Origin of the sequence: Mesobacillus maritimus (assembly GCF_019749255.1) — a bacterium.
In the GTDB taxonomy this organism is placed as follows: Bacteria; Bacillota; Bacilli; order Bacillales; family Cytobacillaceae; genus Mesobacillus_B; species Mesobacillus_B maritimus_A.
In genome coordinates this window covers 402,950-518,292 of sequence record NZ_JACWFH010000008.1, presented here as the reverse complement: position 1 = coordinate 518,292, position 115,343 = coordinate 402,950, and the positions used below count along the sequence as shown (strand labels likewise).

At 38.5% G+C, this 115,343-nt stretch carries 110 protein-coding genes and 1 pseudogene (2 of these 111 running past the window's edge); 24 read left to right on the top strand and 87 right to left on the bottom strand.

Annotated elements, in window-relative coordinates; genetic code table 11:
- On the bottom strand, positions 1-1,531 hold the 5' portion of the coding sequence (gene helD / locus H0185_RS07980) for an RNA polymerase recycling motor HelD (RefSeq protein ID WP_221872843.1). Its footprint begins 761 nt before the window's first position; 1,531 of the gene's 2,292 nt are visible here — the first part of the coding sequence; it begins with the start codon at positions 1,529-1,531; its stop codon lies beyond the left edge, outside the window.
- A 198-nt stretch (positions 1,532-1,729) separates the two neighbouring features.
- On the opposite strand from helD, the gene H0185_RS07975 reads away from it, so the two are divergent.
- From H0185_RS07975 to H0185_RS07965, 3 genes are read left to right on the top strand one after another with little or no spacing between them, the layout of a single operon-like run.
- A complete protein-coding gene (locus H0185_RS07975; protein WP_221873085.1) occupies positions 1,730-2,341 on the top strand; it encodes a class I SAM-dependent methyltransferase in 612 nt (203 codons plus the stop codon).
- Positions 2,342-2,377: 36 nt separating this feature from the next.
- Positions 2,378-3,001 carry a polysaccharide deacetylase family protein gene (locus H0185_RS07970; RefSeq protein ID WP_246629066.1) on the top strand — a complete coding sequence of 208 codons (624 nt, stop codon included), beginning with the start codon at positions 2,378-2,380 and terminating at the stop codon, positions 2,999-3,001.
- A 58-nt stretch (positions 3,002-3,059) separates the two neighbouring features.
- Positions 3,060-3,713: an SGNH/GDSL hydrolase family protein gene (locus H0185_RS07965; RefSeq protein WP_221872841.1), complete on the top strand. Its 654-nt coding sequence runs from the start codon at positions 3,060-3,062 to the stop codon at positions 3,711-3,713.
- A 60-nt stretch (positions 3,714-3,773) separates the two neighbouring features.
- On the opposite strand, the gene H0185_RS07960 is transcribed toward H0185_RS07965, so the two are convergent.
- From H0185_RS07960 to H0185_RS07945, 4 genes are all read right to left on the bottom strand, one after another.
- A complete protein-coding gene (locus H0185_RS07960; RefSeq protein WP_221872839.1) occupies positions 3,774-3,944 on the bottom strand; it encodes a hypothetical protein in 171 nt (56 codons plus the stop codon).
- A 152-nt stretch (positions 3,945-4,096) separates the two neighbouring features.
- Entirely contained in the window at positions 4,097-4,837 is a 741-nt protein-coding gene (gene map, locus H0185_RS07955) for a type I methionyl aminopeptidase (protein WP_221872837.1), read from the bottom strand.
- Between the two features lie 165 nt (positions 4,838-5,002).
- On the bottom strand, positions 5,003-5,722 hold the full coding sequence (locus tag H0185_RS07950; protein WP_221872836.1) for a YebC/PmpR family DNA-binding transcriptional regulator: 720 nt from the start codon (positions 5,720-5,722) through the stop codon (positions 5,003-5,005).
- A 535-nt stretch (positions 5,723-6,257) separates the two neighbouring features.
- Complete coding sequence (locus tag H0185_RS07945) at positions 6,258-6,464, bottom strand: cold-shock protein (protein WP_221872834.1); 207 nt, start codon at positions 6,462-6,464, stop codon at positions 6,258-6,260.
- Between the two features lie 333 nt (positions 6,465-6,797).
- Between H0185_RS07945 and H0185_RS07940 the strand changes: the two genes are divergently transcribed.
- Positions 6,798-7,427, top strand: coding sequence for a LysE family transporter (locus H0185_RS07940; RefSeq protein WP_221872832.1), 630 nt, complete (start codon positions 6,798-6,800; stop codon positions 7,425-7,427).
- Between the two features lie 63 nt (positions 7,428-7,490).
- Here the strand turns inward: H0185_RS07940 and H0185_RS07935 are convergent, their stop codons facing one another.
- Positions 7,491-8,849, bottom strand: coding sequence for an amino acid permease (locus H0185_RS07935; protein ID WP_221872829.1), 1,359 nt, complete (start codon positions 8,847-8,849; stop codon positions 7,491-7,493).
- A gap of 380 nt (positions 8,850-9,229) precedes the next feature.
- Between H0185_RS07935 and H0185_RS07930 the strand changes: the two genes are divergently transcribed.
- Complete coding sequence (locus tag H0185_RS07930; RefSeq protein ID WP_221872827.1) at positions 9,230-9,526, top strand: DUF6509 family protein; 297 nt, start codon at positions 9,230-9,232, stop codon at positions 9,524-9,526.
- 25 nt (positions 9,527-9,551) lie between these two features.
- Here the strand turns inward: H0185_RS07930 and H0185_RS07925 are convergent, their stop codons facing one another.
- From H0185_RS07925 to ku, 4 genes are all read right to left on the bottom strand, one after another.
- The gene (locus H0185_RS07925; RefSeq protein ID WP_221872825.1) at positions 9,552-9,947 is read right to left on the bottom strand and encodes a cytosolic protein; all 396 of its coding nucleotides are present in this window, start codon (positions 9,945-9,947) and stop codon (positions 9,552-9,554) included.
- A 96-nt stretch (positions 9,948-10,043) separates the two neighbouring features.
- The gene (locus tag H0185_RS07920) at positions 10,044-10,547 is read right to left on the bottom strand and encodes a metallophosphoesterase family protein (protein WP_221872823.1); all 504 of its coding nucleotides are present in this window, start codon (positions 10,545-10,547) and stop codon (positions 10,044-10,046) included.
- A gap of 50 nt (positions 10,548-10,597) precedes the next feature.
- Positions 10,598-11,116, bottom strand: coding sequence for a hypothetical protein (locus H0185_RS07915; RefSeq protein WP_221872821.1), 519 nt, complete (start codon positions 11,114-11,116; stop codon positions 10,598-10,600).
- Positions 11,117-11,643: 527 nt separating this feature from the next.
- Positions 11,644-12,495 (bottom strand): non-homologous end joining protein Ku, encoded by an 852-nt coding sequence (gene ku, locus H0185_RS07910; protein WP_221872819.1) that lies wholly within the window; start codon positions 12,493-12,495, stop codon positions 11,644-11,646.
- 142 nt (positions 12,496-12,637) lie between these two features.
- Here ku and H0185_RS07905 point away from each other — a divergent pair, with 142 nt between their 5' ends.
- Complete coding sequence (locus H0185_RS07905; protein WP_221872817.1) at positions 12,638-14,470, top strand: DNA ligase D; 1,833 nt, start codon at positions 12,638-12,640, stop codon at positions 14,468-14,470.
- Between the two features lie 856 nt (positions 14,471-15,326).
- Here H0185_RS07905 and dapF read toward each other — a convergent pair.
- From dapF to H0185_RS07880, 5 genes are all read right to left on the bottom strand, one after another.
- Positions 15,327-16,289, bottom strand: coding sequence for a diaminopimelate epimerase (dapF, locus tag H0185_RS07900; protein ID WP_221872815.1), 963 nt, complete (start codon positions 16,287-16,289; stop codon positions 15,327-15,329).
- A gap of 121 nt (positions 16,290-16,410) precedes the next feature.
- On the bottom strand, positions 16,411-16,986 hold the full coding sequence (locus tag H0185_RS07895) for a redoxin domain-containing protein (protein ID WP_221872813.1): 576 nt from the start codon (positions 16,984-16,986) through the stop codon (positions 16,411-16,413).
- A gap of 98 nt (positions 16,987-17,084) precedes the next feature.
- The gene (locus H0185_RS07890) at positions 17,085-17,861 is read right to left on the bottom strand and encodes a hypothetical protein (protein ID WP_221872812.1); all 777 of its coding nucleotides are present in this window, start codon (positions 17,859-17,861) and stop codon (positions 17,085-17,087) included.
- A 104-nt stretch (positions 17,862-17,965) separates the two neighbouring features.
- Positions 17,966-18,817, bottom strand: a complete 852-nt coding sequence (locus H0185_RS07885; RefSeq protein ID WP_221872810.1) for a patatin-like phospholipase family protein — start codon at positions 18,815-18,817, stop codon at positions 17,966-17,968.
- Between the two features lie 499 nt (positions 18,818-19,316).
- Positions 19,317-19,637, bottom strand: coding sequence for a DUF4870 domain-containing protein (locus H0185_RS07880; RefSeq protein ID WP_221872808.1), 321 nt, complete (start codon positions 19,635-19,637; stop codon positions 19,317-19,319).
- 165 nt (positions 19,638-19,802) lie between these two features.
- On the opposite strand from H0185_RS07880, the gene H0185_RS07875 reads away from it, so the two are divergent.
- Both H0185_RS07875 and H0185_RS07870 read left to right on the top strand, forming a co-directional pair.
- Positions 19,803-20,582: an undecaprenyl-diphosphate phosphatase gene (locus tag H0185_RS07875; protein WP_221873083.1), complete on the top strand. Its 780-nt coding sequence runs from the start codon at positions 19,803-19,805 to the stop codon at positions 20,580-20,582.
- Between the two features lie 480 nt (positions 20,583-21,062).
- Entirely contained in the window at positions 21,063-21,623 is a 561-nt protein-coding gene (locus tag H0185_RS07870; protein ID WP_221872806.1) for a GNAT family N-acetyltransferase, read from the top strand.
- Positions 21,624-21,669: 46 nt separating this feature from the next.
- Here the strand turns inward: H0185_RS07870 and H0185_RS07865 are convergent, their stop codons facing one another.
- The 3 genes from H0185_RS07865 to H0185_RS07855 form a co-directional block, all read right to left on the bottom strand.
- Complete coding sequence (locus tag H0185_RS07865) at positions 21,670-22,863, bottom strand: DHH family phosphoesterase (RefSeq protein WP_221872804.1); 1,194 nt, start codon at positions 22,861-22,863, stop codon at positions 21,670-21,672.
- 109 nt (positions 22,864-22,972) lie between these two features.
- The gene (locus tag H0185_RS07860; protein ID WP_221872802.1) at positions 22,973-23,740 is read right to left on the bottom strand and encodes a CAP domain-containing protein; all 768 of its coding nucleotides are present in this window, start codon (positions 23,738-23,740) and stop codon (positions 22,973-22,975) included.
- Positions 23,741-24,244: 504 nt separating this feature from the next.
- Entirely contained in the window at positions 24,245-25,024 is a 780-nt protein-coding gene (locus H0185_RS07855) for an SDR family oxidoreductase (protein ID WP_221872800.1), read from the bottom strand.
- Between the two features lie 192 nt (positions 25,025-25,216).
- Between H0185_RS07855 and H0185_RS07850 the strand changes: the two genes are divergently transcribed.
- Together H0185_RS07850 and H0185_RS07845 are read left to right on the top strand one after the other, a co-directional pair.
- Positions 25,217-25,696, top strand: a complete 480-nt coding sequence (locus H0185_RS07850; RefSeq protein ID WP_221872798.1) for an Hsp20/alpha crystallin family protein — start codon at positions 25,217-25,219, stop codon at positions 25,694-25,696.
- A 33-nt stretch (positions 25,697-25,729) separates the two neighbouring features.
- Positions 25,730-26,248: an Hsp20/alpha crystallin family protein gene (locus H0185_RS07845; protein WP_221872796.1), complete on the top strand. Its 519-nt coding sequence runs from the start codon at positions 25,730-25,732 to the stop codon at positions 26,246-26,248.
- Positions 26,249-26,304: 56 nt separating this feature from the next.
- On the opposite strand, the gene H0185_RS07840 is transcribed toward H0185_RS07845, so the two are convergent.
- Positions 26,305-27,702, bottom strand: coding sequence for a sensor histidine kinase (locus H0185_RS07840; protein WP_221872795.1), 1,398 nt, complete (start codon positions 27,700-27,702; stop codon positions 26,305-26,307).
- The gene (locus H0185_RS07835; RefSeq protein ID WP_221872793.1) at positions 27,699-28,379 is read right to left on the bottom strand and encodes a response regulator transcription factor; all 681 of its coding nucleotides are present in this window, start codon (positions 28,377-28,379) and stop codon (positions 27,699-27,701) included. Before H0185_RS07835 ends, H0185_RS07840 begins: the two co-directional genes overlap by 4 nt.
- Before the next feature lie 317 nt (positions 28,380-28,696).
- On the opposite strand from H0185_RS07835, the gene H0185_RS07830 reads away from it, so the two are divergent.
- Positions 28,697-28,939 (top strand): DNA alkylation repair protein, encoded by a 243-nt coding sequence (locus H0185_RS07830; RefSeq protein WP_221872791.1) that lies wholly within the window; start codon positions 28,697-28,699, stop codon positions 28,937-28,939.
- Positions 28,940-28,974: 35 nt separating this feature from the next.
- Here H0185_RS07830 and H0185_RS07825 read toward each other — a convergent pair whose 3' ends face one another.
- The 3 genes from H0185_RS07825 to H0185_RS07815 all read right to left on the bottom strand — a co-directional run bounded on the left by H0185_RS07825 (position 28,975) and on the right by H0185_RS07815 (position 32,488).
- Complete coding sequence (locus tag H0185_RS07825; RefSeq protein ID WP_221872789.1) at positions 28,975-29,796, bottom strand: hypothetical protein; 822 nt, start codon at positions 29,794-29,796, stop codon at positions 28,975-28,977.
- A gap of 171 nt (positions 29,797-29,967) precedes the next feature.
- Positions 29,968-31,473 carry a lmo1851 family serine protease gene (locus H0185_RS07820; RefSeq protein WP_221872787.1) on the bottom strand — a complete coding sequence of 502 codons (1,506 nt, stop codon included), beginning with the start codon at positions 31,471-31,473 and terminating at the stop codon, positions 29,968-29,970.
- A gap of 154 nt (positions 31,474-31,627) precedes the next feature.
- Positions 31,628-32,488, bottom strand: coding sequence for a M15 family metallopeptidase (locus H0185_RS07815; RefSeq protein WP_221873082.1), 861 nt, complete (start codon positions 32,486-32,488; stop codon positions 31,628-31,630).
- Positions 32,489-32,940: 452 nt separating this feature from the next.
- On the opposite strand from H0185_RS07815, the pseudogene H0185_RS24565 reads away from it, so the two are divergent.
- Positions 32,941-33,127: pseudogene (locus tag H0185_RS24565) on the top strand (transposase); the annotation flags it as partial.
- A 205-nt stretch (positions 33,128-33,332) separates the two neighbouring features.
- Here the strand turns inward: H0185_RS24565 and deoD are convergent.
- The gene (deoD, locus tag H0185_RS07810) at positions 33,333-34,037 is read right to left on the bottom strand and encodes a purine-nucleoside phosphorylase (RefSeq protein WP_221872785.1); all 705 of its coding nucleotides are present in this window, start codon (positions 34,035-34,037) and stop codon (positions 33,333-33,335) included.
- 183 nt (positions 34,038-34,220) lie between these two features.
- Here deoD and H0185_RS24245 point away from each other — a divergent pair, with 183 nt between their 5' ends.
- Positions 34,221-34,349 (top strand): hypothetical protein, encoded by a 129-nt coding sequence (locus tag H0185_RS24245; RefSeq protein ID WP_281427589.1) that lies wholly within the window; start codon positions 34,221-34,223, stop codon positions 34,347-34,349.
- Between the two features lie 124 nt (positions 34,350-34,473).
- On the opposite strand, the gene H0185_RS07805 is transcribed toward H0185_RS24245, so the two are convergent.
- The 3 genes from H0185_RS07805 to H0185_RS07795 all read right to left on the bottom strand — a co-directional run bounded on the left by H0185_RS07805 (position 34,474) and on the right by H0185_RS07795 (position 36,546).
- Complete coding sequence (locus H0185_RS07805) at positions 34,474-35,244, bottom strand: sporulation protein (RefSeq protein WP_221872783.1); 771 nt, start codon at positions 35,242-35,244, stop codon at positions 34,474-34,476.
- 22 nt (positions 35,245-35,266) lie between these two features.
- Complete coding sequence (locus H0185_RS07800; protein WP_221872781.1) at positions 35,267-36,067, bottom strand: serine/threonine protein kinase; 801 nt, start codon at positions 36,065-36,067, stop codon at positions 35,267-35,269.
- A gap of 305 nt (positions 36,068-36,372) precedes the next feature.
- On the bottom strand, positions 36,373-36,546 hold the full coding sequence (locus H0185_RS07795) for a YozD family protein (protein WP_221872779.1): 174 nt from the start codon (positions 36,544-36,546) through the stop codon (positions 36,373-36,375).
- A 162-nt stretch (positions 36,547-36,708) separates the two neighbouring features.
- Here H0185_RS07795 and H0185_RS07790 point away from each other — a divergent pair, with 162 nt between their 5' ends.
- A complete protein-coding gene (locus H0185_RS07790; protein WP_221872777.1) occupies positions 36,709-36,876 on the top strand; it encodes a hypothetical protein in 168 nt (55 codons plus the stop codon).
- Here the strand turns inward: H0185_RS07790 and H0185_RS07785 are convergent.
- From H0185_RS07785 to H0185_RS07700, 18 genes are all read right to left on the bottom strand, one after another.
- Complete coding sequence (locus tag H0185_RS07785) at positions 36,873-37,568, bottom strand: hypothetical protein (protein WP_221872775.1); 696 nt, start codon at positions 37,566-37,568, stop codon at positions 36,873-36,875. The genes H0185_RS07790 and H0185_RS07785 overlap by 4 nt on opposite strands.
- 342 nt (positions 37,569-37,910) lie before the next feature.
- A complete protein-coding gene (locus H0185_RS07780) occupies positions 37,911-38,132 on the bottom strand; it encodes a YozE family protein (protein ID WP_221872773.1) in 222 nt (73 codons plus the stop codon).
- A gap of 110 nt (positions 38,133-38,242) precedes the next feature.
- Positions 38,243-39,022, bottom strand: a complete 780-nt coding sequence (locus H0185_RS07775) for an enoyl-CoA hydratase/isomerase family protein (RefSeq protein ID WP_221872771.1) — start codon at positions 39,020-39,022, stop codon at positions 38,243-38,245.
- 102 nt (positions 39,023-39,124) lie between these two features.
- Positions 39,125-40,318, bottom strand: coding sequence for a thiolase family protein (locus H0185_RS07770; protein WP_221872769.1), 1,194 nt, complete (start codon positions 40,316-40,318; stop codon positions 39,125-39,127).
- 24 nt (positions 40,319-40,342) lie between these two features.
- Positions 40,343-41,497 carry an acyl-CoA dehydrogenase family protein gene (locus H0185_RS07765; protein ID WP_221872767.1) on the bottom strand — a complete coding sequence of 385 codons (1,155 nt, stop codon included), beginning with the start codon at positions 41,495-41,497 and terminating at the stop codon, positions 40,343-40,345.
- Positions 41,498-41,511: 14 nt separating this feature from the next.
- Complete coding sequence (locus H0185_RS07760; protein WP_221872765.1) at positions 41,512-42,357, bottom strand: 3-hydroxyacyl-CoA dehydrogenase family protein; 846 nt, start codon at positions 42,355-42,357, stop codon at positions 41,512-41,514.
- Positions 42,358-42,418: 61 nt separating this feature from the next.
- Positions 42,419-43,396 (bottom strand): electron transfer flavoprotein subunit alpha/FixB family protein, encoded by a 978-nt coding sequence (locus H0185_RS07755; protein ID WP_221872763.1) that lies wholly within the window; start codon positions 43,394-43,396, stop codon positions 42,419-42,421.
- A gap of 15 nt (positions 43,397-43,411) precedes the next feature.
- Positions 43,412-44,185: an electron transfer flavoprotein subunit beta/FixA family protein gene (locus H0185_RS07750; RefSeq protein WP_221872761.1), complete on the bottom strand. Its 774-nt coding sequence runs from the start codon at positions 44,183-44,185 to the stop codon at positions 43,412-43,414.
- A gap of 12 nt (positions 44,186-44,197) precedes the next feature.
- The gene (locus tag H0185_RS07745) at positions 44,198-45,079 is read right to left on the bottom strand and encodes a 3-hydroxyacyl-CoA dehydrogenase family protein (protein ID WP_221873081.1); all 882 of its coding nucleotides are present in this window, start codon (positions 45,077-45,079) and stop codon (positions 44,198-44,200) included.
- Positions 45,069-46,691, bottom strand: coding sequence for a long-chain-fatty-acid--CoA ligase (locus H0185_RS07740; protein ID WP_221872759.1), 1,623 nt, complete (start codon positions 46,689-46,691; stop codon positions 45,069-45,071). Before H0185_RS07740 ends, H0185_RS07745 begins: the two co-directional genes overlap by 11 nt.
- A gap of 20 nt (positions 46,692-46,711) precedes the next feature.
- Positions 46,712-47,728 carry a TAXI family TRAP transporter solute-binding subunit gene (locus H0185_RS07735; RefSeq protein WP_221872757.1) on the bottom strand — a complete coding sequence of 339 codons (1,017 nt, stop codon included), beginning with the start codon at positions 47,726-47,728 and terminating at the stop codon, positions 46,712-46,714.
- A gap of 18 nt (positions 47,729-47,746) precedes the next feature.
- Positions 47,747-49,702 carry a TRAP transporter permease gene (locus H0185_RS07730; protein ID WP_221872755.1) on the bottom strand — a complete coding sequence of 652 codons (1,956 nt, stop codon included), beginning with the start codon at positions 49,700-49,702 and terminating at the stop codon, positions 47,747-47,749.
- Positions 49,703-49,895: 193 nt separating this feature from the next.
- Complete coding sequence (locus tag H0185_RS07725) at positions 49,896-51,044, bottom strand: acyl-CoA dehydrogenase family protein (protein WP_221872753.1); 1,149 nt, start codon at positions 51,042-51,044, stop codon at positions 49,896-49,898.
- 266 nt (positions 51,045-51,310) lie between these two features.
- Positions 51,311-52,996 (bottom strand): sigma-54 interaction domain-containing protein, encoded by a 1,686-nt coding sequence (locus H0185_RS07720; protein WP_221872751.1) that lies wholly within the window; start codon positions 52,994-52,996, stop codon positions 51,311-51,313.
- A 227-nt stretch (positions 52,997-53,223) separates the two neighbouring features.
- Positions 53,224-53,538 carry a DUF3870 domain-containing protein gene (locus tag H0185_RS07715; RefSeq protein WP_221872750.1) on the bottom strand — a complete coding sequence of 105 codons (315 nt, stop codon included), beginning with the start codon at positions 53,536-53,538 and terminating at the stop codon, positions 53,224-53,226.
- Positions 53,539-53,625: 87 nt separating this feature from the next.
- Complete coding sequence (locus tag H0185_RS07710) at positions 53,626-54,840, bottom strand: acyl-CoA dehydrogenase family protein (RefSeq protein ID WP_221872748.1); 1,215 nt, start codon at positions 54,838-54,840, stop codon at positions 53,626-53,628.
- A gap of 429 nt (positions 54,841-55,269) precedes the next feature.
- Positions 55,270-55,581: a YbjQ family protein gene (locus H0185_RS07705; protein WP_221872746.1), complete on the bottom strand. Its 312-nt coding sequence runs from the start codon at positions 55,579-55,581 to the stop codon at positions 55,270-55,272.
- Between the two features lie 93 nt (positions 55,582-55,674).
- The gene (locus tag H0185_RS07700) at positions 55,675-57,300 is read right to left on the bottom strand and encodes a sensor domain-containing protein (RefSeq protein WP_221872744.1); all 1,626 of its coding nucleotides are present in this window, start codon (positions 57,298-57,300) and stop codon (positions 55,675-55,677) included.
- 214 nt (positions 57,301-57,514) lie between these two features.
- On the opposite strand from H0185_RS07700, the gene H0185_RS07695 reads away from it, so the two are divergent.
- Positions 57,515-57,964, top strand: a complete 450-nt coding sequence (locus tag H0185_RS07695; protein ID WP_221872742.1) for a V4R domain-containing protein — start codon at positions 57,515-57,517, stop codon at positions 57,962-57,964.
- A 71-nt stretch (positions 57,965-58,035) separates the two neighbouring features.
- Here H0185_RS07695 and H0185_RS07690 read toward each other — a convergent pair whose 3' ends face one another.
- The 3 genes from H0185_RS07690 to H0185_RS07680 all read right to left on the bottom strand — a co-directional run bounded on the left by H0185_RS07690 (position 58,036) and on the right by H0185_RS07680 (position 62,621).
- Positions 58,036-59,394, bottom strand: a complete 1,359-nt coding sequence (locus H0185_RS07690; RefSeq protein ID WP_221872740.1) for an aspartate aminotransferase family protein — start codon at positions 59,392-59,394, stop codon at positions 58,036-58,038.
- Positions 59,395-59,566: 172 nt separating this feature from the next.
- Complete coding sequence (locus tag H0185_RS07685; RefSeq protein ID WP_221872738.1) at positions 59,567-61,039, bottom strand: NCS1 family transporter; 1,473 nt, start codon at positions 61,037-61,039, stop codon at positions 59,567-59,569.
- A gap of 796 nt (positions 61,040-61,835) precedes the next feature.
- A complete protein-coding gene (locus H0185_RS07680; RefSeq protein ID WP_221872736.1) occupies positions 61,836-62,621 on the bottom strand; it encodes an HAD family hydrolase in 786 nt (261 codons plus the stop codon).
- Between the two features lie 228 nt (positions 62,622-62,849).
- Between H0185_RS07680 and H0185_RS07675 the strand changes: the two genes are divergently transcribed.
- Positions 62,850-63,797, top strand: coding sequence for an endonuclease I family protein (locus H0185_RS07675; protein WP_246629063.1), 948 nt, complete (start codon positions 62,850-62,852; stop codon positions 63,795-63,797).
- 40 nt (positions 63,798-63,837) lie between these two features.
- On the opposite strand, the gene H0185_RS07670 is transcribed toward H0185_RS07675, so the two are convergent.
- The 6 genes from H0185_RS07670 to H0185_RS07645 form a co-directional block, all read right to left on the bottom strand.
- Positions 63,838-64,632 carry an endonuclease/exonuclease/phosphatase family protein gene (locus H0185_RS07670; RefSeq protein WP_221872734.1) on the bottom strand — a complete coding sequence of 265 codons (795 nt, stop codon included), beginning with the start codon at positions 64,630-64,632 and terminating at the stop codon, positions 63,838-63,840.
- A gap of 3 nt (positions 64,633-64,635) precedes the next feature.
- Positions 64,636-66,291: a PTS transporter subunit IIBC gene (locus H0185_RS07665; protein ID WP_221872732.1), complete on the bottom strand. Its 1,656-nt coding sequence runs from the start codon at positions 66,289-66,291 to the stop codon at positions 64,636-64,638.
- Between the two features lie 55 nt (positions 66,292-66,346).
- A complete protein-coding gene (locus H0185_RS07660) occupies positions 66,347-68,014 on the bottom strand; it encodes a glycoside hydrolase family 13 protein (protein WP_221872730.1) in 1,668 nt (555 codons plus the stop codon).
- A gap of 163 nt (positions 68,015-68,177) precedes the next feature.
- Entirely contained in the window at positions 68,178-68,681 is a 504-nt protein-coding gene (locus H0185_RS07655) for a GNAT family N-acetyltransferase (RefSeq protein WP_221872728.1), read from the bottom strand.
- A gap of 181 nt (positions 68,682-68,862) precedes the next feature.
- Positions 68,863-69,861, bottom strand: coding sequence for a glutathione S-transferase family protein (locus H0185_RS07650; protein WP_221872726.1), 999 nt, complete (start codon positions 69,859-69,861; stop codon positions 68,863-68,865).
- A gap of 131 nt (positions 69,862-69,992) precedes the next feature.
- The gene (locus tag H0185_RS07645; RefSeq protein WP_221872724.1) at positions 69,993-70,496 is read right to left on the bottom strand and encodes a hypothetical protein; all 504 of its coding nucleotides are present in this window, start codon (positions 70,494-70,496) and stop codon (positions 69,993-69,995) included.
- 291 nt (positions 70,497-70,787) lie between these two features.
- Here H0185_RS07645 and H0185_RS07640 point away from each other — a divergent pair, with 291 nt between their 5' ends.
- Complete coding sequence (locus H0185_RS07640) at positions 70,788-71,747, top strand: D-2-hydroxyacid dehydrogenase (RefSeq protein ID WP_221873079.1); 960 nt, start codon at positions 70,788-70,790, stop codon at positions 71,745-71,747.
- A 49-nt stretch (positions 71,748-71,796) separates the two neighbouring features.
- Here H0185_RS07640 and H0185_RS07635 read toward each other — a convergent pair whose 3' ends face one another.
- Together H0185_RS07635 and H0185_RS07630 are read right to left on the bottom strand one after the other, a co-directional pair.
- Entirely contained in the window at positions 71,797-72,552 is a 756-nt protein-coding gene (locus H0185_RS07635; RefSeq protein ID WP_343223107.1) for an NADPH-dependent oxidoreductase, read from the bottom strand.
- A 176-nt stretch (positions 72,553-72,728) separates the two neighbouring features.
- Positions 72,729-73,583, bottom strand: coding sequence for a manganese catalase (locus H0185_RS07630; protein ID WP_221872722.1), 855 nt, complete (start codon positions 73,581-73,583; stop codon positions 72,729-72,731).
- A gap of 669 nt (positions 73,584-74,252) precedes the next feature.
- On the opposite strand from H0185_RS07630, the gene H0185_RS07625 reads away from it, so the two are divergent.
- Positions 74,253-75,467, top strand: a complete 1,215-nt coding sequence (locus H0185_RS07625) for a CynX/NimT family MFS transporter (RefSeq protein WP_221872720.1) — start codon at positions 74,253-74,255, stop codon at positions 75,465-75,467.
- Positions 75,468-75,494: 27 nt separating this feature from the next.
- Positions 75,495-76,169, top strand: a complete 675-nt coding sequence (locus tag H0185_RS07620; RefSeq protein ID WP_221872718.1) for an SOS response-associated peptidase — start codon at positions 75,495-75,497, stop codon at positions 76,167-76,169.
- Positions 76,170-76,281: 112 nt separating this feature from the next.
- On the opposite strand, the gene H0185_RS07615 is transcribed toward H0185_RS07620, so the two are convergent.
- The 5 genes from H0185_RS07615 to gltB form a co-directional block, all read right to left on the bottom strand.
- On the bottom strand, positions 76,282-77,397 hold the full coding sequence (locus tag H0185_RS07615; protein WP_221872716.1) for a YecA family protein: 1,116 nt from the start codon (positions 77,395-77,397) through the stop codon (positions 76,282-76,284).
- Between the two features lie 131 nt (positions 77,398-77,528).
- The gene (locus H0185_RS07610; protein WP_221872714.1) at positions 77,529-77,831 is read right to left on the bottom strand and encodes a hypothetical protein; all 303 of its coding nucleotides are present in this window, start codon (positions 77,829-77,831) and stop codon (positions 77,529-77,531) included.
- A 70-nt stretch (positions 77,832-77,901) separates the two neighbouring features.
- Positions 77,902-78,123: a hypothetical protein gene (locus tag H0185_RS07605; RefSeq protein ID WP_221872712.1), complete on the bottom strand. Its 222-nt coding sequence runs from the start codon at positions 78,121-78,123 to the stop codon at positions 77,902-77,904.
- Between the two features lie 140 nt (positions 78,124-78,263).
- On the bottom strand, positions 78,264-79,745 hold the full coding sequence (gene gltD / locus H0185_RS07600) for a glutamate synthase small subunit (protein WP_221872710.1): 1,482 nt from the start codon (positions 79,743-79,745) through the stop codon (positions 78,264-78,266).
- A gap of 19 nt (positions 79,746-79,764) precedes the next feature.
- On the bottom strand, positions 79,765-84,312 hold the full coding sequence (gene gltB, locus H0185_RS07595) for a glutamate synthase large subunit (RefSeq protein WP_221872708.1): 4,548 nt from the start codon (positions 84,310-84,312) through the stop codon (positions 79,765-79,767).
- Between the two features lie 127 nt (positions 84,313-84,439).
- Here gltB and gltC point away from each other — a divergent pair, with 127 nt between their 5' ends.
- Positions 84,440-85,342: a glutamate biosynthesis transcriptional regulator GltC gene (gene gltC / locus H0185_RS07590; RefSeq protein ID WP_221872706.1), complete on the top strand. Its 903-nt coding sequence runs from the start codon at positions 84,440-84,442 to the stop codon at positions 85,340-85,342.
- A gap of 45 nt (positions 85,343-85,387) precedes the next feature.
- On the opposite strand, the gene H0185_RS24240 is transcribed toward gltC, so the two are convergent.
- Positions 85,388-85,510, bottom strand: a complete 123-nt coding sequence (locus H0185_RS24240; protein WP_281427588.1) for a hypothetical protein — start codon at positions 85,508-85,510, stop codon at positions 85,388-85,390.
- Positions 85,511-85,571: 61 nt separating this feature from the next.
- Positions 85,572-86,537 carry a prolyl oligopeptidase family serine peptidase gene (locus H0185_RS07585; RefSeq protein WP_246629062.1) on the bottom strand — a complete coding sequence of 322 codons (966 nt, stop codon included), beginning with the start codon at positions 86,535-86,537 and terminating at the stop codon, positions 85,572-85,574.
- Between the two features lie 284 nt (positions 86,538-86,821).
- Here H0185_RS07585 and H0185_RS07580 point away from each other — a divergent pair, with 284 nt between their 5' ends.
- Positions 86,822-86,986 (top strand): hypothetical protein, encoded by a 165-nt coding sequence (locus H0185_RS07580; RefSeq protein WP_221872704.1) that lies wholly within the window; start codon positions 86,822-86,824, stop codon positions 86,984-86,986.
- Between the two features lie 181 nt (positions 86,987-87,167).
- Positions 87,168-88,115, top strand: coding sequence for an arsenic resistance protein (locus H0185_RS07575; protein ID WP_221873076.1), 948 nt, complete (start codon positions 87,168-87,170; stop codon positions 88,113-88,115).
- 65 nt (positions 88,116-88,180) lie between these two features.
- Here H0185_RS07575 and H0185_RS07570 read toward each other — a convergent pair whose 3' ends face one another.
- The 3 genes from H0185_RS07570 to H0185_RS07560 form a co-directional block, all read right to left on the bottom strand.
- Positions 88,181-88,480, bottom strand: coding sequence for a YokU family protein (locus tag H0185_RS07570; protein WP_221872702.1), 300 nt, complete (start codon positions 88,478-88,480; stop codon positions 88,181-88,183).
- Positions 88,473-89,906 (bottom strand): lysine 2,3-aminomutase, encoded by a 1,434-nt coding sequence (kamA, locus tag H0185_RS07565; RefSeq protein ID WP_221872700.1) that lies wholly within the window; start codon positions 89,904-89,906, stop codon positions 88,473-88,475. Before kamA ends, H0185_RS07570 begins: the two co-directional genes overlap by 8 nt.
- A gap of 150 nt (positions 89,907-90,056) precedes the next feature.
- A complete protein-coding gene (locus H0185_RS07560) occupies positions 90,057-91,418 on the bottom strand; it encodes a sigma-54 interaction domain-containing protein (protein WP_343223106.1) in 1,362 nt (453 codons plus the stop codon).
- 971 nt (positions 91,419-92,389) lie between these two features.
- Here H0185_RS07560 and H0185_RS07555 point away from each other — a divergent pair.
- On the top strand, positions 92,390-93,373 hold the full coding sequence (locus H0185_RS07555) for an MBL fold metallo-hydrolase (protein WP_221872696.1): 984 nt from the start codon (positions 92,390-92,392) through the stop codon (positions 93,371-93,373).
- A 67-nt stretch (positions 93,374-93,440) separates the two neighbouring features.
- Here the strand turns inward: H0185_RS07555 and ablB are convergent, their stop codons facing one another.
- From ablB to H0185_RS07500, 11 genes are all read right to left on the bottom strand, one after another.
- Positions 93,441-94,295, bottom strand: a complete 855-nt coding sequence (ablB, locus tag H0185_RS07550) for a putative beta-lysine N-acetyltransferase (RefSeq protein ID WP_221872694.1) — start codon at positions 94,293-94,295, stop codon at positions 93,441-93,443.
- A 135-nt stretch (positions 94,296-94,430) separates the two neighbouring features.
- Positions 94,431-95,696 (bottom strand): peptidase, encoded by a 1,266-nt coding sequence (locus H0185_RS07545; protein ID WP_221872692.1) that lies wholly within the window; start codon positions 95,694-95,696, stop codon positions 94,431-94,433.
- Positions 95,697-95,797: 101 nt separating this feature from the next.
- The gene (locus H0185_RS07540) at positions 95,798-96,463 is read right to left on the bottom strand and encodes a 3-oxoacid CoA-transferase subunit B (RefSeq protein WP_221872690.1); all 666 of its coding nucleotides are present in this window, start codon (positions 96,461-96,463) and stop codon (positions 95,798-95,800) included.
- Between the two features lie 33 nt (positions 96,464-96,496).
- Complete coding sequence (locus H0185_RS07535; protein WP_221872688.1) at positions 96,497-97,198, bottom strand: CoA transferase subunit A; 702 nt, start codon at positions 97,196-97,198, stop codon at positions 96,497-96,499.
- Positions 97,192-98,550 carry an aspartate aminotransferase family protein gene (locus H0185_RS07530; RefSeq protein ID WP_221872686.1) on the bottom strand — a complete coding sequence of 453 codons (1,359 nt, stop codon included), beginning with the start codon at positions 98,548-98,550 and terminating at the stop codon, positions 97,192-97,194. Before H0185_RS07530 ends, H0185_RS07535 begins: the two co-directional genes overlap by 7 nt.
- A 195-nt stretch (positions 98,551-98,745) precedes the next feature.
- Positions 98,746-99,729: a S66 peptidase family protein gene (locus H0185_RS07525; RefSeq protein ID WP_221872684.1), complete on the bottom strand. Its 984-nt coding sequence runs from the start codon at positions 99,727-99,729 to the stop codon at positions 98,746-98,748.
- Positions 99,730-99,777: 48 nt separating this feature from the next.
- Positions 99,778-101,382, bottom strand: a complete 1,605-nt coding sequence (locus tag H0185_RS07520) for an ATP-binding protein (RefSeq protein WP_221872682.1) — start codon at positions 101,380-101,382, stop codon at positions 99,778-99,780.
- Positions 101,383-101,386: 4 nt separating this feature from the next.
- A complete protein-coding gene (locus tag H0185_RS07515; RefSeq protein WP_246629061.1) occupies positions 101,387-102,190 on the bottom strand; it encodes a CheR family methyltransferase in 804 nt (267 codons plus the stop codon).
- A gap of 272 nt (positions 102,191-102,462) precedes the next feature.
- Positions 102,463-105,141, bottom strand: a complete 2,679-nt coding sequence (locus H0185_RS07510) for a response regulator (protein WP_221872680.1) — start codon at positions 105,139-105,141, stop codon at positions 102,463-102,465.
- Between the two features lie 187 nt (positions 105,142-105,328).
- Entirely contained in the window at positions 105,329-105,472 is a 144-nt protein-coding gene (locus H0185_RS07505; protein ID WP_221873074.1) for a YjcZ family sporulation protein, read from the bottom strand.
- Between the two features lie 181 nt (positions 105,473-105,653).
- Positions 105,654-106,151, bottom strand: a complete 498-nt coding sequence (locus tag H0185_RS07500) for a PTS sugar transporter subunit IIA (RefSeq protein WP_221872678.1) — start codon at positions 106,149-106,151, stop codon at positions 105,654-105,656.
- 401 nt (positions 106,152-106,552) lie between these two features.
- Here H0185_RS07500 and H0185_RS07495 point away from each other — a divergent pair, with 401 nt between their 5' ends.
- Positions 106,553-107,296, top strand: coding sequence for a DUF4397 domain-containing protein (locus H0185_RS07495; RefSeq protein WP_221872676.1), 744 nt, complete (start codon positions 106,553-106,555; stop codon positions 107,294-107,296).
- A gap of 94 nt (positions 107,297-107,390) precedes the next feature.
- Here the strand turns inward: H0185_RS07495 and H0185_RS07490 are convergent, their stop codons facing one another.
- The 10 genes from H0185_RS07490 to H0185_RS07445 form a co-directional block, all read right to left on the bottom strand.
- Entirely contained in the window at positions 107,391-107,975 is a 585-nt protein-coding gene (locus H0185_RS07490) for a YpmS family protein (RefSeq protein WP_221872674.1), read from the bottom strand.
- Between the two features lie 143 nt (positions 107,976-108,118).
- On the bottom strand, positions 108,119-108,694 hold the full coding sequence (locus tag H0185_RS07485) for an SCO family protein (RefSeq protein WP_221872672.1): 576 nt from the start codon (positions 108,692-108,694) through the stop codon (positions 108,119-108,121).
- A 140-nt stretch (positions 108,695-108,834) separates the two neighbouring features.
- Positions 108,835-109,677: a DegV family protein gene (locus H0185_RS07480; RefSeq protein ID WP_221872670.1), complete on the bottom strand. Its 843-nt coding sequence runs from the start codon at positions 109,675-109,677 to the stop codon at positions 108,835-108,837.
- 339 nt (positions 109,678-110,016) lie between these two features.
- Positions 110,017-110,775, bottom strand: coding sequence for a twin-arginine translocase subunit TatC (gene tatC, locus H0185_RS07475; protein WP_221872668.1), 759 nt, complete (start codon positions 110,773-110,775; stop codon positions 110,017-110,019).
- A gap of 117 nt (positions 110,776-110,892) precedes the next feature.
- Positions 110,893-111,096, bottom strand: coding sequence for a twin-arginine translocase TatA/TatE family subunit (locus tag H0185_RS07470; protein ID WP_221872666.1), 204 nt, complete (start codon positions 111,094-111,096; stop codon positions 110,893-110,895).
- A 170-nt stretch (positions 111,097-111,266) separates the two neighbouring features.
- The gene (gene ilvA / locus H0185_RS07465) at positions 111,267-112,532 is read right to left on the bottom strand and encodes a threonine ammonia-lyase IlvA (RefSeq protein ID WP_221872664.1); all 1,266 of its coding nucleotides are present in this window, start codon (positions 112,530-112,532) and stop codon (positions 111,267-111,269) included.
- 438 nt (positions 112,533-112,970) lie between these two features.
- On the bottom strand, positions 112,971-113,702 hold the full coding sequence (locus H0185_RS07460; RefSeq protein WP_221872662.1) for a lysophospholipid acyltransferase family protein: 732 nt from the start codon (positions 113,700-113,702) through the stop codon (positions 112,971-112,973).
- Positions 113,703-113,840: 138 nt separating this feature from the next.
- Positions 113,841-114,338: a dihydrofolate reductase gene (locus H0185_RS07455; protein WP_221872660.1), complete on the bottom strand. Its 498-nt coding sequence runs from the start codon at positions 114,336-114,338 to the stop codon at positions 113,841-113,843.
- Entirely contained in the window at positions 114,335-115,129 is a 795-nt protein-coding gene (locus tag H0185_RS07450; protein WP_221872658.1) for a thymidylate synthase, read from the bottom strand. Before H0185_RS07450 ends, H0185_RS07455 begins: the two co-directional genes overlap by 4 nt.
- 104 nt (positions 115,130-115,233) lie before the next feature.
- Positions 115,234-115,343 carry the final stretch of an anthrax toxin lethal factor-related metalloendopeptidase gene (locus H0185_RS07445; protein ID WP_221872656.1) on the bottom strand. The gene runs 592 nt beyond the window's last position, so 110 of the gene's 702 nt are visible here — the last part of the coding sequence; its start codon lies beyond the right edge, outside the window — the gene reads right to left on this strand; the stop codon is at positions 115,234-115,236.

Here is a 115,343-nt window from a genome sequence, read left to right as displayed (position 1 = left end):
TTTTGTGCTGCATATAAAATAAGCCTGCAAGGTCTTCAATTTCAACTTGATTCTTCTGTAAAATCTTTTGATTATATGATAAAAAGAATTCAACTTGCTCCTTATTCAATAGTTCTTTAGCATAAATTTCAAATTTTGCTTCATTAAAAATCAGTTTCTTGTAATAATCGAGAAGAGTCTCTTTTGGCAATTTGTTCATATATTTTTTTACAGCACTTTTCGATTCGTTTTGAATCGTACTCAATCGCTCTTCTTTTGAATCCAACACATACACAACTCGTTCTTTTCTTTTTTGTTCATCTTTTATATGATAGAGTGCTTGATCAAGGGCGGCCTCGAACCTTTTTTCAAGTGAGTCAATGATTTGTTTTTTCTTCCGCCTTACATCAGTTTTCATAATTTCTTTTATTTTGTCTAAGCGTTTATAGTAAGGAAGATAGTGATAATCCTTTAAAAATAGTTTTCGGAGTTTTTTCCCACTCGTTAGCCTGTATCTTTCAAGCACAAAATCTTCAGTTGGCGAAAGTTCATCCCTAATATCTTTTAAATAACGGTCAAGAAGTGTTTTATATTTTAAAGAACCTTTGAATCTGGATAGCCACTTCACCATTTTTTCATTTTCTATATCTTGATTTAATATATGAATAAGCTTTTGTTCCGGCTTAACTACTTTAAGCTTTTTGCTAACACATAGCTTCATATAGTCAATATAGGTTGTTTGTCTAATTTTATCTACACCTAATTCCGGCAGTACTTCGGCAATATATCCAATAAACATATTATTCGGAGCAATAATTAACAACTGCTCTGGCTTAAATCTTGCCGCATGGTGATAGATAAAGTAAGATAAACGATGTAAAGCAATTGTTGTTTTCCCACTACCCGCTGCTCCTTGAACAATGATAGGACGGTTTAAATCGGCACGAATCACATTATTTTGCTCTGCTTGAATGGTTGAAACAATTTCAGTTAACCTGGTATCTGCTTTTCCAGATAGAGACTCTTGAAGGAGTTCATCTGTTGTGGTTAAATCGACGTCTTGATAGTCAATTAGTTTCCCCTCTTCAATTTTGTATTGTCTCTTCAAAGAAAGATACCCTTCAATACTTCCTTCATTCGACTCATATTCTACTTTTCCAAGTCGACCATCATAATAAATATTTGCCACTGGCGAACGCCAATCTACAATGATTGGTTCCTGGGTGTCACGTTCATATAATGAAGTTTTTCCAATATAAAAGATTTCTTCTGAGCTCTGTCCTTCACTTTTAAAATTGATTCGTGCAAAATAGGGTTTGTTTTTTAGCTTTCTCAATGCCTCGAGTTCAGTTGAAGCCATTTCAATAAACTTGCTGTTTGTGAGGATATTGATATAACTTAAACTACTATCAAGATGATCAAGGTCAACCATAGCTTGTTTCATATTCTCTTGAAAATCGCCCTGATTTTGTTCCGCTGCCTTGATTACCATTTCCATATATCCCCTTGTGTAAGCTAAGCGTCTTTTTTCATATTCAAATTCTTTAGACATGCATATCTCCCTTCTAATGTAAATTATAGAAATGCGATATAGAGTATGAGGATAAATATGAGGTTTATCGTGGTTCAGGAGGTCATTATTTAATATAGCATAGCACTTTTGTAGCGGCAATTTCCTTCCTCGATCACTACAAACCGAAATTGAATTTTGATATGATAGAAGGAAGTTAAGCTAGAAAGGAAAAATATGATGATTGAATATACAGGAGAACGAATCATTCCAGAATTCATGCAACCGATGAATGGGATGTTATTAGAGCATATCGCTCGTTATCACTTTGCTATTCCTTATGCAAAAGGACGTGTACTTGACTTTGCATGTGGAAGTGGGTTTGGGAGTAACATTATTGCCAAAGCAGCAAAAAAAGAAATTGAAGAGGTTGTTGCTATTGATATTGATGCAAAAGTAATCTCCTATGCACGAGGTACATATTATCACCCACTAGTTACGTTCCAACAAGGTGATGTGCTTGACCCAGAACTCCCTAAAAAATACGCACCATTCGATTTAATCATCAGCTTCGAGACACTAGAACATGTAGCAGACGAAGAGCAGTTCATGAATAATATATACGAAATGCTAAAGCCAGGAGGGAAACTTGTCATTTCCACTCCCTTTGGCCAAGGAAGAGGGAAACCTACTAGGGAGCCCTTTCATGTTCATCAACTAACAAAAGAAGAATTCCATGGACTTTTTAACCGCTATAAAGAAAAGGAATTTTACTTTCAAAAAGGGGTCCTAGTAGAGCCTGGCAGAGCAAATATACATTATCCGTTTGGGATTGCTGTTTGTACGAAATAACATAGATATCTTTTTCTTAGTTGGGAGATAAATCATTTGAGTGATACATCAATCATTTCTGAGATCCAAACGAATCATAAAGCAGTTGCGTTCACCTTTGACGATGGCCCAAATCCAATTTATACTCCTCAGGTACTCGAAATATTCAAAGAGGTTTCTGGAAGGGCCACTTTTTTTATGATTGGCAAGCATATGTTAAACCACCCCGAGCTTGTCTCACAAGTAACGGAGCAAATGCATGAGATTGGAAATCATACCTACTCTCACCCAAAATTAACTGAGCTAAGTTCAACAGAGTGTGCGGAAGAAATACTCACAACCGATAAGATCATAAAGGAACTCACAGGAACGAAACCCAAAACCTTTCGTCCCCCTTTTATTGATTATAATAATGAAACCGTTTCAATGGTGAAAAAACTAGATTACCATATGATTAGTGGTGTTAATTTTGAAGCAACCGATTGGGAAATGCCCGGTGTCGATCATATTGTAACAAAAACTAGAAACCAGGTCAGAAATGGAAGCATTTTCTTATTTCATGATGGCTTCGGAGATCGTTCGCAAACAATTGAAGCGGTTCGCTTTCTTGCCACTGAACTAACATCACAAGGGTATCAACTTGTCACGGTTAGCGAATTAATAAGCTTAAAAAACAAATAAGTAGCATCCTTAAAATTAAAATGTGAAAAATGATTCCTATAACGGAAGGATGAGAAGCGTGAAACTAGATCAAGGACAAAAATTATTATTTATTGGAGATTCAATTACGGACGCAGAGCGAAATAAAGAAGTGAGAGAAGGAGGTAACGGGGCACTAGGAAAAGGCTATGTTGCTTTTGTTGATGCCCTTCTACAGACCGGTTATCCTGAACTTGGAATTCGAACGGTTAATAAAGGAGTAAACGGAAACACCGTTCGCAATCTAGAAGCTAGATGGCAAGAAGACGTGATAGATCAAAATCCGGATTGGCTATCAGTGATGATTGGCATCAATGATGTTTGGCGACAATATGACGCCCCATTAATAAAAGAATATCATGTGTACATCGACGAATATGAAGAAACATTAAGAAAACTAATTAAGGAGACCAGGCCTCAAGTGAAAGGTCTCATCTTGATGACTCCTTTTTACCTTGAAAGAAATGAGCAGGACGCAATGCGGAGAACAATGGACCAATATGGAGAAGTTGTTAAAAAGATTGCTGATGAGACAGATTGTCTATTTGTTGACACTCAAGCCGCCCTTAACCAAATTTTAAATACATATTATCCTGCAGCACTGGCTTGGGACCGCGTTCATCCAAATGCTACAGGACATATGGTAATAGCAAAGGCTTTTCTACGAGTATTAGACTTTGATTGGGGCAAGTGATTGAAACTCCCATTTATACTACCAAACTACCACTCGCCAAATCATTTTATTGATAGAAGGTTAGTCTATTTCACAATCAAAGGACTCTATTTCCAACCCTGATTTTACAATATTTGGTAGTCCACCGTTGTCATAACAATTATTAGTCAAATCTCTAACTTCAACGTAACTAAAATAAATCTGAGAGATTACTACAAGACCGACCACAACGATTAATGAAGATAGAACCATTCTTAAGCTTTTCCCTTGTATCTGTTTTATATGTTTGATTTTTAATACCTCCATGCAATGTAGTTCATTTTCACTGATAGCTAAAATGAAAAATGACGTGTGTCATACTCACACGTCATTTTTTTAGCTTCTTTTGACCCAAGGTCTTTGATTTATTCAGTAATAATCATTGGACCTTCTTTCGTCACAATAATCGTATGCTCGTACTGCGCAACGAAACTATTTTCCGTAACATAAGTCCACCCATCGTCGAGCTGATAGACTTCCTCTTCACGTGTGGAGATAAACGGTTCGAAGGCGATTACCATTCCTTCTCTTAACAATTCATTATCCCAAGGCTCATAATAATTATATATATGGTCAGGCTTTTCATGAATGGTGCGTCCAATTCCATGTCCAGTGAGATTTAAGATGACGGTTAAGTCATTGTTTTTGGCCGTTTGCATGACCACTTTTCCAATTCCATTCTTCTTCGCGCCCGGCTTAATTTTTTTTAGGCCTGCATCAAAAGCTTCTTTTGCAACTTCACAGATTTTGCTTTTGATTTCATCGCCCTCACCGACAACAAAGGAGATACCTGTATCAGCAAAATAACCATCTTTTGAACCTGATACATCGATATTAACAAGGTCTCCCTCTTTTATGACACGCTCTCCTGGAATGCCATGTGCCACTTCCTCATTCACACTAATACATGTGTATCCTGGAAAATCATATTCTCCTTTTGGAGCAGAAACGGCACCAGCCTTTTCAAAGAGCTCCCCAGCAATTTCATCTAGTTCTTTTGTGGTAATTCCCGGTTTCGTTTTTTGGACCAATTCATTGCGAATACTTCCGCAAATTTTTCCAATTTCTTTTAATGCTTTAATATCTTCTTCTGTTTTTACAATCATGATTAAACCACCCATACTGTTAGACTTTAATTAATGAAAAAACATACATGTATATGATTGTACATTTACTTATAAATAAATCCAAGTTAGACATTTATTATGTATTCGTGTAGTCATCAAATGACAATAGGGCAAATCTAAGCGAACCAAGATCTGCCCCGAGTTTTATTCACCTAAATCAACATTATGATACACTTGACGAACATCTTCTAAATCTTCTAATGCATCAATCATTTTTTCAAATTGTGCTTGAGCGTCTTCTGGTAATTCTACTTCATTTTGTGCAAGCATGGTTAGTTCTGCAACAGTAAATTCAGTCACGCCTACGTTTTTAAACGCTTCTTGAACAGCGTGAAATTGGTCTGGTTCAGCATAAATAATGACTGCTTCCTCTTCCTCAAGGATGTCTCTTACTTCTATGTCAGCTTCCATTAACAATTCCAATACTTCATCTGCTGTTTTTCCTTCAACACCGAAAACAGCTGTTGTATCAAACATATAAGAAACGGAGCCGCTCACACCCATATTCCCACCATTTTTACCAAACGCTGCACGTACCTCAGAGGCAGTACGATTTACATTATTTGTTAATGCATCAACAATGACCATAGACCCATTTGGCCCAAAACCTTCATAACGTAGTTCGTCATAAGATTCATCATCGCCGCCTTTAGCCTTATCAATCGCACGGTCAATGATTGCTTTAGGGACATTATATGTTTTTGCACGCTCAAGGACGACTTTTAGAGCTTGATTTGCTTCCGGATCTGGTTCGCCTTGCTTTGCTGCCACATAGATTTCACGCCCGAACTTTGCGTAAATACGACTTGTGTTTGCATCTTTTGACGCTTTTTTGTCTTTAATATTATTCCATTTACGTCCCATCTTTAACACTCACTTTCAACATTAAATCTATAGAATAAAATAGTAATACGTAGATGCAACTTCTTCAACTCTTTTCTACCAATATAAAATTGGATTAGAGAGAATAAATTAAATCATTGCATTTTGACAATAACCATTATACCTCAATAAATACAAATTTTATATACTAGAAAGATGAATCAAAATTTAGACAAAAACTTTGTTAAACATGATTTTATAATTCCCCCAGGTCCTTTACTACCGTGGGGCAGTCGCTCGAATTTACCCGTTGAAGAATCAAGATATTCTTTAACAAAGTTTTAGGCAAAAAAAGGACCAAATTCTCTTGGCCCTTTAATTTACATTCTTTTTAGGTCAAGTACAATGTTCCACCTACATCACCAGCAAAACTTGGACTTCTAGTAGTAACGCCCAAAATACTTGTTACCATATTGAAATAGATCATTCCTATTCTATTCCCCAAAAGTCTCATTTTATCTAAATAAGCATAAAAAACAGCTAGCATCCATTTGCTAACTGTTTTTTCATGTTATACTCAGCCCGTTACATTAAAACTATGGTTATTCACGACTTCCAACTCTTTTGTCGTTTGTTCCATTGCACTTTTGCAAATTGGGCATGTTGGAACTGCACTGCTCTTAAAATTATCCCGAACCCAACAATTACACTGGTCTGAAGTACATACCCATATCTTCGTTTCCGCAGTGACAATCTCTTCAGGAGGTTTTCTTCCAAATGCCATTTCCCTCACGCTCCATTTCCAATTTTAGTCCAAAGCATGAATAAAAAAACATTTATAATAAAAAGCTCAATAAGCTAACTTTTTATAATAAATGAATTCCTTTTCTTTTTCAACTCTTCTCCCATCATATCATAATTAGATTTTTTTTACAAAAGAACTCACTTTTAACTTTTCTTCCAATAGGTCAACCCTCTAATAATATGCTCAATAAACCTAAAAATACACCTAATTTCATAAAACATTTGCTCCCTGCTATCTTTTAGTTGTACATGCCCATTAGACGGAATACATATAGTACGAGCATTCAATCTTGATTGGTAATGGGGGTATTGTATGAGTGTGTTTCTTAGCTATATATTTCTAGGTTTATCCCTAGCAGCACCAATCGGCCCAGTTAATGCAGCACAGATGGATAAGGGCATTAAAAGTGGATTTTTTCATTCATGGCTTTTAGGGTTAGGAGCATTATCCGCAGATATCGTCTATATGATAGCTGTTTATATGGGAGTCGTGAGATTTCTCGAAACACCATTTATGCAAACCTTTCTTTGGTTTTTTGGCTTTTTTGTCCTTATGTATACAGGGATAGAGACAATTATTGGCGCCGGGAAAATTGTTATGAAAAAAGGGAGGCAGTCTGAATCTGGTCTTAAATCCTTTATGTCAGGTTTCTTCATGTCCATCTCGAACCCGCTCACAATCCTTTTTTGGTTAGGAATTTATGGATCAGTTCTTGCTCGGACAGCCACCTCATACGGAACAAGTGAATTGGTGTTATATAGCTTTGCTATTATCTTAGGTTTGGTTATTTGGGACATTACGATGGCATTTATTTCGAGTAGTTTTAAAAGGTTGTTAACGACTCGTCTTCTTACTGTAATCTCCTACCTATCGGGTGCCTCGCTTATTGGATTTGCAATCTATTTTGGAATTCAGGCAGTGAAGGTTCTAATTCAATCTTGAAATTATTTGTACTAAACAATGGAAAAACCGCTAAGTTTTGTTTTAGCGGTTTTTAGCATGCCACTACTGAAATCTTGGTCGTGGCACTTTGGCACTCTTTTTCTTTTTTTTCTTACCACCTATTGCATTTCGGAGCATTAGGATAAGCCCAATGATCGCAAGGAAAAGTAGTGAAATAAAAAAACCAGGACGTGCCATATGATCAAAAAGTGTTCCACTCACAGCTGCTACGATTAAAACTATTGCTCCGAACCTCTTCACCTGTTCAAACTTCGTCAGCTTAATAATATGCTTATATGAAAACATGAGAAACAACCAATTGTAGATGAGCATTAATCCCGCAGCTGTAGTTAAGTATTCGTAAATGCGGTCAGGCATCGCAAAGGAGAGGATAATTGATGTTATTAAACCAAGGACCGTTAGCCCTAAAGCAAAGTGAGGAACCTTTAATTTTCCTGCCTTTGACAACACCTTTGGAGCATCCCCATCTTTAGACAATGTAACAATCATGCTTGTAACAGCAAACAAGGATGCACACATCGTCGAGAAGCCTGCAATAATCATCGCCCCATTGAATAGATGGGGTACTAGCGGAAGGTTATAATGATCCAATGTGGTAACAAACGGACTTTCTTTAGTCGTGAAATCTTTATATGGCACTAATAGCACGGCAAGCGCAATGGCTAAAAGGTAAATAGTCGTAAGTAATAAGAGCATTATTTTCCCAGCTTTAGGGGCATCTTCTTTGTTTTTAAGCCTTGGAGCCATGATTCCCATAATTTCGATCCCACCGAAAGCATAAAAAGCATAAATTAATGCAGTCCATAATCCCATAAATCGACCTGCAAAGAAATGATCCATTGTGTTCGAAACATTTACCTCATGACCAAGACCGTTAAATACACCAAATACCGCTAGAGTTGCAAGAACTAAAAACATAAAGATAGCTGCTACTTTTACAATCGCAAATATATTTTCCATCTTTTCAAAGCCCTTTGTTCCTGTTAGAACGACACCTAGTCCGAGTACAGCAAAACCAGCTGCGAAAACCCAAAGTGGAATATCAGGAAACCAAAAAGTTGAAAACAAGGACAAAGCCGTTAATTGACTTCCCATAATCAGAAGTTCAGAACCCCAATAAACCCATCCGCTGGAAAATCCGGCCCACTTGCCATATGCCTTTTTCGCATAGGAACGAAAAGAACCCTTTTGAGGATCTTTAGCTGCCATTTTTGCTAGCGCATCAAAAACAAGGTAGGTACCAAGTGCGGCTAGTGAAAACACAATTAATGCCGATGGACCCGTTTTTGTTATAGCAAGAGCAGAGCCAAGAAAAAAACCAGTTCCGATAATACAACCAATCCCAATCATCGACAGCTGCCACCAAGCCAATTTTGCTTCCTTTGAGGACTTACCGCTCATTTACTATCCCTCCCGTATTCATCTTGTCTATTGTTTGAACGTGAGGGACTATTTATGTAAAAAGAAAACGCAACTTCTTAAAGTTTGCTGGTAACATCTAAGTCCGATTTCAACAATAGATTATCTGGTCTTACCATTTTCAGATATGAAAGTTTACTCACACTAGCTTAGACATTCAAAAAAGGATCACATATCCAAATCCCTTTATCTTCTTATTTTGCATTGGAGGAAAATGATAGAAGTTTGGAATCTTCACATTTAATTCATAAAAAAATGAATACTTTGTGTTCAATCTTTCTTTGAGCTAAATCTCGATTAGTTGATTGTTTCACGCTTTTTCGATATATAATAAGAGGAGAAAAATTAAAGGATGATGTTATATGGAAATTACCGGACATACCGTTGAATTGTTAGAAGATCCGTTTGGGGTTTTAACTGGAGATCGCTATGAGTTCTTTTTGCGAATTTCAGTTGATGAAGAAGATGAGTTATATACAGAAAATGGTATATTGCTAAAAGTCATTTTTTCAATGGTAAATGATGAGCCCAAAATTCTTCAGTATTATTTTATTGAACGCACCACAGAAAACATTCTCGATTTTGCCCTAGAAGAGGATGAGGAAGCACTTGTTAAAGACTACTGCAAGGGAAATCTCTCGGTAGAAGAAGAGGTATAAAAAAAAAGAGCAACTTGCTCTTTTTTTATACCTCTATTTCTTTTCCTTCTTCAACAATATGGTATAGAAGGTGAGCTAAATGATGGATTGGACCATACTCTTCTTCATCCTCACTCACTTCTTCATTGTATTCTAAATCATTTAAATACAAGGCTACAAATTCATAAAAAGCATTAAGCTCAAATCCGTAACAAGCCATAGGCTCTTCATTGTCTTCCTCATATTGAAGCATTAGATAACTTGGTTTATCTTCTTTATCAACAGCATCAAAAAAAACAAAAAAACCAATATTCGTATCAAGATCAAACAAATGTCTTGTTCCATTAGCAGTGACCTGACTATAATCTTCCTCAGATAACTTTTGCACCGTCATTTTACCTACCTGATCCTCTGCATGAAAATCAACTGTAAAGGACTTCATAGTACCACTCCATTCCCTAATCAAAATTGACGGTTTTATTTTGTTCAATTAGGAAGTTCCTTAGTCCTAATCAAAGCAAATGCACACTTTATAACGTTAAAGTGTGCTTTTGTCGTCATAAAAAACATGTTCAAATTTTAGGTCAGAACTAAATGTAATCAGTCCATAGGAGTATTGTTTTTGACGTCGTTTATCTGTAGCAGAACCAGGGTTAAACAAGACTACATCGTCTTCTTTTTTCAGCAACGGGATATGAGAATGTCCAAATACGATGCAATTCACTTCCCCTTTTAAAAACGCTGATTGGGCACGCTTTTCTGTCGTCTTACCAGTTCCGTGTCCATGAACAACTCCAATTCTAAAGTCTTCTACCTCGATAATCTCCCTGGCATTTAACCTTTTCGCTAACTCAGGACTATCAACATTCCCTGTGACACCTACTAATTTGCCATACTGACATAATTCATGATAGACCTCAATCGTCTGCCAATCACCAGCATGAATAATTAAATCAGCTGAACGTAAGTCACCGGCTAGCTTTGACGGCAGTCCCTTTGCTTTTTTTGGAATATGGGTATCAGAAAGAACAACTATTTTCATGATGGTTTATCCTTTTACATGTTGAGTTGTGATAATTACTTTATTCCTATCTAGCTTCCACTTTTATATGTCGTTATATTATAGTAATCCTTTGTATCACCATATCCATTAAACTCAATATCTAAATCATGAAAGAATCTGTGAAGCTTTAGTAGATTGTCCTTATCTTCCTTTCCTGAAATTACTTCTTTGGCATAGGAGGATATCTTGTCTAAGTCCTGCTGTAATGCTTGATTCTCCGTCTGAATGGTTTCCATTACATTCAGAATTTCAGTCGCAATGTCTTTTTGCTCATTCCATTTCACAGAGTCAATTCCTCCCCATCCAAGTGAATCGTTATACGTATCGTGGAATTCTTTAATAAACAAACCAACATTTTTATACTTGCTTGTTTCCGCCTCTTCAGTGAATTCTGCTACTGTGTTACTCGCAACTACTTTACCGCTATCATCTTTTACAGTGGTGTCCGGCTCTTTCTTATCCCCTTCGGTCACCGAATAACCCACATATCCCCCTACAAGAACAACAATTAATGCTAGCGCTACTAACCATGTCGACCATGACTTCATATATAACAGCCCTTTCTAAAAATTTTCACTGACCCTGTTAAAGGGCGTTACAATGACTTTCTCTCTTACACTCAGTTTGGTGCATCATACTATTTTGACAAAAACGTTGAAAATTCCTTTTTAAAAATGAAAATGTTTTTAAATAGAGTAGAACATTACTCATGTATTTCAATACGTCTGGGATTAAAAAACAGGATGGATTCATTACTTTATATAGAATATTTCACCTTTAATTAAAAGGCATGTCAGAATGAACTACCTTTTCCCACCCAGTCCAGGACAAAGCTTGCGTTCTATTTTCATCCGTCATTTCTGGCTCACATTTTGTTTCTATTTTTCCGATTTCCTCGAAACTTTCCTGCGAGAAAGGCAGTACCGGTCGCTATAGGTTCATTAAGTGCGGGTTTCCACCCTGCCGCCTTCTTTTATTGCGTTTTCCATTCTCTTAATTCATTTTCTTACAGATACCGTCAACATAAAAAAAAAACCGAATTTTGCATATGCAAAATTCGGTTTTTGGTGCACGTTTATGCTTGTTTTTTTACCTTCGTGACAGTACGCTTTCGTTTTGCTGGTTCTTTCTTCTTCACGGTTTCTGCCTTATCCGGCTTTGTTCGATCGATAGATGCCTGAAGCGCCGCCATTAAATCGGTAACATTGGTAACTGGTTCTTTTTCCTTTGCTGTAACTGTTTCTTGTCCGGTCCGCTTACTTTCAATTAGCTCTAGCAATGCGGTTCGATAATCATCGGTATATTTTTCAGGATTGAATTCCGTTGTTAATTGATCAATGAGCATAATCGCAGTATCTAGTTCTTTTTCTGTGACCTTATCCTCAGCTGGAACACTCGGAACATCAGCGGAACTCCTGACTTCGTCAGGAAAATGGATGGTCTCCATTACCAGTGTGTTTTCATAAACCCTTACGATGGCTAATTGTTCTTTCGCCCTGATGATAATTTTCGCTAACCCAACCTTTTGCGATTCCTTTAACGCTTTTCTTAATAAGGAATACGCCTTCCCCCCCCCTTCATTAGGGGACATATAATAACTTCGGTTGTAATAAATCGGATCAATTTCTTCCATTTTCACAAAATCAATAATCTCCACTGCTTTATCTTCATTTTCTTTTCTTAAGCTTTCAAGTTCTTCGTTTTCTAAAACAACATATTTGCCTTTGGTGTACTCATATGCTTTCACAATATCATCAGGTTGTAATTCCTCTTCACAAACGGAGCAAACTTTTTCATATTTAACAGGAGAGTTACATTTCTTATGAAGTGTTCTTAATTTGATGTCTTTATCCTCTGTTGCCGTATGCAGCTTTATTGGGATATTTACCAACCCAAACGAGATGCTTCCTTTCCACATTGTATGCATCGATATATCTCCATTTCTAAGTAGGTTGTCCTTAATTTATGTAGGAAATCATGGTTCATCCTTATAAACATTTGCCAGTGGAGTAGTTTTTGTCCTTTCTGGAAAACTAACCATATAAAAAAGGACCGGAAAGGAGATTGACATGAAACCGATGCTACCGACACTTACCTTTGAGCGTCCAACAGGAGAGGAATGGCGTTTTGAGGTAAAGTACGATGGATTTCGTGCCTTCCTAGAATGGGATAAAAACATAAAATTAACCAGCAGAAATGGAAATAGCCTTTTGGGGAACTTTCCGGAAATTGAGGCGTTTTTACAAGACAATCACGAGCTTTTTCAGCCTTTTCTGCCGTTAACACTCGATTGTGAACTAGTGGACCTTGAGAGTCCCTATCACGCGAACTTTGGGGCTATTCAAATTAGGGGTAGGATGCGTTCTGCGGAAAGAATAAAAGAAAAGGCGAAGGAAAATCCTTGTAAGCTGATGGTTTTCGATGTACTAAAGCTACGCGGGAAAGATTTGACAAAGAAGCCTTATAACCAGCGACGCGAAATTTTAGAGACCTTCTTTAAGGATTTAGAATTGCCTTCTTTTCCTGAAAAGTCCAATCCAAAGGCACTCCAGCTAGTCCCTGCCGAAAGTAATTTTTCTAGATTATGGGACCATATCCTTTTAAACGATGGAGAAGGTGTCGTCGCCAAACACCAAAAAAGCTTATGGGAAGAGGGAAAACGGACAGATAAATGGTTTAAGTTCAAGAACTGGAAATATGTATCATGTTTTATCACTGCTTACGAAAAATCAAATGGGTATTTTTATGTGTCCGTTTATAAAGGTAAAGAATTCTTTCCTCTCGGAGCTGTTCTTTTTGGTTTTAAGCCTGATGAAAAGGCAGCTCTCTTTCAAACCATTAAGGATAATCATGTCCGCGAAGATGACCGTTTTCTCTATGTTAACCCGGCAATCTGTTTGGAAATTAAATACCTTGAACTGTATGAAGACCAAATGCGCGAACCTCATTTTCATCAATTTCGATTCGATTTAAAACCTGAGGATTGTACCTTTGAAAAGTTTGTTGAGCAACAGAAAAATCTCCCAACTGGCATAGAAATTACTCACCCTGACAAACCCATTTGGGAAGAACCGGCAATCAGTAAGATGGATTTCATTCAATATTTACGAGAAGTTTCTCCGTTCATGCTCCCGTTTTTGAAAGACAGGTTATTAACGGTCATTCGTTATCCACACGGAATGTTTGGAGAAGCTTTTTATCAAAAAAACGCTCCTGACTATGCACCGGATTTCGTGCAAACCTCGATGTCAGAAGGAATCAATTATATTGTTTGTAATGATTTAAAAACCTTGCTATGGTTAGGGAACCAAATTGCGGTGGAGTACCATATCCCTTTTCAAACCATTGAGAGCACTGGTCCGGATGAAATCGTCTTCGATCTTGATCCACCATCAAGGGATTATTTCCATTTAGCTGTTGAAGCAGCATTACTCATAAAAGAGGTCTTGGATCAGCTTGAATTGATTAGTTTTATTAAGACCTCAGGAAACAAAGGCTTGCAGATTTACATTCCATTACCGAAAAATAAGTATACGTATGACGATACGAGATTGTTTACAGCGTTTATTGCCGAATACCTAATTAGCAAAAATCCGGATTCTTTTACAATTGAACGAATGAAGAAGAAACGTGGGAACCGACTTTATGTTGACTATGTGCAACATGCAGAAGGAAAAACAATTATTGCCCCTTTTTCCCCAAGAGGCAAGCAGCACGCTACTGTAGCGGCTCCATTGTACTGGGAAGAAGTGAATGAAGATTTAGCGATTACAGACTTTAGAATTAACAACATGATGAAAAGAATAAATGAAAAAGGTTCTCCTTTTGCAGATTACCCTAAAGTAAAAGAAGAGCAAAACTTCGACCCAGTATTGGCGGTCCTTCGAAAAGGGGCAAAGTGAAGAACGGTGTCATCAGAGAAGGAAATTGTTTTTTAGGATATTGTTGAGGCATTCAATGTGACCGTTTGCTGGATTTCGTTGGCTGTTTGGTCACGTTGGGACCTTCAATGTGACCGTTTCCTGCATTTCGTTGGCTGTTTGGTCACGTTGGGACCTTCTATGTGACCGATTCCTGCATTTCGTTGGCTGTTTGGTCACGTTGAGACCTTCTATGTGACCGTTCCTGGATTTCCTTGGCTGTTTGGTCACGTTGAGACCTTCTATGTGACGTTCCTGGGTTTCCTCGGCTGTTTGGTCACGTTGGGACCTTCTATGTGACCGTTCCTGAATTTCGTTGGCTGTTTGGTCACGTTGGGACCTTCTATGGGACCGTTCCTGGATTTCCTCTGCTGTTGGGTCACGTTGGGACCTTCTATGGGACCGTTTCTTGGATTTCCTCGGCTGTTTGGTCACGTTGGGACCTTCTATGTGACCGTTCCTGGATTTCCTCTGCTGTTTGGTCACGTTGAGACCTTCTATGTGACCGTTCCTGGGTTTCCTCGGCTTTTTGGTCACGTTGGGACCTTCTATGGAACCGTTTCCTGCATTTCCTCGGCTGTTTGGTCACGTTGGGACCTTCTATGTGACCCTTTCCTGGATTTCGTTGGCTGTTTGGTCACGTTGAGACCTTCTATGGGACCGTTTCCTGCATTTCCTCGGCTGTTTGGTCACGTTGGGACCTTCTATGGGACCGTTTCCTGCATTTCCTCGGCTGTTTGGTCACGTTGGGACTTTCAATGTGACCTTTGACGATAGTGTAATTCCTAAACGACAAAAAGCCCTGAAAATTTTATATTTCAGGGCTTTCCTGCTACTGTTACTTTGCATCTAACACAGTTTGAGCATGTTCACGCAGATGATGATAGGCCTCTTGTTCACTGTAATTATGTTTGTCAGTCACCTTTTGGCTTATGGCGTCAACTGTTGCCTTATACATATAAGTTGCATTGCCGATTAAATCAATCGTATAACGGTCTCCCTCTTTGTGCACGACACATTGAACCATGCCTCCGTTGTTATAAACAGAAATTTTCTCTTCAAACTGATTTTCACCAATCAAACAGGTCACAAGGCTTGAAGAAGACATCGCTGTTCCGCATGCATTCGTAAATCCTACTCCGCGTTCAAAGGTGCGAACATATATTTTTCCCTTCTCAAGGAGCTTTATAAAACTCACATTTACTCCATCAGGGAACCATTCGTTTGGTCCATTTACTTTTTCACTTAATTCCTTTTGCATGTTTGATTCTACTTGGTCATTATTAACAATTGCCACAAGATGTGGGTTTGGAACAGCTAATGCTGTGAAAACAAGGTCATTTGACAAGCTAGGGATCTTTTGCTGAATTAATTCTTCCTGATCCAGTTTTAGCGGGAGGTCCTCTAAACGAAATGAAACAGGGGAAATTTCAACATTGTAAGTTGGAACTCCAGGGAAGATGTCCGTTTCTTTTTTCACTTGCAAGTTTGCCTTCATCGTCTCAACAATCGCCTCGGTGACCCCCAGCTTCTCACATATATAACGGGCTGCACAACGCAAACCATTCCCACACATCGATGCTTCCGAACCATCTGAATTAAACACGCGCATTCTTGCATCCGCTTTTGTACTAGACAATATAAACAGAATGCCATCAGCACCTAGCTCCGTTTCACGGTTACAAAGAGATTTCGCAAGATCAGCACGACTCTCCTCTGTAAATCCATAATCACGGTCCATTTCATCTATTAAAAGAAAATCATTTCCTGATCCATGACACTTTATTAATTCAATCATCATCCTCGCCTCCCAACTATGTACTATATTAAAAGATGCCATAATTTCACTGATTGTTCAACAAAAAGAAAATCACCATAATAAAAACCACCCGGTACTAAACGGGTGGAACTAAGGCAAGCAGTTACGGGAGCTTTTTTATTTCCCCTTCAAGATGCTCTTTTGTCATTCCGCCAACAGTAATGCTACGAATGACTCCATCAGAATCAATGAAAAAGCTGGTTGGATAAGCCATGATTTCATAGTCACTTGAAACACGATTTTTCTCATCCATTGGGATTGGAAAGCTCAACCCATATTCTGAAACAAAATCTACAACATTTTCCCGTGCCTTTTCGGTTACAGTTGAGTTGACAGCTAAAATTTCAAACCCATCTTCCTGGTATTTTTCATACATTTCTTGCATATAGGGCATCTCTGCTTTACACGGTGGACACCACGTAGCCCAAAAGTTTACAAGAACCTTTTTTCCTCGAAGGTCACTTAATTTTATCGAATTCCCATTTAAATCAACCAAAGAGAAATCAGGTGCAACATTCCCTTCTGCCAAGCCAACTGGAAGTTCATCTAGGTTATCCAGTTTTTTATATTTTCCGGTCAGTCCGACTTTATTAATTATTCCTTCATCCTTTAAAACCGTCATATCGACGACAAACAAGACAGCGAGAATAATACCAATCACAATCAAAAACTTCTTCATGCTAACATCCCTTTCGAAAAAACCTCTTGATGCTATTGTAAAACGAAATGAACATAAACTGCATTAAAAAAGTGAAAACTTTCTAAACGTTTGTCATCTTAATGATTTTCATATTGATAATGACTGATGACAGCAGCCAAAGTTAATAGCTTGTCTGCTTGATTAGAGGATATGTCAAACGAAAGAATAGGGGTGTTAATCGTAAAGTGTTTTGTCCACTTGGTCGGCATCCAGCCCTTTTGCAATCTTGACACAACTTTCTCTTCCCTCACTACACGTACATCCGTATACGTACTAGAATGGCTACTCCTCATAAATTTCACTCCAGCTTCATCAGAGGGAGAGGTACCTAATTGCTGGTGATGATCATATACCATCACTACATTCATATCTTCATCCATCACTTCTACCTTTTGATTCACTGCAATAAAATAGGCTAAAAGCTTCCCAGTAGAATCATATAAACCAAATGTCTTTTTTAAACGACGATCCAGCATATCAGGTAAGAGGTAGCGCCAACGTGTTTGGTTGAGTTCTTTAATTTCTCCTGCTAGCAAACTATTAGGATGGAATAGCAACAGCCTAAGAGCCGGTGCTGGGGCAAAAGTAAGCAGATAATCGGAATAGGTAAAAAAATCATCTAGCTTTTGGTCCAAACAGACAAATAAAGCCTCCTTCGCGCGTTTCCTATAACGTAGATAGCCCTGAAGCTGCACAACAGAAAACAAGAAAAAGGGGATAAACAGCAAGCCTAAAGGCGGTCTTGAAGGTAAGAACAACCCTATCATTAATAGTAGGGTAAGCAGAGTAATGGCTAGGATACATGCATATAAATAGGATTGAGCGGTTCTGTAATAATATTGTTTTATGCTCATAATTTTTTTCCTCACACTTCATTAGCTTATTACTCTATTCTATTAAACTCGTACTAAGTTCATTCTAGTAAAATCAATAAAAAGAGCTATCCAGTGAGGATAGCTCAATACTCCCAGGCTAAAAGACGACCTTTTGCTTTCCTGGCGTCTTCATACCCTTGATTATATAACTTTTCAAGTTTTGCCGGATTTCTTTCCATACGACCAACCTTCAACGGGTCTGTCGGTCGAATAATCAAGACATTTCCTTTTTTCTCTTCTTCAGTTAAATAGGAAATCGTATCGTTGTAGACTTGATACCGTTTCGCCAGTGCCGTTTGCAAACCACTGTATTGTGGATACTTTCGTTTTATAAGGAATTGAAATTTAGATGGCTTTTTTAAATAGCCTTCATTCCTCGTTAAAACAACTACATTCTTTTTATTCCCATCTTGAATCGACTTTTTAATGGGGATGGGATCACTTATTCCGCCATCGAGAAGTAGCTTGTTTTTAAAATGAATTTCCGGAGAAAGAAACGGTAATGAACTGGACGCTCTGATTGCCTTTAACATATCTTGTCCATAATCTTCTTTTGAAAAATACACCGCTTCTCCAGTCAAACAATCGGTTGTACCCACGACAAACTCTGCTTCATTCTTGTAAAACTCTTCATAATAATAAGGGACAATTTTATTCGGAATTTCATCAAAAATAAAATCCATTCCAAACGCTTGCCTCGTTTTAATAAAATTTTGCCAAGATATATAGCGAGGATCTGTAATGAAACCAATATTTACTTTTTTATTTCTCCCTTTTTGTTTGGATAAGTAGGAAGCAGCCATGGCTGCACCTGCAGAAACACCAATTACATAAGGAAAGTTAATCCCCTGTTCTAGAAAATACTCGAGAACACCAGCCGTATAAACTCCTCTCATCCCTCCACCTTCAAGGACAAGACCTGCATCAATCGCCACGTATATCTTCCTTTCTACATTAACAAATTCACAATAGTTATCTTAGCATATTAAAGGAATTTTATAGAAAAAGATGCTCTGGTAAAAACAATGTAAAAAGTATTTATCTGTTTCCAATGGGTTATTTTAGGGAATTCGGCAATCCTTTCATCCTAGTTAATGTTCTCTCTAGTCCTTCTCATTGACTATGCTCATTAAACGTACTTCTGTTTGGATATTAAGGAGCCTCTTCATTAACTATACCAGCTATGGGCATTAACCAGGTCCCTCACTGACTATACTCGATAAAAATTCACCTGTTGGCCACTGACCAGACTTCTCTTTTGACCATACTCGGTGAAAATGTTGCACGGTATTGATGGGCTCTTTTGAACACCGCTGAGATTTAGTAGACTCCAACCTACCAATCATAGGAGTGTTCCCAGCTATCCAGAGTACAACAAAAAAAGGCCAAACCTATAGCTTGTTGATACTAAGCTAGTGATTCGACCTCCTGTTATTATAGAATCCTGAAAATGAATGGGATGCGGTATTCTTGGCCTTCATAAGCTTTGATCGCACCCACGATTGTAAACACAACGCCAAGCACTCCTACAACGGGTGCTAGGATAAATCCAATTAAAACTATCATTAGAATCCAACTAACGATTCCATATACAGCGTAGGATATTAGGAAGTTCAAATATTCTCTACCGTGAAAATCAATATAACTTGATTCATTCTTTTTTATAAGCCAAATGACGAGCGGTCCAATAAAGACGGTAAAAAAACTAATTGCATAAATAGCAGCCGAAAGCAGTCTTTCCTCATTGCTAGGCATTTCTTTTCCCCCTTTTTCATCCCTTTTCTTAATTACGTAGTTCCAAGATAAAAGTTTCATCATTTAAGTATATTCCACTCGGTTGAGATGAGAAGTTCTTGTTTTGGACAATCTGAATACATTTGTAGTACAAGCAACTTCTATGAGGTGATAGGTATGGAGATGATGTCAAAAATTGAAGCATTCATCCTTGGGGTAATTCAAGGGTTCACTGAGTTCCTGCCAATTTCAAGTACGGGGCACTTGTATCTAGGCAGGCATCTTTTTGGACTTGATGAAGCGGGGTTGTTTCTTGATACAATGCTTCACACTGGGACTCTATTAGCAGTGCTGGTCATTTATAAAGATGAGCTCATCGATGTGATTAAACACCCACTAGGTAAAACGGCTAAGCTGCTTGTCATTGGGACAATTCCTGCGGTCATTGTCGGGGTACTATTTGATGATTTCTTTGATTCGATTTCAAAAAGTGGCGTAACGATTGGCTGGGAATTCCTTGTAACAGGGATGATTCTTTGGATGGCAGATGGAATTAGAAATGGTCGTAAAAAAATGCACCAGATTTCGTATAAAGATGCTTTATTTATTGGAGTTGCACAATCCGCTGCCATTATGCCGGCTCTATCTCGGTCAGGGCTAACGATTGCAGCTGCCCTGTTTAGAAAACTAGACAGAGAGACAGCCGCTTATTTTTCTTTTTTACTGTCAATCCCAGCAATCGCAGGTGGCGTAGTTTATAAGATACCAGAGCTATTTTCAGGCGGAACGGAAGCTGTGTCTCTTGGCAGTTTATTAGTAGCCACAATTGCCTCAGCTCTTTGTGGTTATGTGGCTGTTGTATGGATGATTCAATTCCTACAAAAGAAATCTTTAAAGATATTCGCTCTATATGTTTGGGTACTAGGACTTATCGTATTAGCCCTACAATATACAGGATCATTTTAATAAACTTTTTCCTCATAATTTGTTTGTATTAAAGAGCAAAAACATTATGCTGAATCTTATTCTAATCTATAAAAGAAATACACTAATACGAGCTGTCCATCGCTAAAATTCACAAGTTTTTTCTCGCAAAAAACGCTATATAAAGGGATAGGGAAACCAAATATCCATTATCCTTTCAAGCAACAAAGCTTATTAAAAAAATTGATGAAATTTGGCAAAAAATAGTTTGAAAAATACACAAAAAAACTATTTTCTTTTTCGTGATTTTTTAGTATGATTCTCTATGGAAAATGTTTATTTAAAAAGTTCATATTGGAAATGTAATAAGGGAAGGCAAATGGTGCGCCACCAGTATCCTGGTTCTAGTGGGTTCGATTCCCACCCCGAAATTTTTTAGCAATTTTCACAAAAAATTTCGAGGGTGGGCCATGTCTATTTATACATGGAGAAAATCTGCCCTGTAATTAGGAGGGATACAAAATGCTCAAGAAACGCGATCTTCAGGATTCTCACGTTCTTTTCGAGCTAATGTCGCATCCAGATGTCTTCCCTTTTGTACGTCAAAAGGCATATTCTTACGATGAGTTTGTTTTTGTATCAAAACAAACCATTGAAGCAGAAGAACGAGGAGAGCTCATTTCAAGAACGATACTAGACGATTGGGGAGCCCCAATTGGTACAATTAATTTATTTGATATTCAAGATGGTGCAGGCTTCTTAGGAACTTGGATTGGCAAACCTTATCATGGGAAAGGCTACAATGGACCTGCGAAAGATGCTTTTTTCCAAGAAGTATTTTATGAACGTGACATTGAAACCATCTTTATGCGTATTCGAAAAGAAAACATCCGCTCAATCAAAGCAGCGGAGAAGCTTCCATATGTAGTAAAAGCTAATGACACTAGAAAAACGATTTACGAACAACTTAACGCCACTAGCGAAATTTATGATCTATACGAAATCCCTAAGGACCAATACTCCTTATATTTACGCAGGGAAATGGTTCAAATAGGGGAAGATTCACACAGATTAGAAGCCTAGGAAATAGATAAAGGGAGCTCACAAAATTTGTGAACTCCCTTTTTGGTTACTCTTTTTGTTTTAAATAAAAATTGGTTAAGTACTGGACGTACACATCATCCCGAGAGAGTGAGGCACCGAAATTTCTTTTCAAATAATTCTCTGCCTCTTGGAATGAGTTGAAGGTAGAGTCAATTTTACCGTTTTTCTCCTCAATCCCCCATTTATCTTCCTTAACTGGAGTAATCAAGAATTTTTCGCCTTGTCTAGTATCATAAAGTGACCCTTTTGGGGATTCCTTCAGATTGTATCTATTTCTAAACGCGTCTTGTTTTATCGGATCTAATGGGTACACTTCCTGAACATATAATTCGAAGGCTTCCTTTCCCATCGAACAGCCTGAAGCTTTTGCATGACCTCCACCTCCAAATTGGCCCGCAACAGCGGATACGTCAACATGGTCATGAATGGTTCTAAAACTAATTTTTTTCCCACCGACGTTTAAAATCGCTATGTAATCTAAGTGTGGATATTCTTTCCCAAGTTCATTGCCAAGCTCAGAATGATAGGACTCTGCGTGGACAATCCCTGCACAATAATCATCGATAAACGTTTGAAACGTCTCTCGTTTTTTTCTTTTAACATATCGCTCGATTTTGTCCTCTTCCATTGAAAGAAGCTTTTGTTCAAACTCATCAAACTCAAAGCCCTCTTTATGCTTTGTTAATCGGTCAAGCATTTTTCCCTCGAATTCATCTATCGAGAACATAAAAAACAAATCATTCAATTGCTTCGCTTTTACATTATCGTTTTGATCCCATTCCCATGTATCATATTGCCGAACGAGTTCTACGAATTGGTCAACAGCTTTAGATGGTTGAATCCACTTATTTTCAAGAAAATGTTCATAAAGCAATGAAGTAGCCGAAGTTAGCCTGCCGTCCTCATATTCAACTTGGACCGAACCCCAGCGATAATCATTAAAGTGAAGGGCTGTTTTATGATGGTCAATAAAGTTTACCTTTCCCCCACTCTGATAGAGCTTCTCGACACGCTTTGTATTTTCTTCATTAATGGAGAGATCGGTTATGAATAAATGGAACTCACTTACCTTCTTTTCATGTTCAAACAACCGTTCAATCTGTGTGTCTAATCCCATTACGGAGTTATACCTTACCTCTACTTTGTCACCAAATGCCAGTTTCGCTACAATCCCACATCCAACACCATCAAGATCATTATGAGTATACAATTTATACAAACTCTTCACCTGCTATCTAATTGTTCTCCCCATAGGGTATCATTCTTTCCCCTAATTAAACCACAAAAAAGCCAGGCCTCCAAAAAGTTGGAGGACCCGGCGTCATACTTTATTTTCCAATAAACATTTGTGTCCAATAGTTCCCGTCCGCGACATGACCTACACCAATATGAGTAAATGAACTGCTTAAAATATTTTTACGGTGACCTTCACTATTCATCCAAGCATTCACAACTTCTTCTGGTGAACGCTGTCCCATTGCGATGTTTTCTCCTGCCGCACGGTATGAAATGCCGAACTGCTTCATCATATCAAATGGAGACCCATAGTTAGGGCTTGTATGGCTGAAATATCCGTTATTTTTCATATCAAGTGATTTTTCTTTTGCTACTTTACTCAATTCTGTATCCAATTTTAGAGCAGGTAGGCCTTGCTTTGCGCGTTCTTGGTTGGTTAAATTCACGACCTGTTGCTCATATGCACTTACCTGTGAAGAAGCTTGAGTACCTTCACTTGGTTTTGTTGGTTGTTCTTGAACCGGCGGAGCAGTTGGTTGCTGTACCTTTTCTGGAGCCGGAGTTGTTGGTTGCTGAGTTGAAATAGGTTGTTTTTCTCCCTCAGGTTTATTCACTTGCTGTTCAGACTGTTGATCTTTAGATGGAGTTGTATTTACGCTCTCCCAATTGATGTTATAGCCTTTTAAATATTTTTGTAGATAGCTATTTATTTGGTCATAGTTGAGGTTTCCAGTTTGATAAACGTATACCTTTTTTTCAATAGTATTGGATGGACTTGCCGCATCTGCACCATTCACACCTGGTGCTCCTAAAAGTAGTGCCGCTGTTGCTGCTACTGACAATATCATTTTCTTTTTCATTATAGTTCCTCCCTAGATTGTTTCTCTCTCGCTTGCCCTTTTATCATAGCATTTGATTTTTGTAATATTTTAGGAAGGAATTTCCAAATACGTCTTTTTGCTAGAATAATGAATGAACAGTCATAGAAATCTCCCAAAGAGAGAGAATTTTTTTCAATGACCTGTCTATGTTTTATGAAAGTACCAGTCGATTTGTAATTAATTCACTTATAATCCACTATTTTACATGAAATCTAGTTTTTTCATATATTTTGGGGTTGACAACCTTTTAAACAGACCTCATTTTTTACATAGATTACGATTAAATGACTAGTTTTAAAACCATATGTTTAACTTTACTATTCATTAAAACGCTAGATTTAGAGTTCAAAAGCGTTACTGTATCGCGGCGAACACCCCAAAACTCTTAGTGATTACTACAACTAGTTCCACCAATATAAATTGGCAAACAAAAAAGCTAACTCCTGGATTTCATCTCCCTAGTAGTTAGCTTTTTTGTTTGCCTTATTTATTATCCCTGTAGACTTTTCCGAGAACATCCTTGCCCCCTGTGACAGGGATGATACTGCCTGTAATATAATCTGATTTCTTGTCTGATAAAAAGGAAATCACCCTGGCGATATCCTCACCCGTTCCCGGTCTCCCTACCGGAACCGATGCATCATTTTCTCCAATTGCGTCTTCAATGTTTCGTTCTTTCCACTCCCCAACAATATCTCCAGGACAAACCATATTAGCAGTAATCCCAAATTCAGCTTCTTCAAGAGCAATTGATTTCGTTAACGAAGCAAGACCTGATTTTCCGGCAGCAAAAGCGGAGCGATAGATCCAGCCGGGTGCGGATTCAACCCGGTCAAACCCAACGGTAATGATTCTTCCCCACTCACGCTTCCTCATATCTGGAATAAGAAGACTTGCGAGATAAAAAGTCGAGTTGAGGTTTCCATTTATGAGATAGTGCCAATCTTCAATAGAATAGTCAACCATCTTTCTCCGTTCATGGATATAAGGTCCAGCATTATGGACAAGGATATCAAGAGAAGAGAAATGTTTTTTTATCTTCTCCACCATTTCGCAACACTGTTGATAGTCTGACACATCTCCACCTATTGGAACGTTTTTGGTACCAAATTCTGACGTTAATGACTTTGCAAAGGCTTCCGCTTTGTCCCGACTATGCCGATAGTTGATGACTAAATCAATTCCTTCAGAAGCGAGTTCAACCGCCGTCCTTCTGCCAATCCCTGATGCCCCTCCTGTTATAAGTGCTGTTTTTTTACCCACATTTATACCTCACCATTTTTTATTCATTAACTCAATAGTAATTAGTACTAGATGTTTATGCAAATGTTGGTGTCAATCATTCCTCATAGTTAATGATTCCTTAACCACTAGGCGATTTCCTGCATAGAATACCACAATAAGATGCCCAAATGAGAATTTACCGGTTATGACGGATAAAAGGAGGAAAGGTTGATGCTCCCGTGGAATCATCTTCCTTTTAACGAGGAAATGAAAAAAAAGTTTAGTAACATGAATCCTAATGACATTGACAAATACGTTCAGAACATGATTTCAAATATGTTTCCCAAGGATATGGATGGCATGTTAAATCCGCAAGAGTGGCTGAAAGGGGTCCAAAGCTTCACCAATGACCAACCCTCCTCTCACAAAGAAAGCAACCTAAACGTGATTGTTTTTGAAACACATGATTTTGTTTTCTTAAGAATTCCTATTAAAGAAGATCATTGGTTAAGAGAGATTAAAATTTTTCACACCTCACATGAAGCCATTATTGAACATATTCCTTCTCCAGGTGATAAACACATCTTTAAATTACCTGCGGCTGTTAGAAAAAAAGGGGCTGTAGCTAATTATAAAGAGGAAGTACTTGAAATAAGAATCCCGCGGAGTGTACAGACACAGATTTCTGAGATTGAAATTCAAGAAGATTAAATGGAGTTAGCGGTTTAGAGGAGGTTGTTAACTATGGAAACGGAAAAATGGAAAAATTGGCTAGACCTGACAAAACAATATGCAGCCGAAAGCTTTTGGAAAGAAGTCTTTAACCAATCAGAGCAACCGTTTTCGGGTAATGAAAGGGTTGGCGAAACAATCTCAAATCTGATGAACGAGACTAAGATAAAAGGATTATTCCCCCGCTGTGATATGTTTGAGGAAAATGATCAATTGTTTATACAAGCAGAATTACCTGGTATTTCAAGAGAAGATGTTGTTGTCAGTCTAAAAGACCAAGAAATAGTCATTCAGGGAAATTACTCTACTTTAAAGCCAAGCTTACAGTATTATTTAAAAGAGCGTTCCGATAGAAGCTTTGTAAAATCAATTAAACTACCAGTAAAGGTAAATAAACAGAACATCAACTCTAACCTCGATAATGGTCTTTTAACCATCATTTGCCCTATCATCAAAGAAGAAGACGCTGTTCCAATCCATATCGAAATTTCAAGATCCTCTCCCCTTAATGAAATGCATAATCAAGAATAGACAAACAGAGCAGATTTTCATCAATCTGCTCTGTAATTTCTATCTATCCCCTAAAGCTACATCACTCTGAATAGCAAACGAACAGTGGTTCCTTTCCCTAATTCGCTTTCAATCTCAATTTTACCAGAATGAAGCGCAATGAGCTTTTCTGCAATCGCAAGTCCTAACCCTGTTCCACCATTGCTTCTAGATCTTGCTTTGTTTACTCGGTAAAATCTCTCGGTAATTTTCAGTAAATCTTCCGCTGGAATTCCAATCCCTGAATCAGAGATTTCGACTCTAGCTCCATAGGGATGTTTTTCTAACCTAATGCCAATCTTTCCGGCAGGGTCTGTGTATCTGACGGCATTATCCATAATATTTTGCAGTATCTGTTCCATTTTCCCTTCATCTGCATCGATGATAATGTCCGGATCAAGGTGAACCACCAACGTAATTCTTTTCTCTGTTAGTACCTGTGAGTATTTTTGAACGAAATCCTCGATGAGTTGTGCCAACGGAAAAGGGTGTCTATCAAGCGTAAATTGCCCTGCATCAATCTTCGATAAGTCTAGCAAGTCTGAAACCAGTTTCCCCATTCTCCCCGCTTCTCTATTGATAAGTTTAAGATATTTCACTTGTTCTTGAGAATTGTTTATGACACTAGAAACTAACCCCTCACTATATCCTTTAATATAGGAAATTGGCGTTCGCAGTTCATGAGAGACATCGGCTAAAAATTCTCTTTTTCTCTCATCTTCTAGTTGGATTGATGCAGACATTTGATTGAAGGCTGCTGCTAATTGCCCAACCTCGTCGTTTGAATGGATAACCACTCTAGTAGAGTAATCTCCTTTCGCCACGCGTTTAGCAGCTCTTTTCATATCCACAAGCGGGCGAGTTAACCGATCAATCATGATGAACCCGAGTATAAGTGCAACCACAATGAAGGCTACTCCACCTATAAGCCAAAGATAAGAGAAATCTTTTGTTATCTCTGAAATTTTAGCAAGTGGGACATACAGAAAAATCATCCCCTCAAGATCATCACCACTGAGTAAAGGAATGATTACAGCAATGATTTTACGACCAAAAAGTTTTTCAAAGCCTATTTTTTCGATACTCTGCCCTTGTTCGAGTTGTGCTAAATCTTGCGATGGAAATAATGCATCATCTTTAGTTTCAAATGGTAGACAACTGCTTAACTCACCAGAGCTTTGAATCAAAAAAACCTCCATTTCAGACTTTTCGTTGAACCATTTTATTTGAGCTTTTAAATTTTCCGATAATGGTCCTCCCTGGTAATCCTGAGCGAGCAATTCTCCAGTTTCAAGAAGATTTTCCTCAACTCGATCCACATACAATTTCTCATAAAATAAATAGGATAGTATAAATGAAACAGAAATTGTAATCAATACAGCTATTGTAATGGTTAACCACAATTTCTTCAGCAAGCTATCTGCTAATCGTTTCATGAACTAGCAACCTCAAACTTGTAACCGATTCCCCATACCGTCTGGATATAATCCCCGATTCCCAATTTCATTCTTAGCGTTTTAATGTGAGTATCAACCGTTCTGAGGCTTCCAATATAGTCAATCCCCCATACATGTTCCAACAACTGTTCTCTACTCAACGCCTGTGAAGCATGATCAATCAAGAACGTTAACAACTCAAATTCTTTAAGCGTTAAAGGAATAATTTTTCCCTCGACAATTACACGGCGTGCCTTTTTATCTATTGATAGTTTCCCAAACTTAACAACCTTCTCTTCCTGTATGGTTGGTGTCGTTCGCCTTAACACAGCGGCTATCCTTGCAACTAATTCACCTGGACTAAAGGGCTTAACAATATAATCATCCCCTCCTAGTTGCAACGCCTTGACTTTGTCCCATTCTTCACCTTTGGCAGATAAAAAAATAATCGGAATCTGGGAGAAAGAGCGAATGGTTTCACAAACCACAAATCCATCCTCACCTGGCATCATGATATCCAAAATAACTAAATCTATTTGTTCTTCTTCTAAAATTTCATATGCCATTGCAGCACTCGCTGCCTGAAAACAGCGATAACCGGAATTCTCTAAATAAATTTGCACCAGGTCTCTCATATCCTCTTCATCATCAATGAGTAACACTCTAACAGGATACATTCCTTCTCTCTCCCTATAAGCAATTTGCATCATTTTCTATCTTTCCATTAAACTGTAATATTTCAGCACATGGATCTAGCTCATTTTTATTATACCGTTAAAATTCTATTGAAATGATGAAATTTGATAGAAGAGTTGTGACGAAGATGACATACTTTTTGATTTTATTAACTTCATTAAAAATCGTTAGAGTATTTGAACTCTAACGAGGTTTAGTCTCTTTTTCAAGGCGAATCATCAAATCTTCACACTGCCTACATAAATGCTTTATAAGCTGCAAAAAATACTAGTATTGAAAATTATGAAGGAGTGATAAAATGAATGTTCCTTACCGCTGTCCAAATTGCCGGACCAATAAGAGTAGATTCAATCTTATCAAACAAGTTCCTCAATCTGTAAAGCTTAACCCACAGTCAGGCGAAGTTGTAGAGGACTATAGCAACTCACAACTTGACCCTTTCCACACACCTTACCGTGGTCCAGAATTAAGAGTTCAATGCGGGGTGTGCGGCCTAATTGAAGATGAAAAAACGTTCATTAAGTTCGGCGAGCAGAACTAGAGAAAAAGGCTGAAACCATTGATTTCAGCCTTTCATTATTTGAACGAAATTTTATTCTCTTTGAGGAATGAATTTGAATCAACTTTCCAACTCTCATACGGGGTAAATCTGACAAGCTTTAACGTTCGATCATAACGACGATACCCAATGCCCCGCAATTGTATCGTGAGACTAACAGGAACATTCAAAACAAGTTCACCTTTTATGTCTTCCACAGGCAGTACCGCCATTCTATCGACCGTTATATTCTCAATTTCAGGTAAAACGACGTCCCAATTATAATCTTGGGCAGAAGTTAAAGAGACAATTTTGAGGTCCTGCTGTTTTAAGCCTGCTAAATAGGCATTTGCTACATCATATGGGTTGCTTTTCGCCAGAAAGTGTTCTAGTTCACCAGCGGATTTGAGAATCATCAGTTTATGAGAGAGGTCCATGAAATTGGTACGATGCGTGGTACTCCCATAGAAATGAATGCAAAAATGACCAGGAAAATTATTTTTTAGTGCACCAGCACCATGAGGCATTCCGTGCATAGATGCCGCAATTTTCTTTTCCTTAGAATGTACAATAATTGCTCGCCTTTTCCAACTCCATTTCCCATCGTAAATGGCTTTCATAATTTTCGTGTCTTTTGAAGTAAGTGGCTGTACATCCGCGTGTCGACTTCCTGCCCTACGTTGAACTTTAAACTTCTTCCCAGTTTCTAGGTCCTCCACAATAAATTTACTATAGCGCGGGAGTTTTTGATTTACCTGCTCCCATGGAAGCTTTTCGATTTCCACCTTTTTCGCCTCTACCTTCTGTTCAACCATTGTTATGGCTAGCAAAAGAATCATTGCCAATTGAAGTACCCGCATTGTTATCACCGCTTCCATTTAAGGTCTGCGAAAAAAGTTTTTCCTTTATCCTCCTTCACTATTCAAAAGTTGAACCTGATAACAAATTTTGGAAACGCCAGTATGTTCATCTCCAAAAATAAATGGTCAATCCAATTGGTTCATACTGAACCTTGAATTGACCATCTTATTTTATTTCTTATTTATTTTTTCTTTTACCACATCAATTGCTTTTTTAAGCTGGGGATCGTCTTTGAGCATCTTATTACGAACATCGGTCATTAACTCTAAAGTGGAGTTTCCTTCTAATATTCCCGTTTCTTCAAGCTCTTTTTCCTTTTGGAATTGTTTCACAGCTTCACTTGTCTTTTCATCATAAAATCCATCTTCTCGTCCAGGATCATATCCAAGAACCTTCAGCATTGTCTGAGCAGCTTTTACTTGTTCAGATGCAGTTGAAGGCTTTAACTCGGTTTCAGGATCTATAAATGGCAAGGAAGCATAATCAGGCATTGACACCTCATAATCAGGCTTAATCCCTTTTTGATGGATCCAATTTCCTTTTGGCGTTAACCATTTTTCAGTTGTTAGCTTAATATTAGAACCATCTTGGAAGTTTTCAGCTCTTTGAACCGTTCCTTTCCCAAATGTGGTTTGACCCACCAAAGGAACACCAGCAGATTCACTAACTGCGCCTGCTAAAATTTCTGAGGCACTAGCACTTCCTTTATCAATGACAACTACTAATGGAAAATCTCCTTTGTTGCCACCAACTGATGGATACTCTTGAACATTGCCTTCCCGGTCTTCTACTTTAAATAATAGTTCACCTTCTGGTACAAATAAGCTTGTAATCTTGATTGCTTGTTCGAGCAGCCCACCCGGATTTTGACGTAAATCAAGTACAAGGCCCTTCATATCTTTAGATTGAAGGTCTTTTAGAACCTTTTCTAATTCATCAAAGGTATGTTCAGAGAAATTTGTGATTTGGACCTTAGCTATGCCATCTTCTAGCATCTCGCTGTAGACTGTTTCAATTGGGATCGTATCCCGTGTAATGGTAACTTCCGTTGGTTCCGAACCACCACGTTGAATGGTCAACTTCACCTTGGTCCCTTTTTCGCCTCTAATCAACGCTACAGCTTCGGTTGTACTCATTCCTTGAATACTTTCACCATCCACTGTCAAGATAAGATCATCTGGTAGTAAGCCTGCTTTTTCCGCAGGAGAACCTTTTAAAGGAGTTACAATGGCAATATGCCCATCTTTTTGTTGAATTTCCGCTCCAATTCCTTCAAAGGAAGCAGATATGCTTTCGTGGAAGCTTTTTGCATCCTCTAAGCTCATATAATCGGAATAGGGATCGTCTAAGGATTCCACCATTCCACTTATCGCTCCATCAATAAGCTGCTGTTCATCTAAATCCGTATAATAATTATCTTTTAACGTATCATAGGCTTCGTATAGTTTAGAAAACTCTTCTCTTTCACGAATTACTTGTACTACTTTCTTATCATCATCGCCAAATGCTAAGGCAAACGTTGTAATTCCAGCCGTTATAAAGACGATGAAAAATAAAAGCATAGCAAAATGAAATTTCTTGATTCGCATAAAATTCTCTCTTGAATCAGTCTCTCCCAATTGTGTAGAAGGACCTTCTGTCTCTGTACTTTCACCATTCGGTTTCTCTTGGTCCATTTTTTCACCACTTTCAATCACTAGGCTATATTTTCAATTCCTATTTTTTAGAATAACACTTTTAAATAAAAAAAAACAGAAAAATAGTAGGCGTCTCTTTTTACATAATAAAAAACAGCACTTCTGTTGTGCTGTTATCATTTAAAAGTTAATATTAGACATCCTTAATTTTCTGTGCTATTTCCACATACTCTTCTAAAGTCCAATCGTTTCGGTATAATTCCTTTGCAATTCTCTGCCCGACGTATCTGTAGTGCCATGGTTCATACATATACCCAGTTACATGTTCCTTCCCTTTTGGGTACCTAAGAATAAAACCAAACTTATGAGCATTTTTCTCAAGCCATTTACTCTCAAGTGTTTCTCCAAACTGTTCGGTTAAGCTAAGTCCAACAATCGGGCTCGAGATATCCATTGCTAAACCCGTCTGATGTTCACTGTTACCAGGTTTAGCAACAGCCTCTATCGCCATTTCTTCTCCTATTTTCTGAACCTCAGCCGTAAAGAGCGTTTCTTGACGATTATATGAACGAAATCCTGAAACAGCAAATAACATGATTCCCTTTTGCTTTGCTTCATTAAACATTTCCTCTAAGGCATTCGCTGCTTCCTTCCGCAATTTACTCTTCTCTACATCCTCATTCCCAAAAGAAAAGGACACATCGGGTCTTACTAAATCATCTGGAAAATACTCAGCTGGTAACCCAAAATCTTTATTTACTAAAGCAAATAGATTAGAAGCATTTTGAATCACTTCTCTTCCATTAACTGTTTGAATTTCATTAAAAACGGTTTCCTCTAACAATGTTTCTTCAAGTTCAGTAGCTTGTTTATCAGCAGAATTTATCTTTGAAGAAGCTGGCCCATCCTGTATGGAATCAGAGGAACTTTCTCCCCCCTTGTATTCAGAAGGATTCAAAAAGGATAACTTGTCCATTAAAGAATCCACTGGGGAACAACTTGATAAAAAAAGAACTACTAAACAAAGCAACCAAACCTTTTTCAAAATAATCATCCTATTCATGGCAATTTCTAGATACCATAAATATTCACAGTAAAATTTTATTTTATACATGGTCCTTCAAACTAGTAAGTATATACACGCTCCAATCTAGTATAAATAAAATCAACAATCCAAATTAACAGAGCTTTAGGCATAAAAAAACCCCTTCCTAGTCGGAAAGGGTCAGACTGTAGACAAACTCGATGAAGTTCGAGCTTGCCTACAATTTTTTTATTTTGTGTGTAAATGGCGGCTGTTGATTTCCGTTCCAGGCGCTTCGCTTTCCGCGGGGTGGGCGGTGAGCCTGCTCGTCGCAAATGCTCCTGCGGGGTCTCACCTGTCCCACTGATCCCGCAGGAGTCTGCGCGCATTCCACTCCAATCAACAATTTTTTTCAAAGTTAATGTAGCCGTCTTATCAAGCCTATTTTAAATGAAAATATACATATGTTTGAGGTGATGAAGATGCTTTCGAAAAATATTCTAACCCAACGAGATCAACTTGAAATGGTTGCTATAGACCAGCTTGTCCCACAGAACCAACTAGTTCGTAAGATGGAAACAGCTCTTAATTTTTCTTTTATTTATGATGAGGTTAAATATTTATTCGGACGTGGGTCGCCCAAGCATCGATCCTGTTATTTTAGTCCAAACTTACCTTCATTCTGAAAAAGATGGTCACCTGGACATGGCAAGGCCCGGTAGTAGACTAGAAATTGGGTTACGAGAGTCCGCTATATTATAAAAACTCAATAATATCCACTAAAAAACGAGAAGAGGTTCGGAATGAGACCATTCCGAACCCCTTTTGTCTACAAACTGACCCTTTCTAGTCAGAAAGGGTTCTTGTATTAACCTTAACCTATAATAACTGCTTCTAGTGAAACTTCAATCATTTCATTAAAAGTAGTTTGACGCTCTTCAGCTGTTGTTTCTTCACCTGTTAGAATATGATCACTTACAGTTAAAACAGATAATGCGCGTCGGTCTAATTTTGCTGCTAACGTGTATAAAGCAGCTGTTTCCATCTCAATCGCTAAAATATTATATTTCGCCCATTTCTCAAGCTCAGAATTGTCATTATAGAACTGGTCAGCTGTAAATACATTCCCAGCTTTCAAATTTAATCCTTTTTCAAGACCTGCGTTGTACGCTTTTAATAGGAGGTCAAAATCAGCGGTAGGAGCGTAATCAACCCCACCAAAGGTCAAACGGTTCATTTGTGAATCAGTAGAAGCACTCATTGCCAAAATAACATCACGCACCTTGACATCCTTCTGAATGGCACCACATGTACCTACACGAACGAGCGTTTGAACATTATAGCTATTCATTAATTCGTTTATATAGATTGAAATGGACGGTACTCCCATTCCTGTACCTTGAACAGAAATTCTTTTTCCTTTATATGTACCGGTATAACCAAACATATTTCGAACTTCATTATACAGTTGAACATCCTCTAAAAAGGTTTCAGCAATATACTTTGCTCGTAATGGATCTCCTGGAAGTAATACTGTATCCGCAATTTCATGTTCTTTTGCATTGATGTGTACACTCATTGTCTAACCCTCCATCTTTTACTAAAGCAGATTCGTTAAAATGATACCATATTATGTGTAAGCTGGGAAATCCTATGTTAGGTTAATTTCACTTGGGAAGGAAAAGCTAGAACTAGCTTGCCCACTCTTTGGATTGATTCCACAAGTTGGCAAGCAGAACCTATCCTGAAAGGAGTTTTAACTTTGGGAAAAAAACATCGTAATCGCATCAACTCTCCTAAAAAGAATAATCATATCTCACCAGAAGCGATTATTGCTGAACACAATGCCCATGCGAAAGAAATCGTATCGGCACGCGATCGTAAACAGTAAGAAAACTCACGATTTGAATTAAGATCGTCGTTCAACCATGCGTCTTTTATACCAGCTAAAACAACAAGTTTTTAGAAAGAGCCAAAAAAACGATGAAGCATATCATGTGCTTCATCGTCCTCTCTTAGCTATATTTATTAATAATTGTCTCCAATTTCTGTCTTAATCCTGGAATATCACTACTAGTAACAGTGAAACGGATATTGCTTTCATCCATTTCTAAAGCTTCAGAGAGGAAACCGCCAAGTCCCCGTGCTCTACGATCTACCTGCATATAAATTTCCGTTTCATTTTCAGAAACTTGAAAAAATACTAGTTCTAGTTCATCCAAGCGTCCTCGAAAAGAACCCATTACTGGTACGAATTCAAACTCTTGAATAAATGGCAACCTCTTTCGTAGGCGGTATGGAGCCTGTTCACAGTCTGCCTCCCGAAGCCGAAAGCCTAAATCCTCAACACCATTTAAAACTGCATCCATTAGTCTGTTTGGAATAACATGCAGATAGTCTTTATCTGATGGATCTACAGCATTTTTAATGTCTAGTGCCGTAGACACCCAAATTTTAGTCCGTCCAATAGAAATAGGTACATCAAGAGGCAACACAAAAGAGAAAGGAATCTCTTTTGTTTCTCCTGGACCAATGGTAAATGGTTCATTCAAACGAAACCGATCAATGACGACAGGTACATTGATTTTACGATCGTTTGATTCTTTTAAATAGGTTGTGTTAAGTCCTAGGTAAATCTCATCTACCTTTTGCTCGGTATTTCCCCCTTTAATGTGAACTACTCCTCTAATTTCGCCACCAGGAGTCACTTTGTCCTTCTCTAATTTTGTATCCACCTGCGCAGAACCAATCCCAATACTAGCTAGAGCCTTATTGAATAATGACATACTCGCCTTTCCTCCTCTAGTTTTACGAGTTTAAAATGATAAAAAAATCCCCTTGGATATCTTGCCATCTTTCATACGGTTCATCTAATTGCAACAATCTCCGAAGGACTGACCGAATAAATAGAGGCAATTGTAATTCTTCTTCCCAACTTCTTTCCTTTGCACGGTCTTCTGTTTCATAACAAGAATACAGTAAAAACAGGATGAAATGACCTAGAGCATAGAAGTCAGATTGAAAGGATAAATCCTTCATCTTGTTGTTTACCCGACGAGGTTGTTGTCCTGAACTAAATCCAATTCTTCTTGCAAGCCCAAAATCAATCAACTTTAATTGATGATTATTTTCTACCATTACATTCGGAATCCGGATATCACGATGAACAATTCCTTGATTATGTATATACCCAATGATTTGTAGTAACTCTATTCCTATTCTAAAGACTTCGCTTTTTTCATACCTTTTTCCTTCAGAGAAGATTAATTGTTCAAATGTTTTCCCGTTTATATAGTCCATCGTAAAATAAGGAACCCCATTCGCTTCCCCTATAGAGTGAACCTTTGGTAGGGAGGCGTTATCGAGGGAACGGAGCATATCTGTTTCTAGGATAAAACCCTTTCTCCCCCGACTCGACATCCGTTTGTGAAAGCGAAGGGCTTTTAAAACAACAAGCTCATTTTGCTCCAAATCCTCTACTAAAAAGCTGCGTCCATATCCCCCAGTTCCAAGCCACTTGACTGCGCGGTAGCGATCATCAATCAAGTCTCCTGCTTTGAACTTGACATCAAATAGATCCGAACAGCTAAGAATTAATGATTTAAACATCTTAATCTCCTAAAAGCCTTAAGTAAGAATCAACTTGAAAAAAAGCTACTAAAACTCCTACTCCGATGCTTACGTTTATAATGACGATGGCCCATATTGGAGTATTTATGGTGGTGTTTATGCGCCTTCCGGTTGTCACTAGAACTATAATATTTCTTTGACCCCGAATGGTTCATAATTGATTTTAGAATTTTTTTTAGCACCCTTTCCCCTCCTCTATCCTAGTATTAAATAATACGATTTGTTTAAATGAAAGTTTCACTATTTTACTATTTAATAAAGGCGGACCATTACGGTCCGCCTCCTTATTCATTATCGACTTCCTCATCGATGATACACTTATCTAGGAGGTATTCGAAGGTTATGTCTGCAATTTCCTCCAATTCCCCTTCATTGGGAACGTATCCCCTTTTGACTAACTCATGAAAGAAAAATTCTGCAATTTCTTCCGTATCAATAAATACTTCAATCTCCTTCACCAGAATCGCCCCCTTTGTACTGAATGTATGAATGCTCCTACTATTTCATGCATCTTTACAATAGAAGCCTTTTAAAAAATCCAAATTAACGAATCTGGGAGTCTATTCTAAATTGGACAAGCATAGAATTTATCAACATAGTCATAAGGGGTGTTGATTGAGATGAGTAAAGTAAAATTAGTTGCTCAAGCTATTACAGAAGATCTTAATTCTGAGGATAGTATGATGATTGAAATGATGGAAAAGGGGACAGACTGGCTATTTAAACTGATTGTATTTTTAGGCGCTCCGTATTTGATTTATCTGCTAAGCCAATTTTTTACCATTTAAACATGACTTTTACCATCATTCACAATCACAGCTAACTTTCGCAAGATGACTTTCATGACATGTGCGTATTCTTCATCTCCAAACCACAAATAAAGAATACGATAATCATTATAGATATCAAGCATGCTGTCAATTAAACTCTGTTTCATGCTCTTTTTACGCAACTCCTCTTTTTCCGATTTTCGATTCGAAGAAGTTTGTTTCTTGTTCTCTGGAGCAGGCAATGTTTTCTTGTCCGTGTTTAACAACAACCCAAACTTCTTGATAAAAATATCGGCACTTTCGGCGTCTGCGATAAGCGTTAGTTCTTCTTCCCCAGCTTCGAGCCATTCACCGTCCTTGATTCGGGAGAGTTCATAAATAATATCCTCCCAAGAATCCTCCTTGTACCGCCAGATCTCAGTTCTAAACCCAACGATTTTAAAAAGATCCGAACCATATCCTTTTACTTGGACAAGGTCGCCAAAGAAAAACTTATATTCTATATCAATATGCTCTTTTTCAAGGAGCTTTCCTTCATATTCATCTAACGGCATGAGGCTTGATTCAAGATACAACCCTTGGCCTTTATTTATTTCATATACGTAAAGCCCGTCAAGCCATTTTACATTTGTTACCTTCCCAACAGTTCCATAGATTGTGATCACGACTGTATCACCGATTTTATATTTCGGTTTCTTCTTGTTTTCCATTTCCTCCATCCTCTCAATGATCCGTCGTGAATGATTACAACATTATATGCGGAGGCTGACTAAATCGACACGCCCTTAAAAAGAAAAGCGCAAGTGCCCTGTTCAGTGGCGTATTGGCAAGAGAGGTACCATCAAGAAAAAGGCAAAAGAAAGGCAGTAGCGTATTCCCCAAGGGTTATGACCCAGCCCCTAAGCGCTGGAGCTAGACAATTCTCTAAGTAATTCATGGAGAAAAAAGGAGGTTAATTCCTACTCAAAAAAAGGCTAAATATCTTAACAATCATGTTCATTTCATTCAATAATGAACACCAATTTTTTCAATAAAAAGAAGGATAGATTCCTCTATCCTTCGTAATGCAAGTACAACTCCCACGCCTCATCAAAAATGGACATGCTTTCTAGGTATTGACCATGAAACTCCAGGTATGAACTTATTTCATCATAATCCTCTGAGTTTTTTGGAAAGCTATGGTCTTCATAGGCATGATTAGCAAAATGACTTATTTTGTCTTTGGGCTTCGGGTTCCGGTATTTCATTAAAAAGTGATAAAAACTCTTATACATTTCGAACGCCTTCCTATTAGTGATAATCTATTGGTTAACTATAAACGAAAGCTTCGAATTATTACAAGAGGAACACTTTTTTTATTGGTTATTTTCGTAAGGTTCCTTGTTTATTTTGAGGTAAACTCTGCTTTTCTCTTCTCTAAAAAGGCTGTTGTACCCTCATTTTTATCTTCTGTAGAAAAAAGTACTGCCTGAGCTAATTTCTCAATAATAAGCGCTGTTTTCTGATCTGTTTCAAAGCCAGAATGAACAGCAAGCTTAGCCAACTTTACGGCGAGAGGACCTTTGGCTAGTATCTTCTCAGCAATTTCTACAGTCTTTTCTTCCAACTCTTCTGGCGACACAACCTCTGAAACCAATCCAATTCGTTCTGCTTGCTCCCCATCTAGGAATCTCCCTGTTAGAATCATATCAAGGGCAATCCCTTTTCCAACCACTCGAGCTAGCCGCTGTGTACCTCCTGCTGCAGGAATAATCGATAAATTTAACTCTGGAAGTCCAAACTTTGCTTTCGTAGATGCCACCCTGATATCACAAGAAAGTGCTAATTCACATCCACCTCCAAGAGCAAAGCCATTCACCATCGCAATCGTAGGTTTATCAAACCTTTCGATTTTATCATACACTTCTGACATTCCATTCGGATTAAAAACGTCTAAAGCTGTTTTGTCCTTTAGCTGGGAAATATCTGCGCCAGCTGCGAATGATTTTTCCCCTTTTCCTGTAAAGATGACACATCCAACTGAATCATCTCTTTCCAATAGATGAAGTGCACTTACAATTTCCTGTAGGGTTTCCGTATTTAATGCATTTCGAAGCTCAGGTCGATTGATCACAATATAGGCAAGTCGACCATTTTGGGTTACTTCAATATTTTCAAAACTCAAAATCTCTCATTCCTTTCAAAAATATGTTTTTAAAAATGCCTATCGCTTCTCTTAATATAGTAGTTACTAACACAGCCACTGAACCTTGAGATGTCGCTATCTTTACTCAGAAATATTTTCAATCAAAATCGCCATACCTTGGCCACCACCGACACAAAGGGTTGCAATTCCATATCGAAGATTTCGTCTTTTTAATTCATACAATAAAGTCGTGACGATTCTCGCACCAGTTGCACCAACAGGGTGTCCTAAGGCAATAGCACCACCATTGACATTCACTTTTTCTTGATTGAGACCTAGTTCACGAATGACTGCAAGTGCCTGCGAAGCAAAGGCTTCATTTAATTCGAATAAATCAATTTCATCTATACTCATGCCTGTCCGTTCAAGTAGCTTTTTTACAGCTGGAACAGGACCTATCCCCATAATTTCCGGCGATACCCCAACAGCTGCCCAATCAACGATTTGAGCAAGTGGCTTTACTCCCTTTTCTTCAGCAGTTTCAGCCGTCATTAACACAACAGCAGCGGCGCCATCATTACGGCCACATGCATTTCCAGCCGTTACACTCCCCCCTTTACGGAATGCAGGTTTTAGGGTAGCTAGCTTTTCAAGTGTTGTATCTGGACGTGGATGCTCATCCGTATCTACGACAAAGGACCCTTTTTTTGTTTTCACTTCAAATGGAGCGATTTCCTCCTTGAACTTTCCTTCCTCAATCGCCGCGCTTGCTCGACGCTGACTTTCAATCGCAAACGCATCTTGATCTTCTCGGGATACCTGATAGTTTTCGGCCACATTTTCTGCGGTAATCCCCATTCCAAGATTTTCTCCATAGATTTCTTTCGGCTGCTGACCTGCTTCTGTATTCGAGTCCACTAGATGAGCACGATCTCCACCAAACCTTGATCCACGAAGATAGACAGGCGAACAGCTCATGCTTTCCGTTCCACCAGCAACAACCACCTCGGCTTGACCTGATTGAATTTGCTGGACACCAGAAGCAATTGCCTGCATCCCTGATGCACAAAGGCGATTGATCGTAAATGCCGGAACAGACTCAGGAATACCTGCTCTTAATGCCGCAACCCTGGCAACATTCGAGGATTCCGTGCTTTGCCTTACCTCTCCTAGAATGACTTCATTTACTTGATCACTAGAAATATTTGCACGACTTACCGCTTCTTTAATAACATGGCTTGCTAAAAATCCTGAATTTATTTCCTTAAATGATCCCCCGTAACGTCCAATTGGTGTACGGACTGCACTGACGATAACAATGTTTTTTTCTCCCATAATTCCTACTCCCCCTCCAGACGTTTAGTCTAATTTATATTCCTTTTTTAATTGACCAGCAATAATATTCTTTTGAATCTCGGACGTACCTTCGTAAATTCTCGTAATCCGTGCATCTCTGAAAAAACGCTCAATTGGATAATCAGCGATATAACCAATACCTCCGTGCACCTGAACAGCCTTATCGGCAACGCGATTATAAACTTCAGAACCATAAAGTTTTAACATCGCTGCCTCCTTGATGACCTTCATTCCTTGGTCCACCATCCAAGCAACACGGTAAGTAAATGAGCGAAGCGCCTCTATTTCCATTGCCATTTCCGCAAGCATATGACCAACTGCTTGATGGTCAATGATTGGGACACCAAACTGTACTCTTTCGTTTGCATAGGTAGCCGACATATCTAACAATTTTTGGCATGAACCCAAATTTCTTGCTGCCAAGCCTGCGCGTCCATTTGCCAATATTTTAAGGGCATTCACATAGCCTTGTCCCTCAACACCGAGAACGTTCTCAACTGGAACCTCACAATCTTCCAAAATTACTTCTGCTGAGTGAGATCCTCTTAAACCCATTTTTCGCTCAACTGCACCGACTTGAAAACCCGGAAAATCTTTTTCTATTATAAAAGAAGTAATCCCCTTTGAGCCCTTAGACGAATCTGTTACAGCCATTACTGTAAAAACATCAGCTTCGGTTGCATTCGTAATATAATGCTTCGTTCCGTTTAAAATATATTTATCGCCTTTTTTCACAGCAGTTGTTTTCAAGTTCGTTGCATTGGATCCTGCTGCTGGTTCCGTTAAAGCAAAGGCTCCAATCTTTTCCCCGGCAGCCATAGCTGGGAGGTACTTCTGCTTTTGTGCTTCGTTCCCCATCTCAACAATGCCAACTGTTCCAATTCCTGTGTGTGCTCCAATTAATGTCGTGTAACCATTATGGGTTGCACCAATTTCTTCATAGAGCGCACATTTCCCGACCATTCCAATCCCTAATCCACCGTACTCCTCAGGGATACTTAAACCAAATAACCCCATCTCTTTAGACATATCAATTATTTTTTGAGGAATTTTGTTCTCCTCTTCAATTTGCATCGCAACCGCTTCCACTTCAGTTTGAACAAAGTCACGGACACCCTTTTTCAAAAATTGAATATCCTCGTCTAATTGAAAATCCATTTTGCATTCCCCCATCAATTGTAGTTGTAAAATCCTCTGCCGCTCTTTTTCCCAAGCCATCCTGCTTTTACATACTTAACAAGAATGGGACAAGGCCGGTACTTTTCTCCCAATGTTTTATGAAGGTATTCCATATTACGGAGTCGAGTATCTAATCCGACTAAATCAGCTAGTTCTAACGGTCCCATTGGATGATTTAATCCTAGCTTCATAGATTTATCGATGTCTTCAACACTCCCGACACCTTCCATCACCATATTCATTGCTTCATTTCCGATTAAGCAATTCATTCTGCTTACAGCAAACCCGGGATATTCGTTGATCCTTACACATTCTTTTCCAAGTGCCTTCCCAAACGCAAAGCTCTCTTGAATCGTTTCTTCTGAGGTTTCAAGACCGCAAATGACTTCAATTAATTTCATCTTTGGAACTGGATTGAAGAAATGTAGCGCAATGCATCGTTCTGGTCTACTCGTTTGGGCAGCAATCTCTGTTGGGCTCATTGTTGAAGTATTTGTTGCTAGTATCGCATGTGGTGGAGCAAACCGATCTAGCTGTTTGAAAATCTCAATTTTTAAATCCATTAACTCTAATACTGCTTCAATAACTAAATCTGTCTCTCTCACAGCTTCTTCAATACTTGTCGTATATTGAATTCGTTCTCTAGCCGTATCAGCTTCCTCATTTGACATGAGCCCTTTTTCAACTGATCGATTAAGCTGTTTATCAATATAAATTTGGCAGGTCTCTAATGAGCTTTCAGAAATATCTTGAACAACCGTTATGAATCCTGCTGTCGCACAAGTATAAGCGATTCCTCTTCCCATCGTCCCTGAACCAATAACACTTACCTTTTTCATACGAGTCTCCTTTCTTTGAAAAGGAATTAAGCCCCCGTATTTAAAACGGGGACTCCTTCTCTTAGGCCTCTACTAGTAAACTTTTAAACTCTTCCACTAGCAGCGGAACAACTTCAAATAAATCTCCGACAATACCGTAATCGGCAACTTTAAAAATATTCGCCTCTGGATCTTTATTAATCGCAACGATCACTTTTGAGTTTGACATACCAGCAAGATGCTGAATTGCTCCCGAAATACCACAAGCAATATATAAATCTGGTGTAACGACCTTCCCTGTTTGACCAATTTGTAGGGAATAATCACAATACTCAGCATCACATGCTCCGCGAGACGCACCAACAGCTCCGCCTAACAAATCAGCAAGTTCCTGAAGTGGTTCAAACCCATCCTCACTTTTCACTCCACGTCCTCCAGCGACAATTACCTTCGCCTCTGACAGGTCTACTCCTTGAGTTGCTTTTTTCGCGACCTCACGCACAATCGTTCTTAAATCTTTAATTTCCGCAGAAACCTCGGTAACTTCTCCTGTACGTGAAGCATCCCGTTCAAGCGGTGGGATATTATTCGGACGTATACTTGCAAAAATGACTCCATCCGTGACAATCTTCTTTTCAAACGCTTTCCCTGAATAGATTGGACGGGTAAAGACAACATTCCCTCCTTCTACCTCAACACCGACTGCATCTGATACTAATCCGCAATTAAGTTTGCTAGCAATTTTCGGAGATAAATCTTTCCCTAATGCTGTATGGCCAACAATAATGGCATCAGGAGTTTCTTTTTCCACGACTGCTAAGAAAGCTTGTGCATAGCCGTCTGATGTATAACCTGCTAATTTCTCATCTTCAACAACAACAGCTCGGTCGGCACCTGCAACAATCATTTCTTGGACTAAATCCTTAACGGAAGATCCAAGAAGGACAGCAACAACTTCTCCATCCTCAGCGATTTTTCTTGCTGCGGCCACTCCCTCGAAAGATACATTCCTTAGAGCTCCATCACGAACTTCACCTAAAACCGTTACTTTTTTTCCCATCTCTATATTCCCCCTTTATATTACTTTTGCTTCTTTATGGAGCAGGCTCACTAGCTCTTTAACTTGTGCATCTAGTTCCCCTTCTAGGACCCGTCCAGCTTCTTTTGTTTGCGGCAGGAAGATTTCTACTACCTTTGTTTTTGCTTCAACTTCGTCTTCATCAAGATCCAAGTCATCTAGTTCTAACTCTTCAAGCGGTTTCTTTTTTGCCTTCATAATTCCTGGTAGAGAAGGATAACGTGGTTCATTTAACCCTTGCTGCGCTGTCACTAAAACTGGAAGTTTTGTTTCAATCGTTTCAGAGTCTCCTTCGACATCACGGACAACAGTTACAGTTTCACCTGAGATTTCAAGTTTTGTAATTGTTGTTACGTAAGGAATATCCAGTAAATCTGCAACACGTGGGCCAACCTGACCACTTCCACTATCAATCGCTACGTTTCCAGCGAGAATAATATCTGCTTCTTTGTCCTCTAAGTATTGTGCTAAAATTTTGGCTGTTGTAAATTGGTCTCCTGATTCGAGATCATCTTCTGTATTGATTAATACCGCTTTGTCTGCGCCCATCGCTAAAGCTGTGCGCAACTGTTTTTCTGCTTCTTCATTGCCAACTGTTACAACTGTTACTTCACCGCCATGGTTATCGCGTAATTGAATCGCTTCTTCGACTGCATATTCGTCATAAGGATTAATAATGAATTCAGCGCCCTCTTCATTAATTGCACCTTTCGCAATCGTAATTTTTTCTTCTGTATCAAATGTTCTTTTTAATAAAACAAAAATATTCATCCTTTTTCCCTCCTAAACTTTTGCTGGTGTAGATTCGTACGTATAGAATCCTTTTCCAGTCTTTCTGCCAAGTTCGCCTTTTTCAACCTTTTCTTGAACAACCTTCGCCGGTTTATCTTTTTCATCTCCGGATTCTTGGTAACGCTGCATACGAACAAGATAATTGACATCAATGCCAGTCAAATCCATTAAAGCAAATGGTCCAATTGGGTGATTCAGTGCTTTTTTACATACAATGTCAATATCTTCATGACTGGCAATTCCGTTTTCAAGCAGGTAGACCGCTTCATCCATTAGTTTTCCAAGAATTCTATTTGCGACAAAACCCGATATTTCCTTGTTTAAAAGCACAGGATATTTATTGATCGATTTCACGAACGCCATAGCGGTTTCAGCTGTTTCTTCTGATGTATGTGGTCCGCGAACGACTTCGACAAGCTCCATTACAAGTGCTGGGTTAAAGAAATGAATATTGCATACCTTATCAGGTCTGTTCGTTGCATCGGCAAGCTTAGAGCTTACGATGGTTGAACTATTTGTTGCCAAAATTGCGTGTGCTGGTGTGATTTGATCCAGTTTTGTAAATAGTTCTCTCTTTATATCAACCTTTTCAACAATCGCTTCAATGACGATATCGGTATCGTACAAATCATTTAATGAAGTAGTGAAGACTATTCTATTAAAGGCCACCTCTACTTCTTCCGCAGTTAACCTTCCTTTTTTCACCCTTTTTCCCATTTGTTCTTCTAGGATTCCTCTGCCTTTTTCAAGACTTTCGGGGCTTACATCCTGCAGAACCACTTGATATTCTGCCAACGCACAAACCATTGCAATTTGAGCTCCCATTGTACCAGCTCCAATTACGGCCACTTTATTTATGTTTTCAACTGGCATCATTCTTCTCACCTTTCTCAAGCTCTTCCTTCACTAACAGTCTCTTTAATAACTTACCGACCGTATTCCTCGGGAGCTTCTCCCTGATTTCTATCACTTTCGGAACTTTATAGGGTGTTAATTTTGTATAGCAATAGCCTTTTAATTCCTCAAGGTCAATCTGGACTCCATCCTTTGGGACAACGTATGCCTTGACCAACTCCCCATGTTCTTCATGTGGAATTCCAACGACTGCGGCCTCCTGAATATCAGGGTATTCATATAACACACCTTCAATTTCTTGCGGGTAAATATTAAAGCCACCGACAATAATCATTTCCTTTTTCCGACCAACAATGTAAAAGTATCCATCATCATCCATCATCGCTAGGTCACCTGTGTGTAGCCAGCCATCTTGAAGGGTTTTGGCGGTTTCTTCTGGATTCCCCCAATATCCTTTCATAATCTGAGGGCCTTTAAGTAATAGTTCACCGACTGATTTTGTTCCTAGTTCATTGCCAGCATCATCAACAATCCTACAGTCTGTTAGTGGCATCGGGATACCAATACTCCCCACTTTTCTAATTCCAAAAGGAGGATTACGATGGGTGGAGGGGGAGGCTTCAGATAGACCAAAGCCTTCCCCAATCGTCGCCCCTGTCAGCTTTTCAAATCTCTTGATGACCTCTATTGGTAGTGGGGCTGAACCAGAGGAACAAGTCTTCAAACAGTTCAAGTCGTACTTTTCAATATCCGGGTGATTCACAAATGAAATATACATTCGCGGAACCCCTGGAAAAAAAGTCGGCTGATATTTTTTTATCTTTTCTAACACATCCGTAACGTCAAACTTTCGGAACAAAAGAATTTCTGCACCAATGAAGATTCCAAGATTCATTGCACTTGTCATCGCATACACATGATATAAAGGGGTTGCGGTCAGTACCGTTTCTTGACCTTTGACCATGTTCTCTCCATACATCGAGTAACTCTGAACCACATTCGCGACAAGATTCTGATGAGTCAGCATTGCCCCCTTCATTTTCCCTGAAGTTCCGCCGGTATATTGAATAACGGCGATATCGTCGTGGATATCAACTTCTGCTGGTGCCTCAATTGGGGTAGAAAAAGGGATGAGATTGTCAAGATTTTTAAAATCCTCTTCACCCCAATTTCCAATCTGTGAACCTATTAAATACTTAAACTTATAAACATTATTTACTTCCTGAATCGTTTTCATTGACAAAGGATCTCCGACTATAGAAGAAACATTTGAATCGTTCACTATTTGCAATAACTCTCTAGGTGTATACATTGGATTGATTTGAACCACGGTAATCCCTAGTGCCTGCGCTGCATAATAGCTGATTACATAATCAGGATGATTGGCTAGCATTAAGCCGATTCGTTCCCCTTTTTTTAAACCTAGTTCCATCCATGCTCCAGCTAGAAGATCCACTTGCTCCTTCAACTGTTGGTAGGTGATTCTCTCATCCTCGAAAATGATGGCGGTTTTATCACCATAGGTCTTTACAGTCTCTGTAAGCATTGAGTAAAGAGAAATCTCAGGTATTTCAATATCAGCATTCTGAATGTAATGTTTGTACCATGGTCGATTTTCTAAATTTTGCAATTCACTCACCTCACTGCTTATTAATTCAAAACACCTTGCTCTTCGTAATATTTTTTCGCTCCGGGGTGTAATGTTTCTGGGTCAATCCCGTCCAAAACAGTATCGAGGGTAAAATGCTTTGCTCTTTCAGGAATTTGTGCTTCAAATGAATCCATGTTTTCCCAGAATACTTTTGTTAGATTGTATACATACTCTTCATCCAAATCATTATGTGCGGTCAACATGGTTACCATTGTATAAGTTGGGATATCCTCGTCCTGCCCTTTATAGGTTCCGGCTGGGATACTATCAAAAGAAATTCCCAATCCCTTTTTACTAATGCTTTCAAGTTTATCCTGATCGATTGGCAGAACCTTCACTTGATTGGTCATTTCAATTTCTTGTAGAGATGGAATTGCTGGTGCACCCCCGCCAAGGAAAACTTCGACATTCCCGTCTGCCATCATTGAAGCACCATCATTATAGCTACCATAGGAGATTTTTCCTCCTGCCTTTTCAATTGTCTTCTCATCAATTCCGTATTCAGCCATCATCCTCCAGAAAGCAACCGGTCCTCCACCATCCTTTGGTCCAAGAAAGATATGCTTATCGACTATATCTTCAATTGAATTAATATCCTCATTCTTTTCCAGAGTAGCAATGGTTTGGTAAACAGGATACAAGGAACCTACAGCTGAAACCGTATCAATCTTGTTATCAAAGCTTCCTTCTCCCTTAATAGCATCTGCGAAGTCAGATGTATAATTGAGTGCTATTTCAACATCCCCAACATCTAACGATCTAAGGTTAGCTGTAGACCCTCCCTCAATTTGTGAAGCATTTACTCCGCTAAAGTTATCCATATAGACTTCCGCCATTACCGTAGTAATTGGAAACCATCCAGATCCCATTGGACCCGAACCTATGCGCAAAAACTTACTCGGTGCATCCAACTTGCCTTCTTCACCAGAGGCGGCATCATTCCCACCGGAACCGCATGCAGCTAAGAGGAAAGTAGTACAAATCAGTAATAGTAAACTTAATTTGAATTTTTTCAACAAAATCTCTCCTTGTTATTAAACATTTAGTTGTTTCGTTGTTGCTTCTATTCCTGCTCGCTTTTGCCAGAAATACACGAGTATAAACAGACCAAGTCCAACAATATCTGTAAATAATCCCGGAATAACTAGGACAGCAGCAGCAATAAACATTAAGATACTTTGAATTACGTTTAATTCATTGACCAAATAACGTTCAATCGCAGCCGAGAAGATGAAACAGCTAAATAGAGCACTCACAACAGCTAAGATAATTTCCAAAGTATTTTCGCTTTGTAGCAAAAGCTCTGGGTTATAAACGAAAATAAACGGGATAAGAAACCCTCCTGCACCAATCCTAATTGCGTACAGTGCAGTTGCATTCGGGTTGGAGCCTGCAATACCTGCCGTTGTATAAGCCGTAATTGCAACGGGAGGCGTCAAGCCGGACAATACTCCAAAATAAAAGACAAACATATGGGCTGCAATTAGGTTAACACCTGCATCAACAAGAGCTGGAACACCTAATACAGAAAGAATGACATAAGCGGAAACAGTTGGCATTCCCATTCCGAGCACAATAGAAGCTAGTGCAATCAAAAGTAATAGTGGAAACAATTGACCGCCAGCAAGTTCAATCACGAACCTAGAAAAATTCAAGCCCAGACCAGTTAACGAAACGGCTCCAACGATAATCCCTGCTGTTGCACATGCTGCTATAACCGCAAGTGATCCGCGGATACCTGTTTCAAGAGCCGCTAGGATATCTAAGAAATTCATTCTTGTTGACTTGCGAATCCAACTAATTGCGACTGTTAAGAGAATTGCGTAAAATCCCGCTTTCATAGGGCTATAACCATAAATCATTAGGCCAATAATAATTAAGATTGGGAGAAACAAATAACCCTGTTTTAAAAGAATTTTCATTGGGTCAGGAAGCTGCTCCTTTGGAATGCCAGCAAGTTTAAGACGCTTTGCATGGAAATAAACCATAAAGCCAGCAATTAAAAAGTAAATCACAGCTGGAATCAGTGCATACAATGCTAGTTTGATATAAGGAACTCCAGTTGCTTCCGCCATAATAAACACGGATGCTCCCATAATTGGCGGCATAATTTGGCCACCCTGCGACGCTACTGCTTCAACGGCCGCTGAAAATTTCTTAGAATAACCGAGTTTCTTCATTAAAGGAATTGTAAAGGAACCGGTAATCGCAGCATTTGCCGCACCATTTCCAGTAATCGTTGATACTAGAGCACTTGCCCCGACAGATGATAAAGCGGGACCTCCTGTTTTATTCCCTAATGCCCCAAAGGCAAAGTTTGTGAAAAATTGTCCGCCTCCTGATTTCATTAAAAATGAGCCAAACACGACAAATAGCACTAGGATCGTCGAACTCACATAAATCGGTGAACTAAAAATCCCTAATGTACTGTTAAACATTTGGTCAATCATTTTGCCATATCTAGCCCCCGGATGGGCAAGTATACCTGGGAAATATTGACCAAAGAAAATGTAGACAAGGAAAAACAATCCAATTAACATCATGAAAAAGCCGTTTGTTCTCCTTGTAGCCTCAAGTACTAGGGCAAGTAGGAGAGTACCGAAAATCATATCATTAGTGCCCACATTACCTTGTCTACTTTGAATACCTTCTGCACCGAAAATGATGTAGGCACCAACTGTCATCGCGATAAGAACAAATAAGATATCAATTACTCCAAACTTTCCGCCCTTTTTAAATGGGAACAATAGGAAGATTAGAATCAATGCCCAAACAACATGGATACTTCTTTGCTCCCATGACGGTAACGTCCCAAAGCCGGCCGTATATACATGAAAAACAGACATTCCGATTGCAAGCAGTGAAATGATCAACATTAGCACTCTTGTTTTATTCCAACCTTCTTTACGCGAGTTCCATAGTTCCTCGACATATGCCTGTTTTTCTTGTATAGAAGTGTCAATTTTCTCAGGTTTCTGTATATTTTCCATACTCTTCCCTCCTTTGTATCTGATCGAGAGTCCCTATTTATGTACTGCACCTTCTGCCGAGGCACCTGTCCTAGGAAAATTTATAACTGGACTGGCTAAGAAAAGGACTCACCCTCTGCCTTCGGCTGAAAGAACAACCGCTCTATTTCTCTCTATTAAATCCTCCGTTTTGTAGCCTTCTCTTAACCTAATTTTAATTTTCTTCTAAGATTCTTCTAGCAATGATTAAACGCTGAATTTCGTTTGTACCTTCGTAAATTTTAGTGATCCTTGCATCACGATAAAAACGTTCTACTGGATAATCAGATACATATCCCATTCCACCGTGAATTTGAACGGCTTTATCAGCGACACGATTAAAGACCTCGGATGCAAACAATTTTGCCATTGAAGCTTCCTTAATCACAGTCTTACCTTCATCGACCATATAAGCTGCCTTTAATGTTAGAGTTCTAGCTGCTTCTGTTTCTGTAGCCATATCTGCTAGCATCCATTGAATGGCTTGATTATCGGCAATTGGGCGACCAAATTGAATTCTTTCCTTTGCGTATGATGCAGATAGCTCAATCAATTTATCACATGAACCTACCGCTCTTGCAGCCAGTCCAATCCGTCCTTCACCAAGTATTTTTAGAGCCGACATATATCCCATTCCAACTTCTCCAATTACGTTCTCCGCTGGAACCTCGCAATCTTCAAAAATTAACTGAGCCGTATAGGAACCTTTTAAGCCCATCTTCTTATCTTGTTTGCCAATCGTGAACCCAGGAAACCCTTTTTCAACAAGGAATGCTGTAATTCCACCCTTTGCACCTTTTTCTTTATCTGTCATTGCGAATACGGTGAATACATCAGCAACGGGAGCATTCGTAATAAAATGTTTCGTTCCATTTAAGATCCATTTATCTCCAACCTTTTCACCTCTAGTAGCCAAATTGGTTGCATCCGATCCTGCTCCTGGTTCTGAAAGTGCAAACGCTGCAATTTTTCTTCCTGCAGCCATATCTGGTAAATACTTCTGCTTTAAATAGTCAGATGCTAATTTAACTAAGCCAGTGCTTCCAATTCCTGTATGGGCACTAATTAAACTTACAAAACCATTATGCGTGCGTCCCAACTGTTCAAGGACAACCGCTTTCCCAACTGTATTTAATCCAATACCACCATATTCCTCTGGAATACTGATTCCAAATAATCCTAATTCCTTCGCCTGTTCAATTAAATGCTGTGGAATTCGATCCTCATCCTCAATTTGCTGAGCAAAAGGTTCAACTTCCTTCTCGACAAAATTCTTCACCATTTGTTTCATTTGTTCAATTTCCTGTGGAAGTGTTGCTAACATATGTATTTCCCCCTTTAATTCGTATACCATTAAATATGCAAGAAGCGTGCCAAACTTAGAAACCCCGTTCTAACAATATTTAGAGTTTTGTATTTATTCTAATTAATTCAAAAATGAATCGTGTTTTTCATATAAAAGCCTAGTATTAGCCTGATTTTACCGATTCAATCTTGAATCATTTGATACATTTTTGAATCGCATAAGCTGCCATTTCACTCATCAAATGACAAAAACCACTATTCATCTACAAATAGTGGTTTTTTTGTTTACGCATCATGAGTATTTAATTTATATTTTTTTAATTTCCTCACAATTGTTGGCTGACTGGTTTTAAGTGCTTTTGCTAGTTCGTACGTATTCGTATATGTCTTTAATGCCAGTTGGAGAATTTTTCTTTCAGCAAATTCACCCGCTTCTTTCAAGGACATCAATTCATTCACTTCAAGGGCGACCTCTTTTGATTCACGATATTCAGCAGGCAAATGCTCAACCTTCAGTTCCTCTGCTTCTGTTACAAGAGTCAACCGCTCAATCAAATTAGCCAACTCTCTTACATTTCCTGGCCAGCTATATTGGTAGAAAAAATCATTCAGGCTTGAGGATGAACTCTTTTTCTTGTTATACTTCGTATTCATCACAGTGAAATAATAGGTTACGAGAGGCAAAATATCATCTTTTCTCTCCGCAAGACGCGGTATTGCGATTGGAACCACGTTAAGGCGATAAAATAAATCTTCCCGAAACTCACCCATTGTAACCATTTCTTTTAAATTCCTATTGGTTGCAGCAATAATTCGAACATTCAATTTTAGAGGTTTGGTACCTCCAAGGCGTTGGACTTCTCTTTCCTGAATCACTCGAAGTAACTTTACTTGTAGATGTAACGGTAGTTCTCCAACTTCGTCTAAAAATAATACTCCCTCATTGGCAAGCTCGAACATTCCAGGTTTTCCTTTAGCATTCGCTCCAGTGAAAGCTCCGGATACATACCCAAATAATTCTGATTCTAGTAAATCAGGTGGTATAGCCCCACAATTGATTTTGATAAAATCACCGGTGCGACTTCTTTCACTATTTTCATAGATAAAACGAGCTAAGACATCTTTCCCGGTCCCTGTCTCCCCAAGTATAAGAACTGTGGCATCCACGTTGGCTACTCTTAATGCAGAGTCATAAATCCGTTTCATCGAATCACTTCGTATAATAACTCCATGTGGACGCACCGATTTGCCTTTAAGGCGTTCAATTTCTTTTTTATAGCTATCATTTAATTGATTCGCCTTACTCAGCGCAACCTGTAGCTCATTTAGCTCGGATAAATCACGAATATTTGTAACAATACTCTCAATTTCCCCTTTATCATTAAAAACAGGATTTCCCGTTAAAAGCGTTTCTCGCCCTAGATAATTTTCTTGAACCAAAGATACGGCACGTTTTTTTTCAAGTACTCGATGAGTGACCGAATTTTTTAAAATGCCTCGTTTCATTAGGTCATCAACTTTTTTACCTTTATAGTATTGTTTTGGAATACCAGTGAGACGCTCAATTGCTGAATTTGTTTTCACTGTAACTCCGTCTTTATCCGTTATATAGATTCCATCATAGGAATTTTCTATAATGGCATCTAATTCGCGATTTACTCTCCTAGCCTCTTCCAACTCCTGGACGAGCGAGGTTAATTCTGATGAAAATGTTCCTATGTAGGCAAAATCTTCTGAATCTGCAAACTGATCTTTAATAAAGATGCAATTCTTCCCTTGGCAGGATGCATAAATAATCTTTCCTCCTCGCAACTCTTCCCAACTAGAGAAAACATCCTTTATATGATGATTATAAATTGTTTTAGAGTTTGGCAGATATTGAAGCAAAACCTCATTGCTATAACGTATGACACCTTCACGGGATGCTACAAATAAAGAAAACGGGAGATTATCAGTCAAAACTGCCTCCATGAAATCACCTCAAAAAAAAGTTCTATAGTATATATTCTTTTAACTGCTTAAAAACCCTCTCCACTTTTTCAACTTGACCAATAGGAGGGTGGTGATTTGGTTGTTCAACATATTTTACTTGGGAGAGATTAGAGGAAAAACTGTTCTAAAAAAAAGAAACCCGGCAGCTTTCTGTTTTTCAAAAAGCGATACCGGGTCTACCTACATCATTATAGGCTAGCAGATAATTATTTTAATTTTATTTGTTGAAATTGGTAATGGAGATCCGCCAATGCCGCTGTGATCGCATTGGTCGCTTTCCCATAATAATTTTGCTTTACCTCTTCTACCAGGTCATCGACACCATGGAGAATACTGTGTCCTCGTAATAATCTTCCTATAAAATCACGTCCATGTTCGGTCGCAAGAGTACAGGATGCTTCAAGAATCACCCCATACTTCCTCTCTAACTCAACCGTAATGGTTAGTGTCTCATAAACGTTCTTCGCTGCCATTCCAGCTGGTAGCCTTGAGTGACCCGCTACAAACATCGTTTCTGCCATCTGTCTTCACCTCTTTGTACGATTAGTACAATTATTCGTGTTTAAGGTGGCAGAATCCTGCTAAAAAAAGATTTCGATAAAGCCTAGTTAGCTCTTAACAGTTTCTTTCTGCTCATATGGCCAAGCTGGAAGGGGATTACTTAGTGGCTTATCTTCTCTGTATCCTAATAAGTATTCAGCCTGCATTACAGTGTGAATTTCCCTTGTTCCTTCATAAATAACCGGAGCCTTTGAATTACGCAAAAATCTCTCAACCGGGTATTCATTTGAAAAGCCATATGCTCCATGAATTTGAACAGCGTCATTTGCCGCTTCATTCGCAAAATCACAAGCCTGCCATTTTGCCAAAGACGTTTCACGAGTATTGCGTTTGCCTTCATTCTTCAGGCAGCCTGCACGGAACACAAGCAATCTTGACATTTGATATCCCGCTTCCATTTTCGCGAGCATCTGTTGAACCAACTGATGTTTCCCAATCTCTTTACCAAACGTCTTCCGCTCATGACAGTATTTTATACTTTCTTCCATAGCCGCACGAATTTGACCAACTGCTCCAGCAGCAACAGTAAACCGGCCATTATCTAGTGCAGACATCGCAATTTTGAAGCCTTCCCCTTCTTGACCAAGTAGGTTCTCTTTTGGTACCCGCACATTGTCAAAGAACAGTTCCCCAGTATTGCCGGCACGAATTCCTAACTTCCCTTTTATTGCCTTTGAGGAGAACCCTTCCATTGTCCGTTCAACGATAAAAGCAGAAATTCCGTGGTGTTTTTTGCTCTTATCTGTGTAAGCAAATACAAGGAAATGGTCAGCATAATCACAAAGAGATATCCAAGTCTTCTGACCGTTCAGTATGTAGTGATCACCGTCAAGCACGGCAGAAGTTTGCATGGCTGCAACATCGGAACCAGCATTTGGCTCAGTCAACCCGAATGCACCAACCTTTAATCCTTTAGCCTGTGGCACTAGGTATTTTTGCTTTTGTCCCTCAGAGCCCCATTGAAGAAGTGTCATGCTATTTAACCCAGTATGAACTGAAACAGCTGTTCGGAATGCAGTATCGCCACGCTCAAGTTCTTCACAAACAATCGCTAGCGTATTATAATCCATACCGCTTCCACCGTACTCCTCAGGAATACATACCCCCATTAAACCTAGATCCGCAAGTCGATTTAAAATAGATGATTCAAAATGTCCCTTTTCATCCCATTCCCGAATATAAGGATTAATCTCATTATCTACAAATTCCTTTACCATTTTCTGAACCGCTAGTTGCTCATCACTTAAATTAAAATTTAACATTTCCCCATCTCCCTTTTTAAAATTAGCTCTGTTAAACATGTATATTGATTTCAGTAAAACAACAACCCTATGTAACAGAACTTAAAAAATAAAGCCAGTTGCACGGAAAATGCAACCGGCTCTTGTCTGTGTTCTCAGACTAGACAGTTTAAAATCAAGTTATTCTGATTTGAAAACGCTTAATATCGCCTTTTACGGATCCTAAGAGGGCTAACTCTTTAGATGCATTCGGCTACTACTAAAATTATACAATGATGATCAAATGAGTGCAATATAATTTATCGAATATTTAGAACATAATTTTAATATAATTAATATTGTAAATAAAATAAGAAACACTGAAAGTCTCCAATAGTAGCCATCGTAATAAAAAACAGAGCTAGAAACAACCTAGCTCTGTCTTTTCTACTTTAAACAGTATTTTTTCAGTTATTCAAGCACAACCGCAGTGCCATAACCAATTAATTCGGAAGTGCCCTGACCTGCTGAAAGCTCTAGTCGGAGACCAACAATTGCATTTGCACCAACTTGTTCCGCTTGTTGAATCAGTCGCGTTTTAACCGTTGTTTTAGAATCCTCTAGCATTTCTGTATAGCTTTTCAACTCTCCACCCACAATCGACTTAAGCCCAGAAAGAAGATCTTTTCCAATATTTCTTGATTGCACAATGCTACTTGTGACTACACCTCTTACCTCAACAATCTTTTTATTTGCTACAGAATCTGTAGTGACCATTAACATACTATTTCCTCCCTTTAGAACTCTTTAGGACTCTTCCTCTATAAAGTTTCGCCCATCCTAATTTATAATCCTGCTCCTAAACAACACTCCGACTTATACTGTAAATTTATTATGCTCCTTTTTAAGAAACTGAAGTACGTTTGTATCATCAATTGGTTTACTAAAATAATATCCTTGAACAGCATCACATGATTGTTGCTTAACGATAGTAAGTTGTTCTAGATTTTCAACCCCTTCAGCGACTACCTTTAAATTTAAATCATGTGCAAGGTTTGTGATTGCTCTAGTTAATGCAACGCTACTGGAATTTGTATCAAGGTCACAAATAAAGGACCGATCAATCTTTAATGTGTCAATCGGGAACTCTTTTAAATAATTTAAAGAAGAATACCCCGTCCCAAAGTCATCTATAGAGATTTGAACACCCAGTTTTTTTAATTCCATTAAAGACTTAATTGCTTGATTAACATCATGCATCACCATATTTTCAGTAATCTCTAATTCTAAACAAGCTGGATCAATGAGTGTTTCACCTAGAATGTTCTTTACCTTGTGAACAAAATCATTTTGCAAAAATTGCCCAGCTGATAAATTTACTGCTACTCTCACTGGAGAATAGCCAGCATTTTGCCATTCTCGCATCTTTAAACATGCCTCCTTTAAAACCCAATCGCCTATTGGCAATATCAACCCTGTTTCTTCAGCTATGGGAATGAAATCCCCCGGTGAAATTAATCCAAAATCCGGATGATTCCAACGTATTAAAGCCTCGAAAGAAAGGACTTTATTAGAGCTTAAATTAATTTGTGGTTGGAAGTATAGAATGAGTTCGTTGTTTTCAATTGCTTTATGCAAATGATTCTCAATGAGGAATTTTTCAAATCCACCAGCATTCATTTCTACTTTTGCATTTTCATACCGGTTTCTTCCCTTCTTCTTCGCCCGATACATTGCCGAATCGGCATTACTAATAAGTGTATCCCCATCATCTCCGTCATATGGGTACACACTTATCCCGATACTAGTTGAAATATAAAACTCCATCTCTTTTAATAAAAAGGGCGTAGAAAAAGCTTTTATCACCTTTCTAGCCCAATATTCGGCTTCAACTTCAGTTTTAAGATTAGTAAGGACACAAACAAATTCATCTCCACCCATTCTCGCAAGTATATGCTGACTACCAATTACGTCTTGGATACGAAGTGTACTTTCTAGTAGCAATTGGTCTCCAGCTGCATGACCAAGCGTATCATTGATGAATTTAAAGCGGTCTAAATCAATGAACAAAATAGCAAAGGTGCCACTCTCTTCTCTAGCTTGTTCAATTGTTTCATTTAATTTCTGATTAAATAAAAAACGATTAGGAAGTTTTGTCAGTGGGTCCAAACCGCAAATTTGAAAATCTGTCATAACCCAAATATAAAAGGGATCATTCTCAGCAGATCCAGTATTAATTTGGTTTAGTAGTAGCCATTGTGAAATTTTTACGTGATTTTTCTTTTTTAAAATAATATTTTTTCGCCAATTTCTTTCATGAAATTGATACCCGTCTATAAAGTTATCAATTGAAAATCCACATACTTCTTTTCCCTTGTATCCACTTAAAGTCAAAAATGCCGAATTAACACTAACCACAACTCTATTTTTATCAGTAATTATTGCACCCGTATCAATTTGTTCAAAAATTTCTTTATAGAAACTTGTGTCAAGTCCATGCATGCCAACACCCCATACTATTAATACCTTTAGTTTACTTGCTTTTTATTTTCCTGATGATGATTTGAATCAAGGTTTCTAAAATTATTTTCGAATATAATAAGACTACAATTGCAATCTTCTGTGGCATGGTGGAGAAAAAAGATTTATAGAAACGTGTTAAAGAGCTATTCGTCCCTTAACATAAATGGGGAAACATTAAATCAGGAGGAACAGTATGAGCTTGTTTTCATTTGAAGATATGAAAAGCATAAAACGTGAAACCTTAGGTAATCTTGTACCACTGGAGTTATTTCGTTCAGTACGTTTAATTGGGATGTATCAAGGTCTCCCGATGAAAGGGAAAAATACGACACTAACAGTTGGGCGAGAAATCGGCAAAAGTATGTCAATCTCCTCGATTGACGACTTACTGCAAATATTTGAAGACCTAAAAATAGGTATTCCAAAAATTGTCCGACAGACAAAAGAAGAAATGCATCTCGTCATTGAGGATTGTTTCTGTGAAGGGCTCCCTGTCGCGGAAGGGAACATGGTATGTGATTTGGAAGGTGCCATATTAGAAGGTGCACTTTCAACAATTTATGAAGGGAAAATTAGTATTCGTGAAATAAAATGTAATGTAAATGGCGATGAAAATTGTGAGTATATGATTAAGTTTTCGTAATGAGGGTTTTAACTCTATGTTTAACACTTAAAGCAAAAAAGTAGATGGCATTGCTACCATCTACTTTTCCGCTATTTACCAATTAATCTTCCAATCTCCTCGGATACAATCTTAATGAGCAAATCAACTTCTTCTTTATTAATTATTAATGGAGGTGACAAACTTAGAACATTATTATATCCAGCAACAGTAGCCCCATTTTTCCCAATCAATATGCCTTTTTGTTTACACCCGGCAATCACTTGATTTAAGGATTCAACATTAAGTGGAGATTTTGATTTTCTATCGCTAACCAATTCAATCCCTAGCAATAACCCCTTTCCACGGATGTCACCGACGAGAGGATGGTCACGCAACGCTTCCACTAACCCATTTTTTAAGTAAGCACCCATCGTTTTTGAACGAAAAAACAGATTCTCATTTTCCATGATTTCTATATTTTTAATCGCAAGTGCACAGGCGGCTGGGTTTCCTCCAAATGTATTAATATGGCGAAAATAATCATATTCTTCTGTCCCTTTGAATGCTTCGTAGACCTCCTTCTTCACTGCCGTAGCTGATAACGGTAAATAGGCACTCGTAATTCCCTTTGCCATGGTAATGACATCTGGTTTGACTCCGTAATTCATAAAGCCAAACGGCTCACCAGTGCGTCCAAACCCACAGATTACTTCATCAACAATAAGCAGTGCTCCATGCTTTTCACATACTTGTTTAACACCCTTCATATATTTTTCAGGTGGTATCAAAATCCCCCCACCTGTGATAATCGGTTCCATGATGACTCCTGCCATGGTTTCACTTAATTCCCAAGTCATCACATTATCAATATCCTTAACAGATTGTAACTCTTCTGGATTAGCTTCTTTCTCATCAGAAGATCGATATAAATCTGGAGGCGCAACATGAATGAAGCCAGGGGATAAAGGTTCATATTTATATTTTCGTTGTGCTTGCCCTGTTGCAGCTAAGGCCCCCATCGAATTTCCATGGTAACCCCGATACCTAGAGATAAATTTGTAACGGTTAACATCTCCCTTTTGCTGATGGTATTGCCTAACAATTTTAAATGCTGTCTCATTGGCTTCCGATCCACTATTTGAAAAGAAGATTACATAGTCTTCACCAAGCATTTTGTTTAACTTTTCAGCTAGCTCAATGGCAGGACGATGACTTTGAGTAAGCGGAAAATACGCCATGTTTTTTAACTGCTCGTAAGCAGCCTCTGCCAATTCCTTTCTTCCATAACCTACATTTACACACCAAAGCCCGGCCATTGCATCTAGATAACGTTTTCCATTTTGATCGACTACCCAAGCTCCTTTTGCCTTCTCAACCACCATGGTAGTATCCGGACTATACGCCTTCATTGAATGCCAAAGATACTCTTTATCCTTCATCAAAAGAACATCGTCTTTCTTATTCTCCATCTACTTACCTCCTGTTCTAAAATGAAAAAGACTGGCTAGCCCCTTCCGGTTTACCAGTCCTTTCCATATTCATATTTAATAAAGCAAATGACTAGAACTGTTATTAAACGGTTCCTATTCCTCATTCTTTTAAACAACTTTTTATAGCCCGGAGCCCTTTTCCTCGGCTACTTTAAACTTTTTCACTTACAGTCTCGGGGACAATAGATACTTCTTCCTCGATAGGGATCTTCCAATCACGTCCAACAGTGATTCCTAAATATTTTTCATCACTTGGATTTTCAATCTCAGCCTGCTTATATTTTGCAAACCACCAGTTTTTTGCTAAGAAATAATAAATTACTGCTCCCACAACAAACCCAACGATAGACGAGTATGTCGGAAGTAAATTTGCTACAATACCACCAATGATCCAAGCTATCAGACCAGCTAGGTTGAAACCACCTAAATACTTATATTGACCTTCCGTTTCATAAAGTTCCTCTACATTTACCCTTCTCTTCCGAATGACATAATAGTCGACAAAGAGAATCCCAACAATGGAAGACAAAATACCACCGATGATAAGGAGAGCCGAATTTAACACACCAAACAAGCTCCATGGCTGAGCTAGGATCCCAATAATCCCCGCAACAACTACCCCAACCCAAAACGGAACCCTAGGTCCACCCACATTCGAAAAAATCGTCGCAGCGGGAATGACATTTGCTGATGTATTTGTTGACCATTGTGCTAAAACAATCATCAATAAAAGTATCCCCAATATAAAACCGCCTGCCGCTTCTTGAAGAGCGACAATAGGGTCTGCATTTGAAACAGCAATATAAGATACAGCTCCAATGATGACCATAAAAGTGTTGAAAATTGGCATAACAATTAAACTACCAATCAGTTGTGTTTTATTTCGTTTAAACCAATTTCGTTCGTTCTTTGGGGCCTTGAAATATCTCGATAAAGAAGGCATATCTGCAGCAAGTGTTGCCCAGAAACCCATATTTGCCATTATAACAACCATGAAGGCTGTAAATGCAGACCCTCCAGCTACAGGCGTTTCCACCCAAGACCAAATGTCCTTCCCTTGTGCCGCGGCTTGGTCTGATAATGTCACGTACATCCAGCAAGAGATTAAGATGATAATGGGTGCTGCCAAGTCGGCAAATCGTTCAATAGATTTTATCCCAAGTGATGTATTGAATAACTGTAATGCAGCAAAAATCAGAAAACATACAAACCAATTATCAAAACCAAATAATAAGTTCAAAATTGCATTCATTGCCGTTGAACCAAAATAGGTGTTAATCCCAAACCAACATGAAGCTGTTACACCTCGGACCACTGAAGGAATATGGGTCCCTATTGTACCAAATGGTGCCCTCATATAAACTGGGAAAGAAAGCCCATGTTCTACTCCAATATCCCCAATGACGACCATGAAAATACCAATTGCAACCGAACCGATAATGGTTGCAAGAATGACCAAATCGAGCGGGAGATTGATAATCCCGCCACCACCAATGGCGAAGGCTGCTAACACAATGGCCATTCCAACCCAAATCACTGCGAACCCTAATGGTCCGATTTTTCGCTCACCATGAGTAATAGGGAGCAAGTCTGGAGATTTTAAATAATTGCTGGTTTTTTTCATATAAACACTCCTTATAATTTATTTGAATATTCTGAATAAAAACTGTAAAAAAATTCACCTTCTTAAACAGTAATGGTGTTGCAAAGTTAGTTTGTGTCTCAATCCCTCCCCACAGAAGATGGTTTCGACCTATTGTTCAGATGGTTAAGCTCCTAATTTTGATGGTTTCCACCATTTTAAGTAATGATTCCATTTTGAATAGGGCAACCTTTTTGTTATGAATTGGTTACCGGTTACAATTGTCCTATTTCACAAATAGTTTTCTTCATAAGTTTAGTTAAATCCTCCTCATATTACAGAATATTCAGATATTTAGTAAAAAAGCGTATGCCTAGCCTGTTGTTTACTTTTAATCCTGCCCTACTTTCACCCTTATCTATTTCTTAGTTTTAGTAAAGAGCCTTATAAAAAGAATAAAACAAGTTGACAGGGTTATCCTCTGTTCTGTGATTATTTCTAACATATTTTTTGATAATTAAAATAATACGTTTATAATAGAGAAAATTTTATATACCTATTTAAAACAGCCACCAACATATTCTTTTAGGAATAAGAAAAGACTATTATTTGGAGGTGATTTGATATGAATGATAAAGAAGCAAGCTATCCAAATGTTCAATTAAAAGGAAAATTAAATAAACAAAAAGGGGAAAAAGAAGCCGGTCATTTAAGATATGGGCAGCCGAAGAAATCTAAATAAAAGAGAAAAAAAGGCATCGGTCCCTAGCCGATGCCCCTAAACTTTTCTTTCTCTGCAACCACAATCAATTCTTTACAACGATAGAATAAACATTTCTTACTTTAAGTTCTCCAATAGTGGGTAAAGCTCCTCAAGATGCTTGATCTCATACGTTGGAATGATTTCATTTCGCTCTTTTTGATGACGATTGATCCAAACCGATGGCATTCCAACTTGGTTTGCTCCTAGGATATCTGTCATTAGGTTATCCCCAACCATAATCGCTTCATTTTTGTGGACATTCATGAGTTCCAAAGCATGTTCGAAGATACCTGTGTCTGGCTTCCCTTTACCATAGTCACCCGATATGACAATTTGGTCAAAATATGGAACTAGCTCTGATGTTATTTTAAGTTTTGTTTGTTGCAAATCCGGTGAGCCATTTGTTAAAAGCAAAAGCCGGTAGTCTTTCTTCAAAGCATCTAATACCTTAAAGGTTTCTTCATATACAAATGGAAGCTTCCTTCGATTTTCCGGAAAGGTCTCTGCTAACTCCTGGGCAAACTCTGGATCATTGATTCCCATTTTCTTCAAACCATTTGTCCAAGCATCCTTGCGATAGACAGGGACGATCTTTTTCATTTTCCGAAATTCGTCATGGTCGTCTAGAAAGTTACCCCACAACCCCTCAAAGGGGTTAATGCCAATCATTTGAGTGAACGGATACGTCTCATAAGAAGCGTATAATTCTCTAGCAGCATCACGTACAGCCTCTTCTAACTGTAATGAATTCAAACCATATCTTTCTTCCGCTAGTTTACAGGTAACTACAAACGCTTGCTTAATACTTTTTTGATCCCAAAGAAGGGTATCATCTAAATCAAAAAAAACTGCTTTAATCATGATTAGCCTCGCTCTTTTCTTCAGTTTGTATTGTTTACTAGTTTACCATTTTTCAAAAACAATGAATATATGAAAACTCAAACTAATCACCCCTTAGTGTATTATCTTTTTAAAATAAGGCCACAACAATTTTTACAAAAACAACCTATAATAAAGATATGTAAACAGAGGTTGTTGATTTCGGTTCGAATCAACATGATACATTTCAAATAATTAAGGAGTATACATATGGGCAAAAAGAAAAGGAAGACCCAGAAAAGGAGAAAGATAAAATATCTTGGCGATAGCTCTTCTGAGCGGATTGATTTATCCAAACAAATGAACTTTTTAAGAGCTAATAAACGGCGTATTCTGACAGACCAAGAACTTTATTTTAGTGAAAAACAAAACCAAATTGATATCAATCATTATTATGACTCATTATTAAACCATCATTCTATTGATTATTTATCTATTAATCTAACGAGACTATTAACACAAACTCATAAAAATCATGTACCCTATTTTATTAGTAAAGATTTGTACTTATATACATGGGTAGACTTATATCCAGATGGAACGGTAAAAAGTATTTACTCAGGAGAAGAGAAAGATCCTGCTTCCTTAATCGTAAAAGATCACGAAATCATTCAGGAAAAGTATGACGAATTTATGCGAGCACTCCGTCAAGTGGATCAGCACCAATTCCTATCCTTAAAGGAGTTAAGATCTATTGAATGGAAATACAAATTTAATACTGAACATATTGTTCCCCAATCGTGGTTTCATTCACTTGAACCTATGAAAGGGGATCTGCATCATCTTTTTACATGCCAACCTGATTGCAATATAGCGCGTTCGAATTTCCCGTACGCTGATTTCACCTTTTATACACCTGAATCAGAAACGGAATCTATTCAAAATCATTGTGGAGTTACAATGAATGAACGATTTGAACCAGAACATGGCAAAGGGAAAATCGCTAGGGCAATGTTATATTTTTTGTTGCGGTATCCTCTTGCCATAAAGAAATCTTTTAGAGGCTTAATTGATATCCCTTTACTCATTCAATGGCACCAACAATTTCCCATAACATTGTATGAGAAGCATCGTAATCAATCAATATACATGATTCAAGGGAATAGGAATCCCTTCATAGACTTCCCTGAATTAGTTGAGGCAGTACATTTCAGATAAAAAACAAAAAGGTATCGCTAGTCAATAGCGATACCTTTCCTTATACATGAACATCAAGATCCAACCCGTAATGATCTGATACTACAGGTTTGTTTTCACCGTTAAAAATCACCTTTGATTTGACTACTTCAAAAGAATCACTCGCCAAAATCAAGTCAATTCTTAAATCTCTTTTGTTCTCGTCCCATCCTTGGATTTTTCCTTTTACTGTAGCACCAGAATCTTTTTCTAACGCTAACTGATAGGTATCATAAATCCCCTTGCTTACTAGATAGTCATAACCTTCATTTCTGGTTTTGGCATCATTATTAAAGTCACCCATAAGAAAATACCTCGTTCCTTCCCTATCTGCAGCTTTAATTAAGGATTCAACCTGATGCTGATAAGGTTCCTCGTCATCCCCCCACCAGCCAAGATGGCAGCTATAAAACGATAATAAATCGTTACGATATTGAATCGTAGCACCAACGATTTTTCTTGTTTTCCAATAATTTGTATCATGTGATTGGGTAATAAAGAAAGAATGCGTCTTCATAATAGGATGCTTTGTTAAAATTGCCAACCCTTCTTCATAGATTTCAAAACCAATATGTGAGAAATCCCATGTGAAATGATAATCTGTAACACCCATCTTTTCTAGTTCTTGGAGAAGCACAACAACAAAATTATCTACCCTTAAACCGTCAATCATTTGCTCTGAATCCTTTTTCTGACTGACTTCCTGAAGAGCAATCACATCATAGGATTGCTCTATTATGGTTTCAGCCAATGTTTTAATTTTTTCAAATTGATTCTCTTCCTGCCATGAATGACAATTTAATGTTAATAATTTCATCTTCTACGCTCCTAATCGGTCCTGGATATCTGATTTCAAAACATCCGCTTTTGGGCCATAGATTGCTTGAACACCTTTATCTTTTAGAATGAGACCTAATGCTCCATTTAACTTCCATTCTTTTTCGGAAGCAACTGCCTCGATATCTTTTACCGTTACACGAAGACGTGTCATACATGCGTCCACATCTTCAATATTCTCTTCTCCACCTAGTAAGGAAATAATTGTAGCAGCTTGAGAATCATCTGTTTGCTTTGAATCTGTATTAGTCGTAGAAGTAGTAGCACCTTCGCCATTTTCATCTTCAATATAGTTTCCTAGGCGACCTGGAGTGGCATATTTAAACTTTTTAATAATAAAGTTTGCAACCGTAAAGTTTAACCCGAAGAAAAGCAAACATGCTACAACAAAATAAACAAGGTCAAGCCATAATCCAGCTTTAAGAATCATTGGTGTCCGTGTGATAAACTCAATGATTCCAAAGGAGTGGACACGAATATTCACGATATCAACAATTGCAAATGCTAGTCCTGTCATAATCGCGTAAGCTCCATAAAGAACTGGTGCCACAAACATAAACATAAATTCAATTGGTTCAGTTACTCCTGTTAAAAATACAGCCAATCCAGCAGATAGGAACATTGACTTATATTTTGTTCTCTTGTCTTTATCTACATTTCGGTACATAGCAAAAGCAATCCCGATAAGCGCTGCAGTTGATAGAATCATCTGACCAACCTTAAAACGTGCAGGTGTAACGTCGTTTAATAGGGCTTGATAACCAGCTGTGTCTCCAGCGGCAAGAAGATTATTCAAGTCAGCAATCCAGGCTAACCATAGTGGATCTTGACCAGCCACGGTTGTTCCAGCACTTGTACCCGTTAAAATTGTATAAGTTCCACCCAATTCTGTATAGTTCATTGGGACTGTAAGCATATGATGCAACCCGAATGGTAATAGTAAACGCTCTAATGCTCCAAAAACGAACGGAGCTACTACTGGAGCTGTATCACGAGAAGTTGCAATCCAACGACCAAAGTCATTTAATAATCCTTGGATAAATGGCCATACCACAGCCAAAATAATGGCCGTTACGATGGATCCACCAATTACGACAAATGGTACGAACCGCTTTCCATTAAAGAAAGCAAGCGATTGAGGCAGCTTGTTAAAGTTATAGTATCGATTAAAGAGATTCGCCCCTAAGAAACCAGAGATAATCCCAACAAAAACACCCATATTTAAGGCAGGTGCTCCTAGTACCGAGATAAAATAGTCACTAACAACTAATTCGCTTCCAAACAAAGACGTAACTGTAGCTTCAGAGTCCGCTAACATCCCACTATTTACACCAAATATGGCACCAGTGATTCGATTAATTAGAATAAATGCGATTAATGCTGCAAAGGCTCCACCAGCGCGTTCTTTTGCCCAAGAACCACCTATTGCAACAGCAAATAGAACATGGAGGTTTCCAATAATTCCCCAACCGATTTCCTCCAAGATGACTGCGATGGTATGAACAAAGGCCATATCTCCACCCATCATCCCAACTAATTTTCCTAAAGAAATCATAATACCAGCCGCTGGCATAACTGCTACAACAACGAGCAATGCTTTCCCAAATTTTTGCCAAAAATCAAATGACATGAATTTCATTTTCCTATCTCCCTTTATAATCTATGAGCAAACGTTTGCACTTATTAGCTAAACATTACACTAATTGGTAGACTATTGCTTCATAAGGTCTTAGATTCATATTTTCTAAAGTGTCTTTTACCTCGAGATGGTAATTATTTAACAGAACCTTCACTGTTTTCTCTTTAAATTCTTCTGGAACAATAAACTGAGTATCCTTTGCAAACATGTTTACGATGATAAGCATTTTCTCATTCTCTAATGTCCGCGTATAAGCAAATATTTGATTATGTTCAGCTAGAACGAGTTTAAAATCACCATACACAAACACAGACTGTGCTTTTCTTACTTCAATCAGTTTTTTATAGAAAGCATAAACAGATTCTGGGTCTAGAATGGCATCTTGGACATTGATTTCATTCTTATTAGGATTGACTTTCAACCATGGTTTTCCAGAGGTAAAGCCTGCATTCTCTCCTGGTGTCCACTGCATCGGGGTCCTAGAGTTATCGCGACCGTTTTTCCAGATGATCTCCATTAATTCTTCATGGCTTTTCCCTTCCTCAATCCCATTATGATAGAGGTTCTTGATTGCCACATCATTATAATCTTCAATGCTTGAGTACTTTACATTTGTCATGCCAATTTCCTGACCTTGATAAATAAAAGGTGTTCCTTGCATTAAGAAGTATAGTGTAGCAAGTGCTTTTGCTGACTGTACTCGATATTGTTCACTATCTCCCCAAGTCGATACGGAACGAGGTTGGTCATGATTTTCTAAGAATAACGCATTCCATCCAATCCCATTTAATCCCGTCTGCCAGCGATTAAAGGTTTCTTTTAATGCTTTAATATCAATTCCACCCGTCACACTTGTACCCCAAAGATCCAAATGCTCAAACTGAAAAATCATATTAAATATCCCGTTTTCTTCGCCGACCCACTCTTCTGCCTGGTTCACTTTTACTCCGTTCGCTTCACCAACGGTCATGATGTCGTATTTAGCAAAGGTTTCCTTCTTAAGTTCTTGAAGAAACTCTTGGATTCCTTCACGATTCATATGTCCTTCAAAGGAGGGGACATATTTTAAATTTTTAGGATTCGGTAAATCTGGAAATCCATGAACCTTCTTAATATGAGAAATAGCATCTACACGGAAACCATCGATCCCTTTATCTAACCACCAGTTTATCATCTCATAAATGCCATGGCGAACCTTTGGGTTCTCCCAATTCAAGTCCGGCTGGCGGCGTGAAAAGACATGCATGAAATATTCCTTTGTTTCTCTATCATACTCCCATGCAGATCCGCCAAATATCGATTCCCAGTTATTCGGTTCCTTTACAGGTTGACCTGGATGCCATATGTAATAATCTCTGTATGGATTTTCTTTTGATGAACGTGATTCAATAAACCAAGGATGCTCATCCGAAGTATGATTAATCACTAGATCTAAGATTAGTTTCATTCCTCGTGAGTGAACAGCCTCCAATAGCTCATCAAAGTCAGCCATCGTTCCAAAGTCTTCCATTATATCTTGATAATCACTGATATCGTAACCGTTATCATCATTAGGCGAGGTATAAATTGGACAAATCCAAATAACATCAATCCCTAGTTCTTGTAGATAATCGAGCTTAGAAATAATGCCTTGAATATCACCAATTCCGTCCCCATTAGAGTCCATAAAACTCCGCGGATAAATTTGATAGGCGACGGCTTCTTTCCACCATACTTTTTTCATAATTGCCTTCCTCCTCTTTGCACTTTACTAAAATATCACACTTTCATTTTATGTGCAATCGTTTGCATTTTCTTTTTTCATAAGTAAAGGATGGCGTAATTGTGTGCCATCCATAAGGGTTTTGGTTATAACCGATATTATACTTCATGTTCTCTACCATTCTTTAATCAAATGCAAGCCTGTATGCCTTTACGTTTATACCATCTCCTGCTGGTTCAAAATCATGTTCAGGCACCCGTATAAACCCTAGCCGTTCATATAGCTTCATTGCACCTTCCATAAATTCACCCGTATGTAACCCAATCGATTGATAGCCCTTAGCCCTCGCACGTTGAATACATTCCGAAACAAGTGCTGTAGCGACGCCTCTTCCTCTTACTTGCGGTGAAACGGCCAACATCCGTATCTCCGGATAGTTCAACTCCTCTATACTTCCTTCGTAGGCATCCGTGTTAGCAGGAAATAATACCACACTCCCTACTATCTCTCCATCTATTTCACTAACAATCCGTTCAACTCCTGGCCTAATATCTACCTCTGAGGATATCGCTTGTTGTAAGGCCAGCCAATGCTCCATCGGAACCCTGCTAGCATGTTCTTCATATGAAGTTAGTCTTTGTTCTCGAATAAATCTCAGCTCTTGCTCCTTTGCATCACGAATAATCATCGTTTTTCCTCCACTTCCTGACTTTCAAAGGCTCTCTCTTTACTTAAACATTTTTACCCTTGGATATAAAATAGGTTGTTTGATTAAGCTTTATTTGAAACCCAAAATAGACTTTTAATTATGAGATAAGAACGTGCCGGCTTTAGGGTTTTTAACAACACTCATTCCAAATGTACTCTTATCAAATGATTAGAAATTTACTCTTATGCTTACTTAAAGCTTGACGTCCATGGTCAGAAAGAAGTCCTGACAAATCTGGTCCCTTCGGTAGGATGTTTTCTCCTTTATGGTCATTACTCCCAATATGGTTTGAAAGATGATAATGAACCTTAATCGCATGAAAATCAGTAGTATCACCAAAACCAGGTGTTTGATATAAATCTCGCAAATATCCCCATAAATGATGAAAATCTACAATTCGATTTCGATTGGTCTTAAATGCAGAATAATAGGCAACATCAAAGCGAATCAATGTGGCGTATAGACGTACATCTGAATCTGTAATAAAATCACCGAACAAAAAGCGCCTTTCACCTAAATGTTCCTCTAGTTTATCTAAGCGGGTAAAGAGTACATCATAAGCTTCTTCATACGCTTCTTGAGATTGAGCAAAACCACATTTATATACTCCATTGTTTACTTCGTTAAAAATAACGTCGTTTAAGTTAGAGATTTCTTGCCTCAACGATTCAGGATATAATTCTGGAGCATTGTCTTTATGGTAGGGTTTCCAATCGTTTTCAAGATAGTTTGTCAGTTTAAAATAATCATTGTTTACGACCTTTTTCTCCTTTATATCAACGATAACAGGTACCGTGGGACGTCCCTGGTAAGTAGGATCTGTCTTTAAATAAATTTCACTCATGTATCTAATTTTTAATATTGGGTCCAAATTCCCATCGTCTAATGAAAATTCCCAATCAACATGTGGGAGTTTAGGACGCATGGGGCTAGCTGTTCCTAAACTTATCACATCCTCCAACCCTAATACTTTTCGTACAATCACAGAGCGGTGTGCCCATGGACATACAGCCGACCACAACAATCGATATCTTCCTTTCTCAACAGGTAGATCCCCTTCCTTATTTCCGAAAGGCGTTATAAAGCGATTTGTCTGTCGATTAAATGAGCCATCTTCCTTTATTTCAGTAGAAATAGGGTTATTTTCTGGATTTTTCACCTACTGTTCTCCCTTCTTCACTTCACAAATTATTATTGATACACTATCTATGTATGCAAATACATCCAAAAACCATGCCTAACTATTGGGCATGGTTTTATCGCGAACATGCTACTATTGATGTTAATTTTTCACTTTCTTTCTATGCTTCCTCCCCAAATAATACGGTTAAACTCTACGACTATTTTCGTCCACCAAAGCCATCGAGAAACACAAGGCGACTTTCTCTCGTCATTTAATGAATGGATATTTTCATTTTCGAATCGTTTTTCTTCGTTATTGTCTCCCTCTACTTGTACTGCTAATAAACCTTCTTGTAGAAATTCATCGTGATTTTCAACCACTGACATCGACTTGATTGCTTCTGAGATTACATCTGTTAACTGTTCTTTTGTAAATTCTTTAATCGGAATCCAACCACGAGAGTCAATTTTGTACCCATATCGATTGATGGTATCAGGTGACATGTATTTCCCAATCACATACCCATTCCCATTGGTATGCAACTGTGTCCCTACCACTTGACCCCTTTGTTTACTTTCTGGATAATGAAAATTAATTCTTCCATTGCTAGTTTGCTTTTCTTCTAGATTAAACGAACGGAAAATAGCTTTTTTCTCTTCAAAAGTTAACATCGATTAAACTCCCCCTCCCGATAAAATTTGACTTTAAATGGTCTCAACAGCTTAATAATAAAGAAAATTAATAAATTTCTACTATTGACAAAATAATAATCCTTTATTTAAACTTCCTTCTAAAATGAAAAATCCCTGCTTCCTTTTTTAAAATAGTTTTTAAATATTTGGTTATTATTAAAATACCAATTAATCAAAACTGTTAGGATTGTTCGTATTTGGATAAAAAAGGTATAGTAGAGAGATAGAATACTCTTCATTCTTGAAACCACGCTTTTGGGAGGGATTACCCTGGGGAAAAGAACATTACTCATTACTCATAATCTAAACGAGAGGCTTAGTGAAGCTGTTGAAACATTAATACCTGATTGGACGCTGATTTCTGGTAAAGACTCTTCAATTTGGCAAAATCACTTATACGATGCTGAAATCATTGTCGGTTGGAAAAAAGAAATGACAGAGATGTTTGAATACACTCCTAAATTACGCTGGCTACAATCATGGAGTGCAGGGGTAAACAGCATGCCTCTAGACAAATTTGAAGCTCTTGGCATTACGTTAACAAGTGCCAACGGAGTTCATGCCTACCCCATTAGTGAAACCATCTTCGCTTTGATGCTAGCCTTAACCCGCAAAATACATACTTATATTAGAAACCAAACCACAAAAACATGGCATCATTCAGGACTAAATTTGGAGATTCACGGGAAAACAATTGGAATTATTGGTGTAGGAGCTATAGGGAAAGAAACGGCTAAAATTGCAAAAGCTTTTGGTATGAACGTATTAGGTGTTCGTAATTCCGGCAGACTAGATGAGTTTGTAGATAGAATGTACTTTTCACATCAATTGGATGCGATCCTTCCAAAATGTGACTATGTAGTTGTTACTCTTCCGCTGACACAAGAAACTCATCATTTATTTGGAAAAAAACAGTTTGAGTTAATGAAGAAAACAGCTTTCTTCATTAATATCGGGCGTGGTCCCATTGTTGACGAAGGATCACTCATTACCGCTTTAAATGAAGGACAAATTGCAGGTGCTGGCCTTGATGTGTTTGAAAAAGAGCCTTTAGCCAAAAAAAGTCCATTATGGGATTTGGAAAACGTCATTGTGACCCCCCATACAGCTGGAGCCACCGAACATTATGCTCAACGTGTTATTGAACATATTTTTATCCCGAACCTAAAACTTTACCTAAACCATCAAACTCCTTCCATCAACTTGGTCGACTATAAAAAAGGCTATTAAACATTTCAAAATAAGAAAGAGCTGGAGGCCATCCAGCTCTCTCTTTATTCTATATGATAACGAAAACCTTGTTTTTTAATGCAGGTGCAACTGCCTTTTGGTAAGCTTCAAAACCGTTATCGTAGAAATGAGCAACCTTTGAGGACCAATTTGAAATATCCTGTCCGTTTGTACGTTCTGCCATATAAGCTGAGACGGTTTGATCATAATCATCCATCAACGCTCGCTGTTGCTCTTTGTTGTATTTTTCTTTATGATGAACTGCCTCGAGAGGTAAGCGCGGCTTTTGTTCTGGAATTGCTCTCGGATGACCGACAACAAGACCTGAAATTGGGTAGACGTACTCTGGTAAATCTAGGATATCTATATATGTATCTGGATTTCTCCTAATTCCTCCAATCGGGACAATACCAAGTCCCATCGATTCAGCCGCCGCCGTTGCGTTTGCTATGGCAATTCCAACATCCGTGGATCCGACGATAATCGCCTCGATACTATCAGCGATTTGGAACTTATTGCCATTTTTATCTGCCGCTACCTTTGCCCGGTAGAAATCAAGACAAAACACAAAGAATACCGGTGCCTCCTCAATCCACTTTTGGTTCCCAGCAGCATACGCTAATTTAGATTTTCTATCCTTGTCACGTATTTCTATCACACTTACTTGCTGCCCATTGATCCAATTTGGTGCAGCCATTGCTGTTTCAATGATGGTTTTTGCCTGACTAACACTTACACCCTTTGTAGGGTCAAATTCACGGATAGAACGGTGACTTTTTAATAATCGAATGGTATCGTTCAACATAATCACTCCTCACTGTCCACCTTAACCTAATGGAGTTGGCAGAATCAACTGATAACAATTAAATAATAGTTTTCAAAGAAATAATAAATGGCTTGGGAAAAATTCTTTCCAAGCCATTTATTGGAATAGCCATTTCAATATTACCGTAACTAAGCAGAGGCCTATCTCCTTTCACTTTAGGCAAGATTTGGGGGAATGTCATCATTACGGAGGACAGCTGGTAGCGTGTCATGAATATATTTAGGCGCTGGCATTAATTTCGGCTTTTCCCCATACGGTTGAGGGTTTTGTACATACTTAAATGTTCCTTCCCCATCCATACTTGGTCCATTAGCCCAACGACCTTTTGCACTTTGGTCACCTTGGGAATAATTAAACAGAACATATGACACTTCTCTTTTTTCTTTTTGACGTGGGAATGTGCTTGGAACAACTATGTTTTCTTTTGCTTCTAATTCACAAATAGCCGCGTACCATTGGTTTTGATGCATCGTATCGCGGGCAATTAACCATGATAGCATATCTTTTACGCCACGGTCATTTGTTGCCTCGTACAAACGAACAGCCTGCAGTCGTCCCTGCGACTCTGCATTCAAATTTGCGCGAAAATCAGCGAGCAAATTTCCACTAGCAATAATATAGTCGGCTGTCCATCTATTACCTACACTGTCGGCTGGCATCGCACCTAGACCTGACACAATAGCGTGTTGAGGATTCATTCCGCCAAGAATCGCCCCAATGATAGGATCCTTCGCTGCTGTTTCAAGGTCACCAACCGGTGCCCCATCAAGAAGTCTTGCAATCATTGTGGCAAGCATTTCGATATGGGCTAATTCTTCAGCACCTGTATCCATAAGTAAATCTTTATATTTACCGTTGCCGCGGACACTCCATCCTTGGAACAAGTATTGTAGAGCTACTGAAATTTCTCCAAATTGGCCACCTAGGACTTCTTGCAATTGTTTGGCAAAGAGGGGGTCTGGACGGTCAGGCTTAGCATGGTATTGAAGTTCCTTAACATGATAGAACAATACTAATCACCTTTCTCCCTTTAAGTTTCGAATACTAAATTAGCGTATTCAGAAAGTAAGAGATAGGTGAATGCTATAGGGTATTTCCTTACTTAAAACACAACACATCATGAAGAAGGCTTTTGGCTTGTAATGATTGGGAGAGGGCCCAGTTGGAAGAACAATGTAAACCATTTAAAGGAAATTCCAATTAAGTCAGCCAATTAGGGTTACTAGGAGTTTTTTCGTTATTTATGGTTATTTATTTCGATTTCGACAATCTCTCTGTTTCCACAATGTTCACATTTCTCAGCTTCCTTGGTAAAACCCATACACTTTTTACAATAAAACTTTGTCATGATAACTCCTCCTCGTATAAATATAGCACTGTACCAACTTGGCGTTGATTCCCCCCAGGAAATTAACACGAAGGTAAGTGAATAGTTAAAATAAATAACACTAAATTCTAATGTTAATTTGACGTATAGCCTAATAACTCCTGCATTTAAGGAATATTTTTTTAAAATTCACAACTGTCGTTGCAGTACAAATCTATTCCCTGAATTTAAACATAATAAACACTCTCATTTCTTGCCAGAACCTATACAAAAATCAAAATATTCATTATAATAGTGCGAATAATGAATTTACATTTCCATACCCATTTTTTATAAGGAGGGACGATTGTAAATGAATTCTACCCGTTGGGGAAAAGTATTATTATTTATGGGAATTATCTTTGTATCTTTTAACTTACGTCCTGCGATTACTTCTGTCGGACCCCTTATAGGCTTAATTCGTCAAGATACCGGGATTTCAAATAGCTTAGCGGGTTTAATCACAACGTTGCCGCTCGTGGCGTTCGCAGCCATCTCTCCATTAGCACCTAAAATTGCAAAAAGGTTTGGGAGTGAACGAAGTATCCTTTTAGGGTTAATTGTATTGGGTACGGGAATACTTATCCGTTCAATTGGAATCCTGACGCCATTATACATAGGTACGATTCTTATAGGCATCGGCATTGCCATTTGTAATGTTTTATTACCAGGAATAGTAAAGCATAGATTCCCTGGCAAAGTTGGCTTATTGACTGGAAGTTATACATTGTCGATGGCTTTTTGGTCGGGCCTCGCACCAGGACTAAGTTTTCCCTTGGCTGAAAAGCTTCACTTAGGGTGGCAAATGTCGCTAGGGATATGGATTGTTTTACTTCTACTAGCCATTGGATTTTGGCTGCCTCTGATTACGCGGAGTAATGACGGGGGCTCAAGACCGGCGGGAAATATTACAAATTCATCCATTTGGACTTCAGCTATCGCATGGCAGGTCACTTTATTTATGGGGTTACAATCTATGGTGTTTTTCAGTTTTTCGACCTGGCTTCCAGAAATCCTTCATAACCAGGGTCTTAGTATCACCGCAGCTGGTTGGGTTGTTACCTTAATGCTTTTTTGTGGACTTCCTGCTAATTTTCTCATTCCAGTTCTTGCAGATCGTCTTCCCAATCAGAAAGGAATTGCACTGGGGATTGGGCTCTTTTGTTTTACTGGTATTCTTGGTCTACTATTCGGGGGAAATTCTTTCATTCTCATTATTAGTTCGATATTAATCGGAATCGCTTTAGGTGCAGCCATAAGTCATGCATTAATCCTAATCAGCTTACGAGCAGAAAGCGCCTCACAGGCAGCAGATTTATCAGGGATGGCTCAATCTGTCGGATACATACTAGCAGCTATTGGTCCGTTTATTCTTGGTTATCTCTATGATGTGTACACGAGTTGGACCTTTCCACTCGTCCTATTAGCTATTGTGTCAATTTTATTCACGATTGCAGGAGTTGGAGCTGGGCGTAACCAGTATGTACATCAAGAAAGTAAGGAAATCATGACAAGAAATACTTTATGAGTAAAGAATGATATTGAGGTGAAGAACATGTGTGGTCGTTTTACGCTAACAGCAACGTTTGAACAGCTAATTGACCGATTCGATATAGCATCCTTTGTCTTGGATGAAGATTATAGCCCCAATTATAATGTTGCACCCTCTCAATCTGTAATAGCTGTTCTAAATAATGGTTCCATTAATAAAATGGGGTATTTAAAGTGGGGACTAATTCCACCATGGGCTAAGGATCCAAAAATCGGATATAAAATGATTAATGCAAGAGCAGAAACGCTTGCTGAGAAACCTAGCTATCGGAACGCTTATCGAAATAAACGTTGTTTAATTGTGGCTGATAGTTTTTATGAATGGAAGCGGGATGAACAAAAACAAAAAACACCTATGCGAATTAAATTAAAATCAAATGATTTATTTGCGATGGCTGGTCTCTGGGAGAAATGGACGTCTGCTGACGGGCAGTCCATCTTTTCTTGTACAGTTGTAACCACCAAAGCCAATGAACTTGTTCATGAGATTCATGACCGTATGCCTGTCATATTAAAGCCTGAAGATGAAAAAGTTTGGCTTAATCCTAAAAGTACCCTGAACGACCTGAATCATTTACTTCATCCATTAGATAGGGAACTAATGGATGCATACGAAGTAAGCTCGCTAGTGAACTCTCCGAAAAATAACTCAGTAGAATTGATTCAAAAAGTGTGTTAAGAAGATATTTTCTTAATGAATGCTGTTTTCGTCGAGATCGTATTTTAAGCTAAATTTAACGTAAACAAAGAGCCAAAATAAAACAGCCTAGAAGATCTAGGCTGTCCCCGACTTACTCAAAAAATCTTTTGTGAGATTGTTTTTCTCTTTTCAAACCCGCTCGATTTAACATTTCATCCTTCATTGCTCTTTCCATGAATTGATCTAATTTTTCCACCTCATCATTCAAGCCTTCCTCCATTTTTCGATAGGCCTTAGATAAAGCTGTTGCACTCACTCCATACCTATCAGCTAACTCTTTTTGAGTAAGGATACCCAGTCCTGGGATATTGGTATCAATAAAATAATGAAGACCTGCTGCGTAGACTTCTGGCTTCCTTATACTAGGCTTCTCTTTTAGACAATAGATATTCCACATGATTGCCCCAAGATCAAGAAGCTGATTGGAGTATTCGTAATCTTGTGTCGCCCTCTCTGCAAAGAGATCCACGACTCTAAAATAGGCAGGATCATCCCAACGCAATTCTTCAACAGGATCAAAATCAAACAATACCCAATTTAATATATATGGAAACTCAATAGAGAGGAATTCTGAGAACTCTTTATAGTCACTGTCACCATATAACTGAGATAAGGTATCAGCAACAATGTCTCCATCTCCCTCTCCAAAATGTAGGGCTAATAAAAAGTAGGAATAATAACTACCGTATGGCAATAGGAATCCTAAAAGAGACATCCCTACTTCTAGCTCTGGAGCATTATCAAATACTTTCACTCGTTTTATTTCCTTCGTAGCGACATCTTCAACTTCCATCCAGTTACCATCGGTCATGTTAATAATCTTAGAAAAACTTGGAGGGATATTACTCCATTTCTCTAGCTGAGTCATAACTGCAGGACGGAGCTGCTTTCCTCGGCGCTTATCTTCAATGAATTGTTGGACTAATGTTATTTTCATAAAAGGCTTTTCTAATGTTGCCCATAATATTAGGAGTGTGGTTAGAAGAATTCCCTCTTCCTCCGAAATTTCATCTTCCGGAAAATAATGATCAAGTATGGAATAAAACATTTCGGCGTCTTTTTGTTCAAAATATCCGTAAAGCTGTTCCTGAAGATGATTCAATTCTTTGCCAATAATTTCATCCATAGAAACAACCTTATTTAAGCAGCATTTTTTATACTTTTTCCCACTGCCACAAGGGCAATCATCATTACGGCCTCTAATCATACTTCCTATCCTTTCTGTGGTACTCTGTAAGTAAAGTTTCTTATACTTTCTATCTGCATGTCAAGAAAAGATGGGTGTATATAAGGAAGGACACACCTTGACGGTATGCCCCTTTGATTCACATAACCAATTTATCTATATTGATGAGCTTTAGACCGATATGCATCAATCAATAGGAGCAACCCAGTAATGATATGCAAAACCATCCCTACGACCGGAATCCATGCAAGCACTGATGTAATGATTCCCATTATACTGCCGTATCTATTTTGAAACTCTTTGACAGAAAAGATTAAAGTAACAATATGCAAAACAAGCATCACAAACAACGGAGTCCACCCAAATCCAATAACGATTGCTCCCCCAAGGATTGGTATTCCTAAGAATGCTTCCAAACCACCAGTTATCCACTTTAAAATTGTTGATGTAGCCATACAGTTATCCCCCTTTCTTAAGTTGGCTTTCTATCTTTAACGATAGTATAGTTCCTCGTACAATGTGAAGTTATTTGATTTTCAAACCGTCTTTTTGCTCAATCGTCATTTTTTCTAGTTCAAGTTTCATCTTTTCGGTTTCAATTAAAAAGTTTTGATTCTTTAATCTTTCAAGTTCTAACTCGTCTTTCAACATTTCTTGTTTCATTTTTGTTTGTTTTTGAAAATGACTTGTTACGATTGCAACTAGCGGAATCGAAAAGACCATTATGATCGTTATTGTCCCAGTCAACCTTATCACCTCTTTAAATATCTTCTATCCTCTAATTATACGACTTTTCCTAAAATACAAACAGTTATAAATTTTTATGTAGAATAAGAAAAAAGCCCAAATCCGCATAATTTGGATTTGAGCCCTTACCTGTTTTTGTTTTATGGTAACAAAGTGCTTCCCATCAAATAACGGTCTACTTCTCTAGCAGCTTCACGTCCTTCATTAATTGCCCAGACAATCAGGCTTTGGCCTCTTCTTGCGTCTCCTGCTGCAAAGACACCCTCAACATTGGTTTTATATTCTCCATAAGTTGCCTTCACTCTGTTATTGTTGGTTTCTACCGCAAATTGGTTTAATAGTGATTGTTCTGTCCCCTCGAAACCAATTGCAATAAACACATGTTGCGCTGGCCAAACTTTTTCCGTCCCTGGAATTTCTTTAAAATAGTAGCGCCCGTCCTCGCCCTTGTATTTCTCCATTTGGATCGTATGCAGTTCTTTCACTTCGCCATTTTCATCTGCAACAATTTTCTTAGTTTGAATCGAATATTGGCGTGGGTCTTCACCAAACTTTGCATTCGCTTCTTCATAGGCGTAATCCAAGGTAAATACATTAGGAAAGGCCGGCCACAAATTATCTGGTGTTCTTGAGGTTGGGAGTTGCGGATGTTTGCCAAACTGTATCACACTATTGCATTTCTGGCGCAGCGCAGTGGCTACACAGTCTGCACCCGTGTCTCCTCCACCAATTACAATAACATCCTTGCCTTCCGTATTAATGAAATGCTTGTCTCTAAAATTAGAATCTAATAGACTTTTTGTTGTTGTCGTTAAATAGTCCATCGCAAAATGTATTCCTTTTGCCTGTCGACCTTCAATCTCTAAATCCCGTTGTTTTTGCGCACCTGTACAAAGGATAACCGCATCGTAATTCTTACGTAACTCTTCAGCGGTAATATCTTTCCCAACTTCTGTATTGGGAACAAAGTTAATTCCTTCTTGTGTTAAAAGACTAATCCTACGTTTCACCACTTCTTTTTCCAACTTCATATTCGGAATACCATACATCAGCAAACCTCCAGGACGATCGGCACGCTCATAAACAGTAACAAGGTGCCCCACTTGGTTGAGTTGATCAGCACTTGCCAGTCCTGCAGGTCCGGAACCGATAACGGCAATTTTCTTTCCTGTCCTTTTCGTTGGAATTCGCGGAGTTATCCAGCCGTTTTCAAATCCTTTATCAATGATGGTTCGCTCAATGCTTTTAATTGCTACAGCAGGGTCATTGATCGCTAACGTACAAGACCCCTCACAAGGGGCAGGGCAAACCCGCCCTGTGAACTCCGGGAAATTATTTGTTTTGAGCAAACGGTCTAGTGCTTCTTTCCACCGACCATGATAAACTAAATCGTTCCATTCTGGGATTAGGTTATTTATTGGGCAGCCTGTTGTTGCTCCTTCAAGCTCCATGCCCATATGACAAAAAGGAGTTCCGCAATCCATACATCTTGCCCCTTGTTTCTTAAGTGCTACATCAGATAAAGGAGCGGAATATTCTTTCCAATCGTTTATACGCGTAATAGGGTTCCGTTCTTTCGTCTTTTCACGGGTATATTCCATAAATCCAGTTGCTTTTCCCATCTTCCTCTCCCCTTTCCTACTATACTAGCGATTCTGGTTGTTCAGTTTGTTTTTTCTGCTTTGCGTTCGCTTCGAAGGCACGCATAATTGCTTGTTCTTCCGTTAAGCCCGCAGCCTTTTGTTCTTGAATCTTACCTACCATCCGCTTAAAATCATTTGGAATGATCTTAACAAATTGTTTAGAGACATTCTCCCAGTTCTCAAGCACATAGTTTGCTTTGGCACTGTCTGTATAGCGCAAGTGGTTTTCCACCAATTCTTTAACCTCATTCATTTCGTTTTCTTCGGTTATTCTTTCTAACTGAACCATATCCATATTGCATAATTCTGTAAACTCATTATGATTATCTGCAAGGACGTAAGCAATTCCACCAGACATACCAGCTCCGAAATTTTTCCCTACATCACCTAAAATAACGACACGACCACCAGTCATATATTCACACCCATGGTCACCGATCCCTTCAACAACTAAATTAGCTCCACTGTTACGGACGGCAAAACGTTCTCCAGCACGACCACTGATATATGCTTCACCGCTTGTTGCTCCATAGAAGGCAACATTTCCGGCAATGACATTTCCAGCTGAGTATAGCTTCGAGGGCTCGTGAGATTTAACAGCGATTTTCCCTCCAGATAGTCCTTTTCCGATGTAATCATTCACATCACCAGTTAATAATAAAGTCATTCCTTTTGGTACAAATGCACCGAAACTCTGCCCCGCGGAACCAGTAAAACGCAGGATGATTGTATCTTCTGGTAAGCCCTCTTCTCCATAGAGCTTGGTAACTTCACTTCCGACAATCGTTCCAACTACACGGTTTACATTGGTAATTGGAAAATGGACATCAACTGGGTTCTGATGTATTAACGCCCCTTGAACAGCAGGCAACAATTTTTGAATATCAAGCGATTCATCAATTCTATGATTTTGCGGTATACTGAAAATTCGTTCACCTTTTGGTTGATACACCAACGTGGATAAATCTAGATACTTTGCTTTCCAGTGTGCTTTTGCCCGTTCTCCTACTGTTAACACATCTGTACGCCCTACCATTTCATCGACACTTCTAAATCCCAGCTCAGCCATGAATTCCCGAACTTCTTCGGCAATAAACCGCATATAGTTCACAATATAATCAGCTTCACCAGCAAACTTCTTCCGAAGCTCAGGGTTCTGTGTGGCAACACCGACTGGGCAAGTATCTAAATGACATGCTCTCATCATGACGCAACCTAGTACAACAAGTGGCGCGGTTGCAAACGCAAATTCTTCTGCTCCGAACAGAGCAGCCATGACAACATCCTTACCTGTCATTAATTTACCATCTGTCTCCAACACGACTCGATTACGTAGTCCGTTTAACATCAGTGTTTGATGTGCTTCAGCAAGACCAAGCTCCCACGGAAGACCTGTATGTTTAATACTCGTTTTAGGTGAAGCACCTGTACCTCCGTCATAGCCACTAATAACAATCACGTCTGCTGCACCTTTTGCTACACCAGCAGCAATCGTTCCAACTCCAGCCTTAGAAACAAGCTTCACACTGATTCTTGCATCCCTATTGGCATTTTTTAAATCATGAATTAGTTGAGCTAAATCCTCAATGGAGTATATATCATGATGCGGTGGCGGTGATATTAACCCGACCCCTGGAGTTGAACCACGGACATCAGCGACCCATGGATATACCTTGTTTCCCGGAAGTTGACCACCTTCCCCTGGCTTTGCACCTTGGGCCATTTTAATTTGCAATTCATCAGCATGAACTAAATAATGACTTTTCACCCCAAAGCGACCAGAAGCAATCTGTTTAATCGCACTACGCCGCAAATCACCATTTTCATCTGGAGTAAATCGACTTGGGTCTTCTCCACCTTCGCCACTATTACTTTTACCCCCTAAACGGTTCATCGCAATCGCCAAGGTTTCATGAGCCTCTTTACTTAAAGAGCCAAACGACATCGCGCCGGTTTTAAACCTTTTCACGATGGAATCAACAGATTCCACTTCCTCCAACGGAATTGACTGTTGTCTGGAATTAAATCTAAATAAATTTCGGAGGAAACCAATTCTTTCTTCATCGGCAGCTTTTGAGAACTGTTTAAACAGCTTATAATCATTTTTCCGCGTTGCCCATTGCAAAGTGTGAATCGTTTTCGGGTTGAAGGCGTGGTGTTCTCCCGTTTTACGCCATTGGAAGTCACTCCCTGATTCAAGCGATGGATCATCATCGGAAAAGGCTTTATCATGAATAAGCTTTGCTTCCTTCTCTATGATTTCGATATCGTTCCCACCAAGCTGAGATGCTGTTCCTGTAAAATAGCGATCAATTACGCTGTGGCTGATTCCAACAGCTTCGAAAATTTGCGCCCCCCGATAGCTTTGTACCGTCGAGATCCCCATTTTTGACATTACTTTTACAACGCCTTCTGTCACTGCTTGAATATATTTCTCAACAGCCTTTTCGTATGTGACCGAAATTTTCCCTTCCTGTACAGCCTGGTGATAAGTTGCGAATGCTAGATATGGATTGATGGCATCAACTCCATACCCAATCAATGCTGCAAAATGGTGGACTTCCCTTGCTTCACCCGATTCAACAATAATACTCACTTTTGTCCGAGAACCTTTATGCACAAGATGCTGATGAAGAGCACTCGCTGCTAATAAAATCGGTACAGCCGTCTCTTCTCTAGTAACCTTTTTATCTGAAAGAATAATTAGACTAACTCCACTAGAAATGGCCTCTTCAGCCTCTTTGAAAATCCTTTCTAGTGCCTCTTCTAATTTTCCAGAAAATAAAGTGTATATCTCTTTACTCTCAAAACCTTCTAATAAGTTCGTTTTTAATAAAGCTAACTGCGCATTCGATAAGATTGGCGTTTCGAGCTGAATTCGCTGACAATTTTCTTCGTTCGGATGGAGGAGATTCCCCTCTCTACCTAAGTACGAGACAGTAGATGTAACAATTTCCTCACGAATGGCATCAATCGGTGGATTGGTTACCTGTGCGAATAGTTGTTTAAAGTAATTGAATAAAGATTGTGGCTTATCCGATAAGATCGCTAGTGGACTATCATTTCCCATTGACCCAAGTGGGTCTTTTCCTTCTGCAACTAATGGAATTAAGTATTTGTTTATATCTTCATATGTGTACCCAAAAGCTTTTTGACGCATAGAAAGGTCTGTTACTTCCTCCTCGTCTATATGAAACTTTATATCTTTTATACGAACAAGCTGTTCAAAAAGCCATTGTTCATACGGGTATTCCCTTGCTAAATCAGCTTTAATTTCCTCATCAGATATGATCCGCCCTTCCTCTAGGTCAATTAACAGCATCTTACCTGGGCTTAAGCGGTCCTTGAACACAACATTCTCCGGTTCAACGTCAATGACTCCTACCTCGGAAGAAAAAATAATATAATCATCTTTCGTTACATAATAACGAGCTGGACGAAGTCCATTTCGATCTAAAATAGCTCCAATTTGTTTCCCGTCCGTAAAGGAAATAGCAGTTGGTCCATCCCACGGCTCCATCATGGTACTATGATACTCGTAAAAAGCTCGATTTTCCTTTGACATATGAGGATTTTTCGCCCACGGCTCAGGGATTAGCATCCTTGCAGCATGTGCTGGTTTTCGCCCAGCTAACACCAAGAATTCTAAAGCATTATCTAAAACCGAAGAGTCACTTCCGTCTATGTCCAAAACAGGTACAACCTTTTCTAAATCTTTCCCAAAGGCCTCCGATATAAATTGTTTTTCACGAGCTTTCATCCAGTTCATATTTCCACGGAGAGTGTTAATCTCGCCGTTATGAATCAAATACCGATTAGGATGCGCACGCTCCCAACTTGGAAAGGTATTTGTACTAAACCGAGAATGTACTAATGCAAACGCCGAAACAAACCTTTCATCTTGTAGATCTAAGTAGAAAGCATCAACCTGTTCAGGAGTCAAAAGCCCCTTGTATACAATCGTTCTACTTGAAAAGCTTGCAAAGTAAAAAGACTTCTGTTCTTTTTTCCCCCAATTCTCAGCCTGTTTTCTAATAATATATAAATCTCGTTCAAAAGATAATTCATCATGGCCATTGCCATTTGCGCCAACAAACAGTTGGCGAATAATAGGAGCCGATGACTGTGCATTTTTTCCGATTTTTCCGATATCAACAGGGACAGTCCGCCAGCCTAGTACAACTTGCCCTTGTTTTTCAATTAAATGGTGAAGATAGGATTCGATCTCTTCTCTATTTGGGTCGTTGCTTGAAAAAAACAGCATCCCTACCCCATAGCGCCCTTCTTCGGGTAGATTCATCTCCGAGCATTCTTTACGAAAGAACGCATCTGGTAGTTGTACCATTAATCCTGCTCCATCACCTGTCAGTGGATCACTCCCCTGTCCACCACGATGATCAAGTTTACAAAGCATATCCAGTCCCTTTTTTACAATCTCATGTGTTGCGTCCCCTTTTATGTGGGCATATAATCCAATTCCACATGCGTCATGTTCAAATTCAGGACGGTAGAGACCTTGTGCTTTTGGTATTTGATGCAATGTCATATTCATCTCCCCCAAGATTTCCGATTTTTTTCACCTGAGTAATATTTTAATTTTCAGATTGATATTAAACAATATATAGTTATAATAAAATCAATCTATATTCGATATGAATTATAGGAGGGATAAAATGGAATTAAGACAATTGCAATACTTTGCTGAAGTAGCCAAGCGTGAACATGTAACAGAGGCCGCTGCCCATTTGCATGTTGCCCAATCAGCCGTTAGCCTACAAATCTCCAAGCTTGAAGACGAGTTAGGAGTTTCTCTGTTTGAAAGAGTGGGTAGAAACGTAAAGTTAACACAAATCGGCAAAAGCTTTCTGACCCATGTAAAAAAAGCCTTGAAGGAATTAGACAATGCAAAGCAACATGTAGAAGAGTTTTTAGATCCTGAACAAGGCACAATTAAGGTTGGTTACCCTACTAGCCTCGCCAGCCATCTACTTCCAACCATTGTTTCTGCATTCAGAGAGAAAAACCCCAAAATCAGCTTCCATTTAAATCAAGGTTCATATGCTTCCTTAATAGAAGCTGTCAAAAACGGAGATCTTGACTTAGCCTTTCTTGGTCCCGTTCCAACCAATGAAGCTGATATAAAAGGAACCACATTGTTTACGGAAAGTTTATCTGCACTTGTGCATATCGGACATCCTTTAGCAAAAAATAAAAGTCTCTCTCTAACCGATTTAAGGTCCGATGACTTTGTATTATTTCCAAAGGGTTATGTCCTTCGACAACTCGTAGTAGATGCATGTAAACAGGCTGGCTTTAGTCCTAACATCACGTCCGAAGGGGAGGATATGGACGCCTTAAAGGGACTGGTATCAGCAGGAATTGGTATGACTCTTCTTCCAGATAGTACGATTTCAGAATCCGTTCCCCGTTTTACTGTGAAGATCCCCGTCGTTGATCCAAAGGTAACTAGAACAGTTGGAATTATCATTCCTAAAACAAGAGAAATCGCTCCATCAGAAAAGATATTCTACCAATTTGTCATTAACTTTTTTGCTATACTTGAGCAATATAAATAAGGTTTGTATAGACAAAAAAACAGCCTCGGCTGTTTTTTTGTCTAACTAATTCTTCTCTCTGTCTTGTTCAATTTGAACATGTTGTGGTCGTTTGGGATAATTTCGTTTCTCTTTATCGGGACCTGTAAAATCATTTCTTTGATCTAAATACTCATTTCTTTTTTTCACTTGCACATACACCTCTCATTTAATGGGTTTTACTAACTATCACTTAATTTGAATACTTTATTTAAGGTTTTAGGTGTTTATCAAAGAAACCTTGAACAAGATTAATCAACTCAGGAGTTGAAAAACCACTTCCATGACCTCCACCTTTCACTTTATAGAAGGTAACATCGACATTTTCCTTTTTCAGTGCTTCATATAATAGTTCACTTTGATTAAATGGTACCCTTTTATCTTTGTCTCCATGCATGATTAAAAACGGTGGAGTCTCAGCTGATACGTAAGTAATTGGATTCGCTTTTCTGACCTTTTCTTTGTTATTTTGTAAGGGACCCCCTATCAGTAAGGATTCAGCTGACTCCGGGTCCTCTGCATTATACTTAATTGGCGCTTTACTCATTTGCAGGAAATCGGTTGGTCCATACCAGTCAACAACGGCTTGAACACAGGAATTGACTTTCGATGTTCGCTTACTTCCTTCAAGTTCAGGTACATGACAACTTGTACCTACTAGTGCTGCAAGATGTGCCCCTGAAGAAGTTCCCCACACCCCCACTAATTCCGGATTAATCTGATATTCTGGTGCCTTCTCTTTTAAAAATACAACAGCAGCCTTAATATCTTGTATTTGGGAAGGAAACTTTGCTTCATGACTTGTACGATGTTCAACACTCGCTACAACATAACCACTTTTTGCAAGCTGTACCAATTGAGGAATAAAGGCAAATGTATCTTGTGGTCTATCCTTCCCCCAGCTGCTGCCTTTAATAAAAATGATGAGGGGTTTTCGTTTACTTTTATGATCATCGGGAATAAGTAAATGTAATTTCAGCTCTTTATCCCCATATTTGTAATAGGGTATATTCGCTTGTAATCGTACATTAAAGTGGGCACTCTTCTTTGGTTTTATTGTTCTTGTCTCTGCACTACCTATATTTGATGAACTACTTGATAAAGGGTTGGTAATAAAAATAACACTAAACGTGATAACCAACACACTGAAAGCTGTCAAGGTCATGTATTTCTTCATGATTAACCCTCATTTACTTAATTTCAATTTACCATTTTAGTATTTGTGAAGGCATTTTTTCTATTCAAAATGATATAAAACATTCCGCAATAAAGGTTCTCATTATTAAGCCCAAAAAGTGCTTATAAATCAAAAAATTATTACCCTTATTCACAGTGTTTTTCCGTTGACATCCGGTTATTCATGTGGAATACTTGAACTACGCTTCATGTTTGATAAACAAAACTTGAAACCAGCTATTTAGTTGATAAGTTTAAATAAAAACCAATGGAAGGTGATAACAGATGAAAGCAGAAAACCAAGAAAAAAATAACTTATCTGTCGATTCGACTATTTCTCTTAAAGGAATTGTTAAAGCAATTTTTAAAGACACCATCCATGTTCAGATTGGCGGAAAAGTCATTTCTTTGCCTCTTACAAACCAAGACACTAAAAACCTATCCTTATAGTCTTTAAAGAAACAAAATAGATTTCATTCAAAAAAACACCTTTTTACAAGGTGTTTTTTTAACTCCACTTTTCAAAAGAATGTTTTTATGATTTCTTTTTGACTATGAAACCTGCACCTGTACACATCAAATTATGATAAGATTATCTGTGTTTTATTAATTTGGTAAGGTGTGATTTTAACTGAGTTTATTTGAGAAGTTATATCCTTTTATTATTCTTCTTGCAGGTATTATTGGAATAAGTCTTGGCCAAATTCAAATGATTAGAGAGAATGCAGAAAGCTTCATTATTCCTTTACTTATGGCCATGTTATATATTTCTTTCTTACAAATCCCACTAGAAGACTTGAAGAAAGCATTTAAAAATAAGAGGTTTACACTCACATCAATCACTATAAACTTCATTTGGACACCTTTTATTGCTTGGTTACTTGCAATGCTGTTTTTAGGTGATCAGCCAGCATTATACATAGGATTTATCATGCTATTGGTCACGCCTTGTACAGATTGGTATTTAATCTTTACAGGAATTGCAAAAGGAAATGTTTCATTATCAGCAGCAATTCTACCATTAAATTTAATTCTACAAGTGATATTGCTACCTGTTTATCTTCTAATCTTTGGTGGAACTACTGAAGTTATTCAGTTGAATTTTCTTTTGGAAAGTATTTTGTTCGTTCTATTAATCCCATTGACTTTAACTATACTGACTAAAAGATTATTAAGAAGTCAGCCTCAGTTAAAGGAAATAATTGTAGTCAAACTTAGCATGTTCCCGATGATTTTCCTTAGCGTTGCAATCGTAGCTATGTTTGCTTCACAAGGGAAGCTATTGCTGGATCATCTAGACTTATTGTGGCAAATCAGTATTCCCATTTTATTATTTTTCTTTGTGAACCTTTTTGTTGGTCAAAAAATGGGGAAATGGATGCAATTTTCAAAAACCGACAGAGTTAGCTTAAGTCTTACTACTTTAGCAAGGAATTCACCAATCGCATTAGCGATGGCGATGACCGCATTTCCAGAACAACCATTAATCTCTTTAACTTTGGTTATTGGTCCATTGCTAGAACTCCCAATTCTTGCAACGATCACTCAGGTACTAATCGGTATTTCTAAAAGGAAATAGGTGAAAAGCAATTAAAAGCACACAACAAATGTGTGCTTTGTTACGTTATTTTTACTTGGAATATTTCAAGAGGTGAAATCAAAATAATTCCGCTTCAAAAGCCTCGGTAATGATAGTAAATCTGTATACATTATGGTTTTAGTGATCTTTTTTGTATCAACTAAGAGTAACTGATCCTCAATTTCTTTCGTTACCTCATCGGGTGGATAAACCATCCCACAAGCTGAACAGATTATGGATGGTACATTTGTAATTTCCACAGCTCTCGTGCCATCTGGCAGCTCCCAATATACGGTGTTCTCCCCCATTTCTGCTTCACTTAGACACCATTCGCACGATACGTTAACCCCAATCCCCTTACTCATTTGACTTTAACCCTTCAGAAGGTTTGCTTTGCTGCTGAGAAGTACTTTTCTTTTGTTCGGCCTGAAACTTCCTTTCCTTCAATTGATCACGTTTTTCACGCTTATCTTTTAATGAGGAACGAGACGGATCAGTTTCATATTTTTGTCGTCTATCAAGCCGCTGCAGATCATCTGGTATTAAATTAAATTTGCTATCGTTTATTACGGCGGCAATCCCAACATTTGATTTTTTCTTTTCATAATCAGGATAGATTTTTTTATAATATTCTTCTGCACGCCCTGGAACATAGTTTTCCGGCTCAGGGTAAGAAGTGATTACCCCTTCAAAATTACGCAGAACAACCTTATCCGGACTCTGAGATATTAAATAATTTGGTTGAAGCGCAATTTTCCCACCGCCACCTGGTGCATCAACGACAAAAGTCGGGACTGCATACCCACTCGTATGTCCTCGTAGTCCTTCGATGATTTCGAGGCCTTTTGAAACAGGAGCACGAAAGTGGCCAATCCCTTCAGACAAATCACATTGATAAATATAATATGGACGAACCCGAATCTTTACTAAGTCATGCATGAGCTTTTTCATAATAGCTACACTATCGTTGATACCAGCAAGTATGACCGCCTGATTGCCAACAGGAACACCAGCATTGGCTAACATCTCACAAGCCTTCTTAGATTCTTCGGTAATTTCAATTGAGGTGTTAAAATGCGTATTAAGCCAAACTGGATGGTATTTTTTCAAAATATTGCAGAGATTTTCAGTAATTCGTTGGGGAAACACAACAGGAGCCCTTGTTCCTATTCGGATTATTTCAACATGGTCAATTTCTCTAAGGTTCTTCAAAATATATTCAAGAATAGTATCATTTATGAGTAACCCATCTCCACCTGAAATGAGCACGTCTCTTACTTCTTCCGTATTTTTGATATAATTTATTGCCGCATCCAATTGTTTTTTCGGAACTCCCATACCGATTTGGCCTGAAAACCTTCTTCTCGTACAATAACGGCAATACATAGAGCATTGATTCGTAACCAGGAACAGCACTCTGTCTGGATAGCGATGGGTTAGACCCGCAACTGGGGAATCCTCATCTTCATGCAACGGATCTTCCAAGTCATATTTTGTTTTTAATATCTCTTTTCCAATTGGAACCGACTGCATCCGTACTGGACAGCGGGGATCATCCGGATCCATTAAAGAGGCATAATAAGGCGTGATATTAAGTGGGATTGTCTTTGTAGAAATTCTGACTCCTTCTTCTTCTTCTGGAGTCAGATTAATCACCTTTTTTAAATCCTCCAAGGTTCTTATCGTATTCGTTAGTTGCCATAGCCAATCATTCCATTGCTCTTCTGTGACATTCTTCCATAACTCAATATCCTTCCAATGACGAGAAGGTTTATATACAAATGATTTCATGTGAAATCCCCCTCAAACCTATTTAATTATCTAATATGCAATTATTATGCCAAAGGGAACAACTGGAAGGGGGATTAGCAGAATGAAACCATTAGGGAATAACGCTAAGTTTCCAATAAAAATAGCCTGCTAAAATTTCGGCAGGCTGTGTTACTTTTTTAATTTGTACTGCAGCGTTTGCCTTGGAATACCAAGAATACGTGCTGCTTTTTGGACATTTCCCTCACTTTCGATTAAGGCAGCTTCAATTAACTTATTCTCATATTGTTTTAGCTGCTGTTTTAAATTGCTTCTCTGATGCGAGAGAGAAGATAAGGATTTCTTTAACATTGGAGGCAAATGGGCTAGAGACAAGACCTCTGTTTCACTGACACTCATCATATATTCTACCGTATGCTTTAACTCACGAACATTCCCTGGCCAGGTATGTGACTTGAATAGTCTTGCAGTCTCTTCCGTTAATCCTACGACGTTCTTCCCCATTTGGTGATTGAAAGTATGAATGAATTTAGCTGCTAAAAACAGAATATCCTCTTGCCTTTGTCTTAGTGGTATTAACTCAAATGTGAGAACATTCAGCCGGTAAAATAAGTCCTCCCTTAACTGCTTTTCCCGGAGTGCTTTTTGTGGGTCGATATTCATAGCAGAGATTACACGGACATTAACCTTTTGCACACTTAAACCACCTACTCTTCTGATCACCCCATCTTCAAGCACTCGTAATAACTTTGCCTGAAGTAACATTGGCATGGCATGCAACTCATCAAGAAATAGCGTTCCTCCGTCTGCAAGTTCAAACAAACCGGGTCGATCAACTGCATCTGTGTATCCCCCTTTGGATGTTCCAAATAGGATACTTTCCAAGAGACTTTCAGGAATCGCTGCACAATTTTGCGCAACGAATGGTCCGTTACAACGTTTTGAAGCTTGATGAATCGCGTGAACAAACAATTCCTTCCCCGTTCCGCTTTCCCCGAATATCAAAATAGGAGAAGAAGATGGAGCAAGTTTTTCAGCTCTTTTCTTTGTTTGATTAAAGTTTTCATTTTTCGTGAGGAGATCTTCGAATGTATAGCTTGCCTGTTGCCCGTCGTTTTTTACGGTTACTGGTTTAATGCTCCTTTGGATATCAACAAGTTTCTCTGCTAACTCCTTCAACCTCGTGTAATCCTTAGCAATCTCAACTGCCCCCATAATCTGGTCATTCACAACAATAGGGAGTGTTGTATTGACTGTCTCAATCCGTTTCCCGTGCAGATTTACAAAGGTTTGAGTTTTATTATACAACGGTTCTCTACTCTTTAAGACGTTTAGAAGTGTACTCGATTTTTCATTTAAAGAGGGAAAAACACTTAAAAGAGGTTTGCCTAATACTTCCTGCTTTTCTAAACCATCATGCTTTGCGGCTACTTCATTATAATAAATCGTAATTCCATCTGTATTGACTGCATGGATGGCCTCATCAATGCTTCCTAGAATGGCACCAAGAAACTCCTCAGTCATTATAGGAATCCTATCCACTGTCTCACCTCCCTTTCCTTAATCATAAGTGTGCCGATAAATCGGCACCTATTGCTAAGAAATCGGCAGTTTATTGGTTTTTAGACCCTAAATTTAAGGTTAAAAACAGATATAGTCTTTACAGAAGGAAATTAAATAGTTGGTACAAGGTATGATATCATGTATTATAAAATTATGAATTTTCTAAACTAAAGCCATACTTTAATAAAATGGCTGTGTTAAAGGTGTGTGTTGATTTAAGCACCAGGCGTGTAAGCTTTCCCCGGGCGTGCCTGGCGCACAAGCGCCGGCGGTGTCTCCCCTGCCCCCGTACTGGGTTTTGTCCGGACCAGGGAGAAAAACGGAAAGTGAGTCCGAATGAGAGTTGTGTTCGGACAGCAACAGATTAAGAAACGAAATCTGAGTCTGAATGAGAGTTGCGTTCGGACAGCAACAGATTGAAAAACGAAATCTGAGTCCGAATGAGAGTTGCGTTCGGACAGCAACAGATTGAAAAAACGGAATCTGAGTCCGAATGAAGGATGTGTTCGGACAGCACCAGATTGAAAAACGGAATCTGAGTCCGAATGAAGGTTGTGTTCGGACAGCAACAGATTAAAAAACGTAATCTGAGTCCGAATGAGAGTTGCGTTCGGACAGCAACAGATTGAAAAACGAAATCTGAGTCCGAATGCGAGTTGTGTTCGGACACCAACTGATTGAAAAACGTAATCTGAGTCCGAATGCGAGTTGGGTTCGGACAGCAACAGATTGAAAAACGTAATCTGAGTCCGAATAAGAGTTGGGTTCGGACAGCAACAGATTGAAAAACGTAATCTGAGTCCGATAAGGTTAAAGTACGGACAGTGCCAGGTAGCAAAAAGGAAATGTAGTCACAATGTACTCCCGCAGGAGTCATTGTGACTTCCACTCCAATTAACGCATGAAAAACAACAATGTACTTTAAAAAAGAGGTGTAGAATTTGGACCATTATAGTAAAGATGGATGCGACGTTTATCCAATCATTGTCCCTGCTCAAAATTTAAAAACAATAAATTTCTTTTTAGTAAAACACGAAAATGGTCTTTCGTTAATAGATGCAGGACTTGACGATGAAACATGTTGGAATGCACTGCAATTAGAATTGGAAAAGAACGATCTAAGGTTAGAGGATATAACAGAAATTATCCTCACGCATCACCATTTTGACCACGTTGGGTTAGTAAATCGAATCGTATCCTTACACCCAATTCCCGTTTTTGCATCGCCTCTTTCGGTTCCACGCCTAAAAAGAGATCCTCAGTTCTTGGAAAACAGAATAAGCTTTTATGATAACGTATATAAAGAGATGGGTTGTGGTGAACTTGGTGATAAACAAATCCAATATCTAAGAAAATCGATCAAGAAAAATAAACATCAAGCGATTCAAACTGATATTAAGGAAATCAAAAATCCACATTTTTTACATTATAATGTGCTAGAAATACCCGGACATGCGCCTGATCACATCGCATTTTGGGATAAAAAAAGGAATTGGCTATTTTCTGGAGATTTGTTACTTGAGCATATTTCAAGCAATGCATTTATTGAACCAGATGAGAATGGGAATCGACTTTATAGTCTTGTGCAGCAAAGAGACTCCTTAATACAATGTTCTTCCCTTCAAGCTGCTATCGTTTTTTCTGGCCACGGAGATATGATTGAGAATCCAAATGATTTAATCGCAAAAAGGTTGGAACGAATTGAGGACAAAGCACATCGATTTCTCAAGTTAATTCAAAATGGAATAGCAACGGTAAATGACCTTGCTGAAACCTATTATAAAAAGACTTACTATGAACAATTTCCACTTGTTGTCTCAGAAGTAGTTAGCCATTTGGATTATTTAGAGATACAAAAAAAGGTTAACAAGGATTTCATTAACGGAGTGTGGCATTATTCCCTTCCCAGTAATATTAAAGTCTAACCTCGAGATCCAATTGCAAAATAGCTCACTGAGCACTCACAAAGAGTGCTTTTTCTTATGGACCTTATTAACTATTCAAAGATAAGTCTTTAACCCAAATATTCATGTCTTCCAACTTATCAAATATATAACAATTGTTGATTAGCCTTCCCTGATATCGATAACCAAGCTGTTGCAAGGCAGCATTCATTCCAAACGAAAGAGACCTTGCAATTGAATAGGAACAATAAATCCCCTTCTCCTTCAGCTCCTTTTCAAGCCTGATAAGCAAAACCTTCATTAATCCGTATTTTCGATGTTCTGTTAGAGTCGCACAATCAGTCAATTCGGCATTTTTATAAAAAATATTAACTTCAGCAGAGGCTGCACTGACAATCGTCCCGTCATACTCAAAGCCATAGTAAATAGTGCCCTCCTTCATCGTTTTTCTTATATAATTTGACTCATTTAACGGTGTCGGATAGATTTGGAAAACCTGCTGATAAAGTTTCGCAAGCCTACTTGCATCCTTCTCCTCCATTTTTTTCAGCGTATACTGTGTCGGTGGATGAACATAGTTTGATTGACTCTCTAATAGAGAAACACTGTGCATAATGGCTTCTTCCTTAAGCCAATGGTTGGTTTCTTTTCGTTGGACGGAATAAAACTTTGTGAAAAACAAACAATCTGAACCAAGGAAATAGCCTTCAATTCGCCCTTCACACCTGAATCCCTTTTCCAAAAATATGCCAAAGTGTTCCATCCTTGATTTCACAATTAATTTTTCAGCATTGTTTTCTTTTGCAAGGATATCACTCTCAGCAATGATTTTATCGATATTTCCTTGATAATCATCAATTCTTACTCTACGGTTATATGGATCTAGAAATACTTCCATTGTGAAATCAGCGTGTTGTTTCTTAATACTTTTACTTTCCTCCATGGTTTCACCCCTTTCAAAAGCCTGGTATCTATGGATGTACCAGGCTGTCTCGAAAGTTCAACTAATATATTCATACCAAATAGATACTCTTAAGTTGGTTACCCGTGTTAGCAGGTGGAAAATAGTAGCCACACCTTATTCTGTTCCACACCATTTCATAATCGCAATCGCAATGATTTCAGCCGCTTCAAATACATCCTTAAGTTCAATATACTCATTGGCATCATGCGCCATCTTGGTAACACCTGGGCCAAAAACAACAACGGGGACACCACCAACCTTATTTAGTATCCCCCCATCGGTTGCCCAAGGTGAAGCTTCAATAATCGGACTAATGGATTTCACTTCAGTAAAACTTTCACTCAAGACCCTCACTAAATCATGATGGATTTCTAAATCTCCGGGAAGCCAGCTTGCTCCGAACCATTCCACAATTGGAGGGTTCTCCTTAAGCCAAGAATCCCCGTTTGAAGTCTCCTGTAAAGCCTGCTCCAGTTCTTGTTTCGCATGTTCCATCGTTTCGTCTGGTGCTACGCCCATCCTTCCCTCGATAATGGCTATATCTGGAACTGAGGATGGCCAACTTCCACTACTAAATTTGCCAATATTGATTGGAATAGGAATTGGAATACTTGAAAAAAGTGAATCTGTGATTCTACTGTTTCTTTTATTCTCCAAATTTCTTATTTCTTGTAATAAGATTTCTGCCTTCTCGATGGCACTGACCCCTTCATACCTTGTTCCACCATGCGCTTGCTTTCCTTTCACTTTAATTCTGAACCACATTGAACCTTGTTGTTTCGGGAAAAATTTCATATTGGTTGGTTCAGGAATAATTGCACCGTCTGCTTTGTAGCCTCTCAGAACTGCTGCTAGTGTTCCGGCCCCTCCACTTTCTTCCTCTATCACACTTTGAAAAATGACATCGCCCTTTAAGGTAATTCCACTATTAATAATCGCTTCTAATGCAAGTAGTAGAGAAATCGTGCCACCCTTCATGTCCGTTGATCCTCGACCATATAGTTTTCCACTCTCTACATGGCCACTGAAAGGATCATGTTCCCATGAATTTAAATCCCCGACTGGAACAACATCGATATGGCCATTTAGAATAAGGGATCTCCCCCCTCCGGCTCCTTTTAAAATACCCACAGCATTCGGATTCCCTTTAAAGTCGTTCCGATCTGAGCAAAAGACTGGGTGGTTCGTTAACGATTCTCCCCCAATCTCCCAAATGTCCATCGTCATCCCGAGTTCACGACATTTCTCAATGATAATAGCCTGCGCACTGCTCTCCTGTCCTCGGATACTCCCTTCCTGAACCACCCTCTGTAGGTATCTTACTCCCTTACTCTGATGACGCAAAATATATTCTCTTACCTTTCTTTTCTCCTCCTCCACACAGTTGCCTCCTATCTATCTATTAACTTAGGCTGTTTCCTAAAGATTTGTTGTTAAACTGAAAACACATATGTTTTTCCACCAGAACTATATCTTGAAACTTAAAAGTCAATGACTTTTAAGTTTTCCGCTATTAAAATATCACATGCCGTTTTAGAGATAATTTCATCAACAGTGGTGGTATGAAAGTGCTGAATTAACATAAGCTTCTCATTGACAATCTCAAATACTGCCAACTCAGTTATGATTAAATCCACGCATTTTTTCGCAGTAAGAGGAAGCGTGCATTTTTCTAAGATTTTCGGTCTCCCTGTTTTATCTGTGTGGTTCATTAAAACAATTAACTTGTTCGCTTTTGATGCCAACTCCATGGCGCCGCCCATTCCTGGCACCTTTTTTCCTGGAATAATCCAGTTTGCTAAATCTCCTGTACTACTTACTTGTAAAGAACCAAGAATAGAAACATCAATTTTTCCTCGACGAATCATGCCAAAGGCTGTCACACTGTCAAAGTAAGAAGCTCCTGGAACAACCGTAACTGGAAAACCACCTGCATTACATAGATTTCCGTCTTCTTTGCCTGTAGCAGGAGATGGACCCATCCCAAGGATTCCATTTTCTGCATGGAACATGACCGTCATCGTTTCCGGAAGATGATTGGGAACAAGAGAAGGGATACCAATTCCGAGATTAACAACCATTCCGTCAGTTATTTCCTCAGCTGCCCGTTTCGCCATCTTGTTCCGAACATCCAGGTTCAAGCCCATAATCTGCGCCTCCTACTCAACCGGTGTCTATTTCTACTCCCATGCCCATTTCCAGTTCACTCCACTTGAGAGTATGATCATATCGACAAAAACTCCTGGAGTTACGATTTCCTCTGGACTTAGACTCCCAAGAGGGACAATTTCCTCTACCTCTGCAATCGTGAAATTTCCTGCCATTGCTACGAGTGGATTCGTATTCCTAGCACTTTTATCATAGATTAGGTTGCCATAGGGGTCCGCCTTCTTTGCATAGACAATTGAGACTTGAGCAGTTAAAGCTGGTTCCACTAAATATGTCCTACCATTTAACTCTATTCGTTTTTTCCCCGCAGAGACTATCTCGTTGTCAATCCCTACATCTGATAGTATAGCTCCTAATCCCATCCCCCCGGCCCGGATTCTTTCGACAAGGGTTCCTTGAGGTGAGAATTCAACTTCTAACCGTCCTTCGTTCATTAGCCTACCTGCGATAGGGTTTGACCCGATATGGGAGGCAATGATTTTTCTTACTCTCCCTTGACTTACTATTTTTCCAATGCCGATTTGAGGAAATCCGGTATCATTCCCTATTAAGGTCAAGTCCGTTAAATTCTTAGCAATCATTCCTTCTATTAAAGTTGGTGGCGACCCTACACCCCCAAAACCACCAAACATAATGGTCATGCCATCGTGAAGCTGTTCGAGTGCCACATCCAATGAAGTAATCTTCTTAAAAGGATTTTGCAACTCTACCATTCTGTGTTTACCCCTTCTGTTTCTAATTCTTGTTTTACTTTTGTAAGGGCCATTTTAAACAAGCTTACAAGCTCCTCTATTTCCCGCTTCGTGACGATAAGGGGGGGAGAAATGATAATCGCATCTCCACTTTTCCCATCCTCCCCTGCTGTAGCAGGATAAAGCAAAAGACCCACATCCTTTGCTGCTCTTACTATCTTTTCCGTCATATTCAACTCACTTGCAAAGGACTGCTTTGTTTTGGGATTCCGAACAAACTCTATTCCAATTAACAACCCCATCCCTCTTACATCCCCAATAAATGGAAAAACAATCTTTAATTTTTCAAGTAGATTTTTTAAATAGGTTCCTTTTGCATCAACGTCATCTATAACGTTGTTTTTTTCCAAATACTCCAATACACTAAGTGCAACCGCTGAAGATTGCGGATTTGCACTTAAGGTATGTCCGCTCATGATTACTTTAGAGCCTTTCCTTATTGGTTCCATAACCCTTTCCGTTACAAGTGTTGCAGCAATAGGGGCATAACCAGCCCCCATTCCTTTCCCAAGGGAGACAATGTCAGGAACAATCCCCCAATGCTCGCTTGCTAACATGGTTCCGGTTCGGCCAAACCCCGTCATGACTTCATCCGCAATAAATAAAATATCATGCTTCTCACAAATCTCTTTTATGATTTTATAATAATCCTTAGGTGGAGTTATCGCTCCTCCAGCAGCCCCGACAATTGGTTCTGCAATAAAACCAGCGATAGACTCAGGTCCAATCCTTCTAAAAGCTACATCCAATTCCTTAGCACATTCATAGCTACAGTTTCTAGGGTTTTTATTGTATGGACATCGATAACAGTAGGGTGGCGAAACCACAGGAAAGTCTGCTAATAGTGGCACAAACCTAGATCTTCGGGCAGGATGACCTGACATTGATAAAGCACCAATCGTAATTCCATGATAGCTAACCCATCTAGAAAGTATTTTGGTTTTAAGTGGACGCCCCTTTTCTTGCCAGTACTGAATGGCGATCTTCATAGCAGTCTCCGTCGCTTCCGACCCACTGTTCACAAAGAAACTCCAATTCAGGTCACCTGGCATGGTTAAGGCTATTTTCTCTGCAAGTTTTTCAGCTGCCTTACTAGTGAATTGCGATCTGTAAACAAACGAAACTTTTTTAGCTTGTTCCATCATGGCTTCATTAATTTCTTCGACACCATGGCCAATATTAGCCGTGACAGCACCAGAGGAGGCATCAAGATATCGTTTGCCGGCAACATCAAATAAATATACCCCCTTGCCGTAATCAATTACCGGGTAGTCTTCATCCAAATCTGGCTTAATCAAATAGGTTCGACCCATTTATCTCACTCCGCTTCCCTAGAAAACATGCTAAACCTATATAGTTGTTCTCTAATTTATATGAGAAGAGAGTAGAAATCTTTCTTAATGATTGTTATTGAATTTACCGTAAAAACCAGTAGGCTTGCCCCCTTTCAGGAAGTCAGAACAAATAAAAACTGGCACCCCTTCCTAGGTACCAGTTCATCATTATTCCTATATTTTACTTTGATCAATACTTATTTCAATATGATTGCCAACCGCAGTAATGGATGCTTGTGACCCTATTGGAATTGTTGCAAATGGATGAACATGACCTATATTTACATTTGCAATGACAGGGATTCCACGAAGTTCCTGTTTAGTTGCTATGATTTTCTCCAATGCGGGTTCAGTTATTTGCGAGTTGTTTTGAAACCTTCCAATTAAAATCGCACGGATTCCCTTAGCCTCTGGTTGATGAAGGAGGGATTGAAGTTGTCGCTCAAAAATTCTTGCGTGCGTCTCTTCATCATCCTCAATAAAGAGAATGCTGTTTGCTAATGATGGCATATATTCAGTTCCTTGAAGAAGGTTGATTGTCGAAAGGTTTCCTCCAATCAGGTTACCTGTTGCACTCCCCTCCTGTAGAATCGTATAACCATCATTTTGAACAAAGGTCCTTTGATCTTGCTCTAAAAACCATGCGTCATCTGACCACTGTTCTGACGGTTCAATGTCAAATGGAGCATCATTCGTAACAGCTTCTAAAAAATATCTTAATGTGTATTCAAAGCCATGTTTCATCCCAAAGCTAGAAAAATGAGGGCCTGAATAGGTAATAAGACCCGTTTTATGATAAATAGCCAAAAGGAGCGAAGTAATATCACTATAGCCACAAAGGATTTTCGGATTCTCCGCGATTAGTTGATAATCAATATAAGCTAAAAGCTGATTGGAATTATAGCCACCTATCGAGGTTAATACCGCTTTAACATTCCGATTTGCAAAAGCCTCATGCAAATCACTAATCCGGTCTTCGATAGAGGTACTAAAAAATTCATCATGATTTTCACAGTGTCTCCCAAATGTTACATGAAACCCTAGGTCACTTAGGCGATTCATGGCAATATCGATTTGTTTTCCCTTAACAAGTGCCATACTTGTTGAGGGAGCAATAATTCTAATTTCGTCACCAGGTTTTAATCTTTGTGGGATCATTTCTTTTCCTTTCCAGTGTCTTTTGATAAAAAACATGCGACTAGATGATTATGTCGTATATTCTATTTCATTTTCTTTAGTTTGATAGAGTGGCAGCAAAATGGATACAGTTGTTCCTTCACCACTTTTACTATCAATGTCCATTTTTCCCTGATGGCTCTCAACGATGCTATAACATACCATCAATCCTAAGCCTGTCCCTTTTTCTTTCGTTGTAAAAAATGGTTGTCCAATTTTGGAAAGAACCTCAGGAGCTATTCCACTCCCACCATCGATAAATTTAATTTCAACGTCCTTTTCACGTCTTTGAACCGAAATCGTAATTTCGCCACCTTCTTGCATTGCCTCAATTGCATTTTTCAAAAGATTGATAAAGACTTGTTTGAGTTTGTTTTCCTCTCCGTGAATGATAAATGAAGGAATCTCCTCACAATCATTGCACTTAATTTTAACCCCATATAGATTTGCTTGGGCTTCCATAAGCGTAATGATTTTCTTTAGCACTATTCCAATGTTAAGTTCCTTAAAGTCTAATTTTCTCGGTTTTGCTAATAACAGAAGTTCACTCACAATTGTATTAATCCGTTCAATTTCTGTAATCATGATATCCATATAATCTTGATTGGAATCAATCTTATCTCCCAATAATTGCGTAAACCCTTTTAAACTGGTCAAGGGATTGCGAATCTCATGGGCAATACCCGCAGCAAGCTCTCCGACAACCGTTAATTTTTCCGTTTGGTGCATATATTCTCGACTTTGCTTTAACTCTGTAATATCTCTCACTAAAATATGTAAACAGGGTTCACCTTGATAATCAAATGGGATGCTTTTGACTTCGACATGAAGGATTTCCTCATTCAAGGTAAGAATCCGACATTCATAGATATTATGCCCTTCCCTATTTTCTAAGAATATCCTTCGAACTTTGTTATGATCTTCAGGGTGGACATAATCAAATAATGAACGATTTTGAACCTCTTCTTTTGATGCAGCCTTTAACAGTTTAACAGCTGTTTGGTTAACAAATGTAGGTTTTTCATGACTTTGCTTTGTTAAAATAATGGCTTCTGGAGATTCCTCAACCAACCTACGATACTTTTCTTCACTCTCCAATAGTTTATGATTAATGGTAGTTAATTCATCTGTCCTTTTGATAACAAGTGCTTCGAGCATTTCTTCATTTTTCTTTAATGCTTGATTTGCTTCCTCTAATTCCCTTGTTCTAGCAATAATAATTTTAGCTTGTTCTTCTACTTTTTTCTGATTTAAGAATAAGGATACAAATCCATTCACTTTGCATTTCAAAATAGTGGGATCAAATGGTTTAATGATATAATCAATTGCTCCCACCGAGTAGCCTTGCATCACGTTTTCATTGGTCTGACTTAACGCAGTCACAAAGATAATTGGGACATCCTTCGATTTCTCTCGCTTTCGTATCATTTTAGCTGTTTCAAACCCATTCATATCAGGCATTTGTACATCCATAATAATAACCGCAAATTCTTCCCGTAGGATACACTTCAAGGCGTCACTCCCTGAATGAGCTTTAATTAAGCGGTAATTAGGGGAAGTGAGAACCGCTTCCAGTGCAAGTAAATTTTCTTCTCGATCATCAACCAATAAAATATTGACCATTTGATTATCCATTTTCTCACTGCCCTCCTTTCATTCTCCGATAAATCCTTTCTTCATCATCAATAGGATAATAGTACTGTTCATTATTTGGAAAAGAAAGTCCTTCTCGGTTCCCCAAAGCCAAAAATCCATTTGAACTTAAACTATTAAGAAATAGATGATGAACCCTTGCTTGTAATTCTCGATTAAAATAAATCAGCACATTCCTGCATACAATGAGATGAAACTCATTAAAAGACCCATCGGTAACTAAATTATGTTGAGCAAACACAATATTCTTGGATAGTTCTTGATGAAAAATAGCATGATTGTCCCGGACGGTATAGTATTCAGAGAAGTCATTTCTCCCATCCGAATGCACATAATTACTAGTATAGTCCTTCATTTTATGAAGAGGGAAATACCCAAGCTTTGCTTGTTTAAGGACATGATTATTCATATCCGTCGCATAAATCCTCGTTTTCCCCAATATTCCTAATTCATGAAGTAAGATAGCCATAGAATAAGCTTCTTCACCGGTTGAACATCCTGCATGCCAAATTCTAATACTTGGTAAATACATTAATTTAGGTAACACCTTTTGTCTAAGCGCTTTAAAGAAGGATGGGTCTCTAAACATTTCTGTAATATTGATGGAAAAATCAAGATACAACTTTTCCATCATCAACGGGTCATGTAAAACGTTATTTAAGAGGGCAGTGATAGATTCGAGTTTTTCCCTTTGAATTCGATGCCAAACCCTTCTTTGAATCGAAGATAAAGAATAATTTCTAAAATCATACCCATAGTATCGATAAATTCCTTCTAGCAATAGATCCAATTCTACACTTTCTAAATCTGTACTCGTGTTGTGGATTAGATTTTTTTCATTACTAAGAATGCTATCAATGGCTAAAACCCCCTGCTTCTTTATAGGCTGTTTCGGTAAAGATTGTATCTAAAATCCTAAAAGCGATTTTAACGTAAGATATACTCTATTGTACGTCGCAGGAAGTTTGCACTCTCTTTTCTCCTAATTCAAGGCTACTTTGTAATCAACGAAGCTTATTCCAACCTATTTTATCCAAGATCAACAATGTTTGAGAAAAGAACCTATTTATATAACCATACCTTCAGTAGGGATAGCAGTTGTTCTAGATTTACCGGCTTGCTAATATAATCTGAGGCACCAGCTTTCAAACATTTTTCCCGATCATCCTTCATTGCTTTAGCCGTTAAAGCAATAATTGGTAATTGCTCATACTTATTTATGGCGCGTATCCTTTTTATGGCCTCATATCCATCCATCTCTGGCATCATTATATCCATAAGGATTAAATCAATCTCTGAAGTCTCCTCCAAAGTCATTAATGCTTCTCTACCATTCTCAGCGAATAATACCTTAATCCCGACTTCCTCAAGTACAGTTGTCAGTGCAAATACATTCCTCATATCGTCATCTACCAAGAGAACACTTTTACCAGAAAGGATATCTTCTTGTCCCTTACTAACATCCTCCGGAACCAATAAGAATTCAGAGTCAGGACTAGCAGAGGAACTTTCTTCAACTGTAGCAGCAACTTCTTGGTTGGCACTACTTGTGGCTACACTTTCATTGAGATTAAGAGGTAAGTAGAAAGTAAACGTACTTCCTTGACCTTCAACACTCTCAACTGAGATTGATCCTCCTACAAGGTCAGCCATTCCTTTACTAATTGAAAGCCCCAACCCAGTGCCACCAAACCTCCGACTGGTTGTACCATCCGCCTGTTGAAACGCTTCAAAGATCAAGTCTTGTTTCTCATCAGATATTCCGATACCCGTGTCACTAACAGCAAAAGCAATGACATCGTTTTTTTCTGGAATAGGTTTAAATACTCTTAATTTCACACTTCCTATTTCTGTGAATTTTATTGCGTTTGAAACTAGATTTTTCATAACTTGATAGATTTTCTGTTCATCTGAGTAAAGAATTGCAGGTACATCTTCCTCAATTCTTACTTTAAAATCAATCCCCTTTTTTTCTGCAAGGGCACTAAATTGGTTATTAACGAAGGTTACAACGCCCCTTATGTCAATTTCCCCTATATTGAAATCTAGTTTACCTGATTCAATTTTCGATAAATCTAATATATCGTTGATTAATTCTAGGAGGTCCTTTCCCGATGAATAAATCGTATTAGCATATTCCGTTTGCTTGTCTGTTAAATTTCCTTCCTTGTTCTCAACTAGGATTTGAGCTAATATTAATAGACTATTTAGCGGCGTTCGAAGTTCATGAGACATATTTGCTAGAAATTCTGACTTGTATTGCGAACTGAGCAGTACCTGTTTGGTTTTCTCCTCAAGCGCCGCCTTTGCCTGCTGTAAATCACTTGTCCGCTTTTCAGACTGACGATATTGTGACTCTAATTCTTCATTCATTGTTTTTAATTCTTCTTGTTGTAATTGTAATTCCTCCGACTGATTTTGTAGCTCATCGTTCAGCGTTTTGGTTTCATCTAAAAGCTGTCTCACCTGCATTTGCTTTTGAATTCGATTAATAATGCTCCCTAATTGGTCACTAGTTTGCTGGAGGAAGCTTTCATGTGTATTCGTAAAATCATATAAGCTGGCGAGTTCAATGACCGCAAGTATTTCTCCATCTAGCTTAATTGGCAAGATTAACATACTCCGTGGTTTTGTTTCCATTAACCCTGAGGAAATCCGAATAAAATCCTTAGGAATGTCAAAAAGTCTTATCGGCCTTCCATCCTGCAAACATTGTCCTAGTAAACCCTCACCTATTTCTATTTCCTCTTTTGCCTTGTCATTGGCATAGGAAGCGAGCTTTTTTAGATATGGGCGTTTTTCCTTTTCTATTTTCAAGTAAATCACACCAGAGCAAGCGTTAACAGCAGGGATAATGGCTTGAATGTATTCCTGCCCAAGACTCTTTAAGTCATGTATTTCTTGAGAAAGCATTGATAGCTCAGCAAGCTGTGTTTTTATTGCATTTTGGTTTTCTATACTTTCCTTATAGATCCTTTCTTTTCGCTCATGACTTTCTAATTCCCCAGCCATTTCGTTATAAGCATTTGCAATCTCACCTATTTCGTCATCCTTTGCTACGATTATGCGTGGTAGCTGCTCCGAGCCATTTCCCACACTTTTCATCACTTCCTTGAGCTTCCTTAGCCTAGTAGTAATCGTTTTAATTGACCAGAAGGACAAAGCAATACCGATAATAATTCCTAAAGCGATTGATATAATCCCAGTATTCACTGCAGCATTCAATCTTTGCTCTGTTTCTTCGATAGTATTGTCCATAACGGTTTCTTGATTCTCTATTAAAATTGTAATATTTGATAGAATCTCATCCCTCCCCTGTCTAGCCATACGAAGGGAACCTTCTATATTTTCCAATTCAATTTTTTTCTCATCAATTTTATCAATCGTCTCTTTGAAACTTTCTATTTGTAGTTTCAATTTAATAAAATCCTGCTTTTCTTGTTCTCCTGAACTGAATTCAAGAAGTGTATCCATATTCTGCTGAAGATCAAACATAATTTCATGAATGGATTTTAGGTTATTGTCAGTCGCTGAAACATATTCTCCCTCTATATCTGCATGAACATAAAATGCATCTTCGCGGATTTCATTAAGGAGTTTGATTTTTTGGTAACGCTCTTTTACCAGCTCCTTAACATCTTCTGACTGTTTACTCTGAATATTAATATTAACCAAAAGCAGTATCGTCATCATGATAATGAGGATACCAAAACCAACATATAACCTAGTAGCAAATTTCATTTTTCAACCCTCTTAATTGGATAATTACACCCATTTTTGTAAAAGATTCTGATTTATATATAAGCTTTTTACTAGGGGATGTCAATCAAATTCTTAATTCTATGATATCAAAGATTATGAAGTACCTGATTGTTTCATAAGCAAAAAAAAAATTGTCCGAGATACCGGACAATTTTTTTTATCTATATTACCAATTTCCACAGCTACATCCAATAATGATAAGCAAAATAAATAGTACCACGACTAAAACAAATGTGTTGTTAGTCCCCACACCTGCAACACCGGCATAAGGGTATCCACCGCAATAACCGTAGTCAGCAACAGGTGACATAGGTGCTGGTTGATTTGCATAATGATGCATGAAACATCTCTCCTCTTTACTATATTTCTTACACTTCTACCTTATGCCGTGGGTACTTGACCTGTTTGTGCATTCGCCTATATTTCTTTACAACATCACTCGAAACAAAAAAGGTGAGTACCTGAATAGGTACTTCACCTTTTTCCTACTATTAATTAAATGTCACTTCAAGCACTGGGGTATTGCCTTTTTCAACTTGCCCTTGTGCCTTCGCTTCAAGCGATGCAGCCTGATCTGTATTTGTAATAATAATTGGCGTTATCGTGCTCTTTGCTTTTGTTTTAATAATATCAAGGTCAAATGAAACAAGTTTATCCCCAACCTTTACTTTGTCGCCCTCTTTTACAAAAGTCTCGAACCCTTCGCCGTTTAGAGAGACTGTTTCAAGGCCAATATGGATTAGAATTTCTGCACCATTTTTTGCTCGGATCCCAATGGCATGCTTAGTCGGAAACACTTGGACAATTTCACCATCTACCGGAGACACAGCTAAACCTTCCGTTGGATCTATCGCTATTCCATCACCCATCATCTTTTCTGAAAAAACAGGGTCAGGAACCTTATCAAGCGTTACAGCATTACCAGTAATTGGAGCAAATAATTGAACGGTTTTAATTACTTCCTTTTTGCCAAATAACTTTTTTAACATAGAAGAACATTCCTTTCGGTGACTTTAAAAAGGTAATGTTAAAACTACCCACAATTAAAGTCAAGTAATATGGCTTGTTGGAATTATAAAAGCACAATACTTCTCAGATTCACGCCAAAAGCAAACCTACCTTACTGTTTTGGTTAACTCGTGACTTTTACACAATCCTATTTTGCCTAACAATCCTCATAACAAACCTAAATTTTACTTCCTCTGAAGCAACCAGATTTAACCTTTTTATCTTTTTTCGCAAGGGTGTACTACTTGCTTTGGGCTAATATTTAGTACATAACAAGGAATCATTTATCTCTTGGGCACATGTCTGCCATCCCAACCATAATATATAGAGATGAATTCGGCTATGTAAACAGATTCTAAGATTATTTGTAAGGGAGAAGGATATGACCGTGAAAGAAAACCTGCCAAATTATATATCCAAAGCGGCCATGTACCAAGAAATTGCTGATTTTTATAAATATAGAAATCCGAGTCTCCATATTTATTTTTATTTGCTGCACATAAAAAACCTTAATAAAGAAACACAAGGAATTCTCAAAACATATCATTCACAACTTTTACCAGCACAATTCAGAATTTTCCATGTTGATAAAACAAACCAAAAACTAGATATCTTTTTAGATGGCGCCCCTTTCATAACCAATTATTCTTGTAGCGATATGAATCATTACCTTTTAGTTCCTCCTGGCAAACATCAAATAAAAATAAATGTAGCAGGAAAAACTAGTCAACAGCTTCTTAAAAAGAATATGTATTTTGCTGCTGGAAGATATTATACCTTGGTAACGACTAATGATTCTCGAAATCAGAGGCTACTAGCTTTCGAAGATCAGCCTGCAGTTCCTAAAGGGGAAGCAAAAATTCGGTTCCTACATCTGTCACCTAATGAGCAAGAGATTGATATTGCCGTAAAAAAAAGAGACGTAATCTTCCCTAAGCTTACTTACTGTTCTGCTACTAACTATCTTGGCGTTACCCCGATGAAGCTTGAACTTGAAGCGAGAAAATCTGGAACAAATGAGGTAACCGTCCATTTACCAATCCTCTCGCTTGAACCCAATACAGCTTATACCGGTTTCATTTTAGACAATGATATTCTTTTATGGAGTGATTCCCACCCTCGTTAGGATTTCTGGCCTTTAGTGGCTCTTTTTTCAACCAGTTGATTATGCACTGCTAAATTTCAAGGGTGTCCCTATGGAGACACCCTTTTAGTTGGTTTTATTTCACAGGCACCCATAGCGTGAATGAAATATCATCCCGCTTTAAATTAAAGGAATTTGCCCTGACTTTTATATCACTTTTAAGTTCCATTTCCTGTAGAGAGACATAGATACTTTCATTGTTTGGCTCTATTACTACCCAGTTTGGAAGCTTATAATTTTGCTGAATGATCTTCATGACATAAGTTACAGGAAGGTTCAAAGCCCCGATAGAAATCGACTTCTGTTTTAACAAGAGATCTCCATTTTCAAGTGCTTGTGGTTCAAAAGTCAGCAGCATTTCTAAGTTTTGCCCAAAAACAGGAACCGTCCCATATAACTCAACATGATCTTTCACAAATACTTGATATTCAATCGGTCCAGTAAAGCCTTCTTCGACCAGATAATGATTAATGACTTTATTCAAATCCGCTTTATTCGTTCGAACTAAAAACGATACATGTTCATCTTCTGTAATGCCGACATCCTTGTAATCTGTTTCCGGCCGATTAAATGGGGTACTAGCCATTATGAATAAGGTTACGATAAGAATTCCAACAACTCCGAGTAAAATAAAAAATGCAACTTTCCATTTATTCTTCATTAATACGAAAGCTCTCCTCTTTATGGACTTTACAAATAACCCTTCAATTATTTTTCATAATATTATATCATTCATTTACTACATTGACACATTCTCTTGCTAATGAGCAAACTTCAAATCAAAAAAATAGACCTTTAAAAGGTCTATTTTAATGCTTTTATATCATTAATAATTTCCTCATAAGGGATATCATTTAAACCAGAATATTGCTTCATAATTTCCCCTTCTTGGTTCACTAGGTAGAAATATGTCTGATGAACCACCTGATCACCCTCCTCTGGTTTAACAACTAATGTCTTAAAGTTGTCCATAGCAAAGGTTTCGATTTCATCCTGCGTATAACCAGTTAACATATTCCAGTTTTCAAAATCAACATAAAAGCGCTCGCCATATTCTTGAAGGACTTCCGGAGTATCCACTTTTGGGTCGACGCTAAAAGAGACAAACTCCACATCTTCAAGCTTCTCTTCGTTTACCATTTGTTGCAGTTTTTTCATATTCGCAGTCATTGGTGGACAAACATCCGCACAATTTGTAAAAATAAAATCTGCCACCCAGACCTTTCCCTTTAAATCATCAAGTGAAAAGTCTTCACCATTGTGATTAATTGAATTGAAATTCTCAATTGGCCAGTTTAATGCCCCTTCTATCCCTTTTTGTCCACAAGCAGCCATTACCAATATAGCTGCGAGCAATACAGCATACACTTGTTTTTTCATGACTTTCCCCCACTAAATTCAATATGATACCATCCTCATTCTAGCAAAGGTCTTTCCATTAAGGAAGAGAAAGTGCTCCAGGTAAAGTTAGTGCTACCCTAGAGGTACCTGTCCTTTTATGAAAAACGAGTCCCTGAGGATTATTCTAGGTAATACATGAATCCAATAGCACCAGGGCCTGTGTGCGTGCTAACAATAGGAGTTGTATCTTCAATATGGATATCACGATAGCCCGTAAATTCGATGATTGCTGTCTTTAATTTTTCAGCAAGTTCAGAACCATCTGCATGAACAAGACCAACACCTTTTATCATTTTCCCTTTTGCATCCTCGGCAAATTTTTGTGCAAGAAACTTAACAACCTGTGAATGACTTCGGGCCTTTGAAACAGGAGTATAAACTCCGCCTTCAAGTGATGCGATTGGTTTAATATTTAACAATGAACCAATCATTGCTTTTCCTTTTCCAATCCTACCACCCTTAACTAAATTCTCAAGAGTATTCACCACAACAAAGAGCTGGGTCTGACCTCTAATTTCATCAAGTCTTGCCACAATTTCATCCATACTCTTCCCTTGTTTAGCCAATATGGCTGCCTCTATCACTTGAAAAGCTAGGGCCTTAGAAATAAACCGCGAATCAATGACCTTCACATGACCCGCAACCATTCCTGCTGCAGTTTCTGCAGATCCCACAGTTCCACTCATTCCGCCCGTCATATGTATCGAGAGAATTTCATAACCTTCCTCAGCATATTGTTCATATACTTTTACAAATTCTCCTACTGGAGGCTGTGAACTTTTCGGAAGCTCTTTAGAATTCTTCATTTTTTCCATGAATTGACTTGGGGTTATATTTACACGATCTAGAAAGTTCTCCTCATCAATGGTGATTGCTAAGGGAACCACATGTATACCGTATTTTTGAAAATCCTCATCACTTAAGTCCACTGTAGAATCTGTTACAATTTTAACTTTCGCCATACCTATCCCTTTCTAAAGTACAATTTTTTTCAACTTGATGCCTCGGCTTTGATTCTGCTCCAAGTACTTTGCTTCTATTGAAGACTTACCGTTAAAGAATCCATCTGCCATGATTGTTGAAACGTTGCTTGAATAAAATAAAAGGTGCCTAGTAGGCACCTTAAGAGGAAAGCGTTATTTTTCATCTCTTATACTTGAACAACAAGTTGTCTAACAAAAAATCTATCCGCTTTACTTACCCATAATATATTATACCTTATTGTACTCTGAATTTGTGTCTGATCTTTTTACTAGTCTTAAAACTTTTAGATAATTTCCTTAAATAACCCGAAGACATCCTTAATCTTGATTTTCCTCATCATAGCCCATTTGCTCTTCCCATTCTTTTTCCTTTTTCAGCTTTCTTCTATAGACAACTTTCGAAAGATTAATACTGATTTCATATAGGAATAACAATGGGATGGTTACAAGAAAATCAGACATCATATCTGGCGGTGAAATGACAACCGCAACAACTACTAACACAAAATAAGCATATTTACGGATTTTCGCAAGGAAATAAGGATTAATAATCCCTAAGGAAGTTAGGAACATAACGACTACAGGCATTAGGAAAAGCACACCAAAAGGTATGGTCATATTCAAAATAAAACGGAAATACTTATCAGCTGTAAAATTCGTGGCTACCATGTCACCGCTAAGTTCAACTAAAAAGTTTAAAATTGTTGGGAAAATGACAAAATATCCAAACAAAAGACCTACAATAAAAAGGATGAACAAAGCCGGAATATAGGAAAGCGTCATTTTTCGCTCAATCGGTTTTAAAGCAGGCTTAACGAAAAGCCATATTTGTGTTGCGAGCACCGGAATTGTTCCAGCTACGGCAATCACCGTGGCAATCATAAAATAAATCCAAACGATATCACTTGGTCCAAGAACTACTAGTTTGACATCCAAGTCCCGAACAAAGAAATGATAGATTTCTTCAACAAAGACAAAACCCACGACGAAAAAGACTAAAAAGGCAAAAACGGTGATTATCAATCTTTTTCTTAGCTCATCCAAGTGATCTACTACATTAAGTTCTTTATCTTCCATAAATCTCCCCTACCAAACGTGGTTGCGTATTTAGAAAAGCTACAGCACTTTTCACGCGCTGTAGCTTGTATGCGACATTTTTTAGACTGAGGGATGTAAAATCGAACCGTCCTACACCTATTTCAATGATTTTTGAATATCTTTCTTCTCTTCTTCAAGGTCTTCCATAACATCACTTGTCAACTCACGAGTGGACTTTTTAAATTCACGAAGGGTTTGACCAAAAGCTCTACCAATCTCAGGAAGCTTTTTCGGGCCAAATATGATTAAGGCCAATACAAGGATTAAAATTAATCCAGGAACACCGATGTTTGATAACATTGATCAACATCTCCTTTCACATTGTAAATCTACCATAATTATAGTGCATTTGTTACATTTTTGGTGGTTAAGCAATAAATGTTCATAAGACTTTCACATTATGAAATTTAGTTTGCTACATGTAACATTTATACTTGATTCCAATACACATTTTATCTCTATTATGATTATTAAACAAGTAAATTAAACAATTGGTTATCTTTGTTCAATTCGAGAAAGGAGAAGCCTTTTCTTTCAAGACTTGCTTTTAGACGTGGATATTCATTTTTATCCTTTAGTTCAATGCCTACAAGCGCTGGGCCACTTTCTTTATTATGTTTTTTTGTATATTCAAATCTAGTAATATCATCTTGTGGGGCGAGCACGTCATCGAGGAATTCCCGTAATGCACCTGCTCGTTGAGGGAAGTCCACTATAAAGTAGTGAAGCAGTCCTTCAAATAAAAGAGAGCGTTCCTTAATTTCCTGCATCCGGCTGATATCATTATTTCCTCCACTTATGACACATACCACAGTTTTCCCTTTTATCTCATCTTTGAGGTAATCAAGAGCAGCTATTGGCATAGCTCCAGCGGGTTCAGCTACAACAGCATGTTCATTATAAAGCTCCAATATTGACGTACATACCTTTCCTTCGGGAACCACCACAATATCGTCGAGTAATTCATTGCAAATCTCGTAAGTCTTGGAACCCACACATTTCACCGCGGCTCCATCAATGAAAGTATCAATTTTCTCTAGTGGCAAGACACTTTCATTCGCGATAGAAGCCTTCATTGATGCAGCTCCTGCTGGTTCTACCCCAATTACTTTCGTTGCGGGAGAGACACTTTTTATGTAGGTTCCAACGCCTGACATTAAGCCCCCGCCACCAATACTTCCAAGAATATAGTCAACGGGTTCTTCACAATCGTTCATCACTTCAACCGCTACTGTTCCCTGTCCAGCAATGACTTTTTCATCATCAAACGGATGGATAAAAGTACGTTCCTCTTCCTCGGCGCAGCTCACTGCTTTACTATATGCATCATCAAAAGAATCACCAGCAAGAATGATCTCGACAAATTCACGCCCAAACATTTCAATTTGCTTTACCTTTTGCTTTGGAGTAGTAGCTGGTACGAAAATTTTCCCTCGTACTCCGAGTTGTCTACATGCAAATGCTACACCTTGAGCATGATTTCCCGCACTGGCACATACAACCCCATTTTCTAAATGATTACCTAAGAGTTTCATTGAGTAATAAGCCCCTCTTAGTTTAAAAGAACGGACATGTTGCAAGTCTTCTCTTTTGAGGTAAACATTCGCCCCATATTTTTCAGAAAGTCGCTCATTTTTCTGTAGTGGTGTATGGGCAACAATTTCTTTAAGATGCCTGTAGGCAATCAATATATCTTCAACTTGCACCCATTTTTTTGCTACTGTTTTTTGTTCCATACAGCACCCTCGTTTCATAAAATAATTAATTGGTACATTATATCATGAAAAAGCGTTAATCGATGAAAGTTTTTTAACATTTCACATTAATGCGTCGAATGAGAAAAGTCCAACCGCCCTTTGCTATAGTAATGGATGGTCTGGAGCGTTCCAACTTAGATAAAGCTTATTAAGGATTCGGCCCCTGTAAACATCATCGAGTTCGAACAGACTATTAAGTATTAGGGGCCATTTTAGAACAGGATAAAGGAGCATGAAGAGCCTGAGGTACGTTCCGTGTTTGAGGCAATCGTTGTGGTGGTAAATTCCAAAAGCCGAAGTTTTTACTCGGTGACCAAAGGTCGTAGCCGCTAGTGCACATGCGTCAAACCATTTTTCAAGCTAAGACTGTGTACTTTCTGAATTAAAAAACCCTGCGCAAAAAATGCACAGGGATTATCATGAGGAAATTTTATATTCTTTTCTATTCATAATAATGAGTTCTCTCAGTTCTTTTGCGACAACTTTTAGTTCTTTCTCTTGATACTCTTCAAAAGAGATTGGTGGACAAATAGTCAATGTAATGTTGGCGGGTTTGATTAGTCTCCCATTCTTCTCAAATACTTCAGCCGTTCCTTCAATTGAAACTGGAACAATCGGAACACCCGCATCCTTGGCAAGTCTTAGGCTGCCTGATTTAAACTCCTCAATTGGCCCACCCTTGCTTCGGGTCCCTTCTGGGAAAATTAATATGCTATGCCCTTCCTTTAACATTTTAACTCCTTCTCGAATGGAACGCACAGCTTGCCGCCGATCCTTTCGATCAAGATAAACACAGTTCATCACATCCATCCATTTTGACAGAACCGGCACTTTTTTTACTTCTATTTTTGAAATAAATCCAAACGGTTTGTTTAAAAAACCTAACAACAACGGGATATCGAAATCCCCCTCATGATTGGCTACGATTAAAACAGGGCCATCTGGCAAATTATGATTTCCACGAACTTCAACCTTTGAACCAGTCATTTTCATAATGGTTTCCGACCATTTCTTGGGTGTCTCCTGAATAAGGATATCTTTTTCTTTTACAGACATCCCCTTCGGTAGGGCCTGCATTTTTCTTAGCTTTGGGATACTATACACTAAATAGCCACTCATATATAAAAAAATAAATATCAAACGTAGCATTGCCTTCCTCCTCAACCTATTTTACCTACTATATTATAACTGAAAGATAAGCTATTAACCTGCCATTATATGAATTTGTTCTAACACAACATAGTTAAATCCCATAAAGAATAAAAAAGACAGCCTGGGGCTGCCTTTTTATGCTTGCTTGCGTTTATAGATGAGAAATTCATAGTCGTACGGATTTTTTTCATCCTTAACACCCATTTGTCGAGATTCTAGTTCCCATTCATCAATATGAAATACAGGGAAAAGGGTATCTCCCTCAAACTGGTGATGAATCATTGTTACATACAAGCGATCTGCATGTTGAATGAGATCCTTGAAGATTTCAGCTCCACCAATTACAAACACTTCTTCATCTTCAGAGAACTTTTTTGTGTAGTCTAAAAATTCTTCTACTGAATGGAGAATTGTACAGCCTTCACTCCTATATTGCCTGTCACGGGTGATGATAATATTTTCACGACCAGGAAGCGGCTTCCCAATTGATTCATGAGTTTTACGCCCCATTGCAATCGGATGACCCATTGTAACACGTTTAAAAAACTTTAAATCCTCAGGTAAATGCCATGGAAGCTTATTATAGCTCCCAATAACCCGTTTTTCATCCATCGCCCAAATTAATGATATCATACACTCACGACTCCTTTAATATGTGGATGCGGGTCATAATCTTCAAGAGTAAAGTCCTCAAAACGGAAACCGAAAATGTCTTTCACTTCTGGGTTGATTTTCATTGTCGGCAACGAACGTGGGGCCCTTGTTAATTGAAGTTTTACTTGTTCAAGATGATTTGTGTAAATATGAGTATCACCCATCGTATGGATGAACTCGCCAGGTTCAAGATCACACACCTGGGCAATCATCATCGTCAACAGTGCGTAAGAAGCTATGTTAAAGGGAATGCCTAAAAAAACGTCCGCACTGCGTTGGTAAAGCTGACAAGAAAGTTTTCCGTTGGCAACATAGAACTGGAACAGGCAATGACATGGTGGTAAAGCCATATCGTCTACATCCGCCACATTCCACGCACTAACAATCAACCTTCTCGAATTAGGATTATTTTTGATTTGATGAATTAAATTAGAGATTTGGTCAATACTTCCGCCATCAGGAGTCGGCCATGACCTCCATTGATGGCCATAAACTGGACCGAGCTCACCATTTTCATCTGCCCATTCATTCCAAATCCGCACACCATTTTCTTGGAGATATCTCACATTTGTATCTCCACTTAGAAACCAAAGTAGTTCATGTATGATACTTTTGAGATGTAGTTTTTTAGTTGTGACTAACGGGAATCCTTCCTTTAAATCGAATCTCATTTGATACCCAAAGGTACTGATTGTCCCCGTGCCGGTTCGATCTTCTTTTTTTGTCCCATGTTCTAGTACATGCTTACACAAGTCTAAATATTGCTTCATAGAAAATCCCACCTTTAAATTAAAACAGTCTATCTTATTTTAGAATACTGAGAGCATTAAATCCACACAAAAAACGACAAACCTCAGTTTGTCGTTCCTATCACTTATTCAAGTCTATCCATAAACCAATATGTTTCCGGAGCAACTTTTCGTAACAACTCTTTATATTCCCCACCTAGGTAGTACATGGCGAAGGTCTCAGCAAAATACTCTT

What these genes read in the sequence shown, in the direction of transcription:
- H0185_RS07975 (WP_221873085.1), top strand. Translation starts at nt 1,730, where the DNA reads ATGATTGAATATACAGGAGAACGAATCATTCCAGAATTCATGCAACCG.
- H0185_RS07960 (WP_221872839.1), bottom strand. Translation starts at nt 3,944, where the DNA reads ATGGTTCTATCTTCATTAATCGTTGTGGTCGGTCTTGTAGTAATCTCT.
- map (WP_221872837.1), bottom strand. Translation starts at nt 4,837, where the DNA reads ATGATTGTAAAAACAGAAGAAGATATTAAAGCATTAAAAGAAATTGGA.
- H0185_RS07950 (WP_221872836.1), bottom strand. Translation starts at nt 5,722, where the DNA reads ATGGGACGTAAATGGAATAATATTAAAGACAAAAAAGCGTCAAAAGAT.
- H0185_RS07945 (WP_221872834.1), bottom strand. Translation starts at nt 6,464, where the DNA reads ATGGCATTTGGAAGAAAACCTCCTGAAGAGATTGTCACTGCGGAAACG.
- H0185_RS07940 (WP_221872832.1), top strand. Translation starts at nt 6,798, where the DNA reads ATGAGTGTGTTTCTTAGCTATATATTTCTAGGTTTATCCCTAGCAGCA.
- H0185_RS07935 (WP_221872829.1), bottom strand. Translation starts at nt 8,849, where the DNA reads ATGAGCGGTAAGTCCTCAAAGGAAGCAAAATTGGCTTGGTGGCAGCTG.
- H0185_RS07930 (WP_221872827.1), top strand. Translation starts at nt 9,230, where the DNA reads ATGGAAATTACCGGACATACCGTTGAATTGTTAGAAGATCCGTTTGGG.
- H0185_RS07925 (WP_221872825.1), bottom strand. Translation starts at nt 9,947, where the DNA reads ATGAAGTCCTTTACAGTTGATTTTCATGCAGAGGATCAGGTAGGTAAA.
- H0185_RS07920 (WP_221872823.1), bottom strand. Translation starts at nt 10,547, where the DNA reads ATGAAAATAGTTGTTCTTTCTGATACCCATATTCCAAAAAAAGCAAAG.
- H0185_RS07915 (WP_221872821.1), bottom strand. Translation starts at nt 11,116, where the DNA reads ATGAAGTCATGGTCGACATGGTTAGTAGCGCTAGCATTAATTGTTGTT.
- ku (WP_221872819.1), bottom strand. Translation starts at nt 12,495, where the DNA reads ATGCATACAATGTGGAAAGGAAGCATCTCGTTTGGGTTGGTAAATATC.
- H0185_RS07905 (WP_221872817.1), top strand. Translation starts at nt 12,638, where the DNA reads ATGAAACCGATGCTACCGACACTTACCTTTGAGCGTCCAACAGGAGAG.
- dapF (WP_221872815.1), bottom strand. Translation starts at nt 16,289, where the DNA reads ATGATGATTGAATTAATAAAGTGTCATGGATCAGGAAATGATTTTCTT.
- H0185_RS07895 (WP_221872813.1), bottom strand. Translation starts at nt 16,986, where the DNA reads ATGAAGAAGTTTTTGATTGTGATTGGTATTATTCTCGCTGTCTTGTTT.
- H0185_RS07890 (WP_221872812.1), bottom strand. Translation starts at nt 17,861, where the DNA reads ATGAGCATAAAACAATATTATTACAGAACCGCTCAATCCTATTTATAT.
- H0185_RS07880 (WP_221872808.1), bottom strand. Translation starts at nt 19,637, where the DNA reads ATGCCTAGCAATGAGGAAAGACTGCTTTCGGCTGCTATTTATGCAATT.
- H0185_RS07875 (WP_221873083.1), top strand. Translation starts at nt 19,803, where the DNA reads ATGTCAAAAATTGAAGCATTCATCCTTGGGGTAATTCAAGGGTTCACT.
- H0185_RS07870 (WP_221872806.1), top strand. Translation starts at nt 21,063, where the DNA reads ATGCTCAAGAAACGCGATCTTCAGGATTCTCACGTTCTTTTCGAGCTA.
- H0185_RS07860 (WP_221872802.1), bottom strand. Translation starts at nt 23,740, where the DNA reads ATGAAAAAGAAAATGATATTGTCAGTAGCAGCAACAGCGGCACTACTT.
- H0185_RS07850 (WP_221872798.1), top strand. Translation starts at nt 25,217, where the DNA reads ATGCTCCCGTGGAATCATCTTCCTTTTAACGAGGAAATGAAAAAAAAG.
- H0185_RS07845 (WP_221872796.1), top strand. Translation starts at nt 25,730, where the DNA reads ATGGAAACGGAAAAATGGAAAAATTGGCTAGACCTGACAAAACAATAT.
- H0185_RS07840 (WP_221872795.1), bottom strand. Translation starts at nt 27,702, where the DNA reads ATGAAACGATTAGCAGATAGCTTGCTGAAGAAATTGTGGTTAACCATT.
- H0185_RS07835 (WP_221872793.1), bottom strand. Translation starts at nt 28,379, where the DNA reads ATGTATCCTGTTAGAGTGTTACTCATTGATGATGAAGAGGATATGAGA.
- H0185_RS07830 (WP_221872791.1), top strand. Translation starts at nt 28,697, where the DNA reads ATGAATGTTCCTTACCGCTGTCCAAATTGCCGGACCAATAAGAGTAGA.
- H0185_RS07825 (WP_221872789.1), bottom strand. Translation starts at nt 29,796, where the DNA reads ATGCGGGTACTTCAATTGGCAATGATTCTTTTGCTAGCCATAACAATG.
- H0185_RS07820 (WP_221872787.1), bottom strand. Translation starts at nt 31,473, where the DNA reads ATGGACCAAGAGAAACCGAATGGTGAAAGTACAGAGACAGAAGGTCCT.
- H0185_RS07815 (WP_221873082.1), bottom strand. Translation starts at nt 32,488, where the DNA reads ATGATTATTTTGAAAAAGGTTTGGTTGCTTTGTTTAGTAGTTCTTTTT.
- deoD (WP_221872785.1), bottom strand. Translation starts at nt 34,037, where the DNA reads ATGAGTGTACACATCAATGCAAAAGAACATGAAATTGCGGATACAGTA.
- H0185_RS07805 (WP_221872783.1), bottom strand. Translation starts at nt 35,244, where the DNA reads ATGTCATTATTCAATAAGGCTCTAGCTAGTATTGGGATTGGTTCTGCG.
- H0185_RS07800 (WP_221872781.1), bottom strand. Translation starts at nt 36,067, where the DNA reads ATGTTTAAATCATTAATTCTTAGCTGTTCGGATCTATTTGATGTCAAG.
- H0185_RS07790 (WP_221872777.1), top strand. Translation starts at nt 36,709, where the DNA reads ATGAGTAAAGTAAAATTAGTTGCTCAAGCTATTACAGAAGATCTTAAT.
- H0185_RS07785 (WP_221872775.1), bottom strand. Translation starts at nt 37,568, where the DNA reads ATGGAAAACAAGAAGAAACCGAAATATAAAATCGGTGATACAGTCGTG.
- H0185_RS07780 (WP_221872773.1), bottom strand. Translation starts at nt 38,132, where the DNA reads ATGTATAAGAGTTTTTATCACTTTTTAATGAAATACCGGAACCCGAAG.
- H0185_RS07770 (WP_221872769.1), bottom strand. Translation starts at nt 40,318, where the DNA reads ATGGGAGAAAAAAACATTGTTATCGTCAGTGCAGTCCGTACACCAATT.
- H0185_RS07765 (WP_221872767.1), bottom strand. Translation starts at nt 41,497, where the DNA reads ATGGATTTTCAATTAGACGAGGATATTCAATTTTTGAAAAAGGGTGTC.
- H0185_RS07760 (WP_221872765.1), bottom strand. Translation starts at nt 42,357, where the DNA reads ATGAAAAAGGTAAGTGTTATTGGTTCAGGGACGATGGGAAGAGGAATC.
- H0185_RS07755 (WP_221872763.1), bottom strand. Translation starts at nt 43,396, where the DNA reads ATGGGAAAAAAAGTAACGGTTTTAGGTGAAGTTCGTGATGGAGCTCTA.
- H0185_RS07750 (WP_221872761.1), bottom strand. Translation starts at nt 44,185, where the DNA reads ATGAATATTTTTGTTTTATTAAAAAGAACATTTGATACAGAAGAAAAA.
- H0185_RS07745 (WP_221873081.1), bottom strand. Translation starts at nt 45,079, where the DNA reads ATGCCAGTTGAAAACATAAATAAAGTGGCCGTAATTGGAGCTGGTACA.
- H0185_RS07730 (WP_221872755.1), bottom strand. Translation starts at nt 49,702, where the DNA reads ATGGAAAATATACAGAAACCTGAGAAAATTGACACTTCTATACAAGAA.
- H0185_RS07725 (WP_221872753.1), bottom strand. Translation starts at nt 51,044, where the DNA reads ATGTTAGCAACACTTCCACAGGAAATTGAACAAATGAAACAAATGGTG.
- H0185_RS07720 (WP_221872751.1), bottom strand. Translation starts at nt 52,996, where the DNA reads ATGGAGGCAGTTTTGACTGATAATCTCCCGTTTTCTTTATTTGTAGCA.
- H0185_RS07715 (WP_221872750.1), bottom strand. Translation starts at nt 53,538, where the DNA reads ATGGCAGAAACGATGTTTGTAGCGGGTCACTCAAGGCTACCAGCTGGA.
- H0185_RS07710 (WP_221872748.1), bottom strand. Translation starts at nt 54,840, where the DNA reads ATGTTAAATTTTAATTTAAGTGATGAGCAACTAGCGGTTCAGAAAATG.
- H0185_RS07705 (WP_221872746.1), bottom strand. Translation starts at nt 55,581, where the DNA reads ATGTTAATGGTCACTACAGATTCTGTAGCAAATAAAAAGATTGTTGAG.
- H0185_RS07700 (WP_221872744.1), bottom strand. Translation starts at nt 57,300, where the DNA reads ATGCATGGACTTGACACAAGTTTCTATAAAGAAATTTTTGAACAAATT.
- H0185_RS07695 (WP_221872742.1), top strand. Translation starts at nt 57,515, where the DNA reads ATGAGCTTGTTTTCATTTGAAGATATGAAAAGCATAAAACGTGAAACC.
- H0185_RS07690 (WP_221872740.1), bottom strand. Translation starts at nt 59,394, where the DNA reads ATGGAGAATAAGAAAGACGATGTTCTTTTGATGAAGGATAAAGAGTAT.
- H0185_RS07685 (WP_221872738.1), bottom strand. Translation starts at nt 61,039, where the DNA reads ATGAAAAAAACCAGCAATTATTTAAAATCTCCAGACTTGCTCCCTATT.
- H0185_RS07680 (WP_221872736.1), bottom strand. Translation starts at nt 62,621, where the DNA reads ATGATTAAAGCAGTTTTTTTTGATTTAGATGATACCCTTCTTTGGGAT.
- H0185_RS07675 (WP_246629063.1), top strand. Translation starts at nt 62,850, where the DNA reads ATGGGCAAAAAGAAAAGGAAGACCCAGAAAAGGAGAAAGATAAAATAT.
- H0185_RS07670 (WP_221872734.1), bottom strand. Translation starts at nt 64,632, where the DNA reads ATGAAATTATTAACATTAAATTGTCATTCATGGCAGGAAGAGAATCAA.
- H0185_RS07665 (WP_221872732.1), bottom strand. Translation starts at nt 66,291, where the DNA reads ATGAAATTCATGTCATTTGATTTTTGGCAAAAATTTGGGAAAGCATTG.
- H0185_RS07660 (WP_221872730.1), bottom strand. Translation starts at nt 68,014, where the DNA reads ATGAAAAAAGTATGGTGGAAAGAAGCCGTCGCCTATCAAATTTATCCG.
- H0185_RS07655 (WP_221872728.1), bottom strand. Translation starts at nt 68,681, where the DNA reads ATGATTATTCGTGATGCAAAGGAGCAAGAGCTGAGATTTATTCGAGAA.
- H0185_RS07645 (WP_221872724.1), bottom strand. Translation starts at nt 70,496, where the DNA reads ATGTTAACTTTTGAAGAGAAAAAAGCTATTTTCCGTTCGTTTAATCTA.
- H0185_RS07635 (WP_343223107.1), bottom strand. Translation starts at nt 72,552, where the DNA reads ATGTTGAACGATACCATTCGATTATTAAAAAGTCACCGTTCTATCCGT.
- H0185_RS07625 (WP_221872720.1), top strand. Translation starts at nt 74,253, where the DNA reads ATGAATTCTACCCGTTGGGGAAAAGTATTATTATTTATGGGAATTATC.
- H0185_RS07620 (WP_221872718.1), top strand. Translation starts at nt 75,495, where the DNA reads ATGTGTGGTCGTTTTACGCTAACAGCAACGTTTGAACAGCTAATTGAC.
- H0185_RS07615 (WP_221872716.1), bottom strand. Translation starts at nt 77,397, where the DNA reads ATGATTAGAGGCCGTAATGATGATTGCCCTTGTGGCAGTGGGAAAAAG.
- H0185_RS07610 (WP_221872714.1), bottom strand. Translation starts at nt 77,831, where the DNA reads ATGGCTACATCAACAATTTTAAAGTGGATAACTGGTGGTTTGGAAGCA.
- gltD (WP_221872710.1), bottom strand. Translation starts at nt 79,745, where the DNA reads ATGGGAAAAGCAACTGGATTTATGGAATATACCCGTGAAAAGACGAAA.
- gltB (WP_221872708.1), bottom strand. Translation starts at nt 84,312, where the DNA reads ATGACATTGCATCAAATACCAAAAGCACAAGGTCTCTACCGTCCTGAA.
- gltC (WP_221872706.1), top strand. Translation starts at nt 84,440, where the DNA reads ATGGAATTAAGACAATTGCAATACTTTGCTGAAGTAGCCAAGCGTGAA.
- H0185_RS07585 (WP_246629062.1), bottom strand. Translation starts at nt 86,537, where the DNA reads ATGAAGAAATACATGACCTTGACAGCTTTCAGTGTGTTGGTTATCACG.
- H0185_RS07580 (WP_221872704.1), top strand. Translation starts at nt 86,822, where the DNA reads ATGAAAGCAGAAAACCAAGAAAAAAATAACTTATCTGTCGATTCGACT.
- H0185_RS07570 (WP_221872702.1), bottom strand. Translation starts at nt 88,480, where the DNA reads ATGAGTAAGGGGATTGGGGTTAACGTATCGTGCGAATGGTGTCTAAGT.
- kamA (WP_221872700.1), bottom strand. Translation starts at nt 89,906, where the DNA reads ATGAAATCATTTGTATATAAACCTTCTCGTCATTGGAAGGATATTGAG.
- ablB (WP_221872694.1), bottom strand. Translation starts at nt 94,295, where the DNA reads ATGGAGGAAAGTAAAAGTATTAAGAAACAACACGCTGATTTCACAATG.
- H0185_RS07540 (WP_221872690.1), bottom strand. Translation starts at nt 96,463, where the DNA reads ATGGGCTTGAACCTGGATGTTCGGAACAAGATGGCGAAACGGGCAGCT.
- H0185_RS07535 (WP_221872688.1), bottom strand. Translation starts at nt 97,198, where the DNA reads ATGGTAGAGTTGCAAAATCCTTTTAAGAAGATTACTTCATTGGATGTG.
- H0185_RS07530 (WP_221872686.1), bottom strand. Translation starts at nt 98,550, where the DNA reads ATGGGTCGAACCTATTTGATTAAGCCAGATTTGGATGAAGACTACCCG.
- H0185_RS07525 (WP_221872684.1), bottom strand. Translation starts at nt 99,729, where the DNA reads ATGATCCCACAAAGATTAAAACCTGGTGACGAAATTAGAATTATTGCT.
- H0185_RS07520 (WP_221872682.1), bottom strand. Translation starts at nt 101,382, where the DNA reads ATGGATAATCAAATGGTCAATATTTTATTGGTTGATGATCGAGAAGAA.
- H0185_RS07510 (WP_221872680.1), bottom strand. Translation starts at nt 105,141, where the DNA reads ATGAAATTTGCTACTAGGTTATATGTTGGTTTTGGTATCCTCATTATC.
- H0185_RS07505 (WP_221873074.1), bottom strand. Translation starts at nt 105,472, where the DNA reads ATGTCACCTGTTGCTGACTACGGTTATTGCGGTGGATACCCTTATGCC.
- H0185_RS07500 (WP_221872678.1), bottom strand. Translation starts at nt 106,151, where the DNA reads ATGTTAAAAAAGTTATTTGGCAAAAAGGAAGTAATTAAAACCGTTCAA.
- H0185_RS07495 (WP_221872676.1), top strand. Translation starts at nt 106,553, where the DNA reads ATGACCGTGAAAGAAAACCTGCCAAATTATATATCCAAAGCGGCCATG.
- H0185_RS07490 (WP_221872674.1), bottom strand. Translation starts at nt 107,975, where the DNA reads ATGAAGAATAAATGGAAAGTTGCATTTTTTATTTTACTCGGAGTTGTT.
- H0185_RS07485 (WP_221872672.1), bottom strand. Translation starts at nt 108,694, where the DNA reads ATGAAAAAACAAGTGTATGCTGTATTGCTCGCAGCTATATTGGTAATG.
- H0185_RS07480 (WP_221872670.1), bottom strand. Translation starts at nt 109,677, where the DNA reads ATGGCGAAAGTTAAAATTGTAACAGATTCTACAGTGGACTTAAGTGAT.
- tatC (WP_221872668.1), bottom strand. Translation starts at nt 110,775, where the DNA reads ATGGAAGATAAAGAACTTAATGTAGTAGATCACTTGGATGAGCTAAGA.
- H0185_RS07470 (WP_221872666.1), bottom strand. Translation starts at nt 111,096, where the DNA reads ATGTTATCAAACATCGGTGTTCCTGGATTAATTTTAATCCTTGTATTG.
- ilvA (WP_221872664.1), bottom strand. Translation starts at nt 112,532, where the DNA reads ATGGAACAAAAAACAGTAGCAAAAAAATGGGTGCAAGTTGAAGATATA.
- H0185_RS07460 (WP_221872662.1), bottom strand. Translation starts at nt 113,702, where the DNA reads ATGCTACGTTTGATATTTATTTTTTTATATATGAGTGGCTATTTAGTG.
- H0185_RS07455 (WP_221872660.1), bottom strand. Translation starts at nt 114,338, where the DNA reads ATGATATCATTAATTTGGGCGATGGATGAAAAACGGGTTATTGGGAGC.
- H0185_RS07450 (WP_221872658.1), bottom strand. Translation starts at nt 115,129, where the DNA reads ATGAAGCAATATTTAGACTTGTGTAAGCATGTACTAGAACATGGGACA.